This window comes from Pseudaminobacter soli (ex Li et al. 2025) (genome assembly GCF_029892515.1).
Classification (GTDB): Bacteria; Pseudomonadota; Alphaproteobacteria; order Rhizobiales; family Rhizobiaceae; genus Pseudaminobacter; species Pseudaminobacter soli_A.
Map to the genome: position 1 here is coordinate 230,050 of NZ_JARXVF010000002.1, position 114,650 is coordinate 344,699.

Genomic DNA, 114,650 nt, shown 5'->3' on the forward strand with positions numbered 1-114,650 from the left:
AAGTTGTCCGTGGAGCTCAAAGCCTGCGATGATCGTAGGGGTTGGGTCTCTATCGGACCTCATATGGATAAACGCCTCGGGAGCGAAAATATTCCCAGTAACTGCGTGCTGTAATCCCGGGTTTTCGAGGCGGCCAGATCCCCTGTGCCGTCTTCCAACCGTTGCCGGTTGATGCAAGTCAGCATGGGGCGGCATGCTGACAGATGAAGTCCGCTATGGGTCAATAGCGGAATGGCTGCTTTCCGAGGTCTTTTCATGATTGCGGACCTTCCGCTTCCGGCCCATTGCGGTCATCGCATGAGTCGCACCCGATTGGCCGGTTCTGACGAGTAGCGAGAAAGCAGAAAGCCTTGCGTCGTGCCCCAACCATTTATATCGTCATCGTGATACCTCCCTTCCTATCCGCAGTACCTCGGAGACGAGCAGGGTAAGGTCATCCAGTCGCGTACGGTGGTTGCAGATCGCTGCGCGCAGGCAATGCCGCCCCTGGATCGTCGTGTCGGACAACGCTGCCACGCCGGATTCCTGCAGGCGCAGCATGATCTCGACATTGATTTGCTTCAGTTTCTCTTCGTCTTGCCCATCGGGCGCGTAGCGGAAGCAGACAATGTTGATCTCCGGCTCGGTGACCAGGTCCAGGGTGGGATGGGATCGGACGATATCCGCGAGGAACGCAGCCTGCGCGACGTTCTGGTCGATCAACCGGCCGAACTTCGCGGCGCCGTGTTCCATCAGCGCCATCCAGACCTTCAGCGCTGCGAAACCGCGACTGGTCTGCAGCCCGAACTCGTAGAGCCATTGGCCGGAAGCAATGCCGCGCGACATGCCCTGGAGATATTCGGGTGACACGGCGAAGCTCTGTCGGTGTTTCAGGTGGTCTCTGACGAGCGCGCAACCGACCTCGAATGGCGCATGCAACCATTTGTGCGGGTCGAGAGCGACCGAATCCGCGCGTTCGAGGCCCTTCACGCGCCAGGCGTTCTTCGGCGCGATCGCCAGCAGGGCGCCGATGCATCCGTCGACATGGAACCAGAGGCCCTCCTCGGTGGCGATCTCGGCAAGTGCCGCGAGATCGTCGACCGCTCCCGAATTGACCGTGCCGGCCGTGCCGATGATGCAAGCGGGCTTAAAGCCGCGTTCTCGATCCTCGGCAATGGCTTTGCGGAGAGCCGCGATGTCGATCCGGTAACGGAAGTCCGTGGGAATTCTGCGCAGCGCCTTGTTGCCCAGCCCGAGTACCTCGACGGCCTTGCGATGGCAGGAATGCACCTGGTCGGAGGCGTAGAAGCGCAAGGACCGGTCGAGCGCGGCGAGACCCTCTTCGCGCAGGTCAATTCCAGCCATGGCGTTGCGGGCGACCGTCAGGCCGATAAGGTTCGCCATCGAACCGCCGCTAACCAGCGTTCCGCTCGCCGTGGTGGGGAAGCCGATCATGTCACGCAGCCAGCCCACGACCTGCTGGTCGACGAGGGCGGCGGCATGACTGCCACCCCCGAGGTTGGAGCCCTGGATTGCGGCAATAAAGTCGCCCAGGGCGCCGGTGAAGTTACTGGTGCCCATGTACCAGGACCAGAACCGGGGATGGATATTGCCCATCGGATAGGAGAGGACGTTGTCTCGCACCAGCCTGTACACGTCCGCGACCGGGGTCGGTCCGTCGGGAGGCGGAGCCTGAAACGCGGCTTCTACTTTCTCCGGCATAGGCTGCCATACGGGACGCTCGCGCACGTGGGCGATGTATTCCACCGCATCGTCCACGATCCGATGTGCGAGTGCGGCAAGAGAGCTCCAATCTGGAGGGTCGAGGCTTTCCATCCGGTCGAGCGAAGTCTCGTCCCGGTCTGGCAATTTCAAGGGGTGAGCTTCCATCACTCTCTCCCGATCTACTCAGCGGCGAGTTGGAAGCCGGGCGTGGAGCGCGAGAGCTCCATTTCCTCGGCGTCCATGTCAGCCGGGATCGGATCGAAGAGCGGGGTCGACAGGTAACGCTCGCCCGTGTCGGGAAGCATGCAGAGGATGACCGCGCCCGCCGGTGCACGTTCGGCGACCTGACGTGCGACGGCAAAGCTGGCGCCGCCCGACACACCCGTGAAGATGCCTTCCTTTTGTGCCAGAGCCCTGGCCCATTCCACGGCCTTCAGCCCGGCAATCGGAATCACCTCGTCATAGTAGTGCTGGTCGATCGCCTCCTGCAGGACATCGGGTATGAAATCCGGTGTCCAGCCCTGGATCGGATGCGGCTCGAAGGCAGGGTGGCTCGCGGCCGGCGCCCCGTCGGCGTCCCGCTCTTGCACATGGCCGCTGGCGATCAACTGAGCGTTTGCCGGCTCGCTGAGTACGATCCTCGTTTCCGGTCGTTCCCGGCGGAGCACGCGCGAGACGCCTACGACCGTGCCGCCGGTGCCGTAACCGGTGACGAAGTAGTCGAGGCGGGATCCGGCGAAGTCATTGACAATCTCCCGGCCGGTCGTCGCTTCATGGATTGCGGCGTTTGCCTTGGTCTCGAACTGGCGCGCGAGGAACCATCCGTGCTTCTCGGCGAGTTCCACTGCCTTGAGATACATGCCAAAGCCCTTTTCAGCGCGCGGCGTCAGCACGACCTTGGCGCCCAGCATGCGCATCAGCCTGCGCCGCTCGATGGAGAAGCTGTCGGCCATGGTGACGACGAGCGGGTAGCCCTTCTGCGCGCAGACCATGGCGAGCCCGATGCCCGTGTTGCCGCTGGTCGCTTCGATCACCGTCTGGCCCGGTTGCAGCGCACCGCTGCGCTCAGCTTCTTCGATGATGGCGACCGCCAGCCTGTCCTTCACGGACGAGGCCGGATTGAAGAATTCCGCCTTGACGTAGATCGTGGCACTTCCGACGCCGAGATTGTTGATACGGATTGCCGGCGTGTCGCCGATTGTCTCCAAAACGCTGTCGAAGAGCCGTCCGAGGCCTTTCGTGGTTCTCAGTCCTGTATCTGTGAGCATGTGATCCTCGCTGTGCAAAGCGCCCGGTCCATGTCCTGTTTGCCCGGGCGAGAAGCTTCCGGATGTCAGTCGGTGTGAGGAATGCTAAAGTATCGGCCAGCGGTCCGGCGTGGGAGCCGGCGTGGGAACGCGCATGGAAACGGACGTCTCCGACGTGCCAAATTCAATGCAGGAGCTTGAACTGCGCCTCCTCGGGCCGCTGCAGGTGTGGCGCGGGGGCGCCCCGTTGCCGCTTCCTCCATCGCGCAAGGTCCGCGCGTTGTTGGCTTATCTGGCCGTCGCGAGGGGGCCTGTCTCCCGCGAGAAGCTTTGCGACCTTCTTTGGGATGGGCCGAGCGACCCGCGTGGCGAACTGCGATGGTGCCTGAGCAGGCTGCGCTCGGCGCTGGACACAAATGACCGCAGGCGGGTGAGCGCCGTTGACGACCAGATCTCGGTCGATCTCGACGGATGCGTCGTCGACGCGCTGCGTCTGTCGGAGGCGGTGCGGGATGGTGTCGAAGGGCTCGACTTGCAGGAGTTGCTGGTAATCGCATCGCGGTGTGACGGCGATTTCCTCGAGGGTATCGTCATCCACAACTGTGCCGCGTTCGAGCACTGGCTTGGCAGCCGCAGATCCGAGTTTCGCTCTTACCAGTTGGACATCGCTGCCGAGATTGGGCGCAGGACGCCTGTGGGCAGCATGGAGGGTTTGCCGGCTGCGCGCAGGTGGATCGATCTTGCCATTCTCGATACCGACGCAAACATCCGATTTCTCTCGGAACTGCTGCACAGGCGGATGGTAGGCGAGTGCACCCGTCATCTCGACATGGCCGCACGGCTCTTTGCGGATGAGGGACTGGATTTCGCGCCGGTTCGCGATGCATGGGAGCATCTCAGGCACGCTGCCGCTCAACCAACCATGGCGGCAGTCTCGGAACGGGTTCAGGAGCCTGCGCAGCCCATCCAGCCAGCCGCGGCTCGCCGCGCCTCGGTCGCCATCATGCCCTTCCGCGAACTGGGTGGAGGACCGCAAGGGCGCCACGAACTCGGCTCGGCCGTAACACATGACGTCATCAGCCGTTTGGCGCGGTTGCGCAGCCTTTTCGTGATCGCCCGAGGTTCCGTGTTTGCGGTTGCCGATGAAGGATTGGGACCGCAGGAAATTGGCCGCCGGCTTGGTGTAGACTACGTGGCGACCGGTTTCATCGAACAGCACGAACACGCAGTATGCGTGACCGTGGAAGTCGCCGAGGCGGCTACCTCGCGCATCATCTGGACGGAGCAGTTCGAGGCGCGGACTGCCGAGCGCCTGGCCATTCTCGACGAGATCGGCGACGGCATAGTTTCCTCCATCGCCGCCGAGATCGAGAACGAGGAGCGGAACCGCGCAATCCTGAAGCCTCCAGATTCGCTGAACGCCTGGGAAGCCTACCATCGCGGCCTTTGGCACATGTATCGTTTCACGCCGGAGGAAAACGCGTGCGCGGCCGAGTTCTTCCACCTGTCGACACGCCTTGATCCGACCTTTTCGCGCGCCTATGCCGGCCTGTCCTTCACCCACTGGCAAAGGGCCTTCCAGCGCTGGAACGACCGCGAGGCCGAAACTCGGAATGCGCTGAAAGCCGCCGGGCAAAGCCTGCTCGTCGACGACCACAACCCCGCCGCGCACTGGTCCATGGGGCGCGCGCTCTGGCTCGCCGGCGACCATGACGAGGCCGTGCGCGAGCTGGAACAATCCGTCCGTCTCAGCCCAAACTTCGCGCTGGGCCACTATGCGCTGGCCTTCGTCCATTCACAGTCCGGCGATGCGGCGGCCGCAATTGCTTCGTCGGATCACTCGCGGCAGCTCAGCCCATGCGACCCGCTGCTTTTTGGTATGCTCGGCACCCGGGCGTTGGCGCTGGTCAGCCTCGGCGCCTTCGAGGAGGCGGCGCAGTGGGGTGTGAAAGCAGCGGCCCGCCCGAATGCCCATGTCCACATTGTGGCCATAGCCGCGCTTTGCCTTGCACTCGCGGGGCGCATCCAAGAAGCCCGGAACTATGCGATGCGGATTCGCCTGCAGAACCCGGACTATCGAGTCGACAACTTTCTCAGCACGTTCCGGTTCGCTCCGGACATCAGCGTACGTTACCGCAAAGCCGCCGCCTTGATCGGGATGAGCTGAACGGCCGGCGGGGGAGGCCCTCTGGGTTCTCTTGCGAACTTTTCTTAGGCGGCCTCGTCGCCGAAACTAGACCGTCCCCACTCGGCCCCACCGGCTCGATAGTTTCCTGCTTGGCCAATGGTTGCCGAGGTGAAAAGCTATGGGACTGATGGTAAGACCACCGGCTAAGTGGATCTGGCGGCCTACAGCGTGAAAGAGCCCTTTCGGCTCGACCCTCCCAAGCTTCTGGACAGGATGGCGTATCAGCGCGACCGGTTCTGGATAACGATATCGGTCGTGCGCGGAGCGGCTGCTTGTCGGTGCTTGCGTTCCGAAAGCGGACGGGCCGCATTCGGCCCCAAGATGCCGCGCCGCTTCGCGCACCATGCTGGTCATAGAAGTATGATAAAAAGAATGACCGAAGCAGACATTCAGCGGTCGCTCAACAAAGACGATCTCGACGGCGACAAGAGGAAATCGGACCCGAGCTACTTGATCAAGGATGAGAACAAGGCCAAGGCGCTGGAACCGGATACGGCAGTCGCCGGCATCGCCGCGCGCGCAGCCAATCAGGTGAACGGTTTGGACCGCCTGAAAACTGAGTTAAGTCGAGCGACAGCGGGGTGCGACCGTTGACTCCCACCGGGGACGCCCATTCTGCTGCCGCTCTTCCGGTCGATGGTGACGCCACGGCTGTGAACAAGCCCGGTGCGGCCGCGGTCCCATCGACCAGCGAAAAAGTTGGAGTCAGCAGGGCAAGCACGACGCAGCAAGGGCAGGATCGTTCCTCTACTAGCTCCGACCTTGTGTCTGGCGATACTGTAAGCGTTGATGCGCAAAGCACACCTGCCGGCGCTCACGCCAATCCACAAAGCGAAAATGCAGCTACCGCAAGGGCGAATACTCCACGAAAACCCCAGGATAGGCCTTCTAACGGTAGCCAACCTACTGCCGTCTCCGCAAATGTTCGTTCGGTTTCCCGACCTGGGGACTTCGCGGCACCGTAGCAGGTCTTTGCTGTTGGTGAGCTACTGGATGCGGCCAATAGTGTCAACAAAGCATTCAACGCATCTTCTTCTGCTGTCGTTGGTAAAGCTTTGTATGACAACAAAAACAGCAATACGTTAACCCCCACAATGCCTACGCCAATCCTTGACCCGCGGCGCGCTTGGCGGATTAACTTGAGCGCCTCGGCAGGATTGGCGAGCAGCCCCATGTCCGAGATCAGCAGATTGTCGAGACCGACCCTGTTTGCGCGCATATCGGCGAGCGCTCGCGCTGTTTGCGGCCCTGTTCCTCATCCCGTCACTTGTGTGGTCGGCCACCGGACATCAGGCGGTTGCCTTGTTCGACGCCTTCTATCGCTCGGGCGCATCGGTTTTTGGTGGCGGGCATGTCGTGCTTCCGCTGCTGCAGGCCGAGGTGGTCGCGCCCGGGTGGGTGGCAACCGAATCCTTCCTGGCGGGCTACGGCGTCGCGCATGCGGTCCCCGGGCCGCTGTTCACATTCGCCGCCTATCTCGGCGCGGTCATGGGGCCGCCGCCCAACGGCGCGGCAGGGGCGAGCATTGCGCTGATCGCGATCTTCCTGCCCAGGCTGCTGCTGGTCTACGGCATGCTGCCATTCTGCGACGCGTTGCGCGTCCGCTCGACGGCGCAGGCCGCAATGCGCGGCACGAACGCCGCCGTGGTCGGAATCCTTGGTGCCGCGCTCTACAACCCGGTCCGGACGAGCGCCGTGCTGGCGCTCGCTGGATTTCTGCTGCTCACCGTTTGGAAAATGCCGCCATGGATCGTCGTTGTGCTTCTGGCGGCGGGTGTCATTGTTCTCGACCTGGCTTGAGAATCCTCGGGTTGCCTGATGTCCCGCGCGGTGTCTTGGCGAAAGAACGATGCTCGGGCCGAAGATGCGGTTGCGCGAGCAAGTTCCAGCAGGGCTGAAGAACGACGCGGCGCTGGCAATGCGTCACGGCGGAAGGTCTGCCTATTGGCTAGATCTTCCCATAACGGACCGACACTTCCCGGCCCGAACCGGACAGGCAGCGAACGTCGATTCTTGGTAGGCCCGGTGCGCCTTTGTGCAGCGCATGAGGCAAGGCGGACATGACATCGCGAACGTGCAACAGGCAGCAACACTGGTCGATAGGGGTGCCAGAACCTCGAATGTCTGAACTCAGGGGACTTCCTGCACTTCCTCGACTTCCGGCGTCACGGGTGCCGGATTGACCACATAGATATCGGAGCTTAGATCGCCGCCGGAGCGGATGATGATCCCGTCGTCCTTCAGTCGGCTAAACGTTGCCCTGGATAACCGCATGGGTTTGCCACTGACATCCAAGGCGATGATCTTTGCTGACCACGGTACGTGGGTGATCTTGTCGACACGCTTGAGAAAGCGCTTCTCCTTATCGGTCAGTGTAATCATTTCGGACCGCGCTGTTAGCAAAACTCGCTGGCCAGAAACGCCGGCGGCGCCAAGGTGTTCCCCAGCGTGACTGCATAGCGACAGCCGCCGACCCTGCACTCCAGGAACTGGACCCGATCCGCCTGACCCGATCAATCACACCTTACCTTGGGGAAGGGGGGGCGCCCAAACGAGCGCTATACGTTGAGCGTCCATGCTCCAGTGGTAGCGCCGGCCGTAGATAGAATGGACAAGCCAACTTAGCCTCAGGCATCGTTGCGTCTGTCATTGCCTTTAGGCAAGCTTGGCCGTTGCTCCCCCAGCAACACGAGACCCGGAGCCGCTCACGCCCCCCGCGCTCCCGGCTTTGGGTCTCAACCGGCCGTTGCCCGTCAGCTTTTCGTCGGCTGAGACTTGGTCCATCGCTCAGCGGCGAATTCGCCGGTCATAGCCCCCTTGGTGCCCTGCTTCATGATCAGTTCACGGTGGGGATAGGGGATTTCTATTCCGTTCTCCTTGAAGGTGTCCCAGAGCGCCAGCAGCACATTGCCGCGCACATTGGTCAAGCCCTGCTGGGGATCGCGGATCCAGAACCGCAGGACGAAGTCCAGTGAGGATTCGCCGAAGCCCGTAAGCCAGCAGACCGGCCTGTGGTCGGCCTCCACGCGGTCGACGCCCAGTGCAGCCTCTATCGCCAGTTGGATGACCTTATGCGGATCAGCCTCGTAGGAGACGCCGAAATTCACGTCGAGCCGCACGAGCTTGTCACTGAACGACCAGTTGATGACCCTCCGGGTGATGAAGTCCTCATTGGGGATCAGGTATTCGCGGCCGTCGCGCGTTACCACCGAGACAAACCGCGCCCGCAATTCGCGTATCCAGCCGAACGTGCCTTCGAGCGAGATTGTGTCTCCCGGTTTGATCGACTTGTCGAGAAGGATGATCACGCCGGAGATGAAATTCGAAACGACCTTTTGCAGTCCGAAGCCAAGGCCGACTCCCACAGCGCCGGAAAATACGGTCAGCGCCGTCAGGTCGACGCCGACGGAGGAAAGCGCGACGACACCGGCGACCAGCACCAGGCCGATCTTGGCGATCTTTCCAATGAGAACGCGGACGGAGGGTGTCAGCTCTTCGGAACTGCGGATACGCTCATCGACATAATTGCCGACGATGATCGCAAGCCAGAGGGTCGCGACAAGCAAAAGTGCGGCCTTCAGCACCGTTAGGGCCGAAAGGCGAAAATTGCCCAGTGGAAATGAAAGGCTGTCCAGGAAAGCCGAAGCCTTGTCATTGATGCCTAGAATGACAAGCGCAGCAAAAATCCACGCCAGCCAGCCGATGGTACGAGCGACAAGCCGATTGCGGATGATGCGCGACAGCACCGACACAATCAACCAGGCAGCGGACAGCGAGAGGAGATGAGGTGGGTCTGGCTTGGTTCTGTAATGCCGCGTAGGAAGGTGAGAACGGCAAGCAGGAAGAAAGTGAATAGAATCCAGTCGGTGCGCCGCAACAGCGCGATTACGACCCTCAGCAGTCCAGGATGCCCTTTGATCTGGCGTGCCCTTGCCACCAGGGTCGGTTTGATACGACTCGCCAGAAGCTTGGCGGCCAGGAACAACGAGACGACGATAGCGGCTTGATAGAGGAACCAAGGAGAGGCGACATAGTCGAGCCATGCGCGGGCCCAGACCAGAGATTCATCAACGGCGTTGCGAAAATCCGTTTCCACACAACCGTTATGGTGCAGGCATTGGGGATGGCAAGCTTCGTCCCGTGAGCCGCTCAGATGCCGTAGGAATCTAGGGCGCAGAATCCCCCGGATCTTTCGTGACGGCAGGATTCACGCCTAGCGACGGTGTCACTCCACACTTTCCGGGACCTCGCCTGATTTGGTGACAGCCGACATGCGGTGCCCACCCAAGGATAGCAGCGCCCAAATGACGAAGACCGTCACGAGTCCCAGCAAGATCCAGTAGGGCCACCGACGATAGCCGCGGTGTCGTTCAGGGTCGGGTTTCGGGTTCATTGCACCTCCTCGGCCAGAATCTAACCCCAGTTCTCCAACCTTCAATCACCGCAAGGAGGCGCCATGGACAAAACTGACGATTGGCTCCGGGTTAGAGATCCTTGAGCGCAGCTATCAGACGCCCGTCGTCTCACCCGAGGCGGGCTTCCTTTTGCGTTTAAGTGCGCCGTCTTCTCCTTGGGCTTCTTTCCCTTGGGGCGCGTTTGGCTGAACTTCTCGATGAGTACCCAAACAACCAATGGGATCTCCCGAAAGCTGGCGACAACGCGAGTTTTGGCGGCTGGCGGAGTAGGGTCAGGTTATTCCAAACTTCAGCACGCTATGAGGTCTGCCATGTTCGTCCCCATCCTCGTCCCAGGGGGCTCGGCAGCCATTTGATGCCGATAAGGTGATCGCCACGACTGCGATGGTCACTGGTAACAGCGAGGATTCAACCATTGCTCGCATGGCGATATATCGTCAACCATGTCGCTGTTGCGCCTGATGAGCAGGGCCGAGCCAATTGCTAAGGCCGCGATGAGGATGACCAGCACAATCAAGCGTATGGACATCGTCGGGTTCATTGCTCGTGCCAGATCATCGGTCGATGCCAAGTCGGGCGGTGCTGTGGGCGTGCAATGAAAAACCCTCGCGTGTCATCCGCCGGCCGCCCTATTGGCCTCCTCGATCTTCCACTTTTCCTCAAGCAGAATTTGCGCTGCCTGGATGACGCCAATCGCCTCTACGATCGTCTCTTCCATTTCCGCGTCGGAGAATTGGTCGACCAGATTCGCCGCCTCGTTGAGGTAGTAGACTATGTCCTCAGGGCCTCCGCTAGCGTCCACCGGGCTTTCCGAATATTTGATCTCGTCTCGTAGAACACGGATCGTCACCGATGCCCGTTGCAGCAGCTTGACGCGCTCTCGGCTCGTGAGTGTGCCGACATCATTCGCGGCTCTGAAGAGCTCAAAAATGAAGTTATGTATGCGGTCGATCATCGCCCATCTTAAGTCATGAGTACCATTTCTAACAATAAGCGTATCTTCTAACAGTTGTGTTCGTTAACATGCGGGTCTATTGCCGTATTTTATCCAATCTCTTCTGCCGCTTTCCCCTACCTGATGTTCGGTATCGCCCGAGATGTGCCGCGCCGTTTTCCCTGACCTGATCGGCAAGTTAGTCGGCGCTAGACTAAATTCATGGTCTGGGAGAGACGGACCATCTTCGCCAACGGAAATTCTGCCCGCCTTGGTCCCAGGGCGGACCCTTTTTCTTTTCACCTGACCCGATAGTGGATCACAAAGGCCGCCGTTCCAGCAGGCATCCATGCCGAGGTCGGCGATACGGTGAAATGGGTCAATATGGACGCCGTTGCTCATTCGGCAACGACCAAGGGCGGCTGGGATGTTACCGTCCGTCCGCACAAGAGCGCCAGCGCGGTCATGACGAAGGCGGGGGAGTTTAATTACCACTGCCGCTTTCACCCGAATATGACGGGTCACATTACCGTAACGGCCCCATAGCCAAGCTCTGCCGCACGATCACCCAGCCTGCCTCGGTCTCGGGGCAGGGAGTCTACTGCTTCAGACTGGCTGACCCAAAGTCAGATCGACCAGAAAACCGCGTTAACGTTCGGGCCGCTGACGAGAGGCACATCACGAGCTCTTTCCTATAGACGCGCCCGAAAAGCGGCATAAACTTCCGCGTAGGTGTTAGCATTTCGGGCGTGTATTCGGCACGCGAAGAGTGCGGTTCATGTTCAGTCGCCGTTCCTTCATGCTGGGGCTGTTCGCCGTGTTTGTAGTGCCCCAAGCGACCCTTGCCGCTGGGCACAGGACGGTCAGGCACAAGAAACACTTCGTTCTTAACCCCAAATATGCCCCGCAGGTCGTCGCGTTCCCCCGTTACTATGCGCCCGGCACGGTGGTGGTCGATCCTCGTAATCGATTTCTGTACCTGGTTGAGCAGCCAGGTGTAGCCCGGCGCTACGGCGTTGGCGTGGGCAAGGCTGGTTTGGCTTGGTCCGGCCACGCCGTTATCGGCCGCAAGGAAGAATGGCCGCGCTGGAAACCAACCAAGGACATGATCCGACGCAGTCCGCACAAATATCGCAAATACGCCAAAGGCCTTGAGGGTGGCCCGCGCAACCCCCTTGGCGCGCGCGCGCTGTATCTCTATCACGGAGGGCGCGACACGCTCTATCGCATCCATGGCACCAACGAGCCATGGACCATCGGCCATGCGGTTTCCAACGGCTGCATTCGCATGCTCAACGAGCATGTCGAGGACCTCTATAGCCGCGTAAATATTGGGACGCCGGTTATTGTCCTTTAGATGAAGGAACCGGGCACCCAGCAGTCGAGGGGAGGAGCGTCTTCCAAGCCAACGATTGTTGTGCGTCTGAATGAAGACACGCTTCGGTCACGGGGCGTCGCTTGTTTCTTTATCTGCGTGCCAGGCTCGGTGAGCGCTCCTTCCACGAAACCGCCGAGCCTCTGGCCGCTCCTGTTCACTTGCTGTGCCGGGTGCAGTGCGATTATTTCTCGGATACGCCCGGCGGGCGCTTGTCCGACTTACCGTCTTGCATGAGCCGCCAGTCACTGCGCTGCCCGACATAGCGGGTGAGTGCCTCGGCCAGGGCGGTCTCCTCCGTCACGCCCTCTTGATATTGGCGGATTAGAAAGCGCGCGGCTTCGTCGATGCCGTCGGACAGACGTGCGCCAATGAGAACACGTTTGATCTTTTCTATGTCTGACGAGGATAAGTAATGATGACTTGAAGACACGCATTTCCTCCGGGGTTTTGTTGTTGTTGTTTTCCCCCGAGTGGCTGCGACGCCAGTTAAGTACAATGCCGTCATATATGCCGCGCGTCCAGAGAATAACGGAGCCCGTTGTGACGCAGAAGCCAGCAACTGAGGCGGCCTTTCTGTTGCCTGCTCGGTTCGTGTCACGTTCCTATTTTTCGTGCTGGCAAGGAGCGCCCCATGACCGCAACGATAGATCCGGGTGCACGATCCGAACGGATGTCCAGGATTCGAGGAAAGGATTCGAAGCCAGAGATGGTCTCCCGGAAAGCCTGTCCTGCATTTCGCCGGCGTAAAAATTGATTTTCGTGCGGCGCCGGGCGTGTCGGCCTTGCGCCCACCTCGGTCATTCGGACAGTCGGAATCTTCCACCGAAAGCGGACATGCTCGCCGCCTCCGCACCGAGAATTGGACAGAAAGCTCCAGAGCCCTACCGGTGCGCCGCGCCGGGTGAAGATGACAACTACGTTCATGCTATAGCCCTACGTTCGGACTCATGGTGGGCCGCATGAAGGTGCTGGCAATGGGCGGAACCGGCGTGACCGGGGCCAATACCGCCAGCACGCCGGAGCTCCCCCTGGTTCAACGAGGCAGTCGCCTCGGTTCATCATCGCCGGGCTACGTCACCTTCGTGAAAATGACTGAAAATTTCTCTGGCCAGCCCAGATTTTTCATCATTTGCGGCGGCCAGCCTCTGCGCGATACCAACACCACGGTGACGTTAAGAGGGTTGTCCGGAGATCGTCATGCTGACCTTCTGCCACGCTCCCCAGAGTTGGCGTCCGACTGGATCGGCCGTGGCTCGTTCCCACGCTGGTCAGGCCGCCAAAGCAGGTAAATCCATCACTGAGGTAAACATGCGACTATCCACTTCTCTTCCGCTGGCGACATATTTGCTGGTTGCCAATCTGATCTTCCCTGCCTGGGCAGAAACCGTTACCGAAACCGTGGCCCAGGTGGAGGCTAAGCTGGGTGGCCGCGTAGGCATCGTGTTGCAGCAACAGGGCGCGGCGCCCGCGGCGGAACATCGCCCGGATGAACGCTTTCCCCTAGCTAGTACGTTTAAGGCCCTGGTTTGTGGAGCGGTTCTCGCAAAAGTGGATGCGGGAGAGGAAGATCTCAGCCGCACTATCCTGTACGGACCCGAGGCCTTGGTCACCTATTCACCCGTCACCGAAAAGCATGCCGGACGAGGTATGACGGTAGGCGATCTTTGCGACGCAACGATTACGCTCAGTGACAATACCGCGGGTAACCTTCTGCTGGACAGCATCGGTGGCCCAGAGGGGCTCACTGACTTCCTCCGTCGAACCGGTGATGCAGTAACCCGCCTGGATCGTTGGGAGCCCGAGTTGAACCAAGCCTTGCCAGGCGATCAACGAGATACCACCTCGCCACGTGCCATGCTGGCCACAATGGAAAGGCTCCTGTTCAGTGATCTGCTGACCCCTGCCTCACGCGCGCAACTTGAAAAATGGATGATAGCTGATCAGGTAGCCGACGAGTTGATCCGCGCCAGCCTTCCCGAAGGCTGGACCATTGGCGACAAGACCGGCGCTGGCGAACGTGGTTCCCGTTCGATCGTCGCGGTCATCCGCCCGCCGTATGGTGACCCTTGGCTAGCGGCAATCTACCTCACCGGCAACGAGGCGGATTTGAAGACACGCAATGATGCCATTGCTAAGATCGGCGCCGCCATGGTCGAGACGATCAAGGCCCAGTAATCGGGTCTGACCAGGCTGGGGCATTGATGAACAACCAGCGCACGCGGCTCAGCTTTGGCCGTCGCGCTGGCCGCCCTGCTCGGCTCCGGCGGTAGGGGCTCGCCTTGGAACCGGGGAACGCTGGGACCTGAGGCCCCGGACCCCCATGCCAGAAGGGAAAACCTCGATCCCAGTTCCTTCTCTACGACAGCGGAGTTCTGGAGATGACCGGGTACCAGAGGCGGCCCCTCTGGTAAAACAGCATGGCTGATTGGATCGTGGAGGCCGAGTGCGGCGCCGACGGCTTCAACAACCCAGAACTTAGGGTTACCCTTGATGAACAGGGCGATCCACCTCATGCGACTGGACATTTGAGCTGATGGCAAGCTAGACGGGACGATTAGATGTGCAGATTACGGATGCAACAGCATGCAGCGGTGAGAGCTCGTGGCAGTTACGATCAAGGATATTGCTAGGCGAGCCGGGGTGTCGACTGCAACAGTGTCGAAGGTTCTGAACCGAAAGGATTCGGTTATCGGGGACGAGACTCGCCAGAAGGTTCTGTCGCTTGCCCGTGAGCTGAACTACACGCCGAACTCGCTTGCGCGCTCGCTCGTGACTCGGAAGTCGCTCGTCATCGGCATCATCGTTCCCGATATTCTGAACCCCTATTTCACCGAGCTGGTGAGGGCCTGCGACGATGCGGCCCGTCTGCGGGGCTATACGACGCTCGTCTGCAATTCGGAGGGAGTGCCGGAGATCGAGACGGCTCACCTGACCTCCTTTGGGGGGCATCGCGTGGATGGGATATTGCTGGCTGCGAGCGACGTAATTCCGGACACTGAGCTTCTCGATGCCTTACGCATCCCCGTGGTTTGCATGGACAGGGAGATCGGGCCGACGAAGCAACTCGTCGCGACGGTCGACACGGATTACCGAAGCGGAACCTTCCAGGCGACTCGGCACCTGATCGAGAAGGGCCACACCCGCATCGCATTTTTGAGTGGTGACCCCCATCGGTCGAACACGCAGATTCGTCTGGCGGGCTACAAAGATGCGCTGGGCCAGTCGGGCATTCCCTTTGACCCTGAACTGATACGGTGCAAGGAGTTCCAGCATAGGTTTGGCCATCAGGCGACATTGGATCTGCTCGACCGCACGCAGTTCTCGGCGATCTGCTGCATGAACGACATGCTGGCGATCGGCGCGATGGTGGCTCTGCGGGAGCGCGGCAGGCGCGTGCCTGACGACTGTGCCGTGATCGGATTCGACAACATCTATCTGTCGCCGTTGCTCGAGCATCCGCTCTCCACCGTGGACAGGCGCATTGCCCATACGGGGCGCGTCGCGACGAATGCCCTGATCGATTTTCTCGAAGATGCCGATCGGAAGGGCGCGGCCATCACGATCATACCCACGGTTGTCAGCCGCACCACGACCTAGCCGTGCGCGAAGGCGGCGCTGCTCTGATGTCTTGGCACTGTTCCTGAGCTCATTCCAGGCCCTCTCCAAGCGTTCATTTTGTCCCGCTCGGTTCGCGTGAAATCGCGCCGCTTTTCGTCGTCAGACAACGTCATTTAGCATTCTCTATTGGAGGACTTGACGGATCAAATGCGATCAAAGTACACGTTTAACTGCGTTAAGGTACACGTTTAACTAACGCGAGAACGACCGGATTCCGATTGACAGCGGGAATCCCGGTTGGCATTTGTATAGACATTATGGATCGATCTCGCCGGCGCAGGATGCCCCGGCATCCAGGGAGGGGAATGACAATGTTGAAACATCTAATGGTGACGGTTGCATTGGCGGCAATGACGGCCGGCGCGGCGGCGGCCGACTTCAATCCGGCGATCGTCTACGGCACGAGCGGCAAGTTCGACAAGTCGTTCAACGAGATGGCCTATACGGGCGCGGAAAAGTTCAAGGCAGACACCGGATCCGGCTATCGTGATTTCGAAGCGCAGGCGGATTCCCAGGCGGAGCAGGGCATCCGCAACTTCGCCAGCCGCGGCTTCAGCCCCGTCATCGTGACGAATTTCGGCTACAAAGACCAGTTGGCCAAGGTTGCCAAGGAGTTCCCGAATATCGATTTCGTGATGCTCGACGACGTGGTCGATCTGCCCAACGTCCGGTCTGTCACTTTCAAGGAAGAGCAGGGCTCCTATGTGGTCGGCCTGATTGCGGCGCTCACCTCGAAGACGAAGGCCGTAGGCTTCATCGGCGGCATGGATATCCCGATCATCCGTAAGTTCGGTTGCGGTTTTGCACAGGGCGCTGCTGCTGGCGGTTCGACGAACATCATTCGCAACATGACGGGCACGACGAATGCCGCCTTCAACGATCCGGTGAAGGGCGGCGAGATCGCTGCGTCCCAGATGGGGCAGGGTGCGGATGTGATCTTTGCCGCGGCCGGCGGCACAGGCATCGGCGTCCTGCAGAAGGTTGCGGACGCTGGAAAGTTCGCGATCGGCGTCGATTCCAACCAGAATTACATGCACCCGGGCGTCATGCTGACCTCCATGGTCAAGCGCGTCGATGTTGCAGTCTACAACGCCCTCAAGGACGCCAAGGAAGGCCATTTCACCGGCGGCGTGCAGTCGCTGGGTCTGGCTGAAAATGGCGTCGACTGGGCGCTGGACGAGCACAACCGCAACCTGATCACGCCGGAGGTTGAGGCGGCGGCCACGAAGGCGAAGGAAGGCATCGCCGCCGGCACACTCATGGTTCACGACTACATGACGGACGACAAGTGCCCCCTCTAAGGGGTGGTTGGGCGAGCGCTTGAGCGCTCGCCCGGTTTGCCCGGTCGGAGCGTTGTCTGGAGGGGTCATGAAAGCGGAAATCAGCGCCGCGCAGCACGTGCTGGAGCTTGTCGGCGTCAACAAGAGCTTCGGCTCCGTGGTTGCGAACAAGGATGTCAACTTCGCGGTCGAGGCCGGCAGCATTCACGGTATCGTGGGCGAGAACGGCGCCGGAAAATCGACCCTGATGTCCATTCTCTACGGCTTCTATCAGGCGGACTCCGGCAAGATCCGCATCGACGGCAAGGAGGTCGGCATTCCCGACAGCCGTGCCGCCATCGCGCATGGCATTGGCATGGTGCATCAGCATTTCAAGCTGGTCGAGAACTTCACGGTTCTGGAAAACATCGTCCTCGGCGCGGAAGAGGGTGCCTTCCTGCCGTCCAGCCGGCGCAAGGCGCGTCTGGAACTGCAGCGCCTCGCGAAGGAATACGAGCTGCAGGTCGACCTCGAGGCGATCACGGAGGATCTGCCGGTCGGCGTCCAGCAGCGTGTGGAGATCCTCAAGGCGCTCTACCGGCAGGCGCGGATCCTCATCCTCGACGAGCCGACAGGCGTGCTGACGCCGAGCGAGGCGGACCACCTGTTCCGCATCCTCCGGCGCCTTCGCGACGAGGGCAAGAGCGTCGTCCTCATCACGCACAAGCTGCGCGAGATCATGGATGCGACGGATACGGTTTCGGTCATGCGGCGCGGCGAACTGATCGCCACCGCCCCGACTGCGTCGATGACGAAGGAAAGCCTTGCAGAATTGATGGTCGGCCGCCGTGTTCTGTTGCGCGTCGACAAGTCGCCGTCCAGGCCGGGAGAGATCGTCTTCGACGTAAAGGGGCTGAATGTCCGTGATCAGCGCGGCGTGCGCATGGTCAAGGACGTGTCCTTCAGTGTCCGCGCCGGGGAAATCGTCGGCATCGCCGGGGTTGCCGGCAATGGTCAGACCGAGCTACTCGACGCGCTGGCGGGAAACTGTGTGCCGGAAGCCGGCACGGTTCTTCTGGACGGCAAGGAGATCGCGCCCGATCCATTCAAGCGCAGGGACGCGGGGATCGCGCACGTCCCCGAGGACCGGCACGCCATTGGCCTCATCCTGTCGTTCCCGCTCAGGGAGAATGCGAGTCTCGGTTATCATCGCCGTGCTGAATTCGGGACAAGCCCCATGCTGAAGCGATCACAGCTCCAGCAGTACGCGCAGCAATACATTTCCGAGTATGACATCCGCCCGCCCAATGCCGACCTGCGCACTTCGCTCTTTTCGGGCGGCAACCAGCAGAAGATCGTGTTGGCGCGCGAGATCGAACATGATCCGGCGATGTTGCTGGTCGGCCAGCCCACGCGCGGCGTCGATATCGGCGCGATCGAGTTTATCCACCGCAGGCTGATCGAGCTGCGCGACCAGAACAAGGCAATCCTTCTAGTGTCGGTGGAACTCGACGAGATCAGGGCGCTATCGGACCGCATACTTGTCATGTTCGATGGCGCGATCGTCGGGGAGACAAGCCCGGACGCATCGGAGCGCGAGCTGGGGTTGCTTATGGCCGGCGTTACGCAAGAAGATCAGGGAAGAGGTTAGATGGCCAGCTTTCTCAATATCAAGCAGGTCGTCGAGTTCGCCGCCCTGCCGCTCATGAATGTCGCCGTCGCCCTGCTGATTTCCGGGCTGGTCGTGCTTTTCGTGGGGCAGAATCCGCTGGAGGCAGTTGGTTATCTCGTCAGTGGTTCGCTGGGGTCGGGGGAGGGGATCGGCTTTACGCTCTACTTCGCCACCAGTTTCATGTTCACGGGGCTCGCGGTGGCGGTGGCATCGCATGCGGGACTTTTCACGATCGGTGCCGAAGGGCAGGCCTATCTCGGCGGTCTTGGCATCGCATTCGTCTGCCTGTCGCTCGATCGGATCGTTCCCTGGTACGTGACGATCGTGCCCGCGGCTGCCGCAGGCATGTTGTTCGGAGCCGCATGGGCCTTCATTCCGGCCTACCTTCAGGCAAAGCGCGGTAGCCACCTCGTCATCACGACGATCATGTTCAATTTCATCGCTTCCTCGATCATGATCTACGTGCTGGTCAACCTGATCAAAGAACCCGGCAGCATGGCGCCGCAGACACGCCTCTTTGACAGCGGTGGCCTCGTGCCGAAGCTCGGCGAAATTCTGCCGGTGAACATCGGCACCGCACCGCTGAACGTCAGCCTGTTCCTAGCCATCGCTGCGGCGGTCTTCGTCTGGGTCCTCATCTGGAAGACCAAGCTCGGTTTCGAGATCAGGGCAACGGGCGCAAATCCGGCCGCTGCTCGGAACGCGGGGATCAGCTACGTCAAGATCACCATCGTCTGCATGCTGATTTCTGGCGCGCTGGCGGGTCTGGCGGGGGTCAACATCCTGATGGGCGACCTCGGCAAGCTGCAGCTCGATTTTCCGGCCGGGATCGGGCTGGTTGGGGTCGCCGTCGCCCTCATGGGCCGCGGCCATCCGGTGGGGATAGCAGTGGCATCGGTCCTGTTTGGCGTCCTCTACCAGGGTGGCGCGGAAATATCCTTCTGGATGCCGAACATTACGCGCGAGCTGATCATACTCATCCAGGGGCTGGTCATTCTCTTCGCAGGCGCGCTGAGCCTTATGTTCCGAAGCTCGGTCTACTCCCTGTTCGATCTCTTTCGCCCCAAGAAGCCTGAGGCCTGAGTGATGCAAGAGTTCATGTCCACCGTCATCCTCCTACTGAGCTCGACCCTTCGTCTGTCGGTGCCGCTCATATTGTGCGGGCTCGCCGGCCTATTCTCGGAACGCTCGGGAGTGTGGGACATCGGCCTGGAAGGCAAGATGCTCTTTGCCGCCTTCGCGGCTGCCGCAGCCGCTTATCAGTTCGATTCGGCCTGGATCGGGTTGTTCTTCGCGGTCCTTGTCGCCGTGCTCCTCAGTCTCATCCATGGTTTTGCCTCCGTGACGCACCGGGGCAACCAGATCATCTCCGGGGTTGCGGTCAACTTCATTTCGTCAGGTCTGACAGTTCTTCTGGCGGTGGGCTGGTTCGCGATGGGCGGCAGAACGCCTCAACTTCAGCCCGAGGCGCGTTTCCCGACTGTGGTTCTTCCCTTCGCCGAGGAGATGCGCTCGGTTCCCGTTATCGGCGCGGTCTATGCCGATCTGATTTCCGGCTACAATATTCTCGTCTACGTTGCCTTCGCCGCCGTGCCGATCACGTGGTGGGTGTTCCATCACACGCGGTTCGGGCTGCGTCTGCGCGCCGTCGGCGAAAATCCCGCTGCGGTCGACACAGCCGGTATCTCCGTCGACTGGCTTCGTTATCGGGCTCTGCTCTGCGGCGCGATATTGTGCGGCATCGCTGGTGCCTATCTCTCGGTGGCACAATCAGCCGGCTTTGTCCGGGAGATGTCCGCGGGCAAGGGGTACATGGCGCTGGCAGCACTGATCTTCGCCAAATGGCGTCCGATTCCCGTCTTGTTCGCGTGCCTTCTTTTTGGCTTTCTGGAAGCCCTTTCCATCCGCTTTCAGGCAATCGACTTCGGATTGGGCCCGGAACTCTCCACGCAGATCGTCCAGTCTCTCCCCTATGTCCTCACAGTGGTTCTGCTGGCCGGATTCATGGGCCGCGCCATTCCGCCCAAAGCCGGTGGCATACCTTATACGAAAGAGCGTTGAATGACTGAACGTATTATCATCGATTGTGATCCAGGTGTTGACGATGCCGCGGCGATCCTGCTCGCGCTCGGGTCTCGCGAAGTCGAAATACTCGGCATCACCGCGGTTGCCGGCAACATCCCCATCGAGAAAACGGAGGCCAATGCGCGGCGTATTTGCGAGCTGGCCAACCGGACGGATATTCGCGTTTTCCAGGGCTGCGGCCGGTCGCTGCTCTACCCCGACCGGGCGGGCGTCACGGTGCATGGCGATGACGGGTTGGGCGACATCGGCCTTCAGAAGCCATCGTCCGCCCCGGCTGAACGCTCCGCCGTGCAATTCATCATTGATCAGGTGCGCTCTGCACCGGGCGAGGTAACCATTGCGACGCTCGGCCCGATGACCAATATCGCCGTCGCGCTCGCGATCGATCCCGGCATCGCACCGCTGATCAAGCGCATTGTCTTCATGGGCGGCGCCGCTTTTTGCTCGGGCAACATCAAGGAACGGGCGGAGTTCAACTTCTATTTCGATCCGCACGCCGCCCAAGCGGTCATGGCCTCGGCCATTCCCATGGTCATGTTCGGCCTCGATGTCACCCACAAGGCGATCATCACGAAGGAGCGGACGGAGCGGTTGAAGCGTCTCGGGAAGATCGGCAGCACCATCGCCGATATGCTGACCGCCTATGGCGCCGGCGACCCCTGCCTGCACGATCCCTGCGTCATCGCCTATCTCATCGAACCGGAGATATTCTCCGGCGTTGATGGATTCGTCGAGGTCGACTGCAACTCGTCCCTTGCCATCGGACAGAGCGTCGTCAGCGTAACCCAGAGGGAACTCGCCGGCCGCGCGCCGAATTGCCTGGTCATGACCGACGTCGACCACGACCGCTTGTTCGCTCTTCTCGAAGAACGCTATGCTCGCGTGGAGCTCGAAGCCGCGTAGATTGCATTCTCGCAATACTTCGTTTTGCCAAATGGCTTGGGCGGAAGCTGATCCGAGATCAGATGGCTTCCGCCTAATCTGCAGTGGCCGTCAGGGTGACGTTGCCAGTATTATGCCAGCGTACCCAGAGATGGCGGCCATTGTCGCTTTTGCGGCTGTATGGGCGAAGAATTGGCCGCCATCGAAAGGGAGCTCCCAGTTCGGGCTGACTGAACCCTCCATGCTCTCGCCACGACGCGAATTGACCCGGAGGCGAGTCCGGACTTCCGATTGCGAACGGTAGCTTCGCGCCCATGTCCGCCATAGTGACAGGCTCGACCGTTTCCTGAAACCGGACATCGCGAGTAGCCGTTTGTCCAATTCAGGAATTGGTCCCCTCCACGGTCAATTGAGCCCGGTGTGAAATGCCGGCTCAACACGTACGTCACGTTGGTTCCGGCGTTCGCATCCCGGACCTTCAAGTGCTTGATGTCATGGTTGACGCTGAAAATATGGGTGGCACTTGAGCTGTACTGGATGCCGCCCATTATGGAGCAGGAATTCGATGACGTGGTTGATCCGACCTGCTCACTACAAACTGGGTCATCCGGGTTGGAATTTTCTACGTATTATCCGGTGATGCAAGCGGAGGTTCCATGAAAGCATCGAAGTGCATGGAGGCGCAGATCGTGTTTGTGCTGAAGCAGGCACAGTGACGATACGCCGATTGGGGAGGTCTGCCGGAAGGCCGGGATTAGCGACGCGACGTTCTACAACTGACGCAAGAAGTATCCGGCTTGATGTCGTCGAACATGTCAGGGCCTTCGCCGAAGGGCAAGGCGTGACGATCCGGCCGCGGCCCGCAAAGCCACATCATCGCCGAAAAAGTTGGCGCCAACGATGCGGCGTCATGCCGGCGGATTGCTTCAGCGCGGTGGTGAAGTGACTCTGGCTGGAAAAGCCGCAGTTTTCGGCAATCTCGCAGATAGAGGCGTTGGTGTCGGTCAGCAATTCCTTTGCCTTTTCCAGGCGCTCCTGCATGAGCCAACGATGCGGAGTTTCGCCCAGTTCCTGATAGAAGCTGCGGGCGAAATGTCTTCGGCTGAGGCCCGCAGCTTCGGCCAGGTGCTCCAGGCCGATCTCGTTCCCGAGATTGTTGTCGACGAATTCCTTGACGCGCTTGAGCCGCCATTGCGGTAGCGCTATCGCCGTATTCGGTTGAAGATCCGTCCCGGCCTTGAGCAGCAATTGCGAAAGGATCGATGTCAGCAATCCGTCTGCCAAATGGTCGTGGGCAACCTCATGTCCGGCGGTGGTCTCCCAAAGTCTATTCATCAGCACTTCGATGAAGGGGTCGGCCCATGTATGTTCGCAGAGCTTCCAGAATGCCGCTCCGATCTGTCGCGGACATGCGGCGCCGAGGACGTTACGAATCGTATCGTTTGGAACCGCGAGAACCAGGATCTTGCGGCTGCCGTCTACCTCCCATCTGCTCTCGGTCTCGGCCGGGACGACGAGCATTCGGCCGGCCTCCGCCTTCTGGCGATGACGATACTCGCCGATCTTCCAGCCCCAATTGCAATTATTCTGGACCTCGAGGGGAAGGGCAAGAACCGTCTCGTCAAATGCCGGATCGCTAAAATCGTGCGGCCCTTGCTCGACAAGTATCATGCGGAACGCTAGTCGCCCCGAGGGGCGACGATGCTCTTGAGGGAACTTCCCGTAACCCGACCCCTGATAAAAGTCAGAATAGTCGCTCCATGCGCTATTCGACATTGGAGGACCTGACCGAGAATTCCTTTGCATCTGGCCGCCCTGCCACCGAGAATGAGCCTACAATGGTTGTGCACACTTGCCGGCGCGTTGATAAGCGGAACGCCGTGACTAGGCAATAGGCCCTCCTTGGCGCGGCTCCGCTTCAATTGGCGATTTACTGTCAAAAATGGCTCTATGGAGCAAGCACGGCCACGCCCATGGGGCTAGGTTGGGGAGGATTGTCGAACATCGAGCCTCAGCCCTGACGCAAGAGGACGAGTCCGACGCCTGTGCGCCAGGAAAGAAGCGGAATGCCAAAGATAAAGTCAGCGATAATTGGCTCAGGCAACATCGGGACCGACCTGATGATGAAGATCATGCGCAACTCCACGACTTTGGAGGTTGCGGCGCTCATAGGCGTCGATTCCGGTTCCGACGGCTTGGCGCGCGCGGCGCGCGTCGGTGTCGCAACGAGCCACGACGGCATAGATGGCCTGGTGCGCATGCCCGAATTTCAAGACATTCGTATTGTATTCGACGCGACTTCTGCCGCCGCACATTCGAAGCATGATGCGATATTGCGCCGGCATGGCAAACAGGTCATCGACCTCACCCCGGCTGCCATAGGTCCCTACGTCGTCCCGCCGGTAAACCTGGACAGCCATCTCGATACGCAAAACGTCAATATGGTCACCTGCGGCGGGCAGGCAACGATCCCAGTCGTGGCGGCGGTAAGCCGCGTCGCGACGGTGCATTATGCCGAGATCGTGGCTTCGATCGCTTCGAAGTCGGCAGGACCCGGAACGCGGGCAAACATCGACGAGTTCACCCATACGACCTCGCGGGCATTGGAAAGCGTCGGGGGTGCGGTTCGAGGAAAGGCGGTCATCGTTCTCAATCCGGCTGAGCCGCCGCTGATAATGCGAGATACGGTGTTCTGCCTGTGCGACACCGCCGATGTAGGGGCGATAAGGGAGTCCGTCGAGACCATGGTCCGGTCGGTCCAGGAATATGTTCCTGGCTACCGGTTGAAACAGGAAGTCCAGATCCAGCGTATCGGCGCGGATGCCCCGCTGCGCATGCCGCAGAGAGATGCGCCGTTCACGGGCCTGAAAGTCTCCGTTTTCCTCGAGGTGGAAGGTGCCGCGCACTATTTGCCGGCCTATGCCGGCAATCTCGATATCATGACGTCGGCAGCGCTGCGGACTGCCGAGCGCCTCGCCGAACTTCGCAACTGGAATTGATCGATGCCGAGACTGTTCATCCTCGATGTGACGCTGCGTGACGGCATGCATGCAATCCGCCATCAGTACGATCTGGGCCATGTCCGCGAAATAGCCAGCGCGCTTGACGACGCGGGCGTCGATGGGATCGAGGTCGGTCATGGCGACGGGCTGGACGGCTCCAGCATTGCCTATGGGTTCAGCCGCCATACCGATATCGCCTATATCAGGGAGGCTGCGAAAGTCTGCAAGCACGCAAAGCTGACCACCGTGCTGCTTCCCGGCATCGGCACAATCGACGACCTGAAACGGGCGCGTGACGCAGGCATACAGTCGATCCGCATTGCCACGCACAGCACCGAGGCGGATGTCTCCGAGCAGCATATCGCGGCAGCCAAGGAGATGGGGCTCGATGTCTCGGGGTTCCTGATGATGTCTTCGGCCAATTCCCCCGACGGGTTGGCCGGACAGGCGCGGTTGATGGAAAGCTATGGAGCGGACTGCATCTATGTCGCGGACTCGGCGGGCGGCTTGACCATGCGCTCCATTGCCGAGCGCTTCCAGGCCTTCGACGCCGTGCTCGATACCGGTACGCAGCGTGCCATCCATGCCCACGAAAATCTTTCCCTGTCCGTGGCGAACTCGGTCACGGCGGTGGAAAATGGCGCAACCAGGGTCGATGCTTCGCTCGCGGGCATGGGCGCTGGCGCCGGCAACTGTCCGATCGAGGCTTTCGTGGCGGTGGCCAACCTCTATGGATGGGAACACGGTTGCGACCTGTTCAAGCTTCAGGATGCGGCTGACGACCTCGTGCGTCCGATCCAGGATCGCCCGGTTCGCGTGGATCGTGAGACGCTCACACTCGGCTATGGCAGCGTCTATTCCAGCTTTCTGCGTCACGCAGAGAAAGCTGCCGAGCAATTTGATCTCGACCCGCGTGCGATCCTGATCGAGATCGGTCGGCGCCGTTTGATCGGCGGGCAGGAAGACATGATCGTGGATGTGGCGCTCGATCTGGTCGAGCGGGGCAATGCCTAATGCCGACATCGGGAAGGGGTTAAGGGCGGCGAGGCGTGTACGCAGTGGCCTGCCTGTGAAATTTCCGACCTTTTGAAAGAAAAAATCCGCGGACAGAAAGTTTATGGTGCCTTTTGCAAATCGGCGGCAAGGGGGCAGACGTCCACCGCCGGTATGTGGGGGAAAACATAAAACCATGATGACGCGGCACGCAGAGAGAGCAAACTACCTTATCGGGGGCGGTTCGCCGTTGAGCCGGCCTGGAGGCTGGAGACGGGTTTCTGCCGGTGCGATTTGTCGTCCATTCGCCAGGCGTGCTCGATTTGGCGGAGCCCGCAAAGCACTGTGACGAACGCATTTCCGATTCTGTCCTGTGAGAATCTGACGATGGACTTCGGCTCTTTTCGGGCCGTTGACGCCTGTTCATTTTCCGTTGCGAAGGGTTCCATAACCGGCCTTGTCGGACCTAATGGCGCCGGCAAGACCACGGTTTTCAACATGATCGCCGGGGCCCTGCGTCCTAGCAGTGGCCGGATCGTATATCGCGGTGAGGACATCACTGCGCTCGCTCCCGATCGGCGGTTTCACAAGGGGGCCGTGCGCACCTTTCAGATACCTCACGAATTCCATCATCTCTCCGTCATCGAAAATCTGATGGTGGTGGCTCCGGCACAGCCGGGGGAGTCGCTCCTAAGCAACTGGGTCAGCCCTGCGAGGGTGAGGAAAGCCGAGGCCGAGACCTCGCGGAGGGCATGGGAGGCGCTGGAGTTTTTGGAGCTGACCCATGTTGCACACCAGCGCGCGGGCCAGCTATCGGGCGGCCAGAAGAAGCTCCTCGAACTGGGGCGGACCATCATGACAGATGCGGAACTGGTCCTGCTCGACGAGCCGGCTGCCGGCGTCAACCGCACCCTGCTCAGGAAGCTGGAAGAGAAGATCGAGTATCTCAACCGGGAGCGCGGCTACACCTTCATTCTTATCGAGCATGACATGGAAATGATTGAGCGGTTGTGCGAGCCGGTCATCTGCATGGCCGAGGGCAAGGTGCTTATCGAGGGGAGTTTCCAGACGGTGCGTTCCGACCCGCGTGTTCTCGAGGCGTATCTGGGAGAGAGGCAGGGAGCCACCGCATGACTGCCCTGCTGACCATGAAGAATCTGCGTGGCGGGTATGGAGACGCGGACATCATTTTTGATCTTTGCATCGAGGTCGCCAAGGGTGAGATCGTGGCCATCGTCGGACCGAACGGAGCGGGCAAGTCCACGGCCATGAAGTCGATCTTCGGCCTGCTCGATATCCGCGCGGGATCTATTGCTATCGGCGAAACCGACATTACCGGCTGGGTTCCAAATCGTATCGTCAAGGCCGGCATCTGCTACGTCCCGCAAGTGAAGAATATCTTCAGCGAAATGACCGTCCATGAGAATTTCGAGATGGGGGCCTTTCTTCGCAAAGGCGACTACAGCGCCGCGCTTGATCGCGTCTACAACCTTTTCCCCGATCTCAGGACGAAGCGGAAAGCGACAGCCGGCAGCCTGTCGGGCGGACAGCGCCAGATGGTCGCCATGGGGCGTGCATTGATGCTGGATCCGCAGGTTCTACTGCTGGACGAGCCCACCGCAGGCCTTTCGCCAAAATACATGGAGCAGATCTTCCAGATTAGCCGCGATGTCCGCGATAGCGGCGTGGCGATCCTTCTCGTTGAACAGCATGCAAAGCAGGCTTTGGCTTTTGCCGACCGCGGCTATGTGCTCGCAGCCGGCCGTAACCGACATGAAGGTCCGGCCTCCGAGCTCTTGGCGGACCGTCATATCGCCGAAATGTTCCTAGGCGGATAGGCGGATAGGCGGCAATCGCAATGGACATACAAAGTTTCATCAACTTCTTTCTGCTTCCCGGCGTCGTCCAGGGCTCCATCTACGCGCTGGGCGCGATAGGCATTACCCTTGTCTTCGCCATCATGCGCTACGGCCACTTCGCCCATGGCGACCTCGCCACCTTCGGCGCCTTCATCGCACTGGCCTTCACCACGGTGCTTGGTTTGTCACCTTATGCAGCGCTGCCCCTGGCGGTGCTGGCCACCGGCGCCTTTGCAGTTGCCATAGACCGGCTGTTTTATGCGCATTTGCGCGCCATGCCCAAAATCATCACCACGATTGCATCCTTTGGTGTCGCTTTGATGTTGCGCTCCTTCGTCCAGGTTGTTTGGGGTGTGAATACGACCAGCTACACGCGGGGCATCACCCGGCCGGAAAACTGGTTCGGGATCCGGGTCAAGAGCCATGAAATCGTGACGCTTCTAGTGGCCATTGCCCTGGTCGTCGCGTTGCATCTGTTCCTGACCAGGAACAAATGGGGCAAAGCAATGCGCGCCATGTCCGACAACCCGGAACTCGCTTTGTTTTCCGGCGTCGACAATGGAAAGGTCATCGCGCTCACATGGATCATCGCGGGCGGTCTGTGTGCGGCTTCTGGCTTTTTCCTCGGCCTGAATACCGAGCTCAAGTCGCTGATGGGCTGGAACATCCTGTTGCCGACCTTTGCCGCCGCCATCCTGGGTGGCGTCGGGAGGATCGAAGGCGCGATTGTCGGAGGGTTGATCGTCGGGATCGCGGAAGAACTCTCCGTCCTGGTTATTCCCGGCGAATACAAGGTGATGAGCGCCTTCGGGATACTCCTTCTCGTGCTGCTCTTCCGCCCGACCGGTCTGTTCCGCGGCAAGATACTCTAGGGAGGACGTCTCATGGAATGGATCACCGTCCTCAACTACCCGGTCTATCTGGCGATCTTCATCTGCATTTACGGCTGCCTCGCCATCGGGCTGAATATTCAATGGGGCTATGCGGGCCTTTTCAATGCCGGTGTCGCGGGGTTCTTCGCGATCGGCGCCTATACCTCGGCGATCCTGACGTCGCCATGGGCCGAAGGCCGCCTCGGCGGCTTTGACCTGCCATTTCCCGTTGGGCTCGTCGGCGCGATGCTACTGGCCGGTCTGCTAGCGTGGCCGATCGGCAAGATATGCCTGCGCTTCCGGTCCGACTATCTGGCGATCGTCACCATCGGCGTGGCCGAAGGCATTCGTCTCGTTGCGCGCTCCGAGGAGTGGTTGACCAATTCCGCGCGCGGGATCAGCGCCGTCCCTCGACCTTTCGGCGACCTGCCTTACGCCAAGGCGCAACTGGTCTATCTGGGCATCACCGCACTGATCCTGCTCGTCGCTTATGTGCTTGTCCAGCGACAGGCCGTCTCGCCCTGGGGCCGGATGATGCGTGCTATCCGCGATAACGAAAGCGCGGCTCAGGCCATGGGCAAGGACGTGCCTTACCGCCGCCTCGAAGCCTTCATCCTGGGTTCGGCGCTGATGGGCCTGGCGGGCGCGCTGTATGTCCATCTCGCCCGCACCATCACTCCGGACGCCATCGACCCGATGCTCATCACATTCCTGGTCTGGATCATGGTCATTCTGGGCGGGTCGGGAAACAACCGTGGCGTGCTGCTCGGGGCGATTATCGTCTGGGTCATTTGGTCCACATCCGAGATCGTGACCGATCAGTTGCCGTCGGAATACGCCTTGAAAGCCAAATACGGCCGCATGTTCCTGATCGGGCTGCTGCTGCAACTCGTGCTTCGCTTCCGGCCCGAAGGGATCTTGCCGGAGAAGTTGCGCAAGGAACCCCGGGAGGAGCGGCCGGTGGGGGAACAAGCTTCCGCCACACAGGCCACCGGGAACATCATCAATTGAGTTTACCCAGCAAGGCGAATGGCTCGCCGACCTGACAACGATGGAGGATGGAATGAAAACGAAGCACCTTGGACTGGCCTCGCTGTTGCTGGGGGCGAGTGCCCTGGCGACGCCGGCGCTTGCCGACGTCAATATCGGCCTGCTGAACGGGATTACCGGCGGCGCCGCTGCGATGGCGCCGGCAATAACCAAGTCGCTCCAGTTCGCAGTGGATCAGATAAACGAACAGGGCGGCGTCCTGCAGGGTGAAAAGCTGGTCGGCATCATGGCCGACGACGGGTGCAGCCCGCAGGTCGCCGCTGACGCGGCCACCAAGCTCGTCAACGTCTCGCAGGTCATCGGCGTGGTCGGGCCCTTGTGCTCGGGAGCGCTGATGGCGGCTGCCAATTCGGCGACGATCCCGGCCGGTGTCATCCTGATCTCGCAGTCCGCGACGTCGCCCGAGATCACGACACTCAAGGACAACGACTTGGTGTTCCGGACGATTCCGTCGGACGAATATCAGGGCCAGGCGCTGGCGCGGACGCTGCTGGACCGCGGCACCAAGAAAGTAGCCGTTTCCTTCATCAACAACGACTACGGCAAGGGCATCGCCGAAGCGTTCAAGAAGGAATACGAGGCCAAGGGCGGCGAAATCGCCGGCTATGAGGCGCATGAGGAAAACAAGTCGTCCTACCGCGCCGACCTTGCAGGGTTGGCCCAGGGCGGTGCCGACACACTGGTCTTGCTTGACTATGGCGATACGTCCGGCCTGACCGTCCTGCGCGAGGCGATCGAGAACGGCTTCTTCGAGAAGTTCGTTGGTGCCGAGGGCATGAAAACATCCGCTCCGATCAAGGCGATCGGCGCTGACAATCTTACGACCTTCATGGCCTCCGCGCCGGTGAGCACGAAGTCCGAGGCTCTCGATATCTTCAACAAGGTATTTGCCGAAGCTGGCGGCGACATCAACGCCAGCTACGTCGGTCCTTCTTACGATGCCGTGTTTCTGCTGGCGCTGGCCATTGAGAAGGCTGGCGGCGACAAGTCCAAATTGTCGGAATCGCTGCGCGCCGTCTCGAACGGCGAGGGCGAGCCCATTCTTCCCGGCGAATGGAAGAAGGCCAAGGAACTGATCGCTGCCGGTAAGGCGATCGACTACAAGGGCGCTTCCGGTGAACTCAACTTCGACGCCAATGGCGACGTCCCAGGCAGCTACGCCCTGTTCAAGGTCGCAGGCGACGACTGGGCGGTCGAAACCGAAATGAAATGAACCATGCCAGCGCGGCGGGTTCGAACCCGCCGCGCCGACACTATCCAGCCCTAAACGCGACCGCGATCGGACGAGAAGCAGGTGCGCGCCCGTGGAAACATTGCTGCCGGCCCTTGCCGATGAAGTGAGAGTGTGACGATGAACATCCGGCTTGCCAAACGCATGTCCCAAGTGAAGCCATCCGCCATCCGCGAGCTTTTGCGGCTCGGCGCTGATCCAAGCATCATGTCCTTTGGCGGGGGCTACCCCGACGCTTCCTTGTTCCCGCTCGAACAGTTGGAGGCAGTCTTCCGCGCTTCGATCGCTGGCAATGGGCGGGAGACGCTGCAATACACCGTCTCCAACGGCAGCCCGAAGCTGCGCGAGCAGATCGCTACGCGAATGACGCGCGACGGCATCACCTGCGGGGCTGACAACGTGCTGATCCTGCAGGGCGGCCAGCAGGGGCTGGATCTTGTGGCAAAAATGCTGGTCGACAAGGGCGACGTCATCGTCACGGAAAATCCGACCTTCCTGGGCGCACTCATCGCTTTCAACCCCTGCGAACCCCGCTATGCCGCCGTGCGCATGGATGATGACGGCATGGACATGGACGACCTCGAGCGGACGCTTGAGCGCAACCCAGGGGCCAAGCTTATCTATACCGTGCCCGACTTTCAGAACCCAACCGGCGTGACGCTAAGCCTGGATCGCCGCAAGAAACTGGTCGAACTGGCGAACAGGTTCGATCTCGTCGTCTTGGAAGACACACCCTATCGCGAAATCCGCTATCAGGGCGAGCCGATCCCGCCCATCAAGAGCTTCGACACCGAAGGCCGTGTCATCTATCTCGGCAGTTTCTCCAAGATTCTCGCGCCCGGCTTGCGGTTGGGCTGGGCCGTCGCCTCCGAGGAACTCACCCAGCAGCTTGGCCTGCTGAAGCTTGCCGCCGATACCCAGTGCAGCACGCTGAACATGGCGGCGGTATCCCTGTTCCTGGAAAAATACGACATCGATGCGCACATCGCGTCTATCCGCCAGATTTATCGCCACAAGAAGGACCTGATGCTCGACACCATCAGGCGCACCTTCCCACAGGACGTTGCATTCACCGAACCGAGCGGCGGCCTTTTCACCTGGCTGACCTTTCCGGAAGGCTTTGACACCGCTCGCTTCATGGCTGACCACGCGTTGCCGGAGGCGAAAGTTGCTTACGTCCCCGGCGCGACGTTTTTCCCACTCCAGCAGGAGGTCAATCACGCGCGCGTCAGCTATTCCACTCAAACGGACGAAGTCATCGTCCAGGGGATCACCGCGCTCGGCAAGCTGCTGACCGCAAGGCGCAACGCCTGACCTTTGCCGGCAGCCTGCAATCAAGGAACGAACCGATGCCTACAAGAATCCACAGCACACGTCCGAACAGCATGGCGCATGACGTTCTACGAGGCTGGGCCTCGGTCCCCGTGACGATTTTGTCGGACGTGACTGGCGGCCGGCTGCTGACGGATAGCCGGATAAGGCCGCTTCGCCCGTTCCAACTCGGCACGCGGATGCTCGGTCAGGCTGTCACCGCCTGGTGCGAACGTACCGACTTTGGACCGTCGCTGCATGCGATCGACATTGCCGGGGAAGGCGACATCGTGGTCATCGACGCTGGCGGCAGCATTGACACGGCGTATGTCGGCGAACTGCTGTGCGGTGCCGCTCGCCGAAAGAAGATTGCCGGCCTAATCGTCAACGGCGCAGTTCGCGACATCGACACGATCGCAAGCTGGCCCGATTTTCCCGTGTATTGTCTTGGCACCACTGCGCGCGGACCCTTGTCGAAGGAGCGCGGCTTCGTGAACGGACCGATCGTTTTCGGCGGCATTCCGGTGAAGCCCGGCGATGTCGTTCTGGGTGACAATGATGGTCTTGCTATAGTTCCAGCGGAAGAAGCCGAAGCCCTTCTCGCCCTGGCTCTAGAACGCGTTCGCCTCGAAGAACAATGGGCGGCGGAACTGGCGGAGGGCAGGACTTTGCTCGATGTGTTCAGTGTCCCGGACGCCATCTAGAGGCTGTCTTGTTGCGTGCTTGAAAGCGATTTTGTCGAAATCGGAGGATGAGGATTTGACACAGGCTATCGGCGAGATCGCCAAGAAGCTGGTTGCCGAACATAACGACGGCACCAAATTCCACAGGCTGGACGGAATCAATGACCTGGCCGACGCCTATCGGGTGCAGGATGCCTATGTCGCCGCGATCATCGGCGAGAACGGCACAGCGGGCTACAAGATCGGCCTGACTTCAAAGCGCATGCAGGAGATGTGCGGCATCGACCAGCCCATCAGGGGATCCGTCTTCACAAATCGTGTCTTCGGTTCCGACGTCCACCTGTCACTGGCAGATTATCACCACCTCGGGCTTGAATTCGAAATCTGCGTCCGGCTCGGTCATGACCTGGTGCCGAACGGTGTTCCGTTCACACCCGAAAGTGCGGGAGCTGCGGTCGATGCCGTTGCCGCAGCAATCGAACTGGTGGATGACCGCCATGCCGACTACAGCGTTCTCCACTGTGAGACGTTGGTGGCGGATAATTCCTGGAATGCCGGGATCGTGGTCGGACCGTTCGTGCCGCCGCCGGCCTGTATGGAAGAAGCCGAGGGCATCGCCTATCACGAAGGCGTCGAAATTGCGCGCGGCCGTGGCGCGGATGCGCTCGGGCACCCATTCGTGCCGTTGGCTTGGCTCGCTAACCATCTCGCGGCCTCCGGCCAGATCTTGCGCAAGGGCGATGTCGTCATGACGGGCAGCATCGTGACCACACGCTTCCCGGCTGGACCTTTCAACTATCGCTTCGACGTTTCCGGGATTGGCAGCGTCAAGGTCAGCGGGGCCTGATCCCGGCAGGGCTGTCTGTCTTTCGACAGACTTCAATGGTGCACTGAAGTAAGAGGCTATTCATGGACTTCGGATTGAGCGGTAGGTCAGCCCTCGTCATGGGCGCGTCGAAAGGGCTAGGCTTTGCCGTAGCCAGGGAACTGGCCGCCGAAGGCGTGAAAATCGCCATTTGCGCGAGGGATGAAGCTCGGCTCAAAGGGGCCGCGGAGAGGCTTGGGGCAACTGCCCTGGTCGGCGATTTGCGACAGCCCGGAGCAGGACGGCGCTTGGTCGAGCAGGCGGCCGCGTCACTCGGCTCGGTCGATATCCTTGTGGTCAACACGGGCGGACCGGCGACGATGCCGTTCGAAAGCATCTCCTCCGAGGACTGGCGCGGTGCCTTCGAGGGGCTGTTCATGAGCGCGACCAATGCGATTGGGGCGGCGATACCCGGCATGCGCGAACGCAACTGGGGTCGTATCCTGCTGGTGACGTCGATCGCCGCCAAGGAACCGATCAACAATTTTACCATCTCGAACGCCTTACGCGCCGGCCTGCACGGATTGACGAAGACCCTGAGCCGCGAATTTGCCGCCAATGGCATTACCGTTAATGCTCTTATGCCGGGCTACACCATGACGGAGCGACTTGCGGAGGCGAAGCTCGACCTCCAGAAGGTCGCCGGGATGATCCCCATGGGGCGCATCGGCGAGCCGGAAGAGTTTGCTGCACTCGCAACGTTTCTGGCGTCTGACAGGGCAAGCTACATCACCGGGCAAGCGATTGCCTGCGACGGCGGTGCCTTGTGGTCGATTTGAATTGAGAATGGCCAAAGCTTGATCTGCGGCCCGGCTCGCGCGGGAAGGACATGACCCCGCGCGCCCGTCCAGGGCTGCTCCACGAACTTTTCAGACTCTATCCTGGCCGTTACCAGCACGTTCCACAGTCGAGATGTCAAGCGGGACGATTTTCGCAACTTGGCCGCCCTTTGCTCGTTGGGAGAGTTGTTGACGTGCCAGAGACTGGAGGCTACCCAAGTCCGCGTTAGCTCCATGCGGTCGGCACTACACCGGGTGCAAAGGTCGGCTTTGTAGCCCAATCATCCCGAAGGCGGACTGTCTGCTAGTGATGCGGTGGACGGCTCACCTCCTTCCCTGCGTATGATCGTGGGGCCAGAGCTGGAGGAGATCTATGATGGGCAACGTTCCGACGATTGGTCTGGATATTGCGAAGTCAGTGTTTCAAGTCCACGGCGTGGATGCGGCGGGCGAGGTTGTCGTTCGCAGGAAGCTGACCCGTGGGCGCGTGCTGGCATTCTTAGAGCCTGCCGCGATGCCTGGTCGGAATCGAAGCCTGCAGCTCGTCGCATTATTGGGCGAGAGAGCTGACTGCACGTGGCCATGATGTGCGGCTGCTGCCGGCACAGTATGTGAAGCCTTATCTGAAGCGGCAGAAGAATGATGCTGCAGACGCAGAGGCGATCTGCGAGGCGGTGACACGACCGACCATGCGCTTCGTGCCGGTGAAGTCGCCCGAACAGCAAAGTGTGATGATGCTTCACCGGGTCCGGTTGATGCTCAACCGCCAGCGGACACAGATATCGAACGCGTTGCGGGCACACCTGTCCGAGTTCGGGGTCGTGGCGCCGATCGGGCGCAATGGGATCGAGCAACTGCTCGTGGTTATCAACGACGAGAGCGACACGAGGATCCCCGCTGATGCACGGCTATGCCTGCGCATGCTCGAGGCGCAGCTCCGGGTCGTGAAGGAACAGATCCTCGAGAACGATCGCCGGGTTCGGACGAGTGCGCGTGAGACCGAGCTTGGGCGCAGGTTGATGGAGATCCCAGGCGTTGGCCCGCTGCTGGCGAGTGCATTCGTGGCCACGGTCGCCGATGCACATGCGTTCAAGTCGGGGCGCTGTCTATCGGCCTGGATCGGGCTCGTGCCGAAGCAGAACTCGAGCGGGGGCAAGCAGAAGCTCGGCAGCATCTCCAAGGCCGGCAATCGCTATCTGCGCCAGATGCTCGTGGTCGGGGCGATGGCGGTCATCCGCTATGCTGAACGCAACGGGACCAGGCGGCCATGGCTGGTGCAGTTGATGGCGCGGCGAACAACCAAGGTTGCCGCGGTTGCGCTGGCCAACAAGACCGCCCGGATGGTCTGGGCATTGATGACCAGCGGCGAGCGCTACAAGGAGCCGGTCATCGCATAGGCAAGGCGAGCGATCGCCGACGAGGTTGGAAAGGGCGGACAGGAGCTAATGCACCAAGCCGGTTGATACCGCCGGATCAGGAGAACCCACTGGGGCCGTGCACCTCGAGTGCGAGCTTACGATCGGGATCTGAGACGCGCGAATGGCATTATGGCCAGCGGCACATGAAAGGCCGCACCTACAGGTCGGATACATGGCCGCACCAACCAGCAACGGCAGTGCTCAAAGAACCCCTTGCCAACGGAGAGCCGTCCATACACGGCCCAAAGTTGCCAGTCCGAAACGCGCCCCATGTCGGCCGTAGGGTTGACTTTTGCCGTTAGCCAAAAGCAGACATCGTCGGTGAGCACGCTGCAGGTCACGGCGCGGCGGCGCGATGGTCCGGGCTAAAACCGAGTTGACGTTTCAGCCGGCCTTCGGCTTCTGCCTCGAGGGTGGCACAAGAGGCCCACCGTCCTCCAACACGAATGACGAGCCGAAGTGATCGACGAGATAGTCGATGAAGACGCGAACTTTGTTCTGGACATAGCGCGTCGGCGGATAGAGCGCGAAGACCGCGAGGCTGGGAACGCGGAATTCATCCAGAACGGTCTTCAGCCTGCCACTTTTCAGATCCTCGCTGACGATGAACCGCGGGAGCATGGCAATCCCGGCACCATCCATGGCGGCGTCGCGCAACACTTCGCCGTTGTTGCTGCACAGATTCCAGGTGATCGAATGCCAATGGTCCCCTTCGGAGCCGCTGAATCGCCACTGCGTTCCCGTCGCAAGGTATCCGTAGTTCAAACACTTATGGTTTTGCAGGTCTTTGGGGTGGTCCAACACGCCGCACGTCGCGAGATAGGCTGGTGACGCACATAAGACTCGCGGCGCTCTCGCAAGTTTTCGAGCGATCAGGTTGCCCGACGGGGACTCGGTCAGACTGATCGTCAGATCGAATCCTTCCTGGACCATGTTCAGCAACTCGTCGCTCAGGACAAGCTCCACCTGAAGGGCAGGGTGCTCGGCCATGAACGCCGCAATCAGTCGCCCGATATACATGGTGCCAAAGGTCATCGGCGCATTCACACGAAGCGTTCCGCGCGCCTCGACCTGAAACTTCGTCGCATCCGTCTCAGCGTCTTCAACATCCGCGAGGATAGCCACACAGCGTTCGTAATATCGCCAACCGACCTCAGTTGGCGCGGCGTTATGGGTTGTCCGATTGAGCAACTGAACGCCAAGCGCCGTCTCAAGATCGATGATGTACTTGCTGATGACCGAGCGCGAGAGGCCCATCTCTCTGGCTGCCCCGGCGAAGCTGCCCTGGTCGACGACCTTCGTGAAGGCTCGCATGTTGGTAAACTTGTCCACGCCGCTTGATGCTCCTTCGCCGTTCCGGGTTTACCCCTCGTGTTCACGATACGTGGACATCCATGCCACGGATGCCGCCATTGTGCGCGAATCATACCACCTTTACTAGCTATCGAGAAAGCTTCGGAACGGTGATGCAGATGATCGCTACTAATCAAATGACGTTGAGCGTTCGGCATTTGCTGCAGCCAATTTGATGGCTCGTGCTTCCGATAACGGCATCGATACCCTGGCTTGGCATACGCGCGCCGAGGTCAGGCACGGCGAGGCAATGCAAATCCCGGGAGACCGTCGCTAAGCACGCTTCATTGCCCGAGATAATGCCGGTATGGTTCGGTGGAAGCGCTCGCGGCGGCCGGATCGTCAAACAGCAAGCACAAAGAGGAACGACATGAGCTGGATGCCCGACATCGAACCCAAATGCCCGGAAGCCGGGAATATCGACGCCATCGAGACGCTAATCGTGCCACGTGCGCGTGACCTCGGCGGCTTCGAGGTCCGCCGCGCGCTGCCCGCCCCCAAGCGCCAGATGGTTGGCCCCTTCATCTTTTTCGACCAGATGGGGCCGGCTGAATTCATCGATGAAGGCGGCATCGATGTGCGCCCGCATCCCCATATCGGGCTCGCCACCGTGACCTATCTCTATCAGGGCGAGTTCCAGCACCGCGACAGCCTCGGCACCAATCAGATGATCTATCCTGGTGAGGTGAACTGGATGGTGGCCGGCAATGGTGTCACCCATTCGGAACGCACTAGTGCGCAGACCCGCGCCCAGCCGCACCATTCGCTGTTCGGCATCCAGACATGGGTGGCTCTTCCTGAAGCCGATGAAGACAGGCCCGCCACCTTCGAGCACCAGGACAAGGATGCGCTGCCGTTCATGACCGGCGAGGGCAAGCAGGTGCGCCTCATCCTCGGCAACGCCTGGGGAGCGCGCGCGCCGGTAAAGACCTTGTCCGAAATGTTTTATGCCGACGTCGCGCTTGTAGCGGGCGCAAAGATTCCGCTTCCCGACAATCACGAGGATCGCGGCCTCTATGTCACCGAAGGGTCGGTGCTGATTGCGGGGCAGGAATTTGCGGCAGGACAGATGATGGTCTTCCGTCCGGGAGACGCCATCACCGTAACCGCTGGGGAACGGGGCGCTCGCCTGATGCTGCTCGGCGGCGAGACGCTCAACGGTCCGCGCTACATTTCGTGGAACTTCGTCGCCTCCTCAAAGCAAAAGCTCGACGCTGCGAAAGAGGCCTGGATCAAGGGCGACTTCGAGCATGGCCGTTTCCGGCTGCCGCCGGGCGACGATGCCGAGTTCATTCCATATCCGGACGCTGGTCCTTCGGGTCACTAGAGGCACGGACCGACATGCAACAGCAGGCCGGAAAGCCCGAAAGCGGCATTCACCACGTCACGCTCATCACACGCAATGTGCAGGCGAATGTCGACTTCTATGCTGGTTTCCTCGGCCTGCGGCTGGTCAAGCGCACTGGCGGCTATGAAGACGCCGAGCAGCTTCACCTATTCTACGGCGACGCACTGGGCTCGCCGGGTTCCCTCATCACCTTTCTTGTGTGGGAAGATGGTGCGCCCGGCCGGGTCGGTCATGGACAGGTCTTCGAGATCGCGCTGGCGGTCCCGCAGTCGAGCCTCGGCGAATGGATGACCCGCGCCCTGCAACACGGCGTCACCCTGCAAGGCCCTTCTCGCGAATTCGGCGAAACCGTGCTGCGGCTGAAGGACCCTGACGGCTTCATCGTCAAGCTCGTCGGGGCCGATATGCCGACCGCGCAGCCATGGGGCGATGCGACCGTCGCGCCCACCCGCCTTCGCGCCGTGACCATCCTGTCGGAAGTGCCGGAGGAGACCGCCGCCTTCATCGCTCGCTTTGGTTACAGGCCGGGGCCGGTGGAAGGCAACATCACACGTATGCTGTCGGACACCGATGCCATCGATGTCCGCGATGGTTCCGGCTATGTGGAAGGCATTGCGGGCACCGGCACCGCCGATCACGTGGCCCTGCGCGCGGCCGACGTTGCGGCGATCGAAGCCCTGGAAACGGAGCTTTCAAAGCTCAATTCGTCACCGACCAATGTGCACGACCGACGCTATTTCATCTCACTCTATGTGCGCGAGCCTGCCGGCACGCTGCTGGAAGTGGCAACGGACGGGCCGGGCTTTGCCGTCGACGAAACGCCGGATCAACTGGGCACCACGCTGATGGTGCCGCCGGGCGATCAGGTCCGCGCCGACGACCTCAAGATCATGCTGCCGCAATTCGCCATGCCGGGCAAACCGCGCATGCCGCGCCGCGACCTGCCTTTCGTGCATCGCTTCTTCACGCCGCAAGACCCGGACGGCAGCACCATCGTGCTTCTGCATGGCAGCGGCGGCACGGAAGCCGACCTGATGCCGCTGGCGCATCGTATTTCACCGCGCGCCACCTTGCTCGGCGTGCGCGGCCGCGCCCATGAGGAAGGCAACGCGCGCTGGTTCCGTCGTTTTTCGCCGACCAGCTTCGATCAGGCCGACATCCGCTCCGAGGCGGCGGCGTTCGCGGCCTTCATCGACGGTGCCGTGGCAGCCTACGCACTCGACCTCGCAAACACGACCTTTCTGGGATGGTCCAACGGAGCCAACTTCGCGGCGGCGGTTATGGGCCTGCATCCATCGATCGTGCGCCGAGCCATCCTGCTACGGCCGATCATGGTTCTGGAATCGACGCCCATGGCGGATCTGCGCGGCGTCGACGTGCTGATGATTGTTGGCACGCGCGACCCGTTCGGCGCCGATGTCGCCCGTTTGGCGACCTGGCTCGATGCATCGGGTGCGGCGCTTGACTTGCGCAGCATCGAGGCGGGTCATGAATTGATGTCGCAAGACGGCTCGATCCCAAGGGAATGGCTCGCCGAAAAAAGAGGCAGGAATGGCTGAAATCAGATCGCCAAGGAAGAACCCGAAGGGCGGCACGGCCGCTACGTCGCCCGTATAGACGGCATCGGTGGTGAGGCCGAGATCACCTTTACCAGAAGGTGGCCTGAACTCAGAAGCGTCGTTCATACCCAAGCGGGCGCGACCGGATCACGCTGATGTTCTGGGACGGCATTCGCCAGATGTCTGCTATCGCAGGAGTTCGCGTAAGAGCGGTCGGACAGCTTTCGGCCCAAAACTCCCGGGCCGCTTCGCGCCCCATGTCGGCCGTAGGGTTCACCTTTGCCGCTCCCTCAAAGCAGACATCGCAATGGCTTGGCGGCTCGTCGGTGTAGGCCACGGAGTAGAGGTCGAAGACGATGTCACCAGAGCCGAGATTATTCATCGGCACGGTACGCTTGACGGTAATCGTCGACGGTTTCCGCTGCCCGTTCTAGCAGTTTCTCGCTATGTGCAAGCCAGTTCGGACTATTGCCCCCAGCTCAGGAAAAAGCCGACATCGCCTGGTATCCCGCCAGGGAAATTGATGATCATCGCCTTGAGCTTGTATCCATGAGGCTTTCCGTAAGTCTGGTAGCGTTCGAAGAACTCCCTGGCCTTGCCTTGCAGCGTTTGAGGCCAATCCGGATCATTGCTGTTGATCGCGCGGCCGTTATCGGTGCACATTGAGGAGGGAAAGCTGTAAACCATCGCCTCTAGCTTGCCGTCTCTCACAGCGTTCATCACAAGTCGCCGGACGGTCGCGATTTCGTTCTCTGTAACGTGGTGCTGCAAGAAGTTCGTGGCGAAATCCGCAAGCTCCTTCTGCTTGGCTTCTTGCAGCTTCTGGTACTGGTTGGATTTCTCCAGTTCCTGTTCGAGAAGCATTTTGCGAAGCTGGGCGGCGCTGGGGGGAGTCTCTATTGGGTTGGCCATGTCACCACCTCGAGGCAACACTCTTCATTCTGTGCTTTCAAAATTAGGCGTCATCCGCGTTTTGACCAGAGCGTATGCACTATGACGTGAATTCCTATCCCGGAATTGGGACGGGAAGCACAAATAGCCCTTGTAACTCACCGTCTGTGCGTTGGCGTCTAGTGGTGGCTACGATGCCTGGCAAAATCGCGTTTGGCCTCCCGTCGCGCCTTGAGCGCGCACACATTCGCGTCGACCGAAGCGATGGACTGCAGACGGTTGCTGTCTGAGCCGCACCGCGTTCTGACGACAGGTAGCCTCCTCAAGGCCATAGCCTTGCTTGGCAACCCGAGTGCCTGTTCGCACGTGGCGGCCTGTGAAAGAAAGACGGCTCGGCGGGTGCAACGGAGAGTTTTGCACGATCGCGCCGAGCCTACCGGGGCAGACCGAACCAGGCAATGCTCGCCGATCCTGCGCCAATGCCAAGTCTGGACAAGCCTGACGCGTAAAGCACGGGCAAGTCTCGCCCGGAGCGAGGTCGCTTACTCGTCCCAAGCGACAATCCGTGCGGCTTTTTCGCGTCTGATGCTAGGTAAGCATCAATGCGCCGCCTTGGCCTTCTTGCCCTTCGGCGGTGCGATACCTTCCGCCTCTTCGTGCTCAAGCGCAGGGGGTGAGGCCCGATGATGCCAGTCGGGGGAGCTACACCGGGCCCCTGCTGCCGAAGCGCTGGCAGCGCAGATAGCGTCGCCATACGAGTCCACAATCACAAGTCCGACAATGTGATGAATGCATTCACCCAATGCCAAGCGAGGTGGCAGATTTCGCCGAACCAGGTGCCGTTTTCCCTGACATGACTAGCAGCCTACGCGGAGTAGAATTACCCGTCTCCTGAATGGGATGATGATGGCCCGCTCCGCTCTCCGGGAAATGACCCTGGAACATCAGTAAGCGCGCCATATCGCTAATGGATGCTGGCGATTAACCTACGGACAAGCCGTCAGCGCCTGGCCCGTCGTCTGGCAGAGGCGGCGGGCTTTCTTGGCTGGCGCGCCATTCGACAGGCGCTTTTTGCGGAACAACGGCTAAGGAGGTGACGACTATGCGTACGTTGCTTTTCTCGCTTTCAATAGGCCTCATTGCTCTTACGTCAACGACGGGAGTTGGCGGTGCAACCGGGAACACGGTTCCCACCCACCAAAATGGTCGCACGACACCCAACAAAACCCACCGTCCCCGCCACGCTCACCGGCACGTGCATGCCGCAGATCGTCCCCACGCACACGGTCGCAATCTCCATTGAGGCTGGCGGCACCTGCCGGCGGTGCCACAACGTACTGAATTGTAGCTTCTGGCAGTGCACAAGGAGCGTTCCAATTGGCGAAAAATGGGCAAACGGATCATCAGTCAGTCGAGGAACCCAACGCCTCCGGCAAGATGAAACGCAAGGAATTCGAGAAGGAGCTTGCGAAGCTCCAAGTGGAGCTGGTCCGCCTGCAGACTTGGGTCCAAGCCAAGCGTGCGCGAGTCATCGTGATTTTCGAGGGCCGCGACACGGCGGGCAAGGGCGGCGTGATCAGCCGCATTACCGCCCGCACGAGCCCGCGCGTCTATCGGCACGTGGCATTGCCCGCCCCCACCGACCGTGACAAGACGCAAGTCTACGTCCAGCGCTACATTGCACATTTCCCGGCGGGAGGTGAGATCATCCTGTTCGACCGCTCATGGTACAATCGCGCTGGGGTAGAGCATGTGATGGGCTTCGTCGACGACGAAGATTACGAGCGCTTCCTGGCGATGGTTCCTGCCGTCGAGCGGGAGCTGATCGTCAATAACGGCATCATCCTGCGGAAGTACTTTCTCGATGTCAGCCAGGACGAACAGCGGCGCCGCTTCGAGGCCAGGATCAACGACCCGGTCAAGCATTGGAAACTGAGCCCGATGGATACCGAGTCAGTTCGGCGCTGGTGGGACTACACGGCAGCCTACCAGCACATGATCGAGGCCACGCACACCCCAGAGGCGCCATGGTACATCGTACCCGCCGACGACAAGCGCCGCGCCCGACTGAACCTGATCCAGCATCTGCTCGACAGCATACCCTACCAAAAGGTCGACATAGACCTGCCGAAGATTCCCAAGACCCAGCCGCGGCCCAAAGGCGCTACCGAGGGTCTGGGCGCAGGCGAGCCGATCCCCAGCCACTACTGAGAAGGCAGCCCTGCATCTTGTCGAGAACGCGCTCGTGCTCCCAGCACCTGTTCAATCTCCGGGGCAATCATCAATCGCGCGAAATGTCTGGTGTAACTAGCGGCTTCCATGGGACGCCCGTCGTCTCTCCCCCGAGGCGACAGGCTCCCTTTTGCGTTTCAGGCCGTTGCGAATACCTGGCCCTGCGCATGAGCGTGAGGTTGGCGTTCCGTGAGCCATCGAGACGCGGTCGATGCCGGAGAATCCATCGTCTTCGGCGCACGGAGCAGATACTCGGGAAGGAGTGAATGGTTCGCGAACCCCGGGGCCTTCTTTTCTCAGTGCCCCGTCAACACCAGCGTTTGAACCGGCAGCATGATCGCCTGCAGGCGCAATATCATGGCGTGCACCAATCCAACCGCATCGATGGCATGCAGGACGAACCAGCGCGGAGTGCTCAGGTTCCCGTGCTGCAGCTCGTCATGATTGCTCGTATAGGCGTTGGCAATGCAACTGCTGCCCGGAGGGATGCCGTCGAGCTGTCCCTCGTAGAGCGGCTCCAGATAGGTGGTCAGGGTCCCGGGCTTCGCCATCTGCTGCACGTCGATGAGCTGATCGGTCGGGCGCACCTGACCGGCGGCAATGACCTTCTGGACCTCGGTTACGACCATCGGAATGATGGTGAAGGGTTTGCCGATGCAAGTCACCTCAGCGATCATCCCTGGCCTGAGGACCTGGGATTCGATCTGGCCGAAGCCTGCTACCAGGGCTGCGCGATGAGCTTCGGGTATCAGGATGCCGGCAGAGCGGATCAGCGGATTGACGATATCGCCGGGGCGTAGCGAAAACTGCTGAACTGTTCCGGCGGTGCCGGCGCGCACGACGGTTTTCTCGAATTCCACCTTTGCCTGGGCAAGTTCGGCTTCGGCGCTCGCTCTCTGCGCCGGCAGAAGCGAAGAGATCTTGGTCTCCAACGTCGTTTTGTTCGCTACAGCTGCGGCCAGCCCACCCTTTTTGGTTTCCGTGGCCACCTGGAGCTTCTCGATCTCGCGCCTTGCCACGACATTCGGATTGCGCTTGTTCAGTTCGACCTGGGTTTCATATTCATCCACGGCCTGCTGTAAGGCGCCTTCGGCCTGGGTGATCACGCCGTCCGCTTCCGCAAGCTCGGTTTCGGTCACCGTTGTCTCGGCATCTATTTCTTCCACGCGTCGGCGTGCGGTTTCGATGGCTGCCTTCTGCTTCGCGTCGTCCAACCGAAACAGTGGAGCACCGGCCTCCACCTTGTCATTGGTGTTGACATAGACCTCCTCCACGCGGCCGTTTGTTTCCGGCAGGATGGTGACGGTGCGGAAGACCGCCGTGACGTTGCTCGTTGAAGGGTGGAAATAAAAGATCGCCGTGATCAGCGAGAGCGTGAGGATCACGCAGGCGGTGATGCCCCAGCGCAGCTCGAACCACATCGTGTAGAGGTTGATCTCCTGGCCGATCCTCTTGCCCTGGACATAGCGGCGGAAGAGATAGTCCGGAAAGATCGTGAGCATGGAGCAGATCATGAATTCAAGCATGGCTCATCCCCTCCGCTCGGAAAGGTCTTCGTCGGCGGCAGGCGGCAGTTCGACCGGCATCAACTCAGGTGCGGTGTGGACCGTATGGGGTTTGGTAGGGGTTAGGTGGGCTTCTGTCGGCGCCGGTTCAGCTTGCTTGTCGGCCAGGCCGGCAATCTTCCGAAGCGATCTGGCCATTGAGCGGATGGGGCTGTGAAAGTCCGGGAACTCGATCAGCGCCAGCAGCAGGGCTGCAATCCAGAACAGGTGATTGTGCGTAAACAGGGCAATCAGCGCGAGGACGGCAACCAGTTGCAACTGCCCCTTGCTGGCGCCATGGGCCATGTGCTCGGGGAGGGCGTGCAGCCGAAAGTACAAAACCCCGACGAGCAGGATTATCAGCAGAACGAAGATGGCCGTCACAACGAAGAGTACGTCCGTCTCTCCTGGCGCCGTAATGAAAAAGGGCAGATGGTCCACTGCCGCCGGATGCAACGGCTCCGCCATGACTGAGCTCCTCTACTGACCGAGGTAACAATGCCGTTGAATACCTATGGCGTTGTGCCAGGATGTCGCGCGCCAAATCGAACAATTTGACGATCACGGCTGCTCAGTGAACAAAAGCGCGAGCGGCTCTTGACGTTGCCCGTACATGCTAGTGGGGCGCAGCCCCGGCCTGGCATTCTAGGCTAAAAGCTTTCGATCGGTGCTGTTGGTCGCAGTTTGGGGCCCGGGTGGCGAGTTAGATGGTGGTGTTCGTCATTGGTTGGGACCGGGGTGCCAACTCGCTGGTCAACGTCTTTGCGTTGCGCCATTTGATCCAAACGTGAACTGGAATGCCAGCCAGGATGAGCAGAAAGCCAAGATAAATGGTCTCGGCTCCCGCGCCATAGAGCGCCCACAGCGAATAAACGAAGCCGAGGCAGCCGAGTATAGCGATCTTGATCACCGCTGGCCCTCCAGAGGTATGGCCTGTCCGGACAAGGATCATCAATTCGGCGAGCGAGCACAATGCGTAAGGCAGCAGGCTCGACATGACAGCCAACAAGATGATGGTGTTAAACGCGTTCACGAGGCCCTTTGCAAAGTTCAACGTCACCAAAATGGAGGCAAGCAGATTGGAGAGAACCAATGCGTTCGCCGGCGTGCCGTAGCGAGAGAGATGTCCGAAGCGAGCTGGGAATATGCGGTCAAGGGCAGCCCCATAGGGGACCTGACCGCATAGCAAGGTAAATCCGTTCAAAGTCCCAAAGGTCGAGATCACAGCACCGGCCGCTACCAGCACTCCGCCCCCTGCACCCCACATCCGGCGGGCAACGTCGGCCAATGGCGCAGTCGAGTGGGCGAGTGTCTGCGGGGGGACAACGCCAATAGCCACGGTCGTCACGGCTATGTAAACAATCGCCGTGATCAATACGCCAATGATGGTTGCTCGAGGGATTGTTCTTTCGGGCTCGAACACCTCACCCGCCGGAACGGTGGCGGACTCAAGCCCAAGGTATGCCCAGAGCGTCAGCGCTGCCGCACCTGAGATCGCGGCCAGATCGGATTTGCCGCTCGTATTGATCGGCGAGAAATTCGCTGAATCGATCCAGAAGAAGCCCAATGTTCCAATAAGCGCCAGTGGAACAAGCTTGAGTACGGTGGTGACGATCTGCACAAAGCCTGCTTCTTGGACTCCTCCCACGTTGATCAGGGTCAGTGTCCAAATGGCCATCAGTGCAACGGCGAGACCGTAAGCATGCGAGCTTGCCACCGCGGGTACTAGGAAGCCTACATATCCGGCGAGGGCAACGGCCACTGCGGCATTGCCCGTCCACAGCGCAATCCAATAGCCCCACGCGATGATGAAGCCTGCGAAGTCTCCGTAACCTGCCTCGGTATAGGCATAAGGGCCGCCGGTCTTGGTTATCACTCGCGAGAGCCGTCCGAAGATCATCGCCAGGACCAATGCGCCAAATGACGTCACGGCCCAGCCCCCAAGTGCTATCGGCCCGAATCCTGCAAGTGAGGCCGGTAGGAGGAAAATTCCGGAGCCGATCATGTTGCCTACCACAAGGGCCGTGCACGCACCGAGACCGAGGACACCAGGCGTGCTATGGAGGCCGTCGGTAGCAACGCTTGTTCCATGCTGCTCGGTCATGTCTCCGCCTCCTCCAAACTGTGCGATGCCTGACCAGCGGCGCGACGACTTTCTGTCCTGACCCCCTCTGAAAATAGGGCGATCCAACGAGCCACAGGTCGTAAGTCGCTGCTATCCGCACAACCCAGAATCTGCGGACATGGTTCCGGGCTGTCACACGGAATACACCAATCGGCATGTGTGCCCTTCACTCTGATGCTACTGAATAGCGAAAGTAGCGCCTCGATATCAGCAGGGAGGACGGAGAATTGGCAAACTAACAGGCTTCTGGCGCCGAGTCGGAAGCCGCATATCCCTCATATGACACACTGTAGTCGATGGAACTTTCAAGATTTTACCTGATCAACACTCATATAATCAGTCTGACGCCGGATGTAAGATTTGATTGAGCGGCAATTTTACCAGAATGATGACAACAACATCTGTTAATATAGACTTAAGATACTAAGAATCTGCCGAGTTTCAACCAGGGATAATGCAAAATAAAACGAAGAAGTGAAAGCTGGCTAACTACCTGATCTTTGCGAATTGAGTCTGGACAAGCTTAGCCGTCGACCTAATTTACGGGCTAACCTACTTGGCCTATCCCGGTGAGGCCGAGCTTGCATGGCAGGCCCCCGGGACGTCGTTCATTTGACTAGCCAGGGATAGAGTGGAGGTCGGAATGTCGACCACAGCTTTCACAGGCGAACGGCAAAAAACAGCTTCAGAGACACCTACCAAGCTGACCCTACTGCCGCTTATTGCGCTGGTCGTCGGCTCGATGATTGGCGGCGGAGCGTTCAATCTCCCCTCGGACATGTCACGCCAGGCATCTCCCGCGGCAATTCTGATCGGCTGGCTGATAACCGGTGTCGGCATGCTCATGCTGGCTTTCGTTTATCAGGGGCTAGCGGTCCGCAAACCCGATTTGAATGCGGGTCCGTATGCCTACGCCAAGGCTGGCTTCGGTCCCTTTGTCGGCTTCAACAGCGCTTGGGGTTACTGGCTCAGCGCCTTTCTTGGCAACGTTGCTTATGCAGTCGCGATCTTCTCGGCACTATCACACTTCTTTCCCGTCTTCGGCGGCGGCAACAATCTTGCCTCGATACTGGGGGCTTCAATCTGCCTTTGGCTGATTCACGTCCTCGTTCTGGGCGGCATAAGGCAGGCGGCATTCGTCAACATCGTCACGACCGTCGCGAAACTTGTCCCTCTGATGGCATTCATTCTGGCGGCGATCATCGGATTCAATTGGGACAAGCTTGCATTCAACTTCTGGGGAAGCGGGGATGCCCAAGGGGTGGGTAATTTGGGTTCGATCCTGACCCAGGTCAAAAGCACCATGCTGGTAACGCTTTGGGTCTTCATCGGTATCGAAGGCGCAAGCGTCTATTCCGCACGGGCAGCTCACAGATCCGACGTCGGTCGCGCAACGATCATTGGATTTTTCGGCGCGCTGGCGATCTATGTGATGATCTCGCTCCTGGCTACCGGCGTCCTGACGCAACCTGAGCTCGCGGCCCAGAAGGTGCCTTCGATGGCGGGAGTGATGGAAGCTCTCGTCGGCCGTTGGGGAGCTTCCTTGGTGAATCTCGGGCTGATTGTTTCGGTCAGCGGCGCCTTCCTGTCATGGACCCTGCTGTGCGCCGAAATCCCCTACACCTGCGGTCGTGACGGCACATTTCCCAAATGGTTCGGCGGCGAGAACCAGAATGGCTCGCCAGCTCATTCGCTCTGGGCGACCAACCTTCTTATCCAGGCTTTCCTGCTGCTCAGCCTGTTTTCCAAGAGCGCATATCAGTTCTTCTATCTCATAGCATCCGTTGCGATCCTGCCACCCTATGTCCTGTCAGGTGCCTACGCACTTAAACTCGCCATGAGCGGCGAAGGCTATGCCGATGGCGACCGCGCCCGGAACCGGGACGCTATTATCGGCCTGGTGGCAACGCTTTACGGGCTCTGGCTCGTCTATGCCGCTGGTCTCGGGTTCCTCCTGATGTGCGCAGTCCTCTTCGCGCCGGGGATTTTGGTCTACGCCAAGGCCAGGGCCGAGCACGGCGAACGCGTTTTCGTCGGATACGAATACGTTGTCGCCGCCGGGATCATCATACTGGCAATCGCCGCCGCATGGCTCATGTGGACCGGGAGGCTCACCCCATTTCACTAGGGAAGGCTGAAAGCCCGATGGAGGAGATGATGCGAGAGTTCGGAGTGCACTCTGAGGTTGGGAAACTGCGTACCGTTATGGTCTGCAAGCCTTCGCTCGCACATCAACGCCTTACGCCAGGAAATTGCCATTCTCTTCTCTTTGACGACGTGATCTGGGTGCATGAGGCCCAAAGCGACCATTACGACTTCGTGTTGAAGATGCAGGAGCGTGGCGTCGAGGTCCTCGAACTGCACGATCTACTGGCAGAGACGTTCGAGGTTCCGGAAGCACGGACATTCGTCCTAGACCGATTGATCACGCCAAACTCGGTTGGCGTTCAAAATGCGTCGCTCATGCGTTCTTGGCTGGATGAGTTGAAATCGAGTCAACTTACGCTGCTGATGATCGGCGGCATCACCGTGGCCGATCTTCCCGAGAGCATCCTGAAGGAAATGATGCGTGAAGCCTTCAGCGACGCGGAGTTTGTCCTGCCACCAATCCCGAACACACTATTCCAGCGCGATCCCTCGTGCTGGATATATGGCGGGGTCACATGCAATCCGATGTACTGGCCGGCGCGCAGGCCGGAAACCCTCCTGCAGCGCGCCGTATACAAGTTCCATCCTTCGTTCCGTGACGGCAACTTCAAGATCTGGTGGGGAGACACCGACGAAACATTCGCCGGCGCTACCATGGAGGGTGGCGATGTCATGCCGATTGGCAAGGGAATTGTATTGATAGGCCTCGGCGAGCGAACCACGCATCAGGCCGTTGGGCAGGTTGCTCAGCAATTGTTCAGCAACAATGCTGCAACGCGAATTATCGGCTGCCTTATGCCGAAAAGCCGTGCCGCCATGCATCTCGATACCGTCTTCAGCTTTTGCGACCGGGACCTCGTCACAGTCTTCCAGGAAGTGGTCGATCAGATACGTTGCTACAGCGTCTATCCGGTGGATGAACACGGGCACTTCGAGGTCCGCAAGGATGAGAAACACGTCCTCGAGGTCGTGGCGGAGGCTCTAAGCCTTCCCAAATTGAGGGCGGTCGCGACGGGTGGCAACGCCTATCAAGCCGAACGCGAGCAGTGGGACGACGGCAACAACGTCGTCGCTTTGGAGCCGGGCGTGGTGGTTGCTTACGACCGCAATACCTACACCAACACGCTCCTGCGCAAAGCTGGTGTTGAAGTCATTACGATCCGCGGTTCGGAACTCGGTCGTGGCCGCGGCGGCGGGCATTGCATGACATGCCCGATCCTGCGCGACCCGGCCTACTGACCCACTGAACAGGGAGAAGAATGATGAGCTTCAACCTACGAAATCGCTCGCTGTTGACCGTGCAGGACTACACGCCGCGCGAGTTCCGCTACCTGCTCGACCTCGCTCGCGATCTTAAGCGTGCCAAATATGCGCGGACTGAGCAGGAGCATCTGAAGGGTAAGGAGATCTGCCTGATCTTTGAAAAGACCTCCACCCGGACGCGTTGCGCATTCGAAGTGGCCTGCCACGACCAGGGAGCCAACGTCACCTATCTCGATCCCGCCGGTTCGCAGATTGGTCACAAGGAGTCTTTCAAGGATACGGCTCGTGTGCTTGGGCGACTCTACGACGCAATCGAATATAGAGGATCGGCTCAACAGGCTGTGGAGCAGCTTGCCGCATACGCAGGCGTTCCGGTCTACAACGGGTTGACCGACGACTATCACCCGACGCAGATGCTGGCCGATGTCATGACGATGCGAGAACACAGCGACAAGCCCATCACCGAGATCAAATATGCCTATGTCGGCGATACTCGGTCGAACATGGGGCATTCACTCATGATCGTCGGCTGCATGCTGGGAATGGATGTGCGCATCTGCGGCCCCAAGCAGCTCTGGCCATCGGAAGACTACATGAAGATCGCCAACGACCTGAAGGCCAAATCGGGCGCGACCCTCACCGTCACAGACGACCCGCATGCGGCGGTCAAGGGAGTGGACTTCATTCACACCGACGTATGGGTATCGATGGGCGAGCCCAAGGATGTGTGGGCCGAGCGCATCAAACTGCTCACGCCCTTTCAGGTGAATGCGAGCCTGATGAAGGCGAGTGGCAATCCACAGGTGAAGTTCATGCACTGCTTGCCTGCCTTCCATGACACCGAAACTACGGTGGGCAAGCAGATCGCCGCGGACTACGGCATGGCCAACGGCTTGGAAGTCACCAACGAAGTCTTCGAGTCGGAGGCGAACGTCGCCTTCGAGCAGGCCGAGAACCGCATGCACACAATCAAGGCCCTCTTGGTGGCCACGCTGGGAGATTGAGCCATGCGCATCGTCATTGCTCTTGGCGGAAATGCGCTGCTTAAACGTGGCGAACCGATGACCGCTGACGTTCAACAGCAGAACGTCTTGGTTGCCGCCAAGGCTATAGCCCCGATCGCCACTGATCATCAGGTGGTGGTCAGTCACGGCAATGGCCCTCAAGTCGGATTATTGGCGCTGCAGGGGGCGGCTTACAAAGCAGACGAAGCCTATCCGCTTGACATACTGGGTGCCGAAACAGAGGGCATGATCGGATATATGATCGAGCGAGAGCTCGGTAATCTGCTGCCGTTCGAGGTGCCGTTCGCCACCCTGCTAACGATGGTCGAGGTCGATGGTAATGATCCCGGCTTCAGCAATCCGACAAAATTCGTTGGTCCGGTCTACGATAAGGCCGAAGCGGACCAGATCAAGGCGGAAAAGGGCTGGGTATTCAAACCCGATGGTCCGAAATGGCGTCGCGTGGTGCCTTCACCTCAGCCCAAGCGCATTTTTGAGATAAGGCCTGTGCGATGGCTGCTAGATCACGGCGCGGTCGTGATTTGCGCTGGAGGCGGCGGGATACCCACAGTCTATGCTCCTGATCAAGACCGCAAACTCATTGGCGTAGAGGCCGTCATCGACAAGGACTGGTGCTCGGAGTTGCTTGCGAGGGAGGTCGAGGCGGATCTCTTCATCATGGCCACCGACGCCGAGGCAGTGTTCATAGGATGGGGAACGCCAGAGGCGAAGGCCATACACATTGCTAGTCCGGAGGCGATCTCCGCCTATGAATTCCCGGCCGGATCAATGGGCCCCAAGGTTGAAGCGGCCTGCCATTTCGCTCGGTCAACGGGACGCACAGCAGCGATCGGCGCTTTGGCCGACATTCCTGCGATCGTTCGCGGCGAAAAGGGAACGTTAGTGCGGTCCGATTTTGAGGGTATCACGTGGCACCGCTGATGCGGCTTCGGAATCCTGCTTAAATACCTCTCCGGAGGCGCAGCTTTAATCTGCATATCAAGCCCAGTGACTGACTTCCGGTTTGACCTCCAGGCAATCTGGTACCGCGTATCCCAGACGGGGAGCTTGAAGTTCGGAGCATCTAGTTATGGCATCCGGCGATGCCATGCACAGACTGTGCAGGATTACCTGCAAGCCGAGGGCAATCTGGGTAACACCGAGAACAACTGCGAACACCTGAAGGGAGGTTCCTACCCACCTCAATATCGACTCGGCAAACAGCATCGCCAACCAATCGAGCAGCAAGATCAGGGCGACAATTGCGCCCACTGCAAACTGGGAACTGTACTGCTCCGCTAGGGTCGCAAACGATCACTGCCGCTACGCCATAGGGCGTGACTACTATCGGAAATGCCAGCGGGGTGAGGGCGTGACTTAGGTCCGCCGGCTGGTCATCCTCCTTCGGACGTTCAACTGAGCCAGACGACTGTTGTAGAACGGTCCTCAAGGCGACCAGAAACAGAACGATGCCGCCCGTCATCGCGAGCACCGGCACTGAGATTTCGAAGTTTTCCAGCATGCTGCGGCCTAGCAGAACGGCGATCGCCAGAGCCGCTGCTGAAAACAGAACGGCTCGCGTCGCCAGCCGCCGCCGAAAACTGGAATCTGCCTTCCGTGACATGTTCACGAAGGGCACCAAGATCTTGATTGGTCCAAGCATCAGAAACAGCATGAAAAAGATCTTGCGTGCGCCGAACTCCGATTGTGGCACGGATGATCCAGGTGCCAGTCCTTGCGCGAAAGCGGGAGCCGAGATCATTATTGCCGCGACAAAGATGTGGACCGGTACATTGACGTTGCCTGAAGGCCGGAAAAGCAGACAGGGTTCACTCGTCATGGACGAAAATCGCGTGCTTCAGCCCAAGGGATGGTGCTTGGCTCAGCAGAAGTGGCGAGCGGCACTAGCATCGCCGGGCCATGCGCTACCGGAGCAGGCAGCAAAGCGATTTTCACATATCCAATGCTGACGCCAAGTCGGGCAAAGACCTCAAGACGACGGGGGAAGCCCCACGCCCGGTGACAGTCTGCTTTAGCCGCTGGACCTAACAACAACGTCCGCAGTCCCATGGGCTGGCCGACTAGGGTCGCCGGGGCGGGCATACCAGCATTATCAGTGTGCCACCTCCCATCAGTGGGCCGCTTGTCGGGGCCTCTACAGCCTAGTCTCACCGACGCCCGCCGCCACCGCCGCGGAATCCTCCGCCGCCACCGCGCATTGCAGGTCCACCGTGGTGGCGCCGCGGTCCGGCCCTGTGATGATGGCCGCCGTTTCTAGGCGCGGTCATCGCGTAGTTCCGATGCGTGCCGCCCCTCATCGACTGAGCGCCGCGATTTGCGGCGACGTTCGGCGCCCTGCCGTTACGGGCATTGGCGACGTTGGCCGGCTTTCGCGGCTGATTGTTGGCCTGGCTCGCCGCCTTCGCCTTGCCGGACGGCCGCTTGGCATTGGCCGCCGTCTTGGCGTTGGCCTTGCGGGCATTTGCCGTGTTGGGGCCGGCCTTCTTGGCGTTGACGTTCTTGGGCGTGGTCTTGTTGACGTTTGGCTTGCCGACGTTTGCCTTGTTGACATTTGGCCTGTCGGCACTGGCCTTGTTTCGGCCGGGCTGGTTCTTCAGGCCCTCGAGCGTGCTCTTGCCGACATTCTTGGCATTGCCGGCGGTGCGGGCGGCCGCCGATGGGCGCTGGTTCTTGATGCTGGCGGCCTGGTTGCGCAAATTGTTGGCACTGTTGCGCTCAAGGCTGTTCCTGATGTTCGACTGGTTGAACTTGGCGAGCTGATCGCGATTGATGTCGATCTTGGAGCGGTCGACATTCCTCCAGTCGACATCGTTGAAATTCACCTTGCCGTTGAAGTCACGGTTGTTGAAGCAATGGTTGCAATCGATGTCGACGTCACCGCCCCAGCGGCCGCCCCATATGCCCCAGTCGTTCCAGTCGATTGCCGCAGCCCAAGCCGCTCCCGTCACGGCCGCGGCAAAGAAGGGGGCCGTCGGATACCAGTAGGAAGAATAGGCTTCCGGGTAATAGGTGATCGGCTCGGGCGGATAGTCGGCCGCGTAGAGCATCTGCGGCTCATATTGCGGCACATAGATCGTCTCGGCGCTTGCCGGCGCGATGACGACCTTGTCGTTTTCCTTGGACACCTTGATCTTGTCGTCGGACTTGATGATGTCCTTGGCAACCGCCTGCTGTCGTAGCTGCTGGATGGCGACCAGCACATCCTTCTGCTGGGACGTGATCGCATCGCCCAGCTTCTCGGTCCATTCGAGATCGCTGCTCATCTTCTTGACGATATCGGGATAGTTGAGCAGCGAGATCACGCTGCTGTCCCAGCTCGCCTTTGGCTTCAGGCTCTTGTCCTTGGCATATTGCTGGAGATAGCGCTCAGCCTCGACGATCTGCAGCGGATAGAGCGCCGCCTGCGAGATCGCTGCGACCAGCTCATCGGGATAGAGCGCGATCGGCGCGACCAGGACCTGCAGCTCATGTTCGGTGAGCGGGGCCGCCGCAGACGTGCCTGCGGTCGGAGCATTTGCAGCCTCGGTCTGTTCCTGCGCGAAAGTGGCCGAAAGCGGAATACTACCAGCGACAAGAACCAGGGAGACGGCCGCTAAAGTCAAACTCCAGCGTGTCATAGCACCCTCGCTTCTGGCATGCAGAAATGCCAGTTAGCTGAATGTCATATCGGTATATGTGAAACTAGCGCGGCGCCGAAAGTAGACAATCAGGACGAGCCATCACAAAGCCGATGTCTCGAAAGCCTACCAATTCAACGAGCAGTTCACAGGTGGCGGCCTGTGAAAGCAAGACGGCTCGGCGGGCGCAACGGAGAGTTTTGCACAATCGCCGCCGAACCTGCCGGATCGGGCCGACTAGGCAATGCTCGCTGATCCTGCGCCAATGCCAAGTCAGGAAAAGCCTGACGTTGGGGCAGCATTCTCGCTGGCCATTCAATTTCACTGTCGTTTCGACATTTCGGATGCTGGTCGCCACGTCGGCACGCCCGGTGATCCGGAAGCTTGGTAGGCGGCTTGCCTGAGGTTTCCAATTGCTTCCTCGATCTTGGCGTCGCTCTCTCCAAGTGTCTGGAGAACCATGCCGCCGAGCAGGAGGCTCGACTCGATCGTTTCCGGCATAACCTGGCTTGCGCCATTGCGCAGCAATTCGTCCATGTTTTCGGTGTCGTGCGCCCGGACAACAACAGGGATGTCGGGCAATTCGCTCCTGATCATCCTGAGAACCGATGCTGTGGCGACGGGGGCGTCGAGCGTGATTACGGCAGCGCGCGCCTGCTCAATCTTTGTGGCGTGAATGATCACTTCGTTGGAAGCGTCTCCAAAGAAAACAGGAAGCCCCTGAGCACGGGCCGCAGCCACATTGGGAGGGTCGAGGTCGACCGCGATCCATCGGATCTTTCGTGCGTCGAGGATGGCGGCAATGGTGTGGCCCACGCGTCCGAAGCCGGCTATGACGACATGGTCCGTGAAGGTCTCGGCCTCCGACGCCAAGGAGGCCAAGCCGCCGGGGGCTCTTTGTTCCAGCCAGGATTGCGCACGCCGCCCGATCTCGCCCAGGAGCGGTGTCAATGCCATGGTGATGGCCACAACAGTCAACAGGAACTGGCCTGCCTGGACCGGAAGGACGGCAGTTGCCATTGCAAGCGAGATTAGCACGAATGCGAACTCGCCGCCTTGGGCAAGGTGCAGCCCTACCGTAGCAGCCAGCGGCAGAGGCAGCCGAAACAGCCGGCACAAGGCTGTCATTATCGTCGCCTTGCAAAACACCAGAAGGGCCGTTGCAACCAGGATCTCGGGCAAGCGCGGCGTGATGGTCCGAGAGTCGACAAGCATTCCGATCGAGATGAAGAACAGTCCCAGGAGCAGGCCGCGGGCCGGACGGATGTCGGCTTCGATCTGGTGCCGATATTCGGTGCCAGCCAGCATCAGGCCAGCCAGGAAAGCGCCGAGTGCCGTGGACAGTCCCGCATGCATCATTCCCCAAGTGGTTCCCAGAACCACCAGCAGCGTTACGGCGGCAAATAGTTCGGGACTGCGCGTGCCGGCAATCATGCGATACAGCGGGCGGAGCACCCATCGACCTGCCACCAGAATAAGAACAAGCGCGGCGAGGGCCTTGGCCGCTGCGATAGCGAGTGCTTCGGCAAGCGCATCTGGCTGGGAGCCAAGTGCCGTTACAACTGCCAAACCTGGCACGACCGCGAGGTCCTGGAGCAGCAGCACGGACAGGACAACCCGACCAAAATGCGTATGAAGCTCCCCTCGCTGTGAAAGAAGCTGGAGAACAAACGCCGTTGAAGAGAGGGCTAATGCTCCGCCGATGACTGCCGCTTGCCCCGGATTGGCACCGAGAGCCAGCGCACCCGCGGCAAGGACCGTTCCGGTGACCACGACCTGAGCGACGCCAAGGCCAAAAACGTACCGCGCCATCACCCGGAGCCTTTCCGGTGACAGCTCTAGGCCGATCGAGAACAGCATGAAAACAACGCCGAGCTCGGCCAGTCGGTAGGTGCCCTCGACCTCGTGTACGAGTGCGAACCCATGCGGGCCGATTATCGCACCCGCTACAAGATAGCCGATGACGGCGTTGATGCCGAAACGTCGGAACAGGGGCACGACCACTATCGCCGCAAGCAGGAAGACGATTGCGTCGCGCAGCATCACAGGTTCGTGGAACGCGGGAGCGGCCATAGGCGGATCCGAAAACCGGTGTAGGGTTTTCAGTTTAACGCGATTGCATGGCGAACGCGAATTCGCTTGTTCTTCGCATTGAGCCACGGATCCGGATTGCACGATCCGGCAGGCTGGCGACCCAGCAACCTCGTTTCTGCACCAAGGAGTGCCGGGTGGGGGACCGAGCGTGGATGACCTACTCGAGGTCGTGAGCTAAATGGCTGCTATTACTAATTGGATGCCCGAAAGCTGCCGGCCCGTTAGCGGCCCGCAGGCTAACTTGGGTCGCCTTCTCGTTCTCCTTTTGGCCAATTGTGGCCAAAGGAGGAACATCATGGGACTTTCACAACACGATCCCGCGGCACAGGCGCGACGTGCTTGGAATGCTGGCCGGAAGGTTGGCGCAAAACGCGCACTAAAACCGCGCCAGGTGTGGGCGATCCGCTTCTTCCTTGATCGAGAACGGCGGATGCGTGATCGCGCCCTGTTCGACCTCGCCATTGATAGCAAGCTGCGTGGCTGCGATCTCGTAAAGATCAAAATCGGCACCTTGGTCGTCGGCCCTCGTGATGGCCTCTCGGGCTCACCGAGAGGCCATCATTGGTGGACAGCGGACATGTCGGCTCCAATGGATGCGGGGTTACCGATCATGTGTCCTTCGACCAAGCTACAGCGTCCGCTCCGGCGGGCAGGCGCATGGGATAGGCGTGATCGCTTGCCACTCGCCAGACGGCCTCGGCAACATCGATGGCGCGCGTGAATTCGGTCGCGCGCTGCCGGTTGGCCACCACCTGCGCCATAATGTCGGCATAGGCTGCAGGCACTTCCATCCCCATGCGGGCACGGGCGTTCGTACCGAACGCGGTTTCAGGCGAAGCACCCGGCAGAACGAGGCGCAGGACGATGCCGAGCGGCTCCAACTCCAGCGCCAGCGACTCCGTGAAGGCATTCACCGCAGCTTTGGTCGCCGTATAGGCGGACAAGAGTGGCAGAGCGCGCAGGGTAACACTGGACGTCACATTGACGATCGTGCCGGCGCGGCGCTCGCGGAACTGTGGTAGCACGGCTTGCGTCATGGCGATGGTGCCGATCGTATTGGTCTCGAACAGCTCGCGGATCTTTTCGAGCGACACGCCCTCCAGCGCATTCATGAGGCCGACACCCGCGTTATTGACGAGGACATCGATCGGACCCGCCGCTTCGATGGCGCGCTTGATGCTGCCGGCATTGGTTACGTCAAGCGGCAGAACGCGTAGCCGGTCGGACGGAGGTAGAATGTCTTCGCGCGGCGTGCGCATCGTGGCGATGACCGTCCAGTTCCGATCGAGGAAGAGGCGCGCCGTTTCCAGGCCGAAGCCGGAAGAACAGCCAGTGATGAGGATGGTGCTCATAGGGAATGACCTCCTGTTGGGAATGACAGGAGGATAGGCAAGGAAGTGCGGATTATCTATAATGGGAAGTCCGAATAACATTTGCAATCGTACGGAACGATGGATCCTCTCAGCCAGATCGTCGGTCTTCTGCAGCCCAAGGCCGATCTATCGAAGCTCATCGTCGCGGGTGGTGCATGGCACGTGCATCGCACCGACAAGGGCCGCCCCTTCTACTGCGCCATCCTGGAGGGGCGCTGCCGCCTTGATCTCGCCGGCCAAGCGGCCCTCATGCTCGAGGCTGGCGACTTCGTGCTCGTGCCGGCTGCCTACGACTTCGTCATGTCCAGCCTTGAATCCTGTGTGGAAGGGGAGACGGCGAGGGCCGAGACAAGCCCGGGCGTGTTCCGTCTCGGGCCTGAAGGCGTACAGCCCGACATGCGCATGCTGGTTGGGCACTGCACCTTCGCTTCGGACGATGCCGATCTTCTCGTTTCGCTTCTGCCACAACTCGTGCATGTGCGCGGCGAGCAGCGGCTGTCCACCCTGGTGGCTTTCGTGAACGACGAGATGCGTTCCGAGCGTCCCGGTCGCGAGGCCGTCCTGACGCGGCTCCTGGAAGTTCTCCTGATCGAAGCGCTTCGATCGGCGCTAGGTCCAGCAGCGCCATCGGGGCTCCTGCGTGGCCTTTGCGACGATCGGCTCGCCATCGCCCTCCGGTGCATTCACGACCGGCCGGCAGAGGCCTGGACGGTGGATAGGCTGGCGCGCGAGGCGGCCCTGTCGCGCACCACCTTCTTCGAGCGATTTCGCAGTGAAGTCGGGGTTGCGCCGATGGAGTACGTCGTCGGCTGGCGCATGACGCTTGCCAAGGATCTTCTGCGCCGGGACAAGATCACGGTCGCAGAAGCGGCCCAGCGCGTCGGCTATGGATCGGCCAGCGCGTTCAGCACGGCCTTTGCCCGGCGCGTCGGAATCCCGCCCGCGCTCTACGCCCGCGCAGGATGAGTAGGGGCGGATGATCTTGCCGCTGACTCCTTCCCGACGACGCTCCATTCGGAAGGCTACCAGCGGCCCTTTTTGCCGACGGTCGGCTGTCGGCGGCTGGCCGTAGCATGCGCAATGGCTGCAATGCGGTCGGCAGCGGAATGGCTGCTTTCCCTACCTTTTGCCTCATAACCGGACAGTCCACTTGCGGCCCAAACCGGCCAGTCCGCAACGCGCCCATTCCGGTCGCTAGCGTGCGACTGCGGCCTTCCCGAAAGCGGCCGTTCAGGTCGGCCGAATCGACTGCTTTCCGCCGGAATGACGAAGACAAGTAAGGACCGACGCAGGGACGGAGTTTAGCGCATGTCTCGCGCGCGACCTTACAGATTTCGAGCAAGGTCGGATCGTAATCGGATCGAGCAGGATCATCGGCGCATCCGGCCAATGCAGCGCTTCAAATGCAACCTTGACCGGCAGCGGGATGCTTCACACGGTGCGAAAGCGCCAAGGCCGATTTGCTTTCAACCCGACCGCGCTTTAGGCTGATGAGCGTCGGCCATATGCCGCTCGTCGACGGGATCACGCCGCCGGCGCGGGAATTCGTTTGACCGGTATCACAAGCGGCACTGGTATTCCCGAATCCGCTGCCGACTGCAACGGATGCGGCGGGCGCAATCTATCGCTTGCGGACGAATTCTGTTCTCAGCACGAGACCCTTGATCCCTTCATACCGACAATCGATCTCCTCCAGATTGTCGGTGAGACGGATCGAACGGATCACGGTGCCCTGCTTCAGCGTCTGGTTTGCACCCTTGACCTTCAGGTCCTTGATGAGGGTAACGGAATCGCCGTCCGCGAGCGCATTGCCGCTGGCGTCGCGCACGATCATTTCGGCTGCCGCGGCCGCAGCGATTTCGGAAGCCGGCCGCCATTCACCTGTCACTTCGTCATAGAGGTAGTCGTCGTTTTCGTCCGCCATGGCATACCCCGCTGGCAAATAGAAGTTATCCGCAGCCGCTCACAAGCATGCCGCCCGTTCGATGCGACGGCCAATAACCGGCGCGGCGTAGATCGTCAAATCCGCACCAACCGATTGGTCTTCGCCGTCATATCCATTTCCTTCCGTCGGAAGCAGATCGCCAGGCCGTAGCGGATCGGTTCATTTCCGCAGCAAGAATTTCGAACTGTTCGGGAATGCCAGCGTTTCATTTCCATCCACGGCCCGGTCGCCAATGTGTTCCACCATCCACGACACAACATGGCCGACGCTCAGGACCCTCGTGCGGATCGCATCACGTTCAGGCGACGGTACCCCGAGTCGAAGGTCGTGACAGGTACGCCCGCCTGAAAACAAGCATCCTCCCCAAACCCACGATTGAAGGCGGTTACCACGATGTCGCCGATGCGACACTTGAAACCAACTATCGCCGAAGCCTTGCGTGGACAGCCAAGTCATCGACAATTGGTGCGGCGGCCAGCACTAGAAGAATGGCCGCCAAAAACAACGTTGCAATAAAACCGATGTGTTTGAAACCTAACGCACCGACGACGCCTCCCACGAAAAACAACATGATCAGCGATGCCAGTAATCGCAGCTTCGGGCGATCCGCCCGAACGAACAAATGCCTCGGGGCGCTCCGTGATGTGTTCCAATAGGATAGCTTCCCGAGTTCAATACCCAAGTCGGTGACCAGACCGGTGATGTGCGTTGTCCGAATCCGGGCTTCTGACAGTTTGGTGATGATGGCGTTCTGTAAACCCATGATGAAACATAGGAGCATAACTGTCAGTGGCACAAACAGTCCCTCATGACGTGCAAGATGGCCGCCGAGCAGGCCAAAGCAGACCAGGAGGGCAGCCTCCAAAACAAGAGGCAACGCGTACTCACTCTGAAGCTGTTGACGCCGTCCCCAATTGACCAGCACCGCGGAACAGGCCGCACCTGCGACAAACGAAAACAAGGCGCCGAACCCAGAAAGTACCAGTCCGACGTCGCCGAGGGCCAGGCTGTCGGCCATAGACGAAACAATGCCAGACATATGGGACGTATATTGCCGGACCGCTAGAAAGCCCCCGGCGTTAACGGCCCCGGCGATAAAGGTCAGAAAACGGGCGAGATGCCGATCGGCCTTTTCGTTCCGCTCTTTTCCCGTCAGTCGGCGCAGATACGGGATCATGATTGAACTCTGCGGTTCAACGCGGATAAGCGCGGCGAAGAAGGAGTGCCAGAACAGGCCATCGTGAGATTCCAACGCTAGATGGGCATGACGCAGAAAGATGATGACGCGTAAACATCGCCTTCCTTGACCTATTTCTGCCGTTCAAGGGGGGTGTCTGGGTGGCGGAAGCGAACACCTCGTCCGCTGCCGCTGCCGGGCGCATGTTCGCTCAGCAGTTCGATGCCGGCGCGGTTCAATGCATCGATCACTTTTGTCAGGCTATCAACGATGCCCCGCACGTTGCCTTGGCTGGCCTCCATTCGTTGAATTGTTGGCAGGGAAACCCCGGCCATCTCCGCCATGGTTTTCTGGTCGATTTCGAGCAGCGCGCGGGCAGCGCGAAGCTGGTAGGCGGCGATCATCAGCGCACCCTGTCTGTCCATGAATTTTCCTATCTGAAACGATATCATTGATGTAAAATACGTCAAGATGGAGTGATAAAATGTTGATCGGCACTTGGCATGAAGCCCTTCGGAGACTACCCTTGCCACATGGAACATCGCTACAAACCACATCATGAGTCGGACGGTACGTGGGCCGTCATCGACGGCCGCAATGGGCGACCAGCAGAAATGGGTAGTCGTACAGTCATTGGCACGAGCCGGCAGGAAGCCGAGGAGTTGGCTGAGCTCTTCAACAAGCTTGAAACGCAAAGGCAGGAAAGAAAGGCGATGTAACGGTAACTGCCTTCAATCGTGGGTTTGTGAAGCATGCTTCATTTCAGGCGAGCGTACCGGCCACGACCTCCCACTCGGCCTTGGCATTCAGGCGGTTAGCGGCATTGCAATGCGGAGCGCGCTCCACGCTTCCTGGAGATCGGAAGCAATGCATGACCCGCTCCCGCTTTCGCAACGGCCCATGCGAAGCCTCGGCGCGGTTGTTTAGGTCCTTACGCGATCGATGTTCGAGGTCCCGCGTGACATGGCGGCGCGCCGGACCTTTCTACTTCTGGGATCGTTTGCGGGTTAGGCCGAAATACTACCCTCAGGCGAACTTGTTCCTGCCGGATCATGCAAGAGCGGGGACAGCCACTCAGACGCGGATGATGTTGGCCGCCACGCCGACGCCAAGTGCAAAGAGAACTGCCGACAAGGTTGTGACGCCCAGCGTCACATAAAGGATGATGCCGATCGCGAAAGTGGCGGCGGCGAACGCAACGCTGCGCGCGATAATCCGTTTGATGGGCAAGCCACCCTGCATCGACGGCCTCGACTACCTAGCTGCACCAAGCCTATTTCAGGTTGGCCGCGCAGGTCAATTGTCACGCATCTATTGCGATGTGTTGCGCTTAATTGACGAGGCGTGATACCTTACTTATGCGGTTCTTGAAGTGAGCGGACTATGATTACGGCTGCACAGATGCGCGCTGCCCGGGCTCTGCTGGGTATCGACCAGGCCAAGCTGGCTGATCTCTCCGGCGTGTCCCTCGCGACCATTCAACGGATGGAAGCGAGCGAAGGCAATGTGCGTGGTGTTGTCGATTCTCTAACAAAGGTCGTCGCCGCGCTGAACAAGGCCGGGGTCGACTTGATCAGCGATCACGAACGCAGCGACCAGGGAGGGCGCGGGGTGCGGCTGCGCTCGGCTGCAAGCCCAACCGGCCGCCCCAATTAACAGTCGCGACGGCGACCGCCGACTTGGCAGGCCGACGATCCCGCCGCCCTTCGATGAAAGGGCCACGATTGATGAGCGTCACAGCCCAGAGCGGGCCGCAGCCGGTCCCGACACCAAGTTTTGCGGAGCTTTTTACGCCCAAGCTGCTGACGGTCTTGCGGGAGGGCTATGGCTGGCCGCAGTTGCGGCGCGATTTTGTCGCGGGCCTAACCGTCGCGATCGTGGCATTGCCCTTGTCGATGGCGATCGCAATCGCCTCGGGTGTATCTCCCGACAAGGGGCTGTTCACGGCGATCGTGGGAGGCTTTCTTGTCTCGGCGCTCGGAGGTAGCCGTTTTCAGATCGGCGGACCGGCTGGTGCCTTCATAGTGCTGGTTGCGGCAACCGTCTCAGTCCACGGCGTCGATGGGCTAATCCTTGCGACCATGATGTCGGGCGCCCTTTTGATCGCGATCGGATATTTGCGCCTTGGCACGTATATCAAATTCATCCCTTATCCCGTGACGGTTGGCTTCACGGCAGGGATTGCGGTCATCATCTTTGCAAGCCAGTTGAGCGAGCTCTTCGGTCTGACGCTCACCGGTAAGGAGCCGGGCGCGCTTGTGCCGAAGCTGATCGCGCTCGCCGGCGCGGCGGACACCATCAATGTCGCGGCGCTTTGCACTGCTCTGCTCACCGTTGCTGTAATTCTCAGCATCAAGCGCCTGCGCCCTGCTTGGCCCGGAATGCTGATCGCGGTGCTGGCTGCCTCGGTTGCGGCGGCGGCTTTCTCATTGCCTGTCGAGACGATCGGAACCCGCTTTGGCGGCATTCCACGTACCTTGCCGGCGCCAGCCCTTCCCATGCTGTCATGGGAGAAGATCACGGAAGTCTTGCCGGCGGCGATCTCCTTTACGCTGCTCGGCGCCATTGAATCGCTGCTTTCGGCCGTGGTCGCCGACGGCATGACAGGGCGGCGGCATCGATCAAACTGCGAACTGGTGGCCCAAGGGTTTGCCAATATCGGTTCTGCCCTGTTCGGGGGTATCTGCGTCACCGGCACGATCGCGCGCACCGCAACGAATGTGCGCGCCGGCGCGCATAGCCCGGTGTCGGGCATGCTGCACTCTGTTTTCCTGTTGATCTTCATGCTGCTGGCGGCACCGCTAGCGAGCTACATCCCACTTGCGGCGCTCGCCGGTGTGCTGGCAGTCGTCGCCTACAACATGGTCGAGAAGGAAGCGTTTTCCGCACTGTTGCGGTCATCCTGGGGCGATGCGGTCGTACTGCTGGTCACCTTTGCCTTGGTGATTTTCCGCGACCTGACTGAAGGAATTGTCGTCGGATTTGCGCTCGGCGCGCTTCTTTTCATCAACCGCATGGCCAAGAGCGTCGCGCTCGAAGAGCATGCGCCGGTCGTGCCGGAGGATGTTGCCGATGCCAGCAATGGCGACCGGCATCCCTATCAGGCGCAAAGTGCCAGCGATCCCGATCTGGTCATCTACCGTCTCAGCGGCGCCTTTTTCTTTGGAGCGGCCTCCGCTGTCGGCACGGTGCTCGATCGCATCGCCGATCAACGCAAGAGTTTCATTCTCGATTTTTCGGCGGTGCCGTTCCTCGATTCCACCGCGGCCAACATCATTGAGCGGGCCGCTCGGAAAGCCGACAAGGCCGGGATCAGATTTTTCATTACGGGAACCTTGCCGGCGGTTCGGCGCATGCTCTTCACGCACGGGGTTCGCCCGCCGCATGTGCACTATGCCGCCTCTATCGACGATGCGGCAGACATGCTCGGAAAGCCGCATATAGATGCCTTACGATGAAATATGGCTACGCATTCCTGCAACGACAGAATGATAGCAACGAGGAGCAGGTCGCTTCCTTGCTCAAGGCTGGATGTGCGAAGATCTATCTCGAACGGCCGAGGCGGCGGCCCCGTTTGCCCCGGCGGTAACGAGGACAATGCTGAATTGCTCGCTCCGCGAGTGGGGCCGCGAAAGTGGGCCCCGTCGTTCTGCAGCGCTCGAGGCAGGTGATCTGCTCGAGGAGTAGGTTGTTGCTGCTAGCTATCAATCGGCGCACAACACCGGCTGCCTCGGCGCGCATCATGAAGGCCATACCGGAGCAGACCCATGACCGAGAAAGAGCAGGACGCAACCATCGCACTCCTGATGGATCCGGCCAGCTATGGTCTTGTCGGTCCGGTTGAGGTGATTGAAACGCACATTTCCCGGATCTTTCTTGCGGATGAGCGCGCCCTCAAGATGAAGCGTGCCGTAAGACTACCGTACGTAGACTTCTCGACACCTGCTCTGCGCCTAGCCGCATGTAGGAAGGAAGTTGAACTGAACGCCTCGACGGCGCCCGGCTTGTATCTCGGCGTACGCCGCATCACACGGGAACCGGATGATCGGCTCGTCTTCGATGGCACAGGAGAGCTTGTCGACGCGGTCGTGGAAATGGTCCGGTTCGATCAAGAGCGCCTTTTTGACCGAATGGCCGCCGCCGGCACGCTGACACCGCAGTTGATGACGAGAACGGCGCGCATGATTGCGCACTTCCATCGCGGCGCGCCTGTCGTCCACGCGGGCAGCGGTGCGGAAAACATAGCGAGCGTGCTCGATGTCAACGATGCCGGGTTCGCGACCAGCCGGCTATTCGACAAGACTGAACTGCAGCCTTTCAGCGCCGCGTGCCACCTTTTCCTGGAACGCTATGCGGACGTGCTCGACAGACGCGAGGCAGCAGGCAAGGTGCGACGCTGCCACGGCGACCTGCACTTGCGCAACATTTGCTTGCTGGACGGCGAGCCACGCCTGTTCGACTGCATCGAGTTCAACGACCGCATCGCCACGATTGACACGCTCTATGACTTGGCCTTTCTCCTGATGGACCTTTGGCATAGGAGGTTGCCTGATTTCGCCAATCTAGTGGCGAACCGCTATCTGGATGAAGCCGACGATGAGGACGGCTTCGTCCTGTTGCCCTTCTTCATGGCAGTCCGCGCCGCCGTTCGGGCTCACGTGACGGCAACGCAGGCGCAGGAAAGCGGAGACTCGACGGAAGAATTGGCCACCCAAGCCCGATCCTACTTCTGCCTGGCATGCTCGCTGCTAGAGCCAAGAGCTGCTCGGCTTGTGGCGATTGGCGGCCTGAGCGGCTCTGGCAAGACCACAGTCGCCGAGGCGCTTGCAGCCCATCTTGGGGCGCCCCCGGGGGCACGTATCATCGAGAGTGATCGCATCCGCAAGGCGATGCATGGCGTCCCTGCAGAGACACGTCTCCCGGAAAAAGCTTACAGGCCGGAAGTATCGGCCAAAGTCTATGGTGAGATGGCCCGGCGGACGAGCCTTATCCTAAAGGAAGGTGGAACCGTGGTTGCCGACGCGGTCTTCGACCACAAGCCGGACCGTGATCTGATTGAAAAGGCCGCGCGCGACGCCGCCTCTCCGTTTCTTGGTGTTTGGCTTCATGCAGACCCGTTGCTGCTTTGGCAGCGTGTTGCCGCTCGCCAGGGTGGCCCTTCCGATGCCACCGTGGACGTCTTGTCGCGCCAACTGCAGCGCCGAGCGGAAGAACCCGGCTGGCACAGGATAGATGTAGAAGCGGCACCTACCGAGATTTCGTCGAGCATTCTGGCGCTAATCGGCGAATAGGCGACGGACTTGTTCTTCGCCCTGGCCATTTTGCGTCTTGCCTGTGTGCTGGTGAGAAGGGCTCATACTCCTCGGTCATCACCCCGATGTGAAGGGAGGAGCAAAACTCGGCATCCGCCTTCCGCGCGTCGGCATATCGGCAGCGCAGGTCCCCGCAGCGGGGTCGGCAACAAGTCGCCAATTTCGCTTATGGACGGCTCGCCAGCAGCCCCGAGATGAGACTTAACGCCGGACGCTAATGCTTCAACTTTATAATATTCTCGCCAATTCCAACATAAGTATCCTTGGGGGAAAAAGCGTTTTCTACTAGAGGGCGTAACCGTCTAACTCTCGGATCGCTGTCTCTCTATCGTTCCTTGAAATTATGCGGGGTTCGTCCGGTTGCATCGTCCGAATGATGTGCTGATGCAAGAGAGCCGGATTGCCATGCACAATTCCCGAACCAGCAACATCTGCTATGCCAACCCAGCCGTTGGCGCTCACACGCTCCTGAAGAAGCCAGTGCAGATCGACACGATAGTCCGCTAGCGATGCCTGCAGAGTTGCAAGGTTGCGGGCTCCAATCACATACGTCAAGGCGGCTGCGTTAGTCATTGGCCATCTGGTTTGGTTTGTTGCGGTCGTTGAACTGGCAAGGGAGGCCGAAGCCTCCCATTCTTTTAGGTTATGCGGGACCTACGGAACGCGTGGCAAGGATAGCACGCAACGTAAGGGAGCTCACTATCGACGGCAACGACCTGATGGCCGACATCCGCATTGGGGTCCACCCGAGCCGCGTGTTCGGCGTGTGCATTGGATGGCGCTGCTCGAATTTCGTCACATAGGGAGGGGTGGCAAAACGCGCGGCGGCGACCCGCCCAATATGGCTGCTCCTAACCGCGCCGCGCGATCAAAGGCCACAAGTTCTTAAGAGGGACAGGCATCTGGTCGATGATTTTGGCCACCTCGCCTGGATCAACCTGTTCAAAAATCACTTCGAAGATGCCGCGCACCATGATGTCGGCTTCCCTTGGGAACTTAGGTGGCAACTGCCTTGCAACGTGCTCGCAGAACTCGTCGACGGTGTGCTCCGGCGAGGGCTTCTCGGCCATGCGCCAGCCTTCGAAATAAAGCCCGCGGATGATCATTGGAAGTTGCGCCCCAAAATGGACTGCCATTTCAGGCGTCAGCCGGTCGCGCAGGGCATGCAGCGTCGCCCTGAGCGCGCTGTAAGCATGACGACGATCCTCCAAGTGAAGCTTTTCCGCTGCAGCCTTGAGCCAGATGTTGCCTTCTTGCACGGTGTGATCAAATGTTGGGTGTCCAGTCATCGGCCAGCTCCATTCAAGTTTGGAAAAGGGGGCACTTCGTTGCCTGCCAAGCAGGCGTTGCCACTTCGGCAGCTCGATCCCGGTGAACGAATTTTGCCCCAAAACCGTTCCTCTACAGAAGGGAAGAAGGTCATGAGACGTGCTGCAGATGGCAACTCAATTCGCCGGCCGAATGCGCTTGATGTGAAAATCGCGCCGCTCGGTCTTCCCGGCTGTTTGCGCCTGCCCTCCAACCCGTTCGGGATCGTCGTCTTGGCGCATGGCAGCGGCTCAAGCCGGCTCAGCCCGCGCAATGTCTACGTTGCGGAGTCGTTGGGCCGGGTCGGCCTTGGCCCGCTGCTCTTCGACCTCCTGTCATCAGACTAGGAACTGAACCGGGCCAACGTTCAATATTCTGTTTCTGTCCCGCCGCCTCATCGCCGCAGTAGAATGGATGGGAGAGGCAGCGCAAACGATCGGCTTGCCGATTGGGTTGTTCGGGGCGAGCACCGGAATCTGAGCATCGTGCGCAAGATAGGCCTGCCGGCCCAGCCTGAACCCGGGGCGCTTTTTTCAGTGCGGTAGCCCCAACTTCCATCAGCGCGATTGGCTCCGATCGACGTGGATCAACTTCGAAGGTCGTCTGTTTGGGGACTACGCCCGCTCCTTGGCGCCAAGGGTTGGAGGAACCACGCGTAGATGATCAACTACCTGCTTGACGCCTGGCGTGTTCTCCGTAGCCACACGGATTGCGTCCCGGATATGCCCGCTTGCCGCGCTGCCGATCAGTTGAACAACGCCGTCACGAACCACCACGTTGACGATCGGCCGTGGTGCCCATCTCTTGCCGCTGATCTCCCGCATAATGTGCCTGCGGATGGTCAGGTCTTCGGCTTCAATTTGTGGCAGCCGACCGAGCTGGTCGGCAAGGCCATGCAGGAAGTCGGCGCGGCTGACTATCCCGACGACCTTTCCGTCCTGGACGACGGGCAACCGCTTGACACCGTCGCGGATCATTAGGGCAACAACCTTGTCGAGTGGCGTATCCGGTTCGACAGTCACGACCTGGCGGGTCATCACTTCTTCGACCCTTCGCCCACGGCTGCGTACATACTCTTCCGCGAGTTCGTCCGGTGACAACCGTAGGCCGACCCACTTTGCATGCCTGGGCGCCGTGCCGATCTCGGGCCGACGGAGGAAATCCCGCTCCGTAACGATACCGACCAGCACGCCGTTCTGGTCGACGACGGGCAATCCGCTGACACGATGTTCGAGCATGAGGTGAGCGGCATCCGCGACCAAGATCTGCGGAGTAACAGTCAGAGCTCCGGTAGTCATAATGTCTCGCGTCCGCATCGCGATCTCCTTTCGATCACAACCATGAGTCCACACCTGGAAATTTGGGCGCGATCGGCAGACAAACAATCGCCCAAGCTCTGCAAAAAGGCGAGTTTCCAGGACGTTAGCTACGTGGGTCGGGCGGACTGGCCGACTACGAGAGATTGCTGCGAGATGGGCTTCACGGTCAGGCTGTATCCAACCAAGCATGGGGTGGTTATTGCGACGCGCAAGTTCGATTGATGGAGGCGCCGCCGGCGCTCAATTGGACAGGAAGCGGTTCAGCCCGGTGTCGCCGATCAGGGAGCGCGTGACGCCGCCAAAGATCCACTCTCTCAGGCGGCTGTGGCCATAGGCGCCCGCCACCACGAAATCGGCCTTGAACGAGCGGACCGCGTTGGAGATGTCTTCTCCCTGTCCGGTGATCTGTTCCGCACGGGCGGTGATGTCGTGGAACTTCAGGAAGCGCACGATGTCGTTCAGGCTGCTGCTCACGTAACTGTCGGGGTCGGGCTCCACGGTTGCGACCACTATCTCGCGTGTCCGCCGAAGCAGCGGCAGCGAATCCGAAATCGCCCGTCGCGCCTCGCGCGTATCCTTCCAGGCAATCAGCGCCCGTTCGGTCGACAGGCGGTCGGCTCCATCCGCGGCAACCAGGATCGGCCGCCCGGCGCCCAGAGCCAGGTTGCCGATGTCGATTGCCCGAAAATGACCGCCCTTTGGATTTGCCGTTACGATCAGGTCGGCTGCTCGTGCCGTGTCCACCAGAAACTGCGTCGGGTCGAAAACCGAGGCTTGCCATTGCGATTTCACCGCAACGCCGGAAAGCGCCTTCGCGAATTCGGCTTCGAGTTCCTTATGGCGCGCTTCGATCTCCTTGCGTTCTATCGCCATGGTCTCGCCGTCGTACGCCCCAATGCCGTCTGCCGCAACCACCGGCAGCGGTATGTCGGCGCCGCAAGAGCCGGTCAGATGGGCATCGAAATCTCTCGCCAATGCTGCAGCATAGCCGACGATCGGGGCAACGGCGGTGCAGTCTATGTCGATGTTCACGAAGATCGATTTGTAGGACATGTCGCTTCTCCCGTGCGCTCGCCAACATAGATATAGGCGCGAAAGGCACCTTGACGCGGATCGAGCGATTGGCTGTCCGTCCCGTCGCGAGGGCGGGAAAATTCGCGCGCGGGCCCTAATTGATGATTCTGACAGGATCGAAGGGAGCCGCTTCCATGTGGGTCAGGGCCGTATTCAGCGTCGTCGGCGTCGACAGGTTCGAAACCGATCTGCAGATCGCTGCCGATCTCTGTGCCGATGCCGGAGCGCATCTCAGCGTTCTTGTCGTTGCGCTGGCGTCCCCGCCTCCGATCGGGAGCTATGCGGCCGTCCTCTCGGATCCATGGCGCGAAGAGCGGGAGAACGATCTGGTGAGGCTGGGCGAATGCACCCAGCAGATTGAGAGCCTGATCGCAAAGATACCGGTCTCTGCCAGCCTCGATCGGGAATACACCGAGATGGCATGGGCCGATCTGATCATCGGCGAGCGCGGCCGCTATGCCGATCTCACCGTTATCGGCCCGGATCTTCTGAGCGATGACGAGTTGAGAAGTCGCGCTATCGACGGGGCGCTGTTCACATCCGGAAAGCCGCTGCTCATCTTGCCAGGACTCGGGACGTCGGCGCTGCATCCGAAGACCGTGTTGCTCGCATGGGACTCGCGCCTTGCCGCAGTGAGAGCGGTCCGCGAGGCGCTCGACATCATGCGCAATGCCGATCAGGTTCATGTCACCATCGTCGATCCGGAAGCGACGACCGGACGGGACGGCCCAGAACCCGGCGCGGATATCGCCGCCTATCTGGCGCGTCACGACATCAAAGTCGTCGTCGACAGGCTTCCAAGTGCGGGCGTCGCCATTGCCGACGTGCTGCGGCGGCATGCCCGCGACATCGCTGCCGACGTGGTCGTCATGGGGGCCTATGGCCACTCGCGCATGCGCCAAAGGATCTTCGGCGGCGTAACCAGAGCAATGATCGAAAAGATCACGCTGCCCTTGTTCCTGGCTCGCTGACTTAGTTCTCGGCATTCTGACCCGTGTGCGCTTTGGCGCAGCGGTGATCGGTCAGGCGCTGGCGCGGCTGACCTGGGAGGTTGCGACCTATGCCGTTCTGAGCCTCACAGCGGCCCGGATGATACCGGTCTGCCTGGCTTACGGATCTGAGGAACGACGGCACCTTGCGGCCCGCAGCCAGGTTCGGCCGAGGCGATACCAGGCGTGTTGCCACGGACGGGTCGAGCGGCAGCACCTGATACTTGGCGAACTCGCCGAACATCAGGTCGATCATCTCGCGCAGCTTTTCGGGATGCTCGGCCGAGACGTCATTGAGGACAGCATATTCATCGACTCCGTGCGTCATAGGGCGCATGATTACCCGTCGGCACTTTCTTAAAAGGGCGGTGTCGATCTAAGGTCAACGCACCCTAGTCCAGACCAAGGGAGGACACCATGTCTTCCAACTTGAGCATGATCAGCCGCCTTATCGCCGAAGTGCGCGAATCCCAAACGTTCCGTAACCTTGCCAAGGAAACCGCCGCTCAACGTTTTCTCGCTCAGGATGTCGAGAAAAATCACACAGTCGAAGCAGAACTTCGCAAGAGGCTGGCCGCATATCTTGATGAGTGGGAAACCAAACAAGAAAGTCTGCTGCCTCGCGGGGGACGACAGGCTGCTGGGGCGAAGGCGCGCGCGAAGGGCTCGTAAGCGAGCGCAGTGACGCAAAATCCTAGTCGTCCTCTTGATGGGCAATAAGCCGTCATGACGGTGTCTATGGATGATAGATTGGCAAGCGGTCGGAAAACGCAGGGGCTTACGGGCAGACATGACCGAGCAGATCAGCGCCATCGTCGCACGATTGCGCGCCATTGCACGGAAGGAAGAACCAGGTGAAACCATCGATGTTGTCCGATTGTTCGTACAGCCATGCCGCAAATCGATTGCCGCAGCAGGGATCGGCGCTGTAGTGGCTAGGGAACCGCTGCCGAGAAGAGGGCAAGGCAAGGAACTCAGCCGGAAAGCCAGTCAGGTTGTCTGCATCAGCCAGCCGGCGCACTTCTTGGCCCTCGCGTATCACTATCTGCACTTCCCGCAGCTCACGGATGAAGAGGTCATCGACCTGCTGAGGCAGTTCAGGCCGCAGGGCACCGGATCGACGCAATAGGAGGGCCACGATGCATATCCGCACATTGTCGGGTTTCGAATGCACGGAACTGCTTACCAACAATCGGGTCGCCTTCCTGGCTTGCGCGAAGGACGCTCAGCCTTATGTCGTCCCGGTCCACTACGCCTATTCCGATGGCCACGTTTACGCCTTCTCGATGCCAGGCAAGAAGATTGAATGGATGAGGGCCAATCCGTGCGTTTCCGTTTTCGTGGAGCAACAGGGCAGGGGAAGGGCATGGAAAAGCGTGGTGGCCGAGGGGCGCTACGAGGAACTCCCGGACGAGATCGGACACAAGGTCGTTCGCGAACATGCCTGGTCGGTCCTGAGCAGGCATTACGACTGGTGGGAGCCGGGGGCCCTCAAGCCGTTCGACCAGCCACTGTCCGGCCATTCGGCGCACATCTTCTTTCGCATCCTCGTGGAACGGATGTCGGGCCGGGAGGCCGAGGAATGATCCCGACCGGTCAAAGCGCAGACGAGGTCAGTCGGTGAATCGGCCCAGGGTTGAGGCCACGCGTCAACGCTGCTGAATGCTGCGAATAAAGTAGGCTAGGGCAAGGATCCTGTCCTCGGCGGTGACCGCGCTGTTGGAGGCTTCGTGGTCGCTGCGAAATATCTTGCCCCAGACCGGCATTTCCCGCGCCCCGTGTTCCGCCACTTCGGCGCGCCCGTCGATCGTTGCGATGACCCTGTCCAGCGGGAAACGGCCGCCATTGTTTTTAGTGAGCACGGTCAGGTCCGCCGGCTTCTTCACCAACAGCTCTGCCAAAAGTCCGTTGCCGCGACCGCTGATGCCATGGCAACTGGCGCAATAGGTACTGAACTCCTCTTGCCCGTTCGGCCTTTCCTGGGCGGCCGCAAGGCTGGCCGGAGAGGAGGCGACTACCAGCAACACGAACACCCCGAAAATCTCAGTCTTCATTGTCGGCATCCCTCGCGACGCTGCACGTATGGTCGCGGGGCGGCGCCGTATTACGCAAGTCGGGGAAACCCCGCCTGCACAATGGATGAGGAGGCGCGTGCCCCGAGAGGATTCGGGAAACCTGCCCAGCACAGGATGAAATGCCCCGGTCAATCTTGAGGCTGGATGTGGTATAAGGAGTCCATGAAGCTGTTCGCGCTGAAAGGTTCGGAAAACCTTGGTGCTTCTGTGGCGCGTGCTTTGTGGACCGAACTCGACCCATGTGAGGAGCGGGATTTCGAGGACGGCGAACACAAGTCGCGGCCTATGGTCAGCGTGCGCGGCGAGGATGTCTACGTCTTGCACAGCCTTGCCGGAAGCGCTGGATCATCGGTAAACGACAAGCTCTGCAAGCTTCTGTTTTTCATTGCCACGTGCCGCGATAACGGGGCGAACCGGGTCACCGCTCTGGTGCCTTATCTCGCTTACGCGCGGAAGGATCGCCAGACCAGATCCCGTGATCCGATCACGACGCGCTACATCGCCCAGTTGTTCGAGGCCGTCGGTACCAGCCGTGTAATCGGCCTTGAGGTGCACAATTTCGTCGCCTTCCAGAATGCCTTCCGCTGCGAAACCGTGCATCTCGACGCGCGCCGGCTCTTTTGTCCGGAAATTCGAGCACTCGCGGATAGCATGCCGGTTGTGTTCTTTTCCCCAGATGGCGGGGGCATAAAGCGGGCGCAGCTCCTGAAGGAGGCTTTTGAGGCCGATACCGGCCTGACCACGGGCTTCGGCTTCATGGAAAAGCGCCGCAGCCGCGGCGTCGTCTCCGGTGATTTGTATGCGGGCGACGTGAAGGGAGCGGTCGTCTTCATCGTCGATGACTTGATCAACACCGGTGGCACCACGTTGCGCGCGGCCGAAGCCTGCCGCGATCAGGGTGCCGAGAGCGTTTATGCGGTGGCGACGCACGGGCTTTTCAATCCGGGGGTCGAAAAGCTGTTCGAATGCCCTGCGATTGATCGCATCATGGTCACCGACAGCGTCGCCGCGGCGTTGGAAGCGGTCGTGAACTTCCCAAAGGCAAGGATCGACATTTTGCCGGTGGGGCCGCTGATCGGAGAAGCGGTCAGGCGTCTCCATACGCACGGTTCGATCGCCGACCTGCTGGGTGTGGAAGATTGAGGCACTGCGCGTCGGCTGCCGCGATGTAGCGGACGGCAAGCGGGCGCCACGTTTCGGCATGCCGCACCGGGTGTTCCAAGAGGTGGGCGACACATAGCCGGGCCCGCAGCAGCGCCCGAAAGCCGCCATAGAGCGCAAGCAGCGGAACTTCGGGCGCGTTGCCAATGCCGCGCTCCAGCATCCCGCGGAGCAACGGCCGTATCCGCGTCGCGCCGAGCACGTCGCATTCGATTCCCAGATAGTTCACCTCGTCATAGGGGTCGACGATGCGCATCGTGCGATTGAACTCGAGGCAGTCGATGATCTGCGGCGGATCGGTGAGGCAGATGTGTTCCGGGCGCAGGTCGCCGTGGCCCTCGACGATATTGCCGCGACGGACGCGTTCTACGATGTCAGGCCCGAGGCGCTCCAGCGCATGGTCCACCTTGTCGAGCGCGCTCTGCCCCAATCCAGGTAACCCCAGTTCTGGCCGGGCAAGGATGCGGCGGTTGATCTGCTGTTCCCCGGCGAGATAGCGCACATAGGTCTCGCCCGCGGCAAGCTCGCGCGGACAGTGGGCGTAGAAGTCGACCAGCCGCTTGCCGACCCGCTCGATTTCGCTGCGCGTTGCACTGCCATGCCGGATGCGCGCGTCCAGCATGTCCGATGCCGGCAGCCGGCGCATTTCTACCAGCCAGTCGATGATGCGTCCCTCGCCGGAAAGCGACATGTGTCCCGTTTCGTCGCAGCGAAGCGCAACCACTGCAAGATAAGTGTTCTCTGCCAGCCGGCTGTTGAGCCTCAGTTCCTCACGGCAGTAGTAGAACCGCCGTCGCAGGCTGCTGAAATCGAGGAACGGATATTTGACCGGTTTCTTGAGTTTGTAGACGCGGTTGTCGGTCAGGAAGACCCACGACATATGGGTTTCGCGGGTCTCGATATGCCGGGTCGTACCGCCATAGGACGAAGGATCGCTAAGGAACTTCACCTTCTCGGCCAAATGCGTCATCTGAAGCCCCGCTCTGGCCTTGTTCCCGAAACCGCCGTTCGGCAAAATCCGCCCGTCACCTGTAGACCAACACCGGGATGGTCGAATGGGTCAGCACCTTCACGGTCTCACTGCCCAACAGGAGCGCGGAAGCGACCTTTCGCCCATGTGAGGCCATGGCGATCAGGTCGCAGCCTTTGTCGGTCGCGATTTCAATGATGGCCTTGTAGGGCTGGTCGTTCAGAACCATGAGCGCTTGGCAGGGCACGCCCAGGGTCTTTGCCTTCAGCTCTGCTTCCGTAAGATACTTCGACGCCTCTTCGCGCGAAAGCCGTTCGTATTCGTCCTTCGTCTTGGAGAGCTGTTTGCTCTCGCTCGAGAAGACATGGAACGGCTCGACCACCGTAAGAACCGTGACCTTGGCGCCCGCGTCCCGGGCAAAAGCCAAGCTCTTTTCGATCGCGACCGAAGAGAGCGGAGACCCGTCCGTGGGAATAAGAACATGGTTGTACATCGCCTCACACTCCTCGACTTTTCTCGCCGAAGCGGAGCCGGGCCGCGTTGACTGCGATCAAGGTCGTCCCGAGCCGCGTTTCACAAGCTCCTGTCGCTTCAGGTTCTTTGAAGTATATGGTCCGCCGGAATAATTTGTAGGAGCGGCCCCGCGCAAAAGCAGTTGGAAGCCGGCCGGAGCCGCGCTACTTTGCAAGGACCCTGTCACGCTGCTTGCGTTCCGACACGTCCGATCGGGGCCGCTGGCGATAATGCCTGCAATTGCCTTGTGGGAGTTTGGGAGCATGGAACCTGAAAGCGGTGGCACCAGCCTGACCTGCATGCTGGCCGGCATATCCGCGCAAACGGATTTCCAAGGGGCGCCGGCATTGAGCTATGCCACGGCCCTTGCGGCGAGGGACGGCTTCGAGCTTTCGCTCTATGTCTTCGCGCCTGCGGTCGGCTCTCCCGCGCTACTCAGTTCGACCGCGGCCTTGGACTGGGTGGAGCGGGAGACGGCAAGGTCCGAGGAGCTGTCGCTCTTGACCCGTCAGGCGGCCAGGCGATTGATCGCCGAGGCTGGTGTTCGACTGGTCGCCGATAATGCGCCCATGCCTGGGCGCGATCCGGTTCCTTTCCTGCATGCGGCGCGCGTTCACGACCTGACCGTTCTGGACGCGACCGGACCGGACGATGCGCCGGCCCGGAATGTGATCGAAAGCGCGTTGTTCGATTCCGGACGCCCGCTGCTCATCATTCCGTCGCAAGGTGCCCTGCCTCCGCCTCGTCGCATCCTGATCGCCTGGGACGGAAGTGCGCGCTCGGCGCGTGCCGTGAAGGAGGCGCTGCCGTTTCTAAGGCTTGCCGACAAGGTGACGGCCCTGACGGTGACCGACGAAAAGGACCTGTCGCAGATGACGCGAGGCGCCGACCTGAAAACCTATCTCGCACGGCATGGCATTGGCTGCGAACTCGCTACCCTTTCGGGAAAGGCTGACAGTGCGGCCGAGCTGATCCGCAGCTTTGCCGCCAGCGAAGCCATGGACATGCTGGTCATGGGTGCATTCGTCCACTCCCGCTTGCGGCAAGCCATATTGGGCGGTGTCACCACATCGTTCCTCGACGATTGCCCGCTGCCGCTGCTGACTGCGCACTGAGCCCTAGCTGATCTGCGGCAGCGCTTGGGTTGACCAAGGCACGGCAAGCATAGCAGCCTCCGCCGCTGCCAGTGAGCAACGCGCCCATCTCGGTCAATCAAGTTGGATTGAATATCTTCTAAGCGCGGACATTCGACCATCCACATCCTGAAGTCGGCGATGCGACGAAGAAGCGACATTTGGAGATTGGCTCGGCGCGGACAGTCTCCGGCGCAGAACAGGGCTCCCGGACGTCTAGTATGGGGAGCGATCAGCAATCCTTGCCTCGCACAGCTCAGGGGACCTGTATCAGCTTGCTCGGCGTTTGGTGTTTCGCGGGTACTCTGCTGATTTCGACTGGTTTTCGTGTTCCTTGGTGGTTAATTGCTGTGGGGAAACAAGGGCTACCTCGCGTCCCGCACCGAGCGGGTTGGGCTCCCACCGACGGATTTACCACGCCACGTCGAGCGGGGTGACCGGCCTCGAAATTGCCAAGGGAAAGCTGAAGGAACTGTTCCGTGAAGTCCCCCCTGACGACTGCTGAAGACATCGCCGTTGAAGGCCGCAAGGGCACGCCCGTGGAGGTTTTTCGTGCTTTCCTCAAACTCGGCCTAACGTCCTTTGGCGGCCCCATCGCCCACCTCGGCTATTTCCGCGACGAACTCGTTGTGCGCCGCAAGTGGATCGATGAAGAGGGCTATGCCGATCTGGTCGCACTTTGCCAGTTCCTACCTGGTCCCGCTTCCAGCCAGGTTGGATTTTCGCTCGGCATTCTGCGGGGTAATGGGCTCCGTGGCGGCTTGGCGGCCTGGCTCGGCTTTACGATGCCGTCCGCGATCATTTTGTTTGCTTTCGCCCTCGGCGCGGCCGCGTTCTCCGGAACTGCCGCCGAAGGACTTCTGCACGGGTTGAAGCTCGTGGCGGTGGCAGTGGTCGCGCAGGCGATCTGGGGGATGGCGAGGAGTCTCACGCCTGACCGTCAGCGTGCCGGAATCGCACTGATGGCTGTTGCCATTGTTGTCTTTGTCAGCGGCTCATTCGGGCAGATCGGCGCCATTGTTTTCGGCGCGGTCGCCGGACTTTGGCTCTGTCGTGTGGAAGCAGCCGCATTCCCGGGGCATCTCAGTTTTCCGGTGTCGCGTCGATCGGGAGCGCTTGCGCTTGCACTGTTCGCCGCCCTGTTTCTCATCCCGTCGTTTCTGTGGACGGCAACCGGACATCAGGCGATTGCCTTGTTCGACGCCTTCTACCGCTCGGGTGCACTGGTTTTTGGCGGCGGGCATGTCGTGCTTCCGCTGCTGCAGGCCGAAGTGGTTGCGCCTGGATGGGTGACAACTGAATCCTTCCTGGCGGGCTACGGCGTCGCGCAGGCGGTTCCCGGGCCGCTGTTCACGTTCGCCGCCTATCTCGGCGCGGTCATGGCGCCGCCGCCCAATGACGCTGCAGGGGCGATCATCGCGCTGATCGCGATCTTTCTGCCAGGGCTGTTGCTGGTTTACGGCATGCTGCCGTTCTGGGACGCGTTGCGCCTTCGCTCGACGGCGCAGGCCGCCATGCGCGGCACCAACGCCGCCGTGGTCGGAATCCTTGGTGCGGCGCTCTACAACCCGGTCTGGATGAGCGCCGTGCATTCACAGCGGGACTTCGCGCTGGCGCTCGCCGGATTTCTGCTGCTCACCGTTTGGAAAATGCCGCCATGGATCGTGGTGGTGCTTCTGGCGGCGGGCGGCACTGTCCTTCATCTGCTGTGAGAACCTTGGGTTGCCTGATGTGCCGCGCAGTTTCTTGGCGGAAGAACGATGCTCGGACCGAAGATGAGGTTGCGCGAGCAAGTTCCAGCCGGGCGTGAAGAACGAGGCTGCGCTGGCGGTGCGTCACGGCGGAAAGTCTGCTTATTGGCTAAATCTTCCCATAGCGGACCGACAGCTCCCGGCCCACATCTGCCATAGTGTCGCTCGACCGTCGAACGACATCTCAGTCTCATGACCGCATTCGTAGTCAGCTGGACCGACCCGTTGCTTGATGTCCTTGGGTCACATCTCGCCAGTTTATCAATCCGGAGATGGATCTGTCGAAGCGCTCGTATCGCCGCCGGGGAACAGCTCATGTGGTAGGCCCTCCGCTTTGAACTCCCCTTGTGGCAGTGTCGGGCCGCCATCCGCGGCGCATGAGATTGCTGAGCTCTTATTTTGGCACGCCCGGGCCATTGGGCGACGCTCCCGATGAACGACCTGCGTTCACCATCGGCGTAGGCCTATTCGGCATCTGGCGACTTATGTTCCTGATGAGCGCGACGGATCCGCCGGATACCCCACCAGACCAGAAGCACCACGGGCGGGACTGCAGCAGCGGTGGCGGCTTCGGGAGGAAAGGCGTGATTGACGACGGACGCACCCTTGGCAAGGTAGCCGACGAGGCCGACGACGTAATAGGACACGGCTGCCACAGAAAGGCCTTCGACCGTTTGCTGCATCCGCAGTTGAAGCCGGGCGCGGTTGTTCATAGAGGCGAGGAGATTGCGGTTCTGCTTCTCAACCTCGACATCCACCCATGTGCGCAACAGCGTAGTGGCGCGGGTGAGCTTGCGTGAGAGGTTGGCCTGCCGCTCCTCGACCGACCGGCAGGTGCGCATAGCAGGAGCCACGCGACGTTGCAAGAAGCCGGCCCAGGTCTGGTAACCCGGCACCGCCTCCTCTTCCAGCGCCTCCAACCGCTCGCGCACGATGCCGTCATACGCGCGGCTGGCGCCGAAGCGATAGAGGCTGGCGGCGGCATCGGCCTCGAGCTCGGCCGCGAGTTCTGTGAGGTCGGCGAGCAACGTCTGGCTGTCGCGCGCCTCGCTGGCCTTCATTTCCCGCGTGATCTGGGCGAGACGGTCTTCCATGCGGCGCACTCGGCTCGACAGCGAGAGCGCCATCGGCAGGGCGAGCATTGCGAAGGTTCGATAGGTCTCGGTATCGATCAACCGCTGTGACAATGCGCCGGTGCGCGCGGGTGTCATACCGCGGTCGAGTACCAACATGCGGGTCAATCCATCACCGTCCTGACGAAAGTCCGTGACGATGGCCGCCGCACCGTTCTCTACTACGGAATAACACAGGCTCGTGGGGTCGAAGCTGGCGACTAGCTCGTCGCTCGCCGGCGTCCACTTGCGGATTTCGAGCCGAATCCCCGAGATCACGGTCCCTGGCGGGTTGAAGCCGTTTCCGAATGGAGAATCCTCCCAGGCACGACCGGTTTCACTGAGCGGGCCTTCCCAAAGATAGGTCGAAAATTCAGTGTGCCGCTCCCAGCGGACTGAACCCTGACCCCATTTCATTGCGTGGTGGCGCGCCTGGCGGTCCGGAGCAGCAATGCCCAGGCGTTGTGAAAGCTCGCAAAGGACCGCGTGATCGACACTAGACCCGGCCTCGGTCATGAAGGAAAGCTGGACAAGAACACGTGGCGTCTCGACCAGAGGATGCGGGCGGGAATGAACTTCGCCGAGAGCGCCCGCGCGCTCGGCGTGCGCTGGAAAACCCATGACGCTGCCGGTTGCACGCGGCAGGAATTCAAGAGACGACGGCTTGGCAGTCATCAACGGGATTCCTCAATAGTCGGATTGGCGAGACGATCAGATTGGCGAGACGCTGTAGAGAAAACCACACCCGTGCGCAAACGCCAAATCGAAGCGCGCTTTCCGACTGCCCGAACATGTCACTCTACCTCCAGAGAGAGCCATTGCGGTTCTTCACAACCCTGAAGGAGCTGCGGGGCGAGCCTTGAACGACGTGATGCTTTGGCGCTGGTCGCCCAGGGCGTCAGCGAGTTGATCGCGCGTTATCGACGCGTGATCGCCGACAATGATTTCCGCTTGAGCGTATCCGAGAACAGCTCGAAATGGTGCCACCGAATGGAAGCGTCTGAAAGTAGATTAACAGGCTACCGCGGCAAACATCGTTAAGCGGCAGAGACAATAAGGGATAGCGGCCTTCATCGAGGCCGTGTCGGCGGCATCCAATGACCGTGGCTCCGATTTCATCGGCCACGGCCCGGAGTGGTTCGGGACGGCGGCCAACCAGCACGACGTTGCCCCCTTCGGCACGTATGCGGCGTGCTACCGCCGCGCCGATGCCCGTTCCACCGCCCGTGACCAAGGCGGTTCTGTCCTTGAAACGCATAATGTCTCCTCTCCGTTTCGAGGTGACATCATGGCCGAAGCGGGCGAAGCCGTCATGCCTGCCACTGCATTCCGTTTTGACTGAGAGTGCACGAACGGTGGGGCCGATCGTCTAAGAATTCACCCGCCCATAACGGCGCATGTAGTACATTCCGGCCCGCTCAAGACGCTCCGCATTTCAGGCCCACACCCATCGCCTCGACGCTGTGGCGGATTTGGAAAGCTCTGGCCCGAAGCCTCACCTGATTTTTCTGCCAGAGGTCTCTCCACGCCCAACATCAGAACCTGACAACGCCCCTTACGGATAGGGCGGTTCAGTTTGCCCAGCTACGCTCCAGCACGCTGATCCAGTTCTCGTGGCCGATCTTGCGCAGAGCCGCGTCGTCATAGCCGGCCTTGCGAAGCGCTTCGATCAGTATCTGCAGGTCGCCGGCGTCGCGCATCGCGGCGGGAATGGTGGTGCCATCGAAATCCGAGCCCAGAGCCACGTAGTCGATGCCGAGACGATTGACGAGGTAGTCGACATGGCGAACTAGCCCTTCCACTGCCGTATCCGGGTTCTTCTGCCCGTCTTCACGGAAGAAGGAGACGCCGAAATTCAGGCCCACCAGCCCGCCGGTGTCCTTGATCGCGTCGAGCTGCTTGTCGGTGAGATTGCGGCTATGCGGGCAGAGCGCATGCACGTTGGAGTGCGAAGCCACCAGCGGCGCATCCGAAATTGCGGCGATGTCCCAGAAGCCCTGCTCGTTCATATGCGACAGGTCGATCATGATCTTCAACTCGTTACAGGCGCGGATGAGCGCCTTGCCGGCATCGGTGATGCCGACGCCGATGTCCGGCGAACTCGGGAAGCGGAACGGCACGCCATAGGCAAAAATGTTGGGGCGGCTCCAGACTGGCCCCAGCGTGCGCAGGCCTGCCTGGTGCAGCACATAAAGCTCATCGAGATTGGAGCTCACCGCTTCGGCTCCCTCGATGTGGAAGACGGAGGCAAAGGCGCCAGCAGCTATCGCGGCGCGGATGTCGTCGGCGGTGCGGCAGATGCGCAAGGCCCCTTCGGACGCGCGCTCGATGCGCGCCAGCATCGACGCCATGGCCAGCGTCGTGTTCAGCGCGTCCACATGGCTCGGCGTCGGATAGTCACCATTGGCGTCCAGCTCGCGCGACGGCGACGGCACGTAGATCGCGCACAAGCCGCCCGCCAACCCGCCCTTGCGCGCCCGCGGCAGATCGATGTGCCCCGCATTCTCCCCTCCGATGAAGCGCTTTTCGGGATTTGGCTCCGAAGACATATGTAGACGCAGCAATGCGTCATTATGGCCATCAAAGACGGGAATGATCGAATCTGTCGTCATCGACTGCTAAACCTTCTGCGCATGGTGGGAAGATGGACGAGTCCGCACGTGGGCTGCCTAAGTGGACCCTCGATCCGGAAATGGCAAATGCGATTTCGGCGGACTTCCATTCCATTTCTGCATGAATCCATACCAAATCGCCAGCCGCTCGCGGACTGAATGCAAATTCTGCATAACACGCGACAAAATCGGCATTGGCCCGAATATTAGCGATCGTGATAGGGCCCGCCCGAAAATGGCCGTACTCAGCCTTAGGCAAAGCGGTCTTGCAGCCCTGGGCAAAATTTCTCCACCGGTCACTGGGAAGGAATAGCGTATGATTTCGAGACGTGGTTTTTTGGTTGGAAGCGCGGCGTTGCCGTTCCTATCCTATGCCAGCATTATCCCCACCCTTGCCGCCGGCCGTCAGGACATCCTCGTCGTTGCCCAGCAGCTCGACAACATGACGAGCCTCGATCCTCACGAAAGCTTTGAGGCCGTCGGCAGCGAAATCTGCTCCAACATCTACCAGCGCCTTGTGCACCCGGCCTTCGACGATCCGGAAAAGATAGAGGGCGGCGTCGCCGCTTCGTGGGAAGCCGACGCCGAGGGCAAGGTCTTCACCTTCAAGATCAATCGCGAAGCCAAGTTCGCCAGCGGCTCGCCGGTGACCGCCGAGGATGCCGCCTTCTCGCTCCAGCGCGCTATCAAAATGGACAAGGGGGCGGCCTTCATCATTAACCAGTTCGGCTTCACTCCCGACAACGTTGAGAAGTCGATTGTTGCCGTGGACGATAGCACCCTGACGCTCACCGTTGAGACGCCGACCTCGCTGGCCTTCCTGCTCTACTGCCTGTCGTCCAGCGTCGGCAGCATCGTTGAGAAGAAGGTGGTGCTGGAAAACGCCTCGGGCGACGACCTCGGCAATGGCTGGCTGCAGAAGAATAGCGCCGGCTCGGGCGAGTGGGTGCTGGTTTCGTGGAAGCCGAGCGAGAGCATTATGCTCTCGGTCAACCCGAACGGCGCCTACAAGGGCAACGTCAAGCGCATCATCCTGCGCCATGTGGTCGATCCGTCTTCGCAGCTCCTGATGCTGCAGAAGGGCGACGCCGACATCGCCCGTAACCTCACCACCGAGCAGCTTCGTGTGCTGCAGGGCGATGAGAACTACAATGTGATCCGCAAGGGCGTAGCCGGCCTGATCCTGATGTCGCTCAACCAGAAGAACGAAAACCTCGCCAAGCCGCAGGTCTGGGAAGCCATCAAGTGGGCCGTGGACTACAAGGGCATCCAGGAAAACATCGTTCCGCTGACCCATGAGATTCACCAGACCGTCGTTCCGGACGGCTTCGCCGGCGCCGTCAACGACACGCCCTTCCACAAGGACACCGAGAAGGCCAAGGCGCTGATGGCCGAGGCCGGCCTCGCCGACGGCTTCGACATCGTCATGGACCACTATTCGGCCCAGCCCTATCCGGACATCGCGCAGGCCATCCAGGCCAATCTCCGCGAGATCGGCATCCGCGTGCAACTTCAGGCCGCCGAGAACCGCCAGGTTCTGACCAAAATGCGCGCCCGCGAGCACCAGATGGCCCTGACGGCCTGGGGGTCGGACTACTTCGACCCGAACACCAATGTCGACGTGTTCTGCAACAACACCGACAATTCCGACAACGCCAAGACCAAGCCGTTCGCCTGGCGCTCGTCCTACATGAACGAGGAGTTCGCGAAGAAGGCGGTGGCCGCGCGTGACGAGCGCGATCCGGCAACGCGCATCAAGCTCTACCAGGATCTGCAGCGCGAATTCATGCAGAACAGCCCCTTCATCATCATGCTGCAGAAGACCGAGATCGCGGCCTGCCGCAAGGATGTGACGGGCATGCATCTGGGCACGCTGTCCGACTCCCACTCCTACGCAAGGATAGCCAAGGCTTGAGCAACGGGCTGAGAAAACTGGCGGGCATCCTGGGCAGCGTCATCATGACGCTGTTCGGGCTTGCGATCGTCACCTTCATGATCGGCCGGGTAATGCCGGTCGATCCGGTAATCGCGGCGGTGGGCGACAACGCCCCCGAAGCGGTCATCAACCGCGTGCGGATGGAAATGGGGCTGGACCAGCCGCTCGTCTTCCAGTTCGTGCATTATCTGTCCCAGATCGTCCACGGCGACTTCGGCAAGTCCATCCTGACGCGCAATCCCGTCACTCAGGACATTGCCCGTTATTTCCCCGCGACGCTCGAGCTAGCCACGGCAGCACTTTTGATCGCGGCAATCATCGGCATTCCGCTCGGCGTCTGGGCAGCAGTGCGCCAGGGCAAGCTGACGGACCAGATCATCCGCGTCGTCTGCCTTGCCGGCCATTCGGTGCCGGTCTTTGTACTGGCGCTGCTGTCGTTGCTGATCTTCTACGCCGCCCTCGGCATCGCGCCCGGACCGGGCCGGCAGGACATCATCTTCGAAGGCATGGTGCCGCATGTCACCGGCTTGCTGACGGTCGATTCCATCATCGCCGGAGACTGGGATTCCTTCTGGGACGCGCTGGCGCACATGGTGCAGCCCGTGGTGATCCTCGCCTATTTCTCCATGGCCTACATCACCCGCATGACACGCGCCTTCATGCTCGATGCGCTGAAGGGCGAGTTCGTCATTACCGCCCGTGCCAAGGGCCTGTCGGCCGCGGCCGTCATCTGGAAGCATGCCTTCCCGACTGTGGCCGTGCAGCTCGTCACCGTGCTGGCGCTAACCTATGCCGGCCTGCTGGAAGGCGCCGTCGTCACCGAAACCGTGTTCGCCTGGCCGGGGCTCGGGCAGTATCTGACCGTCTCGCTGATGAATGCGGACATGAACCCGGTGGTCGGCGCAACGCTGCTGATCGGCGTCATCTATGTCGGCCTTAACCTGCTTGCCGACATCCTCTACAAAGTTCTGGATCCTCGCGTTCGATGATACCCGCTTCCTTTCACAGCTGGGCGCTGGACGAGACGCCGGCGTCTCGCTCGCAGGCGGCCTGGGGCCGTCGTTACCGCATCTGGCTCAACCTGAAGTCCAACCCGCTGGCGATGATGGGCTTGTTCATCATTGTCGCCTTCATCATCCTGTCGCTGCTGGCACCGCTGCTTGCCCCGTATGATCCGGGCTATCAGGAACTCAGCAACCGCCTTGCGCGGCCCAGCGCCGAACACTGGTTCGGCACGGACGAGCTTGGCCGCGATGTCCTCTCGCGTATGCTCTATGGCGGGCGCGTCACGCTCGGCATGGTGATTGCCGTGGTGGTGCTCGTCGCGCCGATCGGGCTCGCCGTCGGCTGCGTGGCTGGCTATTTCGGCGGTATCGTGGACAGCGCGCTGATGCGTGTCACCGACGTGTTCCTGGCCTTCCCGCGCCTCATCCTGGCGCTTGCCTTCGTCGCTGCGCTGAAGCCCGGCGTGGAAAGCGCGGTGCTCGCCATCGCGCTCACCGCATGGCCGCCTTATGCGCGCCTGGCGCGCGCTGAGACGATGACCATCCGCCGGAGCGATTTCATCGCCGCCAGCCGCCTCACCGGGGCCTCGCCCTGGCGTATCATCGCCAGGCATATCGCGCCTCTGTGCGTGCCGAGCCTGATCGTGCGCACCACGCTCGACATGAGCTCCATCATCATCACCGCCGCGAGCCTTGGGTTCCTCGGCATGGGCGCGCAGCCGCCCTCGCCTGAATGGGGTGCCATGATCGCCACAGCCAAGCGCTTCATCTTCGAGCAATGGTGGGTCGCCACCATTCCCGGCATTGCGATCTTCCTCGTCTCGCTCGCCTTCAACTTCCTTGGCGATGGCCTGCGCGACGTGCTCGATCCGAAGCAGAACTAGGAGAAGGCGATGCTGGTCGATATCAAGAACCTCCGTATCGCTTTCGAGACGCGCACCAGCCGGTTCGAGGCCGTGCGCGGCGTTTCCCTGCAGCTCGGCAAGGAAAAGCTCGGCATCGTGGGCGAGAGCGGCTCGGGGAAGTCGCTCACGGCGCGCGCGCTGATGAAGCTCCTGCCCTCCATCGCCAGGGTCACCGCCGACACGCTGAGCTTCGATGGCATCGATGTGCTCGCCGCCAGCGAGCGCGACATGCGCCAGATTCGCGGCAAGCGTGCTGGCTTCATCCTGCAGGACCCGAAATATTCGCTGAACCCGGTCAAGACCATCGGCAGCCAGGTCGCCGAAGCGTGGCGTACTCACAAGCGCGGCGGCCGCAAGGAGGCCGACGAAGCGGCCATCGACTTGCTCGACCAGGTGATGATCCGCAACCCGCGCGCGGTGGCGAAATCCTACCCGCATGAAGTATCGGGCGGCATGGGCCAGCGCGTCATGATCGCCATGATGCTGGCACCCGATCCGGAACTGCTGATCGCTGACGAGCCGACCAGCGCGCTCGACGCAACAGTACAGGCCGAGATCTTGCGTCTCATCGAGGACCTCGTCTCGCGCCGCGGCATGGGACTGATCCTCATCAGCCACGACTTGCCGCTCGTCTCGCATTTCTGCGACCGGGTGATGGTGATGTATTCCGGCCGGGTGATGGAAGAGCTGAAGGCATCCGAGCTGATGCATGCCAAGCATGCCTATACGCGCGGGCTGCTCGACTGCATTCCCTCGCTCACGCATCCGAGAGATCGGCTGCCGGTTCTCAATCGCGATGCAGGATGGCTCAACCCATGATCGAGGTAGACAAGCTGCGCATCAGCTTTGGCGACCGCGAAGTCGTCAAAGGTGTTTCCTTCAGCGTACCCAAGGGCGGCAGCTTCGGCATCGTCGGCGAAAGCGGCTCAGGCAAATCCACCATCCTGCGCGCCATGGCCGGGCTGAACGCCAGCTGGACCGGCCGCATCGGCTTCGGCGGGCAGGACATGCCGCGCAAGCTGCCGGCTTCTTTCTTCCGGCAGGTGCAGATGGTGTTCCAGGACCCGTTCGGCTCGCTGCACCCGCGCCAGACCATCGACCGCATCCTAAGTGAGCTGCTGCTGGTGCATGGCATCGGCGACATCGAGGATCGCATCGAGCAGGCGCTGGCCGATGTCGCACTGCCCAAGGCGGTACGCTTCCGCTTTCCGCACCAGCTTTCCGGCGGCCAGCGCCAGCGCGTGGCGATCGCCCGCGCGCTGATCGCAGAGCCGCAGGTGCTGCTGCTAGACGAGCCCACCAGCGCGCTGGACGTTTCGGTGCAGGCGGAGATCCTCAACCTCCTGGCCGATCTGCGCGCGGCCAAGAACCTGACCTATGTGCTGGTGAGCCACAACCTCGCGGTGATTGCGCATCTGTGCCCGGAGGTGGGCGTCATGCTCGGCGGCGAGATGGTGGAGCAGCTTACCGCCGAAGATCTGCGCGCCGGCCGCACCAAGCATCCGCACACCTCGGAGCTTCGTGCGCTCAGCGTCAATCTCGAAGACCCGGTCTGAGCGGAGAACAAGATCATGTCGCTTGAATCCGGCTGGCAGGCCGCGTCGTCCATCGCCCGCGATTTCGCAGATCAATGGCCCGGTAACGAGCCGGGCGGCGTGGTCATTGGTTTCGACGCGAACGGCGTACGTTTCGCCCATGCAGGCGGAGTCGAAAGCCTGTCGACGCTGGCGCCCTTCACCGCCGACAGCGTGGTGCGCTACGCCTCTGTCACCAAGCATGCCTTTGCGGCCATGGTGCTTCACCACGGCAATGTCATCGGCCTCGACGACCGGCTGGGCGTCCATCTGCCCGAATTGCGCAAGCCGCTTGCCGACGTCACTGTCGGGCGCGCGCTCGATATGAGTGGTGGCCTGCCCGACACGCGCGAGTGCCTGACCCTGCTCGGCCTCTCGGTCTACAGCGAGACGGAAGCCCGGCAGTTGCTGGAATTCCTGGCCACGTTGACGCGGCTGAACTTTGATGCCGGCACCGAGGTTTCCTATTCCAACACCGGCTACCGGCTGGTGGAGGCAGCACTTGAGCGCAAGGGCTTTGCCTTCGACGATTTCATCCAGCGCGAGATCGCCGGCCCGATCGGCGTCTTCCTAAAGGCCCCCGACGTCTGGAACGACCCTGTTCCGGGTCTCGTGCCCGGTTATTGGAAAGCACCGGAAAAGTGGCAGCTCAGTGCGGCCGGCCTGCATATCTCTGCCTCTGGCAGCCTTGCCGGCAGCGGCCGTACGCTAGCCCGCTGGGCGCAGGCGCTGGTGAGCGGCGAAGGCAAATTCACCGGCCTCTTGCAAAAACTTTCGGGCACCCGCCCGCTGGCTGACGGGCGACCGAGCGGCTACGGTCTCGGCCTACGCTGGTCCTCGCTGGGCGCGCGCAAATTCGTCGGCCATGGCGGCTCGCATCCCGGCTACAAGAGCTATTTCCTGCTCGATCCGGTCGAAAAGACCGGTTGCGTCGTCGTCTCCAACCGTGAAGACACGAACGGCTACAAGATCGCGCTTAGCGCCATGGCCGCGCTGACCGGCGAACAACTCCCGCGTACCGACTGCACGATCCCTGACGGGCTCTATGTGGCCGACGAGGGCGCACTGTGGCTGGAAATGCGCAATGGCATCGCCAATTGCCTCGACGCTGAGGACACGCTTTACGACGACGGCGAAGGCTGGTTCTCCTCGCGCTCGGCCTCCTCGCCCATGCGACTGCGCTGGACCGGCGAGGCGCTTGAAGGCGAGATCGGCCATGCCGCGCGCCGTCTGCTGCCCGTGACGCCGCAACCTGCCGGCACCGAACTCGATGGAAGCTGGGAAACACCGCTCTATGGCGCGCATCTCGAAATCGGGGACGGCAACGCGGCGATGGGCATCGGTCCGACGCGCCAGGCTATGCCGCTGAGCGATATCGGCGGCGGTCGTTATCTGTTCACCCTGCATGATGGCCCCTGGACCAAGCGCATTTGCCTCAATCGGCTGGGGGGCGACAGGCTGGAACTTGTGCTCAGCCGCAGCCGGATGATGGAATACATCCGCAAGGGCAGACCGACTTGACGGATAGTCTTGGCAGGCGGCCGCGCCTGCCAATTCCTATGGGCTGACGTTCGACGCCGTGCAGGCGCATCTCAAGGCGCGCAATCCGAAGATGCCGCCGCCGCGCGTCGTCACCGGCCCGATGCTGCTCACCGGCATCTGCCTTTGATATGGATCTGAAATGCGGAGCGTTTTGAGCGGGCCGAGACGAAGAGATTACGCGAGTCTGAGAAGATCGGGTTCGTCGATCACATTGCGCATGCGAATTTTCCTCCCATCGTGCGTTCGATCCTCGATAAAGTCGCAGGATCAGACATGGGTGGGGTATTACGGCCGAAGCCGGATGCCTGAGCGGTCGGTCAGCCAGAGCCGACAGCGTTTGGGTTGCTTGTGTGGCACCTTCAGCCCTCCCGTCGCCATATCCGCTCGACGTCCGCGATCCAACCTGCCTGGTGCAGCATCACCGTCATGCGGCGATAGCCGTAGCGACCATACTGGCGAGCGAGTGCGGTGATGTCGTTGGCCAAGGCCGCCTCGTCATTCGGGGGTTGGCGATCTTGCGCTGACTGAAACGGTACTGATCCAGCACCCGCCATGTCCGTCGTTCGGACAATCCCAACTTCGCAGCGTGCTGTTTTTTTTACGGGGAAGCAGACAGATCCTCCACGATTCTGCGACTAGCCGCTAGCTTTCCATTGGCGTCGAATGAAAGTTCGATCACCCAGTCATAAACATCACCAGGCCATTTGTCTTCCGGAAGGAGCGCGGCGGGATCGGCGCCCAGTGCCTTGAGCAGGTTCGGTATATGACCATGATGCCAGGCAATTAGGATGCGCTGCCCCTGTGGTAGGGCACGCAGCGCTGCGACCAGGGCGATTTCTTCGCCGTTGGCAAAATGGGTGTTGATTGGCAGGCCAGTCGACTTGCTTAGCGGTTCCAGTGTCAACCGCGGCCGATGGCTTTCCTGGCTGTCTTTGGTTGCAAACAGTGCGTTGGGCTCAATCGAGCTGCCATTCGCGCGAAACGGATGAAAGTAGCGAGCATAGGCCATGGCTCTTGCATTGCCGGCGGCTGAAAGGCCAGAGCCATGATCGGGACTATCAGCATGGCGCAGGATGAGTACTGTGGCGTTGGCGAGATTGCCCGCAGGCTGCCGTGCCGCGACGGGCAGCACCATCAGGCACAAGGCGAGCAATGCGCCCACCAGCTTGCAAGGTGTCGGGATCTTCGTCATCGCAGTTCGACTCCGGCAAGAAGGACGCGCCCGTCCCAGTTGTCGTATTCCTGGAACTTGGCGATGTCCGTGATCTTGTGCTCGGCAATCAGGTAGGCTGTCATGTGAACGCTCAACGCCGGCAAGCAGCCGCCGGTGATTGGCGGCGACCGCCTAGCGGCAGCGGCCTGCTCGGCCAGCAAGTCCTCGGCGTACCAGATCGGTCAGTTCTCATCGCGCTGGCCCCCGATGCCATGTGCGACGGCTGCACACTTGAGCACTGCCTCGAGCTCAACCGCCTGGGTAAACGTCATGTCGCCCTCATTTAGTCGTCCTGGCAGTCGTGCAGTGACCTCCTGGAGCAACCAGTTGCGGCCGGCCAACGTGGCAGAGATGCGCCGACGAAGTTCATCTATCTCGGCTTGCGGGACATTGACGGTGAAGGGGCGGATCGCTTCGTCGGCCAGTGCGTTGCGTGGCGCTCCGGGGAGCAAGCTTATGGCACCGACGGAGGCTGCAGCGCCGAGCAGTTCGCGGCGGGTGGGAGAAAGCGATGCTGATGACACATCATCCTCCTGCTCGGTCACAGTAGCACCTTAACTAGTGCCGAGCGGCGAAATGACAATTAGGACGGGCAAGGAAGCAATCATTCCTTACCTCGCGCAATAGCTTAAGCACTGTCCCCACGCTATTGATAAATGAGCAAAGTCGGCCTTGGATGGACAGAGGTCGCTAACTTCGAGCCCGCGCTGGCAAGCCCAAAAAAAAAGGCCCCGGCAGAAACCGGGGCTTAGAGAACCTGATTAAGTTTTTTTCTTCGTGATTAGCGTCAGCGTTCCATCTGTGTCCATGCTTGTGCCCACCACCTGTGCAGATGTCGCCCCTTTGGCGTCGAGCGCGGCTTTCGCCTCCGGGGTAGCATCGATGCTAGTGCGCAACTGCTGGAGATTGGCTTCGCCGGCCTGCGCCGCAACTTGTTCGACCTGCTTTTGTGCCTTCTGAGGCAACTCGCTGACATCGACAACGTTGATACGCTGAATCTTTGGTGCTTCGGGTGTAGCTACCGGCGCCTGCTTCGGCGGCTGTGGTACTGAAGTTTCTTGAGCGTTCGCCGCCAAGGCGCTGATGAAGGTGATGCTTGCTGCCAGCATGATTGCTTTGCGCATGGGTATCCCTTTCGAGTTGGCCCCCGCCAAGCCGACCACCCCACAATGACAATGAGTCCAGAGGCTGCCACTCGCCAGGTCATTTTGTGACCATACAATGTCGACAGTGTGAGATGCGGTGCCGTACCAAACTGACCGTCACCACGTCGGGTGCCGCTTATGCGCTTCCCGAAATAACACATCATCAGATGTGGGCGATGATGCATGTGGCTCTTGTTATGTGTTTTAGACCGATACCTACCTAAAGGGTTCAAAGAACCGCCGGGCCGTCAAGGTGGCCGGCAGATTCGAAAAGTGGGGACGGTCAGTTGGGCTGCTGGATGGCGGAGAGCTTCCAGTCGCCACCGTTCTCGCGCACGAAGGTCCAGATCTCAGTGGTCTGGCTGGGCGCATCGGCGTCGCCTTCGACGATCTTGCCGGTGGCACGGTCGCGCATCACGTCCAGCGCCTCATAGCGCAGCGCCGCCGTCGCGTAATCGCGCGCGCCTTCGCTCCAACTTTCGGCAATGTCGGCTTCCAGGAGCTTGACGTCGCTAACCTCGTTGTGCAGCCCCTTATGGGCATTAAGCGCCAGCTCTTCCGACAGGTAAGAGACCATTTCGGGGGTCACAAGCTGGCGTAGCGCGTCATGGTCCTCGCGGGCAAAGGCGTTTTGCACATCGCTCAGCAGCGCCTCGAAGCGATTGAGATCGTCCTGTTCAAGAGCCAGATCGGATGAGAGCGGCTGAGACGGGGGAGCGTCGGCCGGGTTGCCAAAGCCGGGAATGGTAAAGCCGCCGGCCGTGCCCATGCCCGAATGCGCTTCGCGCGCGGAGCTTGTGCCACGGGGTGCGTTTCCGGCGCCCGCCATGGCCGGCGGCTGCGTCCTTTGACTGCGGAAGAAGCGCAAAGCCAGCATGACAACGGCGGCGATCAGCAGACCTTGCAGTAAGAGGCCGAGGAAGCCGGCCAGACCGCCGAGGCCATGTCCAAGCAGCAGGCCAATGAGTCCACCAAGCAACAGCCCGCGCATCAGCGAGCCGCCGAGCCCATTCATGAAGCCCGATCTTGGCTGGGCAGCGGATGGCTGGCGGGCGGCATTGGGAGCGGTGTTCGGCGTCATCGAGCGCTCCACCGGCGCAACCTGGCTCGGTGCGGTGCGGGTGGGCGGCACGCTCTGATGGGTGCGGGCGCCGCGGCTGCCGAAACTGCCGCCGCGCCGTGCCTCGGCATAGTCCACCGAGGCCATGGAGAAGGCCAGGATCAGGCCCGTGAACAGAGCAAGGATCTTGGCGCGGCGTGACCTGGACATATCTGGTCTCTCCCGGATGCGTGCGGCTGCCCGAAGGCCCGGCGTCACGTCTGTGTGGCGCTGACGAGCGGATGAGGTGGCTGGCCGGAATGGCCCGGACGATGGCTCATGTAGAAGCTGGGAAGTCGGCGGACAAGACCGGCGCGCATTCTTTCCACTTCATAACAGGCAGGGCAGGCCGTGCTCTCGCCCGTTCTGACCGGATGCTGCTGGACGCTCAGTCCGCCATCCGCCGCAGTTGCACACCGAGAACATGTTGCCGTTGGTGCTGGACTTTTAGGGCACTACCCTCGGGCCACGCGTGGTCGTGGACGTGGGCGCCATCATCGGCCAGTCGCCTCACCGAGGCGGCGAGCCAGGGTTCTGGGTAGAGGGTAGAAGCGACGTTCATATCTTGCTTCCTCGGTCCTCGGGATCACTCGCTGGCGTCATTTGCGATCAAAGAGGAAGCGCTTTGCATAATCGAGGCACATCTGGCAAAGGCAAGGTCGGCTGAGTTGGAGGACGTTGCCAATGCCGAAGGTGATTTTCGATACGGACCCGGGCGTGGATGACGCGATGGCACTGCTATTCCTGCAGCGCCACCCGGATATCGAACTCGTGGGCATCACGACGGTGTTTGGAAACGCAGCGGTCGAGCAGACGACGCGAAACGCCCTCTTCCTGAAGAGGGCTTTCAAGATCGATGCCCCCGTCGTCCGGGGCGCAGGTGTTACCTTCGACCGAGATCGGCCGCCTCGGCCGTGGCCGACGATCGTTCATGGCGAGAACGGTTTGGGCGATATCGACATCCCGAATGAAGCTGACCTGCCGATCGGGGAAGAAGAGGAAGCAGCTCAATTCATTATCGACACCGTCCGCCAGAACCCTGGCGAGATTTCGATCGTTGCCGTAGGCAGGATGACGAACCTTGCCAACGCGCTGGCCAGAGCCCCCGATATCGCGGGTCTTGTGAAGGACGTCGTTGTCATGGGTGGCAGCTTCTACGTACCAGGGAACGTTACGCCCGCGGCCGAGGCTAACATCGCTGGTGACCCGGAGGCTGCCGACCTAGTGATGACAGCGCCGTGGAAATTGACCGTCATCGGCCTCGATGTCACCGGCAAGACCGTTATGACTAGGACGACATTGAAGCAATTGGCGGACAGGGGTGGCCCCGAAGTCTCGCTTCTGAACGAACTCTCGCAGAGCTATATCGACTTCTATGATCACCTCATCGCCGACGCGATGCTCGTCCACGACACATGCGCCTGCGTCTACCTGATCCGACCGGATCTCTTTGACACGGTAACGGGCCAAATCCGGGTTTCATGCGGCGGACTGACGGACGGACAGACTGTGCTCAAACCCTCTCATCGCCGGTTTCCGCCGGGAGCCTGGGATGATTTCCCCGCGCAGACAGTGGCTGTGAACGTCGCCGCGGACAAGGTCATGGCGCTCGTCCACGACATCCTAGTCCGGAGATGAATCTGGATCGAAAACTGTCACCAAAATCATAGTAGGTATGACCTCTCGATGGGTCTCAAAACGGCGGTCCACGCGCCTGCCGGTGGGCCAAGCTCGCCCGGAGCGGCTTACTCCATGCTCCCATTTGGAAGTTTCATTGGCTCCTGCCAAGAAACCATTCCGCCGCGTATTTTCTGAGTAGAAAGCTCGCCAGATGTTGACGCTTCAGCATCGCGCGTTCGAGAAGCTTCGTTGAGCTTCTCGAACTGTTCCATGCATCATTCGATTATCGAAGCGACGAGTCTGACTCTGTTAAAAGACACAGCAAAAACTCTCACCAAGTCCAGGCGGGTGTTCTAGCGGGTAGCTTTCTGACCGCGTTTTGATGCTTTAATGTTCTCAGCGCGTTTCTTACCCAGACCCATTTTCTTGGCGAGTGACGACCGAGCCGCGGCGTAAGCAGGCGCAACCATGGGATAATCGGCCGGAAGTCCCCATTTTGCTCGATATTCGTCGGGGGTCAGGTTGTAATGCGTTCCAATATGTCGCTTCAGCGACTTGAACTTCTTTCCATCTTCCAGGCAGATCAAATAGTCATCCGTCACCGACTTTTTGACCGAAATCGCGGGCTTCGGGGCCTCCACGGCAGGAGTAGCAGTCTCTTTGCCCAGTTTGCTGAGCGACGCATGAATTTCAGCAATCAAGTCAGGTAGCGAAGTTGCCGGAATGGCATTGTTGGAAATGTAAGCTGACACGACGTCAGAAGTCAGCCGTACCAGCGCATCATCGTCTGCAGTAGACACTATTCTCTCCATTATTTCGCCCCCCATCCGGGTTTAGCGAACTCATCCAGCAATGCAACAAGCTTTCGCCGCCGTTGGTTCCAATTGGAACAATTGGGGATACAAGGAAATATTTCAGTGACAGCCACCAAACTCGTCGTTCCTGTTTCTGTTTCCCTCGACAGGCACGGCGCGCCGGTTTTGGCGCGCTTGTGCCCGCTGGATTTCGATCCCCTGCGGCCCGCCGACCTTGAGGACGAGATCGATATCATTGGCTGGCTGGTACGACACCCGTTTGCGACATTCTGGTGGCGAGTTTCTGGAATAATCTGTTCGACGAAGGCATCTGCGATGGCGACCTGATCGCAGCCGCTCATGATGGCAGGAAACGTGTCGGCCGCATGGCCGTTGTCGACGGAGCGGTGACGGTCAAGAAGGTGGCAAGCAACAGGCAACGTCAGCCGAGCTGAAGTTCGATCTATGGCCGACTGATAGATCGTATTATATGATATTGCAAGTATCTGGAGCTGCGAAAAGCCAGCTTCACCACGACTGCGCGGGGCGGCAATGGGTGCCGCTCTGCGTCAGGGGCCGACCTGCTTGAAATCAACTGTGACGCTCGCCATAAAGGCGCGGGTGGTCTGCGCTTTGATGCCGAAGCTCACTCTTCGTCAGTCGCAGCGGGATCCTGGCTGACATTGTCCAACAGACGGCGCAGCAGTTCGAAAAGTTGCTTGCGTTCGCTCGCGTCGAAGCCTGCGAGCATGTCGATACCATGCCGTTCCGCATCCGGAGCAATCTTCCAATAGGTGTCTCGACCGTGTTGGGTAAGGAAAACCTCAACGATCCGATTGTCGCGCTCTGCGACGCGCCGCTCGACCAAGCCGTTGCGCTCCATCTGGTCGATCACACGGCTGACCGCCGGCTGGGCGATCAGGGTCATGCGCACCAGATCAGTCATGGTTCGGCCATCGCCGTTCATCAGCACCATCAGCACGCGCCAGCGTTGAACGGTGACGCCATGCGGCCGCATCCGGTCAAGCAGGCGGTTGTTCAAATGGCTGGTGATCAGATGGAACAGGTACGGCGGATAGTGGTCAAGGACGAGCGGAGAGCGGCTTGCCGGCTTCGATTTATCCTTGGATCTTGCCACGACCTTGTTGCCTTGTTGTATCGGGTCGCGATTTGTTACCGAGCCAGGGCTTGTCATGCAAGCCTGCGTCGCAGTCGATGCAGGCCCTCGGCTGTGAAGATGACGCCTTGGCTAGTCGTTTCCATCGTCTCGTGGAGCAAACGCACTATACCGCGATCCGGCTTGGAGCGCGACGCCGTCGCCTCAATGACCGTGGCCTTGATCTGAATTTCCTGCCCACCATACAGGGGCTTCAACCAGCGAACCTTGTCGATGCCGGGCGAAGGCATGACTGCTTCGTCCCACAGATGCAGGTCGAAAAACAGACGAAAGCTCAGCGAAAGCGTATGCAGCCCTGATGCCATAATGCCGGGATAGCCGACCGTCTTGGCCGCCTCGTCATCAGAATGGAAGGGGTTAGGGTCGAACGCCTTTGCGAAATCCAGGATGTCGTCACGGCTGACCAGATGGCTGCCGGAGCGAAATTCCTGTCCCACCCAAACGTCATCAAAGAACAAGGACATTTTTCTGGTCTCCCCTCCCGGTGCGCATCAAGTTACATGAAATGTCATATAATACCTGGCATTTCAATGACCGCTTCCGGAAGTGCGCAATCGTTGACAGCCCGGGCATGCCAAAATATGATAAATCATATAATCTCATAAGGAGGAGGGGACAATGGCGGAGCGCTCATTTGCGCGGGAGGTCGACGACCTCAAGCTGGGTGAAGGGGAGATATTCAGAGGAGAGGGCATCCTCGCCATCACCAAGGCGCTGCTGCAATCGGGCGTCGGCTATGTCGGCGGCTATCAGGGCTCGCCCATTTCGCATCTGATGGATGTGCTGGCCGACGCCAAGGGCGTGCTGGACGATCTGGGCGTTCATTTCGAATCTTCCGCATCGGAGGCGGCTGCGGCGGCGATGCTCTCGGCGTCTGTCATGTATCCGATCCGTGGCGCGGTGACCTGGAAGTCGACCGCCGGCACGAACGTCGCCTCGGACGCGCTGACGAACCTTGCTTCGGGCGGCGTAATGGGCGGCTCGCTCATCATCCTTGGAGAGGACTTTGGCGAGGGGTCTTCCATTCCGCAAGAGCGCAGCCATGGGTTCGCGATGAAATCGCAAATGTGGCTGCTCGATCCGCGCCCCAACCTCACAAGTATGGTGAAGGCGGTCGAGGACGGCTTCGAACTTTCCGAGGCCTCCAATACCCCCGTCATGCTGCAGATCCGTATCCGCGCCTGCCACGTTCACGGCGAGTTCGTCGCCAAGGACAACAAGCGCCCGGCCTTCCCGCTCAAGAAAGCGCTCGAAAACCCGCGTCGCGACGTCAACCGTGTGGTACTTCCGCCCGCCTCGTTGTTCCACGACAAGGAAAAACTGGAGCAGCGTTGGCCGAAAGCGGTCGAATTCATCAGCTCGCGCGGTTTGAACGAGCATTTCGGGCCGACGGATGGCGATGTCGGCATCATTCTGCAGGGCGGCATGTACAACGGCGTCATGCGGTCGCTGCAGCTGCTGGGCCTTGCCGACGTCTATGGCAATTCGCTGGTGCCGCTCTACGTCCTCAACGTCACCTACCCGCTCGTCGATGACGAGGTGGCCGACTTCTGCCTTGGCAAGAAGGCGGTGATCATGATCGAGGAGGGGCATCCGGAATATCTGGAACAGTCCCTCAACACGATCCTGCGCCGCCGCGACATCGCAACCAAGGTGCATGGCAAGGATTTTCTGTCACAGGGCGGCGATTACACCACCACCCTCATGGTCGACGGGCTGAGGTCCTTAATGAGGACCCATGCGCCCCGGCTGCTGGGCAACGAGCCACCCACGCCCGATCCCAAGCCCGTTCTGGAAAACGCCAAGGTGAAGGCGCTGACCGAGGTCGTGCCGCCGCGCCCGGCAGGTTTCTGCACCGGCTGTCCGGAACGGCCGATCTTCGCCGGCATGAAGCTGATGGAGAAGGAGCTCGGACAGCACCATGTGTCCGGCGACATCGGCTGCCACATCTTTTCCGTCCTGCCGCCCTTCAACATCGGCGGCAACACCATGGGCTACGGCCTATCCGGAGCGGGCACCTCGGCCTTCAACGTCAAGGCCGACAAGCGGCCGATCGCGGTCATGGGCGATGGCGGATTCTGGCACAATGGCCTGGTGACCAGCGTCGGCAATGCCGTGTTCAACAAGCATGACGGCGTCATCCTGATCGTCGATAACCACTATTCGGCGGCGACCGGCGGCCAGGATATTTTGTCGTCGCGCGCGCAGAACCCGACGCGTTCGACCAACAACACCATCGCCGAGGCGGTCAAGGGCGTCGGCGTCAAGTGGCTCAGGCAGATCGACCGCACCTATGACGTGGCCAAGGTGCGCGACACGCTGAAGGAAGCGCTGACCACGCCGGAGGAAGGCCCCAAGGTCATCATCGCCTCGTCCGAATGCATGCTGAACAAGCAGCGCCGGGTGAAACCGCAGTTCAACCAGGCGGTCAAGGGCGGCAAAAGGATGGTGCGCGAACGCTTCGGCGTCGACGAGGACGTCTGCACCGGCGATCACGCCTGCATCCGGCTGTCTGGCTGCCCTTCGCTTTCGGTCAAGCACACCGACGATCCCTTGAAGGACGATCCCGTCGCCGCCATCGACAATAGCTGCGTGGGCTGCGGCAACTGCGGCGAGGTGTCTGAGGCGGCGGTACTCTGCCCATCCTTCTATCGCGCCGACATCATCCATAACCCGACCCGGCTGGACCGTGTCGCGGCCAAGCTGAGGGGGCTGTTCATCGGCTTCCTGCAGCGCCGCCGCGCCAGCCGTCAAATCGCTTTCGCAGCTTAACGGTGGTCAGCATGTTGCAGAAATCTTCGGATCTGACAGCCCGGCTCGCAACTGAAAAGCCGATCACGGTAGCCATCCTCGCCATGGGCGGGCAAGGCGGCGGCGTCCTCTCGGACTGGATCGTCGACCTGGCCGAGGCCCAGGGCTGGGTCGCGCAGTCGACCTCGGTTCCCGGCGTCGCACAGCGAACCGGTGCCACGATCTACTATATCGAGATGCTGCCGGCGAAGGATGGCAAGTTGCCGATCCTCTCGCTCATGCCGACGCCCGGCGATGTCGATGTTGTGCTCGCGGCAGAGTTCATGGAAGCCGGACGGGCCATGCTACGCGGGCTGGTCACGCCGGAGCGCACCACCCTCATTGCATCGAGCCACCGCTCTTATGCCGTGACCGAAAAGGAAAAGCCGGGCGACGGCACCGGCGATCCCGCGGTCGTGGTCGAAGCAACTGGGGTGTCGGCCAAGCGCGCAATTATGTTCGACATGCAGTCGCTAGCCGAGGCCAATGGAAGCGTGGTTTCCTCCGCCATGTTCGGCGCGCTGGCATCTGCAGAGGTGCTGCCGTTTTCACGCAACGCCTTCGAGGCCGCGATCCGCGCCGGCGGCAAGGGTGTAGAGGCAAGCCTGCGCGCCTTTGGGGCGGCCTATGACAAGGCCCGCGCGCCGGCCGACAAGGCCCCGAACCAGCAACTGCCGGCGAAATTGCTGCCGCCGCTGCCTGGTTCGGACCCTCATCCTGGTCTCAACCGCCTGCTGGATCGGATACGCGCTGGACACCCCCAGTCCGTTCAGCCCATGCTCTTTGCCGGCGTGAAGCGATTGGTGGATTATCAGGACATTGCCTACGCCAATGAGTATCTGGACAGGGTTGAAACCGCCTATCTGCGCGATGCTGCTTGTAGCGGTGCGAACAAGGAATTCGCCTTCACCGCCGAAGTCGCCAAATACCTTGCCGTGGCGATGGCCTATGACGACGTCATACGCGTCGCTGACCTGAAAACGCGCGCGAGCCGTTTCGAGCGCGTTCGCAAGGAGGTCGGCGTCAAGTCTGACCAGATCGTCTACACGACCGAATACATGCATCCGCGCATGGAAGAGGTGGCCGGTACCTTGCCGGCATCGCTTGGCCGCTGGCTCGAAGAAAGCCCGCGCCTGTTCAAAGCCCTCGACAAGATGATCAACAAGGGGCGTCGTGTCCGCACTGGCACCGTTGGCTGGTTTTTGATGCTGAACTCGCTGGCTGGCGTGAAGCGCTTTCGGCGCCGTACGCTGCGCCATGCCCGCGAGATCGAACACATCGAAAGATGGCTCGATCTGGCCAGCAAGGTCATCGCTACCGACTACGATCTGGCGGTCGAGGTCGTTTCGTGCCGGCGCCTGGTGAAGGGCTATTCCGACACGCATGCTCGCGGCCATTCCAAGTTCGACAGGGTCATCAGCCAGGTGCCTCGGTTGCAGGGTCGCCCCGATGGCGCGGCGTGGCTCAGCCGTCTGCGCCGGGCGGCTTTGCTCGATGAGGAAGGCAAGGCGCTCGACGGCGCTCTTCAGACCATCGACAGCATCTACAGCGACAAGACTGCGGCGTAAAAGCTGCGTAGAAGCGGGGAAATAAAGAGCGAGCCGGACCGCCGGCTCGCGTCCGTCCGATGCGGCGAAGTCCGAAGTCTGCCGAGCGCCGGCTGCATATTCTTAAATGCAGTTTTTTGAGCGCAGTCACGGGACCGCAAAGAGTGCTTCGCAAAAAGGAGGGAGCGGCGCGGGCCCCCTTATTTTTCCAGCCAGCCCGGCATCGGATCGGGCAATGGAATCGCGTCAAGTAGGGCGCGCGTATAGTCGGAGCGCGGCGCTTCGAACACGCTGCTGCACGGGCCTTCCTCGGCGATCTTTCCGCCCTGCAGGACCATGACGCGGTCGCAGATGGCACGGATGACCGACAGGTCATGGCTGATGAAGGCGGCCGCCAGTCCCATCTCGCGGCTAAGCTCGCCGATTAGCGATAGAACCTGCGCTTGCGTCGAGACATCGAGACCGGACACCACCTCGTCGGCCAGCACGAAATCCGGCCGCATCACTACGGCGCGCGCGATGCCGACGCGCTGGCGCTGACCGCCGGAAAGTTCGTGCGGGTTCCTGTCGAGGCTGGCAAGCGGCAGGCCGACGCGCTCGATGACCTTCGACGCCTGGCGCTCGGCGTCGCGCCGGTCCGTCGCGAGGCGATGGAGGAGGAGCGGACCGGTCAGAATCTGGCGGATCGTATGGCGCGGATTGAGCGACGACATCGGATCCTGGAAGATCATCTGCATGCGCCTCCGCAGCGGGCGCAACGCGTTCTCGCCGAGATGTGTGATGTCCATACCGTCGAAGGTTATTGTCCCGTTTGTGACATCGACGAGACGCAACAGCGCCCGTCCCAGCGTCGTCTTGCCCGATCCGGATTCGCCGACGATGCCGAGCGTCTCGCCCTTAGCGATAGTCAGGTCGATGCCGTGGAGTACTTTGATGTTACGTGCGGCGCCATACGCGACCTCAATGTTGGTCGCCGAAAGCAAGGTGTCAGTCATGGCGAGCCCCGCTGTGGTCATACGATGCCAGCTCCTGGCGCAAGCCGGCGAACACGCTCTCCGGTACCGGTGCAAGCGCCCGGTCGGGCCGGTCGTAGCGCGGGCCCGCGGTAAGAAGCGCCTGCATGTAGGGATGGCGCGGGCGCTCCATTATCTCGGCGGTCGCTCCAGCTTCTACAACCATGCCGCCATAAAGCAGGGTCACGCGATCACAAATCTGGGCGACGACGCCGAGGTCGTGGGTGACGAAGATTACGCTCGTGCCATGCTTGGCCTGCATGGCGCGGATCAGGCGCAGGATCTGTTTCTGCACAGTAACATCGAGCGCAGTGGTCGGCTCATCGGCGACAACTAGCTTGGGATCCATGGCGAAGGCGGCCGCGATCAGCACACGCTGGCGCATGCCGCCCGACAGCTCGTGTGGGTAGGCGCGCATGACCCTTTCCGGGTCGCGAATATGCACTTCCTCCAGCAACTCGAGGCCACGTCGTCGTGCGTCGGTGGAAGACATGCCGCGCTTCAGCCGGAGCCCATCGGTGAGCTGGCTTTCGATCCGCCGTCCGGGGTTGAGCGCGGTCATCGGGTCCTGCGGGATCAGCGTGATCTCGGAGCCGGTGATTTTCCGCAACTCGTGGGACGAGAGACTGAGCAGGTCGCGTCCGGAAAAGACGGCCGAGCCCTTGGTGATGCGCACCGTTCGCGGCAGCATGCCGAGCACGGCCTTGGAGATGGTGGATTTTCCCGCGCCGCTTTCGCCGACGAGCCCGATGACTTCACCAGCCGCAAGGTCGAGCGAAACACCGCGCAAGATCGGCGCGCCGCCGTCGCGATCACTGACCGCCGACAGGTTCCTGATGGACAGCAAGCTCATCGGCGCATCACCGGATCGATCGCCCGGCGCAATCCGTCACCAAGCTGGTTGAAGGCGAGCACCGTGGCAAAGAGCATGAAGAGGGGAAAGGCCAGGACCCACCAGCCGTGGTGGATGATCTGGCGGCCCTGGGCGATCATGCCGCCCCAGGTTGGAATGTCCGAGGCGACGGACAGGCCGACAAAAGACAGGATCGCTTCGACGATCACCGCAATGCCCATCTCCAGACTTACCAGCGCGATGAGAACGGGAGCGACATTGGGCAGGATCTCGCGCATCAGGATCGTGAAGCGCGAGAAGCCGATGGTGCGCGCCGCCGTAACATAGTCCATACTCGCCTGGGCCATGGTCTCGGCCCGCACGACCCGGCAGAAGCGGGTCCAGTCGATGATGACGATGGCGGCGATCACCGAATGGACGCCGGAGCCCAGAATGGCGACGAGCAGGATTGATAGCAGCACCGGCGGAAAGGCCATCCAGATGTCCACCAGACGGGACACGACGGCATCTACCCAGCCGCCATACCAGCCAGCGAGAAGGCCGAGCATGGCGCCGACGAGGGCGGCCAGGCTTGCTGCCACGAAGGCCACCGTGAGCGCGACGCGGCTGCCATAGATGAGTCGCGAAAGCACGTCACGGCCGAGGTCGTCGGTGCCGAGATAGTAGCCGGGCTCCGCGCCAGGGAAGCCCGCCGGTGGCAGAGTGCCCAGCATCAGGTCCTGCTCCAGCGGATCCTTTGGCGCGACCCAGGGCGCAAATATCGCAAGCACGACCAGCAGAAGGATGAAGCCTCCGCCGAAAAGCACTTTCGGGTTGGCGAAGAGATTTGCCAAGCGACGACGCCGCGCCGCCGTTTGGATGATGACCGCGTCAGCCATGACGCAGCCGCGGATTGAGCGCGACCACAGCGAGGTCGACGAGGATGTTGATCACAATGAACATGAGCCCGAATACCAGGACCAGCCCCTGGATTAGTGGCAGGTCGCGATTGATGACAGCGTCGATCGCCATGTTGCCCACGCCAGGGTAGGAGAAGATGCGTTCGACGATGACCGTGCCGCCGATCAGGAAGGTGAACTGCACGCCGGTGAGCGCCAAAGTGGGGCCGACCGCGTTGCGCAACGCCTCCTGTAGGATCAGCCGCAACTCGGACATGCCTTTCAGCCGGGCGAGCAGCACGTAGTCCTGCACCATCGCCTCGGACAATGCCTGCTTGAGCACGCGGGCTATCACCGCTGCGAGCGGCAGGGCGAGCGCAAGCGTCGGCATCACCATATGGGATGCAACCTCGAGGAACTTGTCGAAGCGAAGCGTGGCTATGCTTTCCACGAGGTAGAAGCGCGTGACGAAATCGTCGGCCGACTGCGGATTGACCCGGCCGGAAAGAGGAAGGACCGGATAGAAGACGCCAAGCACAAGGACTAGCGCCAGCGCCCAGACGAAGTCTGGTATCGCCAGCAACAACCCGTTGGCTGCATCTACGACGCTTTCACCGCGAGTACGGCGCAGCATCGTGCCGATGATCGCCACCCCGCCGCCGATCAGGATCGCGACCAGCAGCGCGAGCGTTGCCAATTCGAGCGTCGCGGGTAGTCTTTCCGCGAGCAGGTCAAGGACATCGCGGCGGATGGAAATCGACGTGCCGAAATCTCCGGCAAGGATGCCCTTCAGCCAAAGCATGAACTGCACGGGTATGCTTTCGTCCAGGCCGTAGCGTGCACGCAGGGCGGCGATGTCGGCCGGGGTTGCCCCCGGCGCGATCATCATTGCAACCGGATCGCCCGGCGCGACACGCAACAGCACGAAGACGATGACTCCGACACCGAACAAGGTCGTTGCCGCGATGCCGACGCGTTTAGTCAATCTGGCTAGAAACATTGGCTACACTGACCTTTCGCCGGCCAACGCTTATTGTCATGCTTTCTCGACGTGAACCGGTTGAAGGGCGCCGGACTGGTCCGGCGTGACCTTCAGGTCAGACTTGAAGACGACCGGCTGCACATACTGCAGAAGCGGAATGACATAGCCGTTCTCGGCGATGTATTTCGAAACCGCCTTCCAGCCGGCGATGCGCTTTTCCTCGTCCTTCTCGCCCCACAGCGGCCCAATGATCTTGTCCAGATCCTCGGTCTTCCATGCCGAGTGCGGCGAAGGTCCGAACATGGCAAAGCCCGTCGACGTGGTCGGGTCGATGATGGCGTTGCCCCAGTTGTAGAAGGCCGCCGGCGCAAGCTGGTGGGCTGCGCGCAATTCGAAGTGCTTGGCGATTTCGTAGACTTCGATATTGGCTTCGATGCCGACCTTGCGCCACATGCCGACGATCGCCTGGATCATCTCGTAGTCTTTCGGCTTGAGGCCGCGCGTGGTCTGGATCGTGAACTTTGCCGGCTTGTCGGTCGAATAGCCACTTGCCGCCAACAGTTCCTTTGCCTTTTGCGGGTCGTATCCGACGGTGATCGAAGGATCGAAGGCGGCGTAATTCGGCGCTTCCAGCGTATCGATCGGCACGCCGTAGCCGCGCAGCAGGCGGTCCACGATTGCCTTCTTGTCGATTGCGTGATGGGCAGCGAGCCTCACGTTCTTGTCGAGCATGACGTCGACATTGGTGATGAAGATCATGCCGATGTCGGTGATCGGCGTGGCAATGCCGGCCAGGCCCTGCACCGACTTCAGGCGGTCGAACTCCTCATAGGGAATATCCAGCGTGACATCGGACGAGCCGCTTTCGATCTCGGCGACGCGGCTGGTCGCGTCGGGAACGAACTTGAACACGACCGTCTCAAAGGGCGGCTTGCCGCCGAAATAGTTCGGATTGGCCTTGAGGCGCAGGAAGGAATTGCCTTCGTAGGCGTCGACCATATAGGGGCCGGTGCCGATCGGCTTCTTCTCAAAGCCTTCCGCTCCGACCTTCTCGTAGTGGGCCTTCGGCAGCACGTAGCCGGTCAGATAGGCCATCCACATGAAGTAGGTCGGCTCGTAGCGCAGCACGTCGCCGGTGATCTTGTTGCCGTCGATCTTGTAGTTGCCGGCGGTCGACCAGATGAACTGGATCGGGTTTCCGGTCTCCTGCTTGGCGGCGCGTTCGAGCGACCAGACGATGTCCTCGGCCGTGAGCGGCGTGCCGTCGTGCCAGGTGACGCCTTCGCGAACTGTCATCCAGACCTTGGTCTTGTCCTCGTTCCAGCCCCACTCGGTGAGCAGGCCAGGCTTGAAGGCCAAATCGGGTCCCTGGTCGACAAAGTGGTCGAAGACCGTCCGATAGATCGCCTGGATCGCCGGATTGACGGCATTGGGACCGACCGTAGGATCGAACGAGGGCAGGTTCACGTTGAAAGCGATGGTAAGCGTGTCGCTGGTTGCGGCAGCCGAAATACCCCGGCCGGCGAGCAGCGCAGCCAGGAAGGTGCCGGCGCCAAGCGCCAGCGCATCGCGCCTGTTAAGCGTCGTCATGTCTATCTCCAATGTTCCCCTTTGCGTCGGTGCCTTCGCCGACGCACCCGCCGGCTATGTGCCGATCTGGTGATGCTGGAGGTTAAGATGGTTTCTGCGGCTTTGCCAAGCGAAATTATATGTAAACGGATATTTTTTTATTGCGTGGTGCCCCTGCCGCCCCTCGGTCAGTCGCGAGGTTCGGGCTCCGCGTCCTTGGGCTGGGCAGCGACGGCGAACCGTCCCGGCCGTCTGCGATGGGTGGCCGCGTTACGCGCCGCCTGGGCGTAAATGCCGGTCATCAACTCGAGCGTCCGCCCCGCATCCTCCAGGCGCTGCGCCAGTTCGGGCACGTGGCGCACCGCATCGATCAGCAAAGCCGACCGCACCTCGGCATACCGGTCGGTGACGTCCTTTCCCAGAGGAGTAACCTCATAGGTCACGCCCGCACGTCCGCTGCCGTTGCGCTCGACCAGTCCGCTTTTGATCAACTTCCGCAGGCTGTACTGAATGTTCGGAATGTCCTCGCGATTGGTCATGTATGCGAGGTCATGGATGCTCTTGGGCCGGTCGTTCATCCTGATGATGTGGAGCAGGGCGTTCTCCGGGCCGCTTCCCGCGAAATCTATGACGGAGGACAGGCACTCGGTCTGCCATCGCCCGAAAGCCTCGAAGGTGCGCATCAAGGCGTATTCGAGTTCTACGACATCGATCTCCAGCGGTGTGTGCGCCAGGTGCCAGGTGCGATCGAATGTGTCCGACGGACCTTTGTTCTTGCTGCTTCGCGCCATGTGAATCTCCCTGAGGAAGAATGCAGCAGGGCACCACTTGCGTCCACATAAAACATCAAATAGATTTTCTATTATAAATTTCATCGTAAGGAGGAGCACGATGTCATTATCCCACAACCGTATGTTCAATTCCGATACGTTCCTGCTTGGGACTTTCGCGACCAACTGCTCGAGCGGGCTGACGGTTTCGAAACTGCCGGAGCGTTGGAACAATTCCTGGGCCAACAATTTGCGCCTGGCGCAGATGCTCGATGACGCCGGCATCGATTTCATGCTGCCTATCGCTCGCTGGGTCGGGTATGGCGGCGAGACCAACTTCCATGGCGGCGTTCTCGAGACGATGACCTGGGCGGCAGGCTTGCTTGCCAAGACGCGCGACATCTCAATCTTTGCGACCATCCACACCACCGCCAACCACCCGGTGGTGGTGGCAAAGCAGCTCGCCACGATCGACCAGATCGGCAATGGCCGGATCGGTCTCAACATCGTCGCAGGCTGGAACAAGCCTGAATATGAGGCGCTGGGGCTGACGCTGCCCGACGACCATGAGACACGCTACGGCTACGCGCAGGAATGGTTCGACATCGTCAAGGCGCTTTGGACCCGTACCGAAGCCTTCGACTGGGACGGTACCTATTTCAAGCTGAAGAACGTTTTAGGCGATCCGCGACCGTCGCGGCAGGTGCCGATCCTCAACGCCGCGGGTTCCGGCGAAGGCCGCGCCTTTGCAGTGCGCAACGCCGATTTCCTGTTCACGCCGGCGATCGACCTTTCGCGCTCCAAGGAGGAGGTCGAAGCGTTGAAGCAGCAGGGCAGGGACGCCGGCCGCGATGTCAACGTGCTGACCTTCTCCCATGTCGTCTGCCGTCCGACCGAAAAGGAAGCCAAGGAGTTCCTGGAGCACACCGGCAAGAACAATACCGACTGGCCGGCAGTCGACAATCTCGTGCGGCTCCTGTTCAGCCATGCGCAGTCTTTCCCGCATGATTTGCTTGCGCTCATTCGCGACCGCATGGCAGCCGGCCATGGCGGCTTCCCGCTCACCGGCACGCCCGAGCAGGTGGCGGATGGCATCACCGCGCTGCATGAGGCGGGGTTCCGCGGAACGACGCTTTCCTTCTTCGATTACGCTGAAGAGTTCCCCTATTTCCGCGACAATGTCCTGCCGATCCTCGAGGCGCGCGGCATTCGTCCCGCGCATCGCCCGGCCGAAGCAGCTGCATAAAGGCGACTGGAGGAACGTCATGTCACATGGGTTTACCTCTCACGACATGTCCAGCGAGCAGGGTGTGGCGGCATTTCGTGCCGCCATGCGCCTGATCGTCGGCAATGTCAGCCTCATCACCGCCGGCGTCGGAGCGGACCGCTCCGGTCTCGTGGTCATCTCGATGGTGTCGCTGTCGGCACATCCGCCCAAGGTGATCGCCTGCGTCAATCGCTCGTCCTCGACCTGGCCGATCATCGAGCGTTTTGGCCATTTCGGTGTGAACTCGCTCGGGCCGGACCACCAGTCATTGGCGGAACGCTTCTCCGGCTTCGGCGGCATCAAGGGCGCCGATCGCTACCAGGGTGCAGATTGGACGACCATGGTCACCGGCGCCTCGCTGCTCAAGGACGCCGTCGCCGTGTTCGACTGCAAGCTCGATGAAATGATCGACCGCGGTTCGCATTCGATCGTCATCGGTTCGGTCGCGGCCGTCGGCACCAAAGATGAGGGCGGTGCTTTGACCTATTGGCGCGGCGGCTATCGGCCGCTTCATGCCGCGGCCTGAGACCGATATGCGGTGCGGTTCTGGCCGCACCGCCGTTTCAGGACGGCTGGCACCGTCACTTCCCTCCCAGCTTGCGGCCAAGCATGAAACCTGAGCCGGCACCCGTGCCGGCTCCTGGCCAGGTAGCCGCTCCGCATAGATAGAGCTTTTCGACCGGCGTCTTGTAGCGCGACCAGCCAGGAACGGGCCTGAACAGGAAGTTCTGGTCCAGCCGGTGGCTGCCGGACAGATTATCGCCGCCAATAAGGTTGGGGTTTTCATGCTCCAGGTCGCGTGGCGTGAATACCGAGCGTTCCAGAATTCGGGAACGTATGCCCGGCGCGTAGCCATCGAGAAGGTCCAGCGCCCGCTCGGCATAGGCTTCCTTGGCATCATCCCATGAAAGCGCAGTTATCGTGCCGGCTGCATCGCCGAGGATATCGGCCGGCAGCACGCGCACTTGAACCCACAGGACATGCTTGCCGCCCGGCGCGCGCGACGGGTCGACTGCCGTCGGCTGGCCGACGACGAGCACCGGCTCGCGCGGCAGGAGGCCTGCCGCGGCCTCCGCATAGGTTCGCGCCATCAGGCCCATGTCGGGCGCGAGATGCACATAGGCAAAGCGATGGAGTTCGGGACCAGCCTTCCAGTCCGGCAGGCTGTCGAGCGCAAGGTGGATCATCATTGTTCCCGGGCCGGCGCGGAAGCCTGCCACTCGCTTGTCGAATGCCGCCCGTGCCGGATCACTTGGAAGCAGCTTGCCGAAGACCAGCTTTGGATGCGCATTGGCAATCACTGCACGGCTGGCCTTCAGCGTCCTGCCGTCGGCAAGTCTCACGCCGGTGGCGCGGGTGCCGTCCGTTTCGATTGCGTCGACGGCAGTGCCCAGCAGAATCTCGCCGCCCTTGGCCTTCAGCAGGCTCGTCATCGCTCGGATGATTGTATCCGCGCCGCCCTTGCCGATGACCATGCCGAAGGCCTGGCTGGCCATCGATTCCAGATAAGGAAAGAGTGCTCCGCCCGCAGTATCGGGTGCGAAGTCGAGATGCAGTCCCCAGGCCGCCATCATCGCTTTCAACTTGTCGTTCTCGAAATGCGCGTCGAGGAAATCGCGCGGAGTGGACAGAAGCATGCGTCCCATATCGAAGAGCCCGCCCGTGCCCATGGCGCGCCAGGCTTTCCATGCCGTCTTGGCGGTCTGCAGCGAGGGCATCTCGGCGCCGAGCAGGCCAAACAGGTGCGGCGCCTGCGTGTCGAAGCCGGCCACCATCTGCCGCCATGCCTCCGCGTCTCGCGGAGAAATCTTTGCGATCCGCGAGGCCGTTTCTTCGAGCGAAGCGCTGACACCCAGCCAGCTACCATCCGGAAATGCCGAGGCGAAAGCATTTGGTGCCGGCACCAGCTCCAGGCCGTGTGCTGTGAGTTCGTGCTTGTAGGCCGCAAAGAAAGCTGAGCCGGCGAACATCGACAGGTTCATGGCGCAAAGGTCGTGGCGGAAGCCCGGCAAGGTTACCTCGCGGGTCTTGACTGCTCCGCCCGGCTCTGTCGCCTGCTCGACCACCGCGACCTTCCAGCCGCGTGTGGCCAGATGAATGGCCGCCGCCAGGCCATTGTGACCTGCACCTATCACTACTGCGTCATGCATTGGCTATCCCCCCGACTCAATTCGTCCACGTAGCAATACATGCTAATGCATAGATCGTGTCTTGTGTTGGCGCCTTTTTGGACTCGCCGTCGTCTTCCAAAATCAGGTCGAGAGTAATGCAGTGCCATTCCCTGCAGCCCTACACCCATGCTGCAGTTTCCATAGGCGAGGTGGCTATTCGCTTATGCCGGCAGTCGCTTGGCGATGATGCTGCGTCGGGCGCGCGATTTTTGCACCATAAAGAAGTCTTATGTTGGCATTTTTTGAATAAATTTTCGAAATGTGCTCCGCGAACTTAGTCTGGGCTGCATCAATCCCGGCTTTTTCAAGGAGGAGTAGCCCGATGGCGGATGATGTACTCAACGCAATGACCGACGACATGTTGCACGTTATGAAGTGGCACAACGGCGACAAGGAATTTTCGCCGTTCTCGGATGTCGAGATGGCTCGCCGCCAGAACGATGTACGCGGATGGATGGCGAAGAACAATGTCGATGCGGCACTGTTCACATCCTATCATTGCATCAACTACTATTCCGGCTGGCTCTACTGCTATTTCGGCCGCAAATACGGCATGGTCATCGACCACGACAAGGCCACCACCATCTCCGCCGGCATCGATGGCGGCCAGCCATGGCGCCGCAGCTTCGGTGACAACATCACCTACACCGATTGGCGTCGTGACAACTTCTACCGAGCGGTGCGCCAGTTGACCGCGGGCGCCAAGCGTATCGGCATTGAGTTCGACCACGTCTCGCTCGACTTCCGCCGCCAGCTCGAGGAAGCGCTGCCGGGCGTGGAGTTCGTCGATGTCAGCCAGCCCTCGATGTGGATGCGCACCATCAAGTCGGCTGAGGAACACAAGCTGATCCGCGAGGGCGCACGAGTATGCGATGTCGGCGGCGCGGCCTGCGTGGCGGCGGTCAAGGCCGGCGTGCCGGAGCATGAAGTGGCGATCGCCACCACCAATGCCATGATCCGCGAGATTGCCAATTCGTTCCCCTTCGTCGAATTGATGGACACCTGGACCTGGTTCCAGTCGGGCATCAACACAGACGGCGCACACAACCCGGTCACTAACCGCATCGTGCAGTCGGGCGATATCCTTTCGCTCAACACTTTCCCGATGATCTTCGGCTATTACACCGCGCTTGAACGCACCCTGTTCTGTGATCACGTCGACGATGCCAGCCTCGACATCTGGGAGAAAAACGTTGCCGTCCACCGTCGCGGCCTGGAACTGGTCAAGCCGGGCGCGCGCTGCAAGGACATCGCGATGGAGCTCAACGATATGTATCGCGAATGGGACCTGCTGAAGTACCGCTCGTTCGGCTATGGTCATTCCTTCGGCGTGCTGTGCCACTATTACGGCCGTGAAGCGGGCGTTGAGTTGCGCGAGGACATCGACACGGTGCTGGAGCCCGGCATGGTGGTTTCGATGGAGCCGATGGTCATGCTGCCCGAGGGCGCGCCGGGCGCCGGCGGCTATCGCGAGCACGACATTCTGATCGTGAAGGAGGACAGCGCCGAGAACATCACCGGTTTCCCGTTCGGCCCCGAGCACAACATCATCAGGAACTGAAGGCCATGTTCCATATTCCCCACGACTGCCCTGGGGAATTGGCGGATCGGCATTGCCGCTCCTTCGGAGCCGGTAGCCATGCGGCCACGCTGCTCGCATGCCTTGCCCTGGACTGGGCGAGGCGTCACCTGGGCAGCCGGCGTACCGTTCGCGTTCCGGACGGGCCGCAAGAGCAGCCTGCAGCGGAGCCCGAGCCGAAATCCGGCGGTTTGGTTCTGCCCAACCGTTCGTTCTGACGCACAACGCAAGAAAAAGCCGCGGCCAATGCCGCGGCTTTTGTGCTTTCGTGGAAAACCCTCTCAGCGTGGGAACTCGGCTTCCAGTGCCTTCACGATGCCGTCGACGCATACCTGCAGCAGTATCTCGCCCTTCTCGGCTGAAGCGTCCTTCGGCGAGGACAGGGTGCCGCTGACGGGCGTCCATTCGGGTCTGGGTGGGTACACGTCGTAGGGCGGAAAGGTCGCCGGCGCATGGTCGATCGCGCGCTCCAGCCGCACCTGTTCGGGATAAAGCGCCAGCATCAGCGAGGTTTCGAGCACGCCGCCATGTTCGATGTCCCAGCCGGGGAACCCGTTGGGATAGAGGCTGGCGATCGTCGCCTTGTCGACGAAATCCCAGTAGGAAAGCACGACGATCTTCATGTCGTCGATGCCGCCCCATTTGAGTTCGCGCAGGGCCAGGTCAATGCCCTCGATGATGAACCAGGAATTCTCGAAATGGCCGTTGACCAGGCTGATCCGGCGCACGCCATGGCGGGCGAATTCCTTGATGACATCGCGCAGTGCGGCCACCAGGGTTGCACCGTCGAGGCTGGTGGTACCGGGCAAATGGTTACCGCCGCCGGATTTCTGGTGCGATTTGTAGCCATAGGTGAAGGGTGGGGCGACCAGAGCCCCGGTGCGGACGGCGACGCGCCGCGCGAATTCCACCGGCAGAAGCACATCGACATTCATCGGCATGTGGTGGCCGTGTTGCTCCATCGAGCCGATGGGCAACAGGATCGGCGTGCCGCCGTCGCGCACCCTGGCGTAATAATAGGGCCAGGAAAGCTCGGCGGCGAAAACGGATTGCTCAGGCATGGACTTCTCCCATTTAGTCTCGAAGTCCATGATTGGGGCCATTGCCAAGATATGAGAAATTTATAATCGTCATCCTCGCATGAGGAATCGAAATCCATGCGTAACATAGTCAATTTCCAGACTGACCTGCTTCGCACCTTCGTGTCGGTGATCGATTTGGGTGCTTATACCAAGGCCGGTGATCTGCTGGGGCGCACCCAGCCGGCAATCTCGCTGCAGATACGCAGGCTTGAGGAACTGGTCGGGGCGCCCGTGATCAAGCAGGTCGGGCGCTCGCTGATGCTCACCAGCGAAGGCGAGATGCTTCTGAGCTATGCGCGCGAAATATTGCGCCTTAACGATGAGGCAGCCTCCTATTTCAACCGCGCCAACATATCAGGCGTGTTGCGCGTCGGCCTGCCCAACGACTATGCGGTGGCCTTCCTGCAGGGAGTAATCACCGAATATACGCGCCAGCATTCCGAGATCTCGCTGGAGATCTATTGCGGCTGGAGCGCGGAAATCCTCGACCGGTTACGCGCCGACGAACTCGACCTTGCGATTGCCATGGTCAACGGCGAGCGGGCGCAATATCTGTCCCGGTCATGGATCGAGCGGCCGATTTGGGCTGCAGCGGAAGGCGCGAGTTTCGATCCAGTGACGGGCATTCCGCTCGCTGCCCATCCCGAAGGCTGTGCTTACCGCGCGCGAATGATCCAGGCTCTCGATACGGCACAGATGCGCTGGCGCGTCGCCTATACCGGCTCTGGCATTGCCGGGTTGCAGAACGCAGTGGTCAACGGCCTCGGCGTCAGCGCGCTGACCCGCTACACCATGCTGCCCGGCATGCGCGCGCTGAACGAGGACGACGGCTTTCCGCCGCTGGCCGAAATCCGCGTTGGCCTGTTCTACAAGCATCCGCGCCTTTCGGACGCTGGCATACGGCTCGTCAACCACATCATCGCCCGGCTGGACGAGGCGGGCGTCTCCGGCGACCCAGTGCGCGGGCATGCCGAACTCGATCGCCAGTAAGTGCCACTGATAAGCAATGCAAATGCGAAAATTATGATAATTAATTTTCCAAATGTACTGGTGCTGCATACCCTTACGGAAACAAACGAAAAAAGGGGAATGCAATGACCATCAAGGGAGTACTGTCGGGGTCCCGTACCCGACGTGAAATTCTGAAGGGCGCAAGCGTTCTGGGCGGCGGGATCCTGGCGATGCCGTATCTTAGCCGGCTTGCTTTTGCCGAGCCGGTCGAACTCAACATGCTGGCCTGGTACGGCCATGCCGAGCCCGACGTGGTCGCCGAGTTCGAGGCGGAGAACAACGTCAAGTTCAAGCCGAAATACTATACCGGCGGCGACAATATGCTGGGCCTGATCGCTCAATCGCCTCCCGGCACCTTCGACCTGATCCTCTCCGACGCCGAATATGTCCAGCAGCTCAACGCTGCCGGCTATATCGAGGAACTCGATCCCAAGGACTACAATTTCGACGACTATTTTCCCGAGTTCCAGAGCTTTCCCGGTCACTGGAAGGACGGCAAGCTTTATTCGGTTCTCACCCGCTTCGGCTTTCTCGGTGTTGCCTACAACACCGAGGCGATCACGGAAAAGGAAGCCTCGACCTACAACATCTATTGGGCCGACAGGCTGAAGGGCAAGGTCGGGCATTTCGACTGGCACCTGCCCAACCTCGGCCAGATGAG

101 protein-coding genes and 8 pseudogenes (1 of these 109 running past the window's edge) are annotated in these 114,650 nt (G+C 60.7%); 61 read left to right on the top strand and 48 right to left on the bottom strand.

The window, feature by feature from the left end; translation table 11 throughout:
* Positions 1-378 precede the first annotated feature (378 nt).
* Both M2281_RS11850 and M2281_RS11855 read right to left on the bottom strand, forming a co-directional pair.
* A complete protein-coding gene (locus tag M2281_RS11850) occupies positions 379-1,869 on the bottom strand; it encodes a pyridoxal phosphate-dependent decarboxylase family protein (protein ID WP_280821369.1) in 1,491 nt (496 codons plus the stop codon).
* A gap of 14 nt (positions 1,870-1,883) precedes the next feature.
* Positions 1,884-2,972: a PLP-dependent cysteine synthase family protein gene (locus M2281_RS11855; protein WP_280821370.1), complete on the bottom strand. Its 1,089-nt coding sequence runs from the start codon at positions 2,970-2,972 to the stop codon at positions 1,884-1,886.
* 133 nt (positions 2,973-3,105) lie between these two features.
* On the opposite strand from M2281_RS11855, the gene M2281_RS11860 reads away from it, so the two are divergent.
* A complete protein-coding gene (locus M2281_RS11860; RefSeq protein WP_280821371.1) occupies positions 3,106-5,118 on the top strand; it encodes a tetratricopeptide repeat protein in 2,013 nt (670 codons plus the stop codon).
* A 393-nt stretch (positions 5,119-5,511) separates the two neighbouring features.
* Positions 5,512-5,733, top strand: a complete 222-nt coding sequence (locus M2281_RS11865; protein WP_280821372.1) for a hypothetical protein — start codon at positions 5,512-5,514, stop codon at positions 5,731-5,733.
* Positions 5,734-5,953: 220 nt separating this feature from the next.
* Here M2281_RS11865 and M2281_RS11870 read toward each other — a convergent pair whose 3' ends face one another.
* A complete protein-coding gene (locus M2281_RS11870) occupies positions 5,954-6,358 on the bottom strand; it encodes a hypothetical protein (protein ID WP_280821373.1) in 405 nt (134 codons plus the stop codon).
* An 8-nt stretch (positions 6,359-6,366) separates the two neighbouring features.
* Between M2281_RS11870 and M2281_RS11875 the strand changes: the two are divergent.
* Positions 6,367-6,939: pseudogene (locus M2281_RS11875) on the top strand (chromate transporter); the annotation flags it as partial.
* Between the two features lie 330 nt (positions 6,940-7,269).
* On the opposite strand, the gene M2281_RS11880 reads toward M2281_RS11875, so the two are convergent.
* From M2281_RS11880 to M2281_RS11890, 3 genes and pseudogenes are all read right to left on the bottom strand, one after another.
* Positions 7,270-7,521 carry a hypothetical protein gene (locus M2281_RS11880; RefSeq protein ID WP_280821374.1) on the bottom strand — a complete coding sequence of 84 codons (252 nt, stop codon included), beginning with the start codon at positions 7,519-7,521 and terminating at the stop codon, positions 7,270-7,272.
* Positions 7,522-7,892: 371 nt separating this feature from the next.
* Positions 7,893-9,235: pseudogene (locus M2281_RS11885) on the bottom strand (mechanosensitive ion channel family protein).
* Positions 9,236-10,167: 932 nt separating this feature from the next.
* Positions 10,168-10,509 carry a hypothetical protein gene (locus M2281_RS11890; RefSeq protein WP_280821375.1) on the bottom strand — a complete coding sequence of 114 codons (342 nt, stop codon included), beginning with the start codon at positions 10,507-10,509 and terminating at the stop codon, positions 10,168-10,170.
* 324 nt (positions 10,510-10,833) lie between these two features.
* Between M2281_RS11890 and M2281_RS11895 the strand changes: the two genes are divergently transcribed.
* Positions 10,834-11,034: a cupredoxin domain-containing protein gene (locus tag M2281_RS11895; protein WP_280821844.1), complete on the top strand. Its 201-nt coding sequence runs from the start codon at positions 10,834-10,836 to the stop codon at positions 11,032-11,034.
* Between the two features lie 232 nt (positions 11,035-11,266).
* The gene (locus M2281_RS11900; protein ID WP_280821376.1) at positions 11,267-11,845 is read left to right on the top strand and encodes a L,D-transpeptidase; all 579 of its coding nucleotides are present in this window, start codon (positions 11,267-11,269) and stop codon (positions 11,843-11,845) included.
* A gap of 202 nt (positions 11,846-12,047) precedes the next feature.
* Here the strand turns inward: M2281_RS11900 and M2281_RS11905 are convergent, their stop codons facing one another.
* Positions 12,048-12,296, bottom strand: coding sequence for a hypothetical protein (locus M2281_RS11905; protein WP_280821377.1), 249 nt, complete (start codon positions 12,294-12,296; stop codon positions 12,048-12,050).
* An 878-nt stretch (positions 12,297-13,174) separates the two neighbouring features.
* Between M2281_RS11905 and bla the strand changes: the two genes are divergently transcribed.
* The 8 genes and pseudogenes from bla to M2281_RS11945 form a co-directional block, all read left to right on the top strand.
* A complete protein-coding gene (gene bla / locus M2281_RS11910) occupies positions 13,175-14,041 on the top strand; it encodes a class A beta-lactamase (RefSeq protein WP_280821845.1) in 867 nt (288 codons plus the stop codon).
* Between the two features lie 426 nt (positions 14,042-14,467).
* On the top strand, positions 14,468-15,463 hold the full coding sequence (locus M2281_RS11915) for a LacI family DNA-binding transcriptional regulator (protein WP_280821378.1): 996 nt from the start codon (positions 14,468-14,470) through the stop codon (positions 15,461-15,463).
* Between the two features lie 332 nt (positions 15,464-15,795).
* The gene (locus tag M2281_RS11920; protein ID WP_280821379.1) at positions 15,796-16,785 is read left to right on the top strand and encodes a BMP family lipoprotein; all 990 of its coding nucleotides are present in this window, start codon (positions 15,796-15,798) and stop codon (positions 16,783-16,785) included.
* A 67-nt stretch (positions 16,786-16,852) separates the two neighbouring features.
* Positions 16,853-18,394, top strand: a complete 1,542-nt coding sequence (locus tag M2281_RS11925; protein ID WP_280821380.1) for an ABC transporter ATP-binding protein — start codon at positions 16,853-16,855, stop codon at positions 18,392-18,394.
* Positions 18,395-19,498 (top strand): ABC transporter permease, encoded by a 1,104-nt coding sequence (locus M2281_RS11930; protein ID WP_280821381.1) that lies wholly within the window; start codon positions 18,395-18,397, stop codon positions 19,496-19,498.
* Between the two features lie 3 nt (positions 19,499-19,501).
* Complete coding sequence (locus M2281_RS11935; RefSeq protein ID WP_425537729.1) at positions 19,502-20,476, top strand: ABC transporter permease; 975 nt, start codon at positions 19,502-19,504, stop codon at positions 20,474-20,476.
* Entirely contained in the window at positions 20,477-21,403 is a 927-nt protein-coding gene (locus tag M2281_RS11940; protein WP_280821383.1) for a nucleoside hydrolase, read from the top strand.
* 635 nt (positions 21,404-22,038) lie between these two features.
* Positions 22,039-22,159: pseudogene (locus M2281_RS11945) on the top strand (transposase); the annotation flags it as partial.
* Positions 22,160-22,255: 96 nt separating this feature from the next.
* Here M2281_RS11945 and M2281_RS11950 read toward each other — a convergent pair.
* On the bottom strand, positions 22,256-23,053 hold the full coding sequence (locus M2281_RS11950; RefSeq protein ID WP_280821384.1) for an AraC family transcriptional regulator: 798 nt from the start codon (positions 23,051-23,053) through the stop codon (positions 22,256-22,258).
* Between the two features lie 395 nt (positions 23,054-23,448).
* On the opposite strand from M2281_RS11950, the gene M2281_RS11955 reads away from it, so the two are divergent.
* The 12 genes and pseudogenes from M2281_RS11955 (at position 23,449) to M2281_RS12010 (ending at position 35,424) form a co-directional block, all read left to right on the top strand.
* Positions 23,449-24,381: an acetaldehyde dehydrogenase (acetylating) gene (locus tag M2281_RS11955; RefSeq protein ID WP_280821385.1), complete on the top strand. Its 933-nt coding sequence runs from the start codon at positions 23,449-23,451 to the stop codon at positions 24,379-24,381.
* A 3-nt stretch (positions 24,382-24,384) separates the two neighbouring features.
* Complete coding sequence (dmpG, locus tag M2281_RS11960; protein ID WP_280821386.1) at positions 24,385-25,398, top strand: 4-hydroxy-2-oxovalerate aldolase; 1,014 nt, start codon at positions 24,385-24,387, stop codon at positions 25,396-25,398.
* A gap of 366 nt (positions 25,399-25,764) precedes the next feature.
* On the top strand, positions 25,765-26,511 hold the full coding sequence (locus M2281_RS11965; protein ID WP_280821846.1) for an ABC transporter ATP-binding protein: 747 nt from the start codon (positions 25,765-25,767) through the stop codon (positions 26,509-26,511).
* On the top strand, positions 26,508-27,215 hold the full coding sequence (locus M2281_RS11970) for an ABC transporter ATP-binding protein (protein WP_280821387.1): 708 nt from the start codon (positions 26,508-26,510) through the stop codon (positions 27,213-27,215). Before M2281_RS11965 ends, M2281_RS11970 begins: the two co-directional genes overlap by 4 nt.
* A gap of 20 nt (positions 27,216-27,235) precedes the next feature.
* The gene (locus M2281_RS11975) at positions 27,236-28,108 is read left to right on the top strand and encodes a branched-chain amino acid ABC transporter permease (RefSeq protein WP_280821388.1); all 873 of its coding nucleotides are present in this window, start codon (positions 27,236-27,238) and stop codon (positions 28,106-28,108) included.
* A 12-nt stretch (positions 28,109-28,120) separates the two neighbouring features.
* Positions 28,121-29,119: a branched-chain amino acid ABC transporter permease gene (locus M2281_RS11980; RefSeq protein ID WP_280821389.1), complete on the top strand. Its 999-nt coding sequence runs from the start codon at positions 28,121-28,123 to the stop codon at positions 29,117-29,119.
* 52 nt (positions 29,120-29,171) lie between these two features.
* On the top strand, positions 29,172-30,371 hold the full coding sequence (locus M2281_RS11985) for an ABC transporter substrate-binding protein (protein ID WP_280821390.1): 1,200 nt from the start codon (positions 29,172-29,174) through the stop codon (positions 30,369-30,371).
* Positions 30,372-30,509: 138 nt separating this feature from the next.
* On the top strand, positions 30,510-31,703 hold the full coding sequence (locus tag M2281_RS11990; protein ID WP_280821391.1) for a PLP-dependent aminotransferase family protein: 1,194 nt from the start codon (positions 30,510-30,512) through the stop codon (positions 31,701-31,703).
* 35 nt (positions 31,704-31,738) lie between these two features.
* Positions 31,739-32,404 carry an RraA family protein gene (locus tag M2281_RS11995; RefSeq protein ID WP_280821392.1) on the top strand — a complete coding sequence of 222 codons (666 nt, stop codon included), beginning with the start codon at positions 31,739-31,741 and terminating at the stop codon, positions 32,402-32,404.
* A 55-nt stretch (positions 32,405-32,459) separates the two neighbouring features.
* A complete protein-coding gene (locus M2281_RS12000; RefSeq protein WP_280821393.1) occupies positions 32,460-33,230 on the top strand; it encodes a 2-keto-4-pentenoate hydratase in 771 nt (256 codons plus the stop codon).
* A gap of 62 nt (positions 33,231-33,292) precedes the next feature.
* Entirely contained in the window at positions 33,293-34,027 is a 735-nt protein-coding gene (locus tag M2281_RS12005; protein WP_280821394.1) for an SDR family oxidoreductase, read from the top strand.
* Positions 34,028-34,403: 376 nt separating this feature from the next.
* Positions 34,404-35,424 (top strand): annotated as a pseudogene (locus M2281_RS12010) (IS110 family transposase).
* 405 nt (positions 35,425-35,829) lie between these two features.
* On the opposite strand, the gene M2281_RS12015 reads toward M2281_RS12010, so the two are convergent.
* On the bottom strand, positions 35,830-36,777 hold the full coding sequence (locus tag M2281_RS12015) for a LysR family transcriptional regulator (protein ID WP_280821395.1): 948 nt from the start codon (positions 36,775-36,777) through the stop codon (positions 35,830-35,832).
* Positions 36,778-37,168: 391 nt separating this feature from the next.
* On the opposite strand from M2281_RS12015, the gene M2281_RS12020 reads away from it, so the two are divergent.
* Both M2281_RS12020 and M2281_RS12025 read left to right on the top strand, forming a co-directional pair.
* A complete protein-coding gene (locus M2281_RS12020) occupies positions 37,169-38,125 on the top strand; it encodes a pirin family protein (protein WP_280821396.1) in 957 nt (318 codons plus the stop codon).
* A 14-nt stretch (positions 38,126-38,139) separates the two neighbouring features.
* Positions 38,140-39,705 carry a VOC family protein gene (locus tag M2281_RS12025; protein ID WP_280821397.1) on the top strand — a complete coding sequence of 522 codons (1,566 nt, stop codon included), beginning with the start codon at positions 38,140-38,142 and terminating at the stop codon, positions 39,703-39,705.
* Positions 39,706-40,170: 465 nt separating this feature from the next.
* Here M2281_RS12025 and M2281_RS12030 read toward each other — a convergent pair whose 3' ends face one another.
* Positions 40,171-40,617 carry a histidine kinase gene (locus M2281_RS12030; protein WP_280821398.1) on the bottom strand — a complete coding sequence of 149 codons (447 nt, stop codon included), beginning with the start codon at positions 40,615-40,617 and terminating at the stop codon, positions 40,171-40,173.
* A gap of 1,416 nt (positions 40,618-42,033) precedes the next feature.
* On the opposite strand from M2281_RS12030, the gene ppk2 reads away from it, so the two are divergent.
* Positions 42,034-42,807, top strand: coding sequence for a polyphosphate kinase 2 (ppk2, locus tag M2281_RS12035; protein ID WP_280821847.1), 774 nt, complete (start codon positions 42,034-42,036; stop codon positions 42,805-42,807).
* Between the two features lie 317 nt (positions 42,808-43,124).
* On the opposite strand, the gene M2281_RS12040 is transcribed toward ppk2, so the two are convergent.
* The 3 genes from M2281_RS12040 to M2281_RS12050 form a co-directional block, all read right to left on the bottom strand.
* Positions 43,125-44,354, bottom strand: a complete 1,230-nt coding sequence (locus M2281_RS12040; protein ID WP_280821399.1) for an HlyD family secretion protein — start codon at positions 44,352-44,354, stop codon at positions 43,125-43,127.
* A 3-nt stretch (positions 44,355-44,357) separates the two neighbouring features.
* On the bottom strand, positions 44,358-44,840 hold the full coding sequence (locus M2281_RS12045) for a hypothetical protein (protein ID WP_280821400.1): 483 nt from the start codon (positions 44,838-44,840) through the stop codon (positions 44,358-44,360).
* A 235-nt stretch (positions 44,841-45,075) separates the two neighbouring features.
* Positions 45,076-46,476, bottom strand: coding sequence for an amino acid permease (locus M2281_RS12050; protein ID WP_280821401.1), 1,401 nt, complete (start codon positions 46,474-46,476; stop codon positions 45,076-45,078).
* A 652-nt stretch (positions 46,477-47,128) separates the two neighbouring features.
* Between M2281_RS12050 and arcD the strand changes: the two genes are divergently transcribed.
* From arcD to arcC, 4 genes are read left to right on the top strand one after another with little or no spacing between them, the layout of a single operon-like run.
* Positions 47,129-48,625, top strand: coding sequence for an arginine-ornithine antiporter (gene arcD / locus M2281_RS12055; RefSeq protein ID WP_280821402.1), 1,497 nt, complete (start codon positions 47,129-47,131; stop codon positions 48,623-48,625).
* 29 nt (positions 48,626-48,654) lie between these two features.
* The gene (gene arcA / locus M2281_RS12060; RefSeq protein WP_280821848.1) at positions 48,655-49,884 is read left to right on the top strand and encodes an arginine deiminase; all 1,230 of its coding nucleotides are present in this window, start codon (positions 48,655-48,657) and stop codon (positions 49,882-49,884) included.
* A 23-nt stretch (positions 49,885-49,907) separates the two neighbouring features.
* Positions 49,908-50,912, top strand: coding sequence for an ornithine carbamoyltransferase (locus M2281_RS12065; protein ID WP_280821849.1), 1,005 nt, complete (start codon positions 49,908-49,910; stop codon positions 50,910-50,912).
* A 3-nt stretch (positions 50,913-50,915) separates the two neighbouring features.
* Positions 50,916-51,854, top strand: coding sequence for a carbamate kinase (gene arcC, locus M2281_RS12070; protein ID WP_280821403.1), 939 nt, complete (start codon positions 50,916-50,918; stop codon positions 51,852-51,854).
* 142 nt (positions 51,855-51,996) lie between these two features.
* Here arcC and M2281_RS12075 read toward each other — a convergent pair whose 3' ends face one another.
* From M2281_RS12075 to M2281_RS12085, 3 genes are all read right to left on the bottom strand, one after another.
* Entirely contained in the window at positions 51,997-52,752 is a 756-nt protein-coding gene (locus M2281_RS12075; RefSeq protein WP_342394252.1) for a MarC family protein, read from the bottom strand.
* Positions 52,753-53,080: 328 nt separating this feature from the next.
* Entirely contained in the window at positions 53,081-54,550 is a 1,470-nt protein-coding gene (locus tag M2281_RS12080; RefSeq protein ID WP_280821404.1) for a DUF3300 domain-containing protein, read from the bottom strand.
* A gap of 321 nt (positions 54,551-54,871) precedes the next feature.
* Positions 54,872-56,725 carry a monovalent cation:proton antiporter-2 (CPA2) family protein gene (locus tag M2281_RS12085; RefSeq protein ID WP_280821405.1) on the bottom strand — a complete coding sequence of 618 codons (1,854 nt, stop codon included), beginning with the start codon at positions 56,723-56,725 and terminating at the stop codon, positions 54,872-54,874.
* 214 nt (positions 56,726-56,939) lie between these two features.
* Here M2281_RS12085 and M2281_RS12090 point away from each other — a divergent pair.
* Positions 56,940-57,173, top strand: a pseudogene (locus M2281_RS12090) (integrase); the annotation flags it as partial.
* Positions 57,174-57,252: 79 nt separating this feature from the next.
* Here M2281_RS12090 and M2281_RS12095 read toward each other — a convergent pair.
* Complete coding sequence (locus tag M2281_RS12095; RefSeq protein ID WP_280821406.1) at positions 57,253-57,996, bottom strand: SDR family oxidoreductase; 744 nt, start codon at positions 57,994-57,996, stop codon at positions 57,253-57,255.
* A gap of 99 nt (positions 57,997-58,095) precedes the next feature.
* On the opposite strand from M2281_RS12095, the gene M2281_RS12100 reads away from it, so the two are divergent.
* Positions 58,096-58,983, top strand: a complete 888-nt coding sequence (locus M2281_RS12100) for an AraC family transcriptional regulator (RefSeq protein ID WP_280821407.1) — start codon at positions 58,096-58,098, stop codon at positions 58,981-58,983.
* A gap of 655 nt (positions 58,984-59,638) precedes the next feature.
* Here the strand turns inward: M2281_RS12100 and M2281_RS12105 are convergent.
* From M2281_RS12105 to M2281_RS12115, 3 genes and pseudogenes are all read right to left on the bottom strand, one after another.
* Entirely contained in the window at positions 59,639-59,941 is a 303-nt protein-coding gene (locus tag M2281_RS12105; protein ID WP_280821409.1) for a zinc ribbon domain-containing protein YjdM, read from the bottom strand.
* Positions 59,942-60,410: 469 nt separating this feature from the next.
* Positions 60,411-61,142, bottom strand: a pseudogene (locus M2281_RS12110) (YoaK family protein); the annotation flags it as partial.
* A 128-nt stretch (positions 61,143-61,270) separates the two neighbouring features.
* The gene (locus tag M2281_RS12115; RefSeq protein WP_280821851.1) at positions 61,271-61,543 is read right to left on the bottom strand and encodes a helix-turn-helix domain-containing protein; all 273 of its coding nucleotides are present in this window, start codon (positions 61,541-61,543) and stop codon (positions 61,271-61,273) included.
* A gap of 129 nt (positions 61,544-61,672) precedes the next feature.
* Between M2281_RS12115 and M2281_RS12120 the strand changes: the two genes are divergently transcribed.
* Complete coding sequence (locus tag M2281_RS12120; protein ID WP_280821410.1) at positions 61,673-61,858, top strand: hypothetical protein; 186 nt, start codon at positions 61,673-61,675, stop codon at positions 61,856-61,858.
* Positions 61,859-62,213: 355 nt separating this feature from the next.
* On the opposite strand, the gene M2281_RS12130 is transcribed toward M2281_RS12120, so the two are convergent.
* Positions 62,214-62,369: a hypothetical protein gene (locus M2281_RS12130; protein WP_280821411.1), complete on the bottom strand. Its 156-nt coding sequence runs from the start codon at positions 62,367-62,369 to the stop codon at positions 62,214-62,216.
* A gap of 153 nt (positions 62,370-62,522) precedes the next feature.
* On the opposite strand from M2281_RS12130, the gene M2281_RS12135 reads away from it, so the two are divergent.
* The 3 genes from M2281_RS12135 (at position 62,523) to M2281_RS12145 (ending at position 66,430) form a co-directional block, all read left to right on the top strand.
* Entirely contained in the window at positions 62,523-62,795 is a 273-nt protein-coding gene (locus tag M2281_RS12135) for a helix-turn-helix domain-containing protein (RefSeq protein ID WP_280821412.1), read from the top strand.
* Between the two features lie 71 nt (positions 62,796-62,866).
* Complete coding sequence (locus tag M2281_RS12140; RefSeq protein WP_280821413.1) at positions 62,867-64,597, top strand: SulP family inorganic anion transporter; 1,731 nt, start codon at positions 62,867-62,869, stop codon at positions 64,595-64,597.
* Between the two features lie 309 nt (positions 64,598-64,906).
* Positions 64,907-66,430 (top strand): AAA family ATPase, encoded by a 1,524-nt coding sequence (locus M2281_RS12145; RefSeq protein WP_425537715.1) that lies wholly within the window; start codon positions 64,907-64,909, stop codon positions 66,428-66,430.
* An 872-nt stretch (positions 66,431-67,302) separates the two neighbouring features.
* Here the strand turns inward: M2281_RS12145 and M2281_RS12150 are convergent.
* On the bottom strand, positions 67,303-67,740 hold the full coding sequence (locus tag M2281_RS12150) for a DUF2267 domain-containing protein (protein WP_280821414.1): 438 nt from the start codon (positions 67,738-67,740) through the stop codon (positions 67,303-67,305).
* A gap of 39 nt (positions 67,741-67,779) precedes the next feature.
* On the opposite strand from M2281_RS12150, the gene M2281_RS12155 reads away from it, so the two are divergent.
* Positions 67,780-68,106, top strand: coding sequence for a hypothetical protein (locus tag M2281_RS12155; RefSeq protein ID WP_280821415.1), 327 nt, complete (start codon positions 67,780-67,782; stop codon positions 68,104-68,106).
* A 267-nt stretch (positions 68,107-68,373) separates the two neighbouring features.
* Here the strand turns inward: M2281_RS12155 and M2281_RS12160 are convergent, their stop codons facing one another.
* Positions 68,374-69,075: a CBS domain-containing protein gene (locus M2281_RS12160; protein WP_280821416.1), complete on the bottom strand. Its 702-nt coding sequence runs from the start codon at positions 69,073-69,075 to the stop codon at positions 68,374-68,376.
* Positions 69,076-69,318: 243 nt separating this feature from the next.
* On the bottom strand, positions 69,319-70,131 hold the full coding sequence (locus M2281_RS12165) for a universal stress protein (protein ID WP_280821417.1): 813 nt from the start codon (positions 70,129-70,131) through the stop codon (positions 69,319-69,321).
* Positions 70,132-70,286: 155 nt separating this feature from the next.
* On the opposite strand from M2281_RS12165, the gene M2281_RS12170 reads away from it, so the two are divergent.
* Complete coding sequence (locus M2281_RS12170; RefSeq protein ID WP_280821418.1) at positions 70,287-71,123, top strand: universal stress protein; 837 nt, start codon at positions 70,287-70,289, stop codon at positions 71,121-71,123.
* Between the two features lies 1 nt (position 71,124).
* On the opposite strand, the gene M2281_RS12175 is transcribed toward M2281_RS12170, so the two are convergent.
* A complete protein-coding gene (locus M2281_RS12175; RefSeq protein WP_280821419.1) occupies positions 71,125-71,469 on the bottom strand; it encodes a hypothetical protein in 345 nt (114 codons plus the stop codon).
* Between the two features lie 89 nt (positions 71,470-71,558).
* Between M2281_RS12175 and M2281_RS12180 the strand changes: the two genes are divergently transcribed.
* From M2281_RS12180 to M2281_RS12190, 3 genes are all read left to right on the top strand, one after another.
* Positions 71,559-71,813 (top strand): hypothetical protein, encoded by a 255-nt coding sequence (locus tag M2281_RS12180; RefSeq protein WP_280821420.1) that lies wholly within the window; start codon positions 71,559-71,561, stop codon positions 71,811-71,813.
* Between the two features lie 118 nt (positions 71,814-71,931).
* Positions 71,932-72,270 carry a hypothetical protein gene (locus M2281_RS12185; protein ID WP_280821421.1) on the top strand — a complete coding sequence of 113 codons (339 nt, stop codon included), beginning with the start codon at positions 71,932-71,934 and terminating at the stop codon, positions 72,268-72,270.
* Between the two features lie 10 nt (positions 72,271-72,280).
* Positions 72,281-72,727, top strand: a complete 447-nt coding sequence (locus M2281_RS12190) for a pyridoxamine 5'-phosphate oxidase family protein (RefSeq protein WP_280821422.1) — start codon at positions 72,281-72,283, stop codon at positions 72,725-72,727.
* Between the two features lie 63 nt (positions 72,728-72,790).
* Here M2281_RS12190 and M2281_RS12195 read toward each other — a convergent pair whose 3' ends face one another.
* Positions 72,791-73,195: a c-type cytochrome gene (locus tag M2281_RS12195; protein ID WP_280821423.1), complete on the bottom strand. Its 405-nt coding sequence runs from the start codon at positions 73,193-73,195 to the stop codon at positions 72,791-72,793.
* 183 nt (positions 73,196-73,378) lie between these two features.
* Between M2281_RS12195 and M2281_RS12200 the strand changes: the two genes are divergently transcribed.
* Positions 73,379-74,359 (top strand): ribose-phosphate diphosphokinase, encoded by a 981-nt coding sequence (locus M2281_RS12200; RefSeq protein ID WP_280821424.1) that lies wholly within the window; start codon positions 73,379-73,381, stop codon positions 74,357-74,359.
* Here the strand turns inward: M2281_RS12200 and M2281_RS12205 are convergent.
* The gene (locus tag M2281_RS12205) at positions 74,304-75,347 is read right to left on the bottom strand and encodes a hypothetical protein (protein WP_280821425.1); all 1,044 of its coding nucleotides are present in this window, start codon (positions 75,345-75,347) and stop codon (positions 74,304-74,306) included. The two genes, M2281_RS12200 and M2281_RS12205, sit on opposite strands and share 56 nt — an antisense overlap.
* A 55-nt stretch (positions 75,348-75,402) precedes the next feature.
* Positions 75,403-75,840 carry a universal stress protein gene (locus tag M2281_RS12210; RefSeq protein WP_280821426.1) on the bottom strand — a complete coding sequence of 146 codons (438 nt, stop codon included), beginning with the start codon at positions 75,838-75,840 and terminating at the stop codon, positions 75,403-75,405.
* A 283-nt stretch (positions 75,841-76,123) separates the two neighbouring features.
* Between M2281_RS12210 and M2281_RS12215 the strand changes: the two genes are divergently transcribed.
* Both M2281_RS12215 and chrA read left to right on the top strand, forming a co-directional pair.
* On the top strand, positions 76,124-76,975 hold the full coding sequence (locus M2281_RS12215) for a universal stress protein (RefSeq protein ID WP_280821427.1): 852 nt from the start codon (positions 76,124-76,126) through the stop codon (positions 76,973-76,975).
* Positions 76,976-77,472: 497 nt separating this feature from the next.
* The gene (gene chrA, locus M2281_RS12220) at positions 77,473-78,705 is read left to right on the top strand and encodes a chromate efflux transporter (RefSeq protein ID WP_425537716.1); all 1,233 of its coding nucleotides are present in this window, start codon (positions 77,473-77,475) and stop codon (positions 78,703-78,705) included.
* Between the two features lie 503 nt (positions 78,706-79,208).
* On the opposite strand, the gene M2281_RS12225 is transcribed toward chrA, so the two are convergent.
* The 3 genes and pseudogenes from M2281_RS12225 to M2281_RS12235 all read right to left on the bottom strand — a co-directional run bounded on the left by M2281_RS12225 (position 79,209) and on the right by M2281_RS12235 (position 82,468).
* A complete protein-coding gene (locus M2281_RS12225) occupies positions 79,209-80,531 on the bottom strand; it encodes a DUF3422 family protein (RefSeq protein WP_280821428.1) in 1,323 nt (440 codons plus the stop codon).
* 387 nt (positions 80,532-80,918) lie between these two features.
* Positions 80,919-81,114: pseudogene (locus M2281_RS12230) on the bottom strand (SDR family NAD(P)-dependent oxidoreductase); the annotation flags it as partial.
* A 313-nt stretch (positions 81,115-81,427) separates the two neighbouring features.
* Entirely contained in the window at positions 81,428-82,468 is a 1,041-nt protein-coding gene (locus tag M2281_RS12235; RefSeq protein WP_280821429.1) for a dipeptidase, read from the bottom strand.
* 316 nt (positions 82,469-82,784) lie between these two features.
* Between M2281_RS12235 and M2281_RS12240 the strand changes: the two genes are divergently transcribed.
* Genes M2281_RS12240 through M2281_RS12265 form a run of 6 tightly spaced genes read left to right on the top strand, consistent with a single transcriptional unit; the run spans position 82,785 to position 89,408 of the window.
* The gene (locus tag M2281_RS12240; protein WP_280821430.1) at positions 82,785-84,383 is read left to right on the top strand and encodes an ABC transporter substrate-binding protein; all 1,599 of its coding nucleotides are present in this window, start codon (positions 82,785-82,787) and stop codon (positions 84,381-84,383) included.
* A gap of 44 nt (positions 84,384-84,427) precedes the next feature.
* Positions 84,428-85,393, top strand: coding sequence for an ABC transporter permease (locus M2281_RS12245; protein ID WP_425537730.1), 966 nt, complete (start codon positions 84,428-84,430; stop codon positions 85,391-85,393).
* Entirely contained in the window at positions 85,390-86,292 is a 903-nt protein-coding gene (nikC, locus tag M2281_RS12250) for a nickel transporter permease (protein ID WP_280821432.1), read from the top strand. The genes M2281_RS12245 and nikC overlap by 4 nt, the downstream gene beginning before the upstream one ends.
* 9 nt (positions 86,293-86,301) lie before the next feature.
* Positions 86,302-87,132 (top strand): ABC transporter ATP-binding protein, encoded by an 831-nt coding sequence (locus M2281_RS12255; RefSeq protein ID WP_280821433.1) that lies wholly within the window; start codon positions 86,302-86,304, stop codon positions 87,130-87,132.
* Complete coding sequence (locus tag M2281_RS12260; protein ID WP_280821434.1) at positions 87,129-87,869, top strand: ABC transporter ATP-binding protein; 741 nt, start codon at positions 87,129-87,131, stop codon at positions 87,867-87,869. The genes M2281_RS12255 and M2281_RS12260 overlap by 4 nt, the downstream gene beginning before the upstream one ends.
* Before the next feature lie 15 nt (positions 87,870-87,884).
* Positions 87,885-89,408 carry a serine hydrolase domain-containing protein gene (locus tag M2281_RS12265; protein ID WP_280821435.1) on the top strand — a complete coding sequence of 508 codons (1,524 nt, stop codon included), beginning with the start codon at positions 87,885-87,887 and terminating at the stop codon, positions 89,406-89,408.
* A gap of 219 nt (positions 89,409-89,627) precedes the next feature.
* Here the strand turns inward: M2281_RS12265 and M2281_RS12270 are convergent.
* From M2281_RS12270 to M2281_RS12290, 5 genes and pseudogenes are all read right to left on the bottom strand, one after another.
* Positions 89,628-90,006, bottom strand: a pseudogene (locus M2281_RS12270) (IS3 family transposase); the annotation flags it as partial.
* 21 nt (positions 90,007-90,027) lie between these two features.
* Positions 90,028-90,621, bottom strand: coding sequence for a flagellar basal body-associated protein FliL (locus M2281_RS12275; RefSeq protein WP_280821436.1), 594 nt, complete (start codon positions 90,619-90,621; stop codon positions 90,028-90,030).
* A 203-nt stretch (positions 90,622-90,824) separates the two neighbouring features.
* Positions 90,825-91,166 (bottom strand): hypothetical protein, encoded by a 342-nt coding sequence (locus tag M2281_RS12280; RefSeq protein WP_280821437.1) that lies wholly within the window; start codon positions 91,164-91,166, stop codon positions 90,825-90,827.
* Positions 91,167-91,403: 237 nt separating this feature from the next.
* Positions 91,404-91,766, bottom strand: a complete 363-nt coding sequence (locus M2281_RS12285) for a hypothetical protein (protein WP_280821438.1) — start codon at positions 91,764-91,766, stop codon at positions 91,404-91,406.
* Between the two features lie 304 nt (positions 91,767-92,070).
* Positions 92,071-93,057 (bottom strand): Tim44 domain-containing protein, encoded by a 987-nt coding sequence (locus M2281_RS12290; RefSeq protein ID WP_280821439.1) that lies wholly within the window; start codon positions 93,055-93,057, stop codon positions 92,071-92,073.
* Between the two features lie 513 nt (positions 93,058-93,570).
* Between M2281_RS12290 and M2281_RS12295 the strand changes: the two genes are divergently transcribed.
* Positions 93,571-94,524, top strand: a complete 954-nt coding sequence (locus M2281_RS12295) for a nucleoside hydrolase (protein ID WP_280821440.1) — start codon at positions 93,571-93,573, stop codon at positions 94,522-94,524.
* A 107-nt stretch (positions 94,525-94,631) separates the two neighbouring features.
* Here the strand turns inward: M2281_RS12295 and M2281_RS12300 are convergent, their stop codons facing one another.
* Positions 94,632-94,778 carry a hypothetical protein gene (locus M2281_RS12300; protein WP_280821441.1) on the bottom strand — a complete coding sequence of 49 codons (147 nt, stop codon included), beginning with the start codon at positions 94,776-94,778 and terminating at the stop codon, positions 94,632-94,634.
* 81 nt (positions 94,779-94,859) lie between these two features.
* Positions 94,860-95,318, bottom strand: coding sequence for a MucR family transcriptional regulator (locus tag M2281_RS12305; RefSeq protein WP_280821442.1), 459 nt, complete (start codon positions 95,316-95,318; stop codon positions 94,860-94,862).
* Between the two features lie 105 nt (positions 95,319-95,423).
* On the opposite strand from M2281_RS12305, the gene M2281_RS12310 reads away from it, so the two are divergent.
* Complete coding sequence (locus M2281_RS12310) at positions 95,424-95,648, top strand: hypothetical protein (RefSeq protein ID WP_280821443.1); 225 nt, start codon at positions 95,424-95,426, stop codon at positions 95,646-95,648.
* Positions 95,649-95,946: 298 nt separating this feature from the next.
* Here the strand turns inward: M2281_RS12310 and M2281_RS12315 are convergent, their stop codons facing one another.
* Complete coding sequence (locus M2281_RS12315) at positions 95,947-96,438, bottom strand: MarR family winged helix-turn-helix transcriptional regulator (RefSeq protein WP_280821444.1); 492 nt, start codon at positions 96,436-96,438, stop codon at positions 95,947-95,949.
* Between the two features lie 53 nt (positions 96,439-96,491).
* Positions 96,492-96,941, bottom strand: coding sequence for a MaoC/PaaZ C-terminal domain-containing protein (locus M2281_RS12320; RefSeq protein WP_280821445.1), 450 nt, complete (start codon positions 96,939-96,941; stop codon positions 96,492-96,494).
* A gap of 154 nt (positions 96,942-97,095) precedes the next feature.
* Between M2281_RS12320 and M2281_RS12325 the strand changes: the two genes are divergently transcribed.
* Together M2281_RS12325 and M2281_RS12330 are read left to right on the top strand one after the other, a co-directional pair.
* Positions 97,096-99,249 carry an indolepyruvate ferredoxin oxidoreductase subunit alpha gene (locus M2281_RS12325; protein ID WP_280821446.1) on the top strand — a complete coding sequence of 718 codons (2,154 nt, stop codon included), beginning with the start codon at positions 97,096-97,098 and terminating at the stop codon, positions 99,247-99,249.
* Between the two features lie 11 nt (positions 99,250-99,260).
* Positions 99,261-100,835, top strand: a complete 1,575-nt coding sequence (locus M2281_RS12330; protein WP_280821447.1) for an indolepyruvate oxidoreductase subunit beta family protein — start codon at positions 99,261-99,263, stop codon at positions 100,833-100,835.
* A gap of 179 nt (positions 100,836-101,014) precedes the next feature.
* Here M2281_RS12330 and M2281_RS12335 read toward each other — a convergent pair whose 3' ends face one another.
* The 6 genes from M2281_RS12335 to M2281_RS12360 all read right to left on the bottom strand — a co-directional run bounded on the left by M2281_RS12335 (position 101,015) and on the right by M2281_RS12360 (position 106,900).
* Positions 101,015-101,809 carry an ABC transporter ATP-binding protein gene (locus M2281_RS12335; protein WP_280821854.1) on the bottom strand — a complete coding sequence of 265 codons (795 nt, stop codon included), beginning with the start codon at positions 101,807-101,809 and terminating at the stop codon, positions 101,015-101,017.
* Entirely contained in the window at positions 101,802-102,680 is an 879-nt protein-coding gene (locus M2281_RS12340) for an ABC transporter ATP-binding protein (protein WP_280821448.1), read from the bottom strand. Before M2281_RS12340 ends, M2281_RS12335 begins: the two co-directional genes overlap by 8 nt.
* The gene (locus M2281_RS12345; protein ID WP_280821449.1) at positions 102,677-103,558 is read right to left on the bottom strand and encodes an ABC transporter permease; all 882 of its coding nucleotides are present in this window, start codon (positions 103,556-103,558) and stop codon (positions 102,677-102,679) included. Before M2281_RS12345 ends, M2281_RS12340 begins: the two co-directional genes overlap by 4 nt.
* Complete coding sequence (locus M2281_RS12350) at positions 103,551-104,558, bottom strand: ABC transporter permease (protein WP_280821450.1); 1,008 nt, start codon at positions 104,556-104,558, stop codon at positions 103,551-103,553. Before M2281_RS12350 ends, M2281_RS12345 begins: the two co-directional genes overlap by 8 nt.
* Positions 104,559-104,594: 36 nt before the next feature.
* A complete protein-coding gene (locus M2281_RS12355) occupies positions 104,595-106,130 on the bottom strand; it encodes an ABC transporter substrate-binding protein (RefSeq protein ID WP_280821451.1) in 1,536 nt (511 codons plus the stop codon).
* A gap of 167 nt (positions 106,131-106,297) precedes the next feature.
* Positions 106,298-106,900: a winged helix DNA-binding protein gene (locus M2281_RS12360; protein WP_280821452.1), complete on the bottom strand. Its 603-nt coding sequence runs from the start codon at positions 106,898-106,900 to the stop codon at positions 106,298-106,300.
* Positions 106,901-107,000: 100 nt separating this feature from the next.
* On the opposite strand from M2281_RS12360, the gene M2281_RS12365 reads away from it, so the two are divergent.
* Entirely contained in the window at positions 107,001-108,125 is a 1,125-nt protein-coding gene (locus M2281_RS12365; RefSeq protein ID WP_280821453.1) for an LLM class flavin-dependent oxidoreductase, read from the top strand.
* A gap of 19 nt (positions 108,126-108,144) precedes the next feature.
* Positions 108,145-108,672: a flavin reductase family protein gene (locus tag M2281_RS12370; protein WP_280821454.1), complete on the top strand. Its 528-nt coding sequence runs from the start codon at positions 108,145-108,147 to the stop codon at positions 108,670-108,672.
* A 55-nt stretch (positions 108,673-108,727) separates the two neighbouring features.
* Here the strand turns inward: M2281_RS12370 and M2281_RS12375 are convergent, their stop codons facing one another.
* Complete coding sequence (locus tag M2281_RS12375) at positions 108,728-110,296, bottom strand: phytoene desaturase family protein (protein WP_280821455.1); 1,569 nt, start codon at positions 110,294-110,296, stop codon at positions 108,728-108,730.
* 367 nt (positions 110,297-110,663) lie between these two features.
* Here M2281_RS12375 and M2281_RS12380 point away from each other — a divergent pair, with 367 nt between their 5' ends.
* Positions 110,664-111,878 (top strand): M24 family metallopeptidase, encoded by a 1,215-nt coding sequence (locus tag M2281_RS12380; protein ID WP_280821855.1) that lies wholly within the window; start codon positions 110,664-110,666, stop codon positions 111,876-111,878.
* Positions 111,879-112,177: 299 nt separating this feature from the next.
* On the opposite strand, the gene M2281_RS12385 is transcribed toward M2281_RS12380, so the two are convergent.
* The gene (locus tag M2281_RS12385; RefSeq protein ID WP_280821456.1) at positions 112,178-112,957 is read right to left on the bottom strand and encodes a creatininase; all 780 of its coding nucleotides are present in this window, start codon (positions 112,955-112,957) and stop codon (positions 112,178-112,180) included.
* Positions 112,958-113,053: 96 nt separating this feature from the next.
* Between M2281_RS12385 and M2281_RS12390 the strand changes: the two genes are divergently transcribed.
* Positions 113,054-113,968 (top strand): LysR substrate-binding domain-containing protein, encoded by a 915-nt coding sequence (locus tag M2281_RS12390; RefSeq protein ID WP_280821457.1) that lies wholly within the window; start codon positions 113,054-113,056, stop codon positions 113,966-113,968.
* 104 nt (positions 113,969-114,072) lie between these two features.
* Positions 114,073-114,650, top strand: the 5' portion of a protein-coding gene (locus M2281_RS12395; protein WP_280821458.1) for a polyamine ABC transporter substrate-binding protein. It continues 559 nt past the right edge of the window; only the first 578 of its 1,137 coding nucleotides appear in the window; its start codon is at positions 114,073-114,075; its stop codon lies off the right edge, out of view.

What these genes read in the sequence shown, in the direction of transcription:
- M2281_RS12030 (WP_280821398.1), bottom strand. Translation starts at nt 40,617, where the DNA reads ATGGCCAACCCAATAGAGACTCCCCCCAGCGCCGCCCAGCTTCGCAAA.
- M2281_RS12205 (WP_280821425.1), bottom strand. Translation starts at nt 75,347, where the DNA reads ATGACGCATTTGGCCGAGAAGGTGAAGTTCCTTAGCGATCCTTCGTCC.
- M2281_RS12135 (WP_280821412.1), top strand. Translation starts at nt 62,523, where the DNA reads ATGATTACGGCTGCACAGATGCGCGCTGCCCGGGCTCTGCTGGGTATC.
- M2281_RS11925 (WP_280821380.1), top strand. Translation starts at nt 16,853, where the DNA reads ATGAAAGCGGAAATCAGCGCCGCGCAGCACGTGCTGGAGCTTGTCGGC.
- M2281_RS12380 (WP_280821855.1), top strand. Translation starts at nt 110,664, where the DNA reads ATGACCGACGACATGTTGCACGTTATGAAGTGGCACAACGGCGACAAG.
- M2281_RS12150 (WP_280821414.1), bottom strand. Translation starts at nt 67,740, where the DNA reads ATGACTGGACACCCAACATTTGATCACACCGTGCAAGAAGGCAACATC.
- M2281_RS12375 (WP_280821455.1), bottom strand. Translation starts at nt 110,296, where the DNA reads ATGCATGACGCAGTAGTGATAGGTGCAGGTCACAATGGCCTGGCGGCG.
- M2281_RS12170 (WP_280821418.1), top strand. Translation starts at nt 70,287, where the DNA reads ATGTGGGTCAGGGCCGTATTCAGCGTCGTCGGCGTCGACAGGTTCGAA.
- M2281_RS11855 (WP_280821370.1), bottom strand. Translation starts at nt 2,972, where the DNA reads ATGCTCACAGATACAGGACTGAGAACCACGAAAGGCCTCGGACGGCTC.
- M2281_RS11970 (WP_280821387.1), top strand. Translation starts at nt 26,508, where the DNA reads ATGACTGCCCTGCTGACCATGAAGAATCTGCGTGGCGGGTATGGAGAC.
- M2281_RS11980 (WP_280821389.1), top strand. Translation starts at nt 28,121, where the DNA reads ATGGAATGGATCACCGTCCTCAACTACCCGGTCTATCTGGCGATCTTC.
- dmpG (WP_280821386.1), top strand. Translation starts at nt 24,385, where the DNA reads ATGCCGAGACTGTTCATCCTCGATGTGACGCTGCGTGACGGCATGCAT.
- M2281_RS11890 (WP_280821375.1), bottom strand. Translation starts at nt 10,509, where the DNA reads ATGATCGACCGCATACATAACTTCATTTTTGAGCTCTTCAGAGCCGCG.
- M2281_RS12245 (WP_425537730.1), top strand. Translation starts at nt 84,428, where the DNA reads ATGACGCTGTTCGGGCTTGCGATCGTCACCTTCATGATCGGCCGGGTA.
- M2281_RS12140 (WP_280821413.1), top strand. Translation starts at nt 62,867, where the DNA reads ATGAGCGTCACAGCCCAGAGCGGGCCGCAGCCGGTCCCGACACCAAGT.
- ppk2 (WP_280821847.1), top strand. Translation starts at nt 42,034, where the DNA reads ATGAAACGCAAGGAATTCGAGAAGGAGCTTGCGAAGCTCCAAGTGGAG.
- M2281_RS12275 (WP_280821436.1), bottom strand. Translation starts at nt 90,621, where the DNA reads ATGACGAAGATCCCGACACCTTGCAAGCTGGTGGGCGCATTGCTCGCC.
- M2281_RS11975 (WP_280821388.1), top strand. Translation starts at nt 27,236, where the DNA reads ATGGACATACAAAGTTTCATCAACTTCTTTCTGCTTCCCGGCGTCGTC.
- M2281_RS12305 (WP_280821442.1), bottom strand. Translation starts at nt 95,318, where the DNA reads ATGGAGAGAATAGTGTCTACTGCAGACGATGATGCGCTGGTACGGCTG.
- arcC (WP_280821403.1), top strand. Translation starts at nt 50,916, where the DNA reads ATGCGCATCGTCATTGCTCTTGGCGGAAATGCGCTGCTTAAACGTGGC.
- M2281_RS12215 (WP_280821427.1), top strand. Translation starts at nt 76,124, where the DNA reads ATGGAACCTGAAAGCGGTGGCACCAGCCTGACCTGCATGCTGGCCGGC.
- M2281_RS11990 (WP_280821391.1), top strand. Translation starts at nt 30,510, where the DNA reads ATGAACATCCGGCTTGCCAAACGCATGTCCCAAGTGAAGCCATCCGCC.
- M2281_RS12300 (WP_280821441.1), bottom strand. Translation starts at nt 94,778, where the DNA reads ATGGAACAGTTCGAGAAGCTCAACGAAGCTTCTCGAACGCGCGATGCT.
- M2281_RS11900 (WP_280821376.1), top strand. Translation starts at nt 11,267, where the DNA reads ATGTTCAGTCGCCGTTCCTTCATGCTGGGGCTGTTCGCCGTGTTTGTA.
- M2281_RS12180 (WP_280821420.1), top strand. Translation starts at nt 71,559, where the DNA reads ATGTCTTCCAACTTGAGCATGATCAGCCGCCTTATCGCCGAAGTGCGC.
- M2281_RS12340 (WP_280821448.1), bottom strand. Translation starts at nt 102,680, where the DNA reads ATGAGCTTGCTGTCCATCAGGAACCTGTCGGCGGTCAGTGATCGCGAC.
- M2281_RS12095 (WP_280821406.1), bottom strand. Translation starts at nt 57,996, where the DNA reads ATGAGCACCATCCTCATCACTGGCTGTTCTTCCGGCTTCGGCCTGGAA.
- M2281_RS11985 (WP_280821390.1), top strand. Translation starts at nt 29,172, where the DNA reads ATGAAAACGAAGCACCTTGGACTGGCCTCGCTGTTGCTGGGGGCGAGT.
- M2281_RS11955 (WP_280821385.1), top strand. Translation starts at nt 23,449, where the DNA reads ATGCCAAAGATAAAGTCAGCGATAATTGGCTCAGGCAACATCGGGACC.
- M2281_RS11870 (WP_280821373.1), bottom strand. Translation starts at nt 6,358, where the DNA reads ATGCGCGCAAACAGGGTCGGTCTCGACAATCTGCTGATCTCGGACATG.
- M2281_RS12390 (WP_280821457.1), top strand. Translation starts at nt 113,054, where the DNA reads ATGCGTAACATAGTCAATTTCCAGACTGACCTGCTTCGCACCTTCGTG.
- M2281_RS12350 (WP_280821450.1), bottom strand. Translation starts at nt 104,558, where the DNA reads ATGTTTCTAGCCAGATTGACTAAACGCGTCGGCATCGCGGCAACGACC.
- M2281_RS12210 (WP_280821426.1), bottom strand. Translation starts at nt 75,840, where the DNA reads ATGTACAACCATGTTCTTATTCCCACGGACGGGTCTCCGCTCTCTTCG.
- M2281_RS12005 (WP_280821394.1), top strand. Translation starts at nt 33,293, where the DNA reads ATGGACTTCGGATTGAGCGGTAGGTCAGCCCTCGTCATGGGCGCGTCG.
- M2281_RS12175 (WP_280821419.1), bottom strand. Translation starts at nt 71,469, where the DNA reads ATGACGCACGGAGTCGATGAATATGCTGTCCTCAATGACGTCTCGGCC.
- M2281_RS12105 (WP_280821409.1), bottom strand. Translation starts at nt 59,941, where the DNA reads ATGGCGGACGAAAACGACGACTACCTCTATGACGAAGTGACAGGTGAA.
- M2281_RS12295 (WP_280821440.1), top strand. Translation starts at nt 93,571, where the DNA reads ATGCCGAAGGTGATTTTCGATACGGACCCGGGCGTGGATGACGCGATG.
- M2281_RS11850 (WP_280821369.1), bottom strand. Translation starts at nt 1,869, where the DNA reads ATGGAAGCTCACCCCTTGAAATTGCCAGACCGGGACGAGACTTCGCTC.
- M2281_RS12190 (WP_280821422.1), top strand. Translation starts at nt 72,281, where the DNA reads ATGCATATCCGCACATTGTCGGGTTTCGAATGCACGGAACTGCTTACC.
- M2281_RS12360 (WP_280821452.1), bottom strand. Translation starts at nt 106,900, where the DNA reads ATGGCGCGAAGCAGCAAGAACAAAGGTCCGTCGGACACATTCGATCGC.
- M2281_RS12160 (WP_280821416.1), bottom strand. Translation starts at nt 69,075, where the DNA reads ATGCGGACGCGAGACATTATGACTACCGGAGCTCTGACTGTTACTCCG.
- M2281_RS12365 (WP_280821453.1), top strand. Translation starts at nt 107,001, where the DNA reads ATGTCATTATCCCACAACCGTATGTTCAATTCCGATACGTTCCTGCTT.
- M2281_RS11940 (WP_280821383.1), top strand. Translation starts at nt 20,477, where the DNA reads ATGACTGAACGTATTATCATCGATTGTGATCCAGGTGTTGACGATGCC.
- M2281_RS12345 (WP_280821449.1), bottom strand. Translation starts at nt 103,558, where the DNA reads ATGGCTGACGCGGTCATCATCCAAACGGCGGCGCGGCGTCGTCGCTTG.
- bla (WP_280821845.1), top strand. Translation starts at nt 13,175, where the DNA reads ATGCGACTATCCACTTCTCTTCCGCTGGCGACATATTTGCTGGTTGCC.
- M2281_RS12040 (WP_280821399.1), bottom strand. Translation starts at nt 44,354, where the DNA reads ATGCTTGAATTCATGATCTGCTCCATGCTCACGATCTTTCCGGACTAT.
- M2281_RS12080 (WP_280821404.1), bottom strand. Translation starts at nt 54,550, where the DNA reads ATGACACGCTGGAGTTTGACTTTAGCGGCCGTCTCCCTGGTTCTTGTC.
- M2281_RS11930 (WP_280821381.1), top strand. Translation starts at nt 18,395, where the DNA reads ATGGCCAGCTTTCTCAATATCAAGCAGGTCGTCGAGTTCGCCGCCCTG.
- arcA (WP_280821848.1), top strand. Translation starts at nt 48,655, where the DNA reads ATGCGAGAGTTCGGAGTGCACTCTGAGGTTGGGAAACTGCGTACCGTT.
- M2281_RS12065 (WP_280821849.1), top strand. Translation starts at nt 49,908, where the DNA reads ATGAGCTTCAACCTACGAAATCGCTCGCTGTTGACCGTGCAGGACTAC.
- M2281_RS12120 (WP_280821410.1), top strand. Translation starts at nt 61,673, where the DNA reads ATGGAACATCGCTACAAACCACATCATGAGTCGGACGGTACGTGGGCC.
- M2281_RS11865 (WP_280821372.1), top strand. Translation starts at nt 5,512, where the DNA reads ATGACCGAAGCAGACATTCAGCGGTCGCTCAACAAAGACGATCTCGAC.
- M2281_RS12285 (WP_280821438.1), bottom strand. Translation starts at nt 91,766, where the DNA reads ATGCGCAAAGCAATCATGCTGGCAGCAAGCATCACCTTCATCAGCGCC.
- M2281_RS11920 (WP_280821379.1), top strand. Translation starts at nt 15,796, where the DNA reads ATGTTGAAACATCTAATGGTGACGGTTGCATTGGCGGCAATGACGGCC.
- M2281_RS12240 (WP_280821430.1), top strand. Translation starts at nt 82,785, where the DNA reads ATGATTTCGAGACGTGGTTTTTTGGTTGGAAGCGCGGCGTTGCCGTTC.
- M2281_RS12075 (WP_342394252.1), bottom strand. Translation starts at nt 52,752, where the DNA reads ATGACGAGTGAACCCTGTCTGCTTTTCCGGCCTTCAGGCAACGTCAAT.
- M2281_RS11935 (WP_425537729.1), top strand. Translation starts at nt 19,502, where the DNA reads ATGCAAGAGTTCATGTCCACCGTCATCCTCCTACTGAGCTCGACCCTT.
- M2281_RS12185 (WP_280821421.1), top strand. Translation starts at nt 71,932, where the DNA reads ATGACCGAGCAGATCAGCGCCATCGTCGCACGATTGCGCGCCATTGCA.
- M2281_RS12325 (WP_280821446.1), top strand. Translation starts at nt 97,096, where the DNA reads ATGGCGGAGCGCTCATTTGCGCGGGAGGTCGACGACCTCAAGCTGGGT.
- M2281_RS12260 (WP_280821434.1), top strand. Translation starts at nt 87,129, where the DNA reads ATGATCGAGGTAGACAAGCTGCGCATCAGCTTTGGCGACCGCGAAGTC.
- M2281_RS12020 (WP_280821396.1), top strand. Translation starts at nt 37,169, where the DNA reads ATGAGCTGGATGCCCGACATCGAACCCAAATGCCCGGAAGCCGGGAAT.
- M2281_RS11880 (WP_280821374.1), bottom strand. Translation starts at nt 7,521, where the DNA reads ATGATTACACTGACCGATAAGGAGAAGCGCTTTCTCAAGCGTGTCGAC.
- M2281_RS12320 (WP_280821445.1), bottom strand. Translation starts at nt 96,941, where the DNA reads ATGTCCTTGTTCTTTGATGACGTTTGGGTGGGACAGGAATTTCGCTCC.
- M2281_RS12355 (WP_280821451.1), bottom strand. Translation starts at nt 106,130, where the DNA reads ATGACGACGCTTAACAGGCGCGATGCGCTGGCGCTTGGCGCCGGCACC.
- M2281_RS11950 (WP_280821384.1), bottom strand. Translation starts at nt 23,053, where the DNA reads ATGATACTTGTCGAGCAAGGGCCGCACGATTTTAGCGATCCGGCATTT.
- M2281_RS12265 (WP_280821435.1), top strand. Translation starts at nt 87,885, where the DNA reads ATGTCGCTTGAATCCGGCTGGCAGGCCGCGTCGTCCATCGCCCGCGAT.
- M2281_RS12100 (WP_280821407.1), top strand. Translation starts at nt 58,096, where the DNA reads ATGGATCCTCTCAGCCAGATCGTCGGTCTTCTGCAGCCCAAGGCCGAT.
- M2281_RS12195 (WP_280821423.1), bottom strand. Translation starts at nt 73,195, where the DNA reads ATGAAGACTGAGATTTTCGGGGTGTTCGTGTTGCTGGTAGTCGCCTCC.
- M2281_RS12235 (WP_280821429.1), bottom strand. Translation starts at nt 82,468, where the DNA reads ATGACGACAGATTCGATCATTCCCGTCTTTGATGGCCATAATGACGCA.
- M2281_RS11860 (WP_280821371.1), top strand. Translation starts at nt 3,106, where the DNA reads ATGGAAACGGACGTCTCCGACGTGCCAAATTCAATGCAGGAGCTTGAA.
- nikC (WP_280821432.1), top strand. Translation starts at nt 85,390, where the DNA reads ATGATACCCGCTTCCTTTCACAGCTGGGCGCTGGACGAGACGCCGGCG.
- M2281_RS12045 (WP_280821400.1), bottom strand. Translation starts at nt 44,840, where the DNA reads ATGGCGGAGCCGTTGCATCCGGCGGCAGTGGACCATCTGCCCTTTTTC.
- M2281_RS12290 (WP_280821439.1), bottom strand. Translation starts at nt 93,057, where the DNA reads ATGTCCAGGTCACGCCGCGCCAAGATCCTTGCTCTGTTCACGGGCCTG.
- M2281_RS12330 (WP_280821447.1), top strand. Translation starts at nt 99,261, where the DNA reads ATGTTGCAGAAATCTTCGGATCTGACAGCCCGGCTCGCAACTGAAAAG.
- M2281_RS12025 (WP_280821397.1), top strand. Translation starts at nt 38,140, where the DNA reads ATGCAACAGCAGGCCGGAAAGCCCGAAAGCGGCATTCACCACGTCACG.
- M2281_RS12165 (WP_280821417.1), bottom strand. Translation starts at nt 70,131, where the DNA reads ATGTCCTACAAATCGATCTTCGTGAACATCGACATAGACTGCACCGCC.
- M2281_RS12255 (WP_280821433.1), top strand. Translation starts at nt 86,302, where the DNA reads ATGCTGGTCGATATCAAGAACCTCCGTATCGCTTTCGAGACGCGCACC.
- M2281_RS12225 (WP_280821428.1), bottom strand. Translation starts at nt 80,531, where the DNA reads ATGACTGCCAAGCCGTCGTCTCTTGAATTCCTGCCGCGTGCAACCGGC.
- M2281_RS12145 (WP_425537715.1), top strand. Translation starts at nt 64,907, where the DNA reads ATGACCGAGAAAGAGCAGGACGCAACCATCGCACTCCTGATGGATCCG.
- M2281_RS12335 (WP_280821854.1), bottom strand. Translation starts at nt 101,809, where the DNA reads ATGACTGACACCTTGCTTTCGGCGACCAACATTGAGGTCGCGTATGGC.
- M2281_RS11965 (WP_280821846.1), top strand. Translation starts at nt 25,765, where the DNA reads ATGGACTTCGGCTCTTTTCGGGCCGTTGACGCCTGTTCATTTTCCGTT.
- M2281_RS12200 (WP_280821424.1), top strand. Translation starts at nt 73,379, where the DNA reads ATGAAGCTGTTCGCGCTGAAAGGTTCGGAAAACCTTGGTGCTTCTGTG.
- M2281_RS12370 (WP_280821454.1), top strand. Translation starts at nt 108,145, where the DNA reads ATGTCACATGGGTTTACCTCTCACGACATGTCCAGCGAGCAGGGTGTG.
- M2281_RS12115 (WP_280821851.1), bottom strand. Translation starts at nt 61,543, where the DNA reads ATGATCGCCGCCTACCAGCTTCGCGCTGCCCGCGCGCTGCTCGAAATC.
- M2281_RS11995 (WP_280821392.1), top strand. Translation starts at nt 31,739, where the DNA reads ATGCCTACAAGAATCCACAGCACACGTCCGAACAGCATGGCGCATGAC.
- M2281_RS12385 (WP_280821456.1), bottom strand. Translation starts at nt 112,957, where the DNA reads ATGCCTGAGCAATCCGTTTTCGCCGCCGAGCTTTCCTGGCCCTATTAT.
- M2281_RS12050 (WP_280821401.1), bottom strand. Translation starts at nt 46,476, where the DNA reads ATGACCGAGCAGCATGGAACAAGCGTTGCTACCGACGGCCTCCATAGC.